Below are 115,343 nucleotides of genomic sequence, written 5' to 3'. Positions count from 1 at the left end.
TCCGGCTGTCCTGGCTGGGGAAGGACCAGACGTTGCCTTGCAGGCCGGCGAGGATCTCCCCGTCAATTATGCGATGAGGAACGCCGCCGCCGATTTGACGGCATTCCCGGATTTCGAGGAGGTCGCCGCAAGGTTCCGCGATAGCGCGATAACGCCTTACGCCTATGACGGAGGGGTATACGCGCTGCCGGAGCAGCAGACCTTCCCGATGCTGTTCTACCGCAAGGATATTCTCAAAGAGCTGGAATTGGAGCCTCCGAAGACATGGCAGGATGTGTATAACATGATTTCGGTGCTGCAGAAGCACAACATGGAGTTTTATTTGCCAATCGAATCGGCTGCGAACAATGCGACTCTCGTTCCGAACGCGGCGTTCGCCATGCTGCTCTACCAGAACGGCGGCCAGTTCTATCAGGACAATGGCATGAAGAGCGCGCTCGACTCCGAGATTTCCATGCAGGTTTTCAAGCGCTGGACGCAATTTTATACGAATTACAAGTTTCCGCTTCAAGCGGATTTCCCCAATCGGTTCAGGACTGGCGAGATGCCGATCGGTATCGCCGATTATACGACGTACAATATGCTGACGGTTATGGCGCCGGAGATCAAAGGGTTATGGGACTTTACCATCGTACCCGGCACCGAGCGCGAGGACGGATCCGTCAATCACGAGGTCGCCAGCCATACGACCGCGGTCATGATGCTGGATAATGCCGACGACAAAGACGCGGCATGGTCATTCATGAAGTGGTGGACCGACAAGGATACTCAAATCGCTTACGGACGTGAGCTGGAAGGGCTGCTCGGCGAAGCCGCGCGCTATCCGACAGCCAACATCGAAGCGCTTGCGCAGCTGCCATGGCCGATCAAGGATTTCAATAATCTGGAGCGCCAATGGCAATGGGTGAGGGGCATCCCTCAAGTGCCGGGCGGGTATTTCACAGGCAGACATCTGGATAATGCCTTCCGGCGCGTCGTGAACCAGAGCGAGAATCCACGCGAAGCCCTTTCGGATTATATTTTGTACATGAATGACGAAATCGCGCTTAAACGGAAGGAATTCAATCTGCAGAATTAGTTAGGGGGTGGAAGCCGATGCAAGCAGAAGTAAACCGTCATGCCGCGTCGAGCCTCATCCAGACAAAGAAGCCGTCACGACTGGCCAATGTTGCCCGAGAGCTTCGGAAAAACAAGCACTACTACTTGTTGATGAGTCCGTACATGCTGATCTTCTTCGCTTTTACGGTCATTCCGGTCGTCATTTCTCTGGCACTTAGTTTCTTTTATTTTAACATGCTGGAGTTTCCGAGATTCGTAGGCTGGCAGAATTACTCCCGATTGTTCCTGGGCGACGACGTGTTCATGATCGCCCTGAAGAATACGTTCATGTTCGCGGTCGTGACCGGTCCGGTCAGTTATATCGCTTGTTTTCTTTTTGCCTGGATTATCAATGAGCTGTCGCCCAAGGTCAGAGCGTTCATGACCTTAGTGTTCTATGCCCCGTCCATTTCGGGGAACGTTTTCTTTATTTGGCTGATCGTATTCTCCGGAGACAGCTACGGTTATTTGAACGGGTTCCTCATGAAATTCGGTTTTATTCTCGAACCGGTTCAATGGCTTTCGAACGAGCAATATATACTGCCTATTATTATTATCGTCCAGCTGTGGCTTAGCCTGGGCACCAGCTTCCTGGCCTTCATCGCGGGCCTTCAGACGATCGACCGATCGCTGATCGAAGCGGGTGCCGTAGACGGCATCAAGAACCGCTGGCAGGAGCTCTGGTTCATCACGCTGCCGTCCATGCGGCCGCAGCTGATGTTCGGAGCCGTTATGCAGATAACGGGCTCGCTTGCGGTCGCCGATATATCGATCGCGCTGGCAGGATTTCCAAGCGTCAACTACGCGGGGCATACCATCGTAACGCACTTGATGGACTTCGGCACGATCCGCTTCGAGATGGGTTACGCATCCGCAATCGCGACAGTGCTCTTCTGCACGATGATCGGCGCCAATAAATTGACGCAAAAGCTGTTGCGAAAGGTAGGTGAATAATAGTGGTCATGAGGATGCTAGGCGTATTCCGGACCCCCAGGAAGATTAACCGATCCTTTACCGTCAGTTTTTTACTGTTCGCACTGCTTGCCGTTTTTGGCGCGTTTATGGCGCTGCCGCTCATCTATGCGGTCAACAACGCATTCAAGCCGCTTGACGAGCTGTTTATTTTCCCGCCGCGGTTTCTGGTCATCAATCCGACGCTAGACAATTTCTTCGACCTGTTCGCCCTGATGGGGAACTCGTGGGTGCCGTTGTCCCGCTATATCGCTAATACCCTGTTCATTACGATCGTCGGGACGGCTGGCCATATTCTGCTGGCGTCGGCGGCAGCCTACCCTCTGGCGAAATACCGATTCTGGGGATCGGGGACGTTGTTCTCTATCGTCATTCTGTCCCTGATGTTCTCGGGCCATGTTACCGCGATTCCGAACTATATGGTCATGTCGTGGCTCGGCTGGATCAATACGCACGCTTCGATTATCGTACCGTCGCTTGCCTTCCCTCTCGGACTGTTCCTCATGAAGCAATTCATGGAACAGATTCCGGATGCTCTGCTGGAAGCTGCCAAGATTGACGGAGCGAACGAGTACAGGATTTATTGGAGCATCGTGATGCCGAACGTGAAGCCCGCCTGGCTAACGCTTATGATTTTGCAGTTCCCCGCATTATGGGGGACAGACGGAGGAAACTTCATCTATAGCGAGAACCTGAAGACGCTGCATTACGCGCTCGGCCAAATCTCGGCAGGCGGCATCGCCCGGGCAGGCGTCGGAGCGGCGGTCGCCCTTCTCTTGATGATCGTTCCGATTACGCTCTTTATCATCTCGCAGAGCAGCGTCATGCAGACGATGGCGACTTCCGGGATGAAAGAGTAGAAAGGATGAGACGAGATGTTGAGCAGCATTTATAAAACAAGGATCGTTTTCCTCACAACACTCATCTGCGTGCTAAGCATGGGAATGGGAAGCGCGGCCATTCATGCCGAAGAACCGCCCGCTTCGTATCAATATTCCTACTGGGGAGACGCTGTCGCCTCGCCTGCAGCCTACCTTGCAACCGCCATCCTGAGCGGCGACAATCTGGGCGTCGGCCCCTTTAAGGAACCGAACGACATACACGTTACGGCAGACAAACAAGTTTATGTGCTGGACTCCGGCAATAATCGAATCGTGGTGATGGATGGGAACTTCAAGCTGGTCCGAATCATCGATTCCTTCGCCGGGGACGTCGGACCCGAACCGTTCTTGAGCCCGCAAGGCCTGTTTGTAACCGACGACAAGCATATATACGTCGCGGATACGGGAAATAAAAGAGTGGTCCATCTCGATTCGAATGGCAAGCTCGTGAAGGTGATCGAGAATCCGAAGTCAGAGCTCTTCCAGGAGAAGTTCCAGTTCCAGCCTGCTCGCGTCGTTGTCGACAAAGCCCAGCGGATTTACGTCATGTCCGTCGGCGTATTTGACGGGTTTATGGAATTCAACGCGAATGGCGAGTTTTCAACGTTCATCGGCGCGAACCGCGTAAGGGTCGATCCGGCAGAGTTGTTATGGAAACGGCTGTCGACTCGAGCCCAGCGGAGCCAGATGGCCATGTTTACGCCTACGGAATTCACGAACCTGGATATTAATGACGAAGGATTTATTTATGCCACGAACGGCGACAGGTTCGGCGATACGATCAAGAAATTAAATGCCCAGGGGAACGATATTTTGAGGCGAACGGGGTATTTCAGCCCGGGCGGCGATATCGCCGCCACGTCTCAGACCGACGCTTCGAGACTGATCGACATCGATGTCGCGGACAGCGAAATCTATTCGGTGCTTGATTCCAGGCGCGGACGGATATTCACATACAACGGCGATGGGCATTTCATGTATGTATTCGGCGGTCTGGGCAACCGCTTGGGCGAATTCAACACGCCGTCGGCCATCGAGCGTGTAGGCGATCGGTTTCTCGTTCTGGACAAAGGGCTCGGGGAAATTACTTTATTCGAAACAACGGAATACGGCCGGACCCTCAACGAAGCCGTTCGAAGCTACTATCGTGGCGATGAAGAGGCTGCCTTCTCCTTATTCCAGAAGTCGATCCATATGAACGCCAACCTGGAATTCGCGTATGCCGGGATCGGCAAAGCTCTGCTTCGGCAAGGGAAATACGCGGAGGCGATGAAGTATTTCAAGCAAAGCAAGGATCAGCTTAACTATTCGAAGGCATTCCTGCTATATCGCAAGGAAGTGCTGCGCGAATACTTCCCTGCGATCATGACCGGCTTGGTCTTGATCGTTCTCGGTACAATCACGTTCAGGAAGCTCCGGCAATGGAAAGGGGGAAGGAGGCGTGCCGCAATTGAACAGTGAACGGTTTAAACACCCTTTTTATTTGATTCTCCACCCCTTTAACGGGTATTGGGATTTGAAATACGAATGGAACAAAAAAACAAGTCTGATCGTTTCCTTCTCGATCTTGTTCCTCTTGGCCGTTACCAATATCATGAGCAGCCAGTATAGCGGATTTCTCGTCCATATCTATAATCCCGCGAACATGAACAGCTTGATGGAGGTACTGTATGTCCTGCTTCCGGTGTTGTTCTGGTGCGTGGCCAATTGGTCGCTCACGACCTTGATGGACGGAGAAGGGAAGTTTGTCGAAATTTTCACGTCGACCTGCTATGCCTTTCTTCCGATGGTTATCATCCCATTCCCCTGGATTTGGTTAAGCAACGTCATCTCGATTCAGGAGACTGGATTCTATTATTTCTCGCACAGCATCGCCCTTATCTGGTCCTTGTACCTGTTGTTCGTCGGGAATATGACGGTTCATCAATTTACGCCGTCAAAAACCATAGGCACCTTACTGCTATCGGTTGTCGCCATGGGGTTTCTGGCGTTCCTGTGCTTGCTTTTCTTCAGTCTGATTCAGCAGATTTCATCATTTGTATCAACGATTTACCAGGAAATTGACTTGAGAAGCTAAGAAAGGAGGCATGCGCAACCATGAATATGAAACAATATGCCTTGCTGACTTCGTTGTTCCTGCTCGGAATAATGACGGCCGGGTGTGCGGGCTCCGGCTCCGATCATCAAACGGAAGCAACCCGTTCCGTTGCAGCGGAATTCGTTAAGGGAGCGGCTCTGCCCGTTTCCTTCACGGATCCTCGGGTCGCGGATATGAAAGGCGTTGCGGAGAACGATCGTCTCCAATTATTCGCGGACGATCAGTCGGGAGTTATAGCCGTTCTTGAAAAAAACAGCGGAGAAGTATGGTACAGCAACCCGCCGGAGCGGGAATCCGATAAGCTCGCGACGGGAATTAACAAGGATTTATTATCCGCTCAATTGAAGCTCGATTTCCATAACGCGTTCGGCCAGCTGGGCTCGGTCAACTCATATACGGATAGCGTCGTTCATAAGCAAGTCAGCTTCGAAAGCATTCCTAACGGCATCCGAGTGAATTATCAATTCGGAACGGACGAGAAATCGATTGACGATATTCCAGGCAAGCTGAGCAAAGCGCGCCTGGAAGAGCTGAAGGGGAAAGTGGACAAAACGGGACAACGCGCGCTGATGATCGCTTTTAAAGAGGATAAGGAGCCTGATGTGTATGTGCGGCAAGATTCTCTGAGCGGGATTCAACTTAAACGAGCTCTTCAAGCATTCGAAGATGCAGGCTACACGGATGAAGATTTCCGGAAGGATCTCGAGGCGTTCCAGCTGGGGCAAACCAAACCCGAACCCCGTATCTTCCTTGCCTCGATCGAGTATACCTTGGAAGGCGACAGTCTCGTGGTCAAGGTGCCCTCCTCCGGCATTCATTACTCTGATGAATATCCGATCCATACGATATCGGTCCTTGGTTTCTTCGGCGCGGAAGGAGAAGAGTCGGAAGGTTCCTTATTCGTACCGGACGGATCCGGAGCGCTCATCCATTTCAACAATGGCAAAACGAAGTATTCGTCATACGAACAAAGAATCTATGGATCCGATCTAACGATGGATCGTGACAATGACGCCAACTGGGAAGAAAAAGCCAGATTGCCGGTTTTCGGAATGATTCGCAAGGATGGAGCTTTTCTCGGCATTATCGAAGAAGGCGATGCAGTCGCAAACGTTCATGCCGATGTAAGCGGCAGACTGAATAGCTATAACTACATTTATCCAAGCTTTTACGTGGTCAATAAGGATCAGGTTTCCCTTGACGCGAACGGACAGGAACGTTCCTTGCCCAGGTATCAAGAGAACCCGACAAAATCGGACTTTACGATCCGTTACGCTTTCCTGAGCGGGGATGAGGCTACTTACTCCGGAATGGCGCGGTACTATCAACAGTATTTGATCCATACGAAGGGGCTTCCCGAACCGAAGCCGGCAAGCGAAACAAATTCCGAAGCGGATGTGCCGTTTTATTTGCAGCTGATCGGAAGCATCGCCAAAAGCAAGCATGCGGTGGGAATACCCTATAAGGCGCTCGAGCCTCTGACGACCTTCGAACAGGCGGAGGATATCGTCAATCAGATGCAGAACCGCAATATTCGCCATATTAAGCTCCAGTATTCGGGATGGTTCAATAAAGGACTTGATCATCAGGTTCCGGATCATGTTTCGGTCGATAAAGCTGTAGGAGGGAGCAAAGCGCTTCGGGAATTCATCTCCTACGCTCGGGACAAGGACATTTCCTTCTTCCCGGACGTCTACATCGCGGAAGCGCGTACAAGCGATGGTTTCGATGCGAGCAAGGAAGCTTCCCGAACATTAAGGGGAGATCCTGCCGAGATCTACAAGGTTGAACCGGTTATGAATCAGCGCGACCGCAGCAAATCTCCATCCTATGTGGTATCGCCGCGAAATATATTGAAGGTTGTGGATGCCATGCTGAACGAATTGGATGGCTATCGACTTGAAGGAATATCGCTGCAGGATCTAGGCAGCCGGTTGAATACCGACTATCGGACAAACCGTCAGATCGACCGAACGGAGTCCGAAACGATATCGGCACAGGCGATGACCAAGATTCGCCAGCAGAAGCTCGAAATTATGGCGAATGGCGGCAACGCCTACGCGTTTCCATTCGTTACGGATATTACGAACGCGCCGATGACGAACAGCGGTTTCAAAATTGAAGACGAGGAAATTCCGTTCTATCAAATGGTCGTTCGCGGATATATCGACTATACGGGGATGCCTTATAATCTGTCGACCTACACCGACATGAACCAGTATATATTGAAGTGTCTGGAATATGGCTCCGGCGTTTATTTCAAATGGATTCATGAATCGAATGACAAAGTAAAGGATACGGATTACGACGACTTGTACGCCGTTCATTACGAGCAATGGCTGGACCAGGCTGCGCAGATCTATGGGGATGTAAATGAAGTGCTGGGCAAAGTGCAGAACCAGAAAATCATTTCGCACGAGAAAGTAATAGACGGCGTCTTCAAGACCGTGTACGAAAACGGTATCTATGTCATTGTGAACTACAATCGATCAATGGTACAGGCGGAGGGCCAAAACGTCGAAGCCGGAGGCTATGTCATGGGTGGTGCGCAAAAATGAAATCCATACTTAAACTTCGCCGTTTGAAAAGGTCTTACGCGGGAAAAAGGGCGCAATGGGGTTTTCTATACGTTTTGCCATGGCTGCTTGGATTTTGTCTCTTCTTCTTCGTGCCATTGTTGAGTTCAATACGATTCAGCTTCAGCTCGATAACGGCCAATTCGGAAGGAATCACGGTGAAATACATCGGTATCAAAAACTACGTGGAAGCCTTGACCGTAAATACCAGCTTCAACCGCGTTTTGACGGAGTCGATCGTGAATATCTTGGTCAATATTCCGCTGATCGTCATATTCAGTTTATTCCTGGCGGTGCTGCTGAATCAGAAATTCATCGGAAGATCCGCTGCCCGGGCCATCTTCTTCCTTCCCGTCATTCTGGCATCCGGCGTCATTATGAATCTGGATAGCACAAGCCTGGTGCAAGCGATAAGCGATGCAAGCTCGGGGGCCAAGGTCGTTCGTTCGCTGCAGAGCTTTGAATTGGAGAAGCTGATGCTGCAAGCCGGGGTTAGCGAATGGATCGTCAATTACCTCACAGGCTCCGTTGACCGCATCTATCAGATTGTCAGCCAGTCGGGCGTTCAGATTCTGATCTTCCTCGCGGGAATCCAGACCATTTCGCCGCAGCTGTACGAAGCCTCCAGGATGGAAGGGGCGACGGGCTATGAGGCCTTCTGGAAAATTACGTTTCCGATGGTCAGTCCGCTTATTCTGGTCAATGTGATTTATACCATTGTGGATTCGGTCTCCACCAACGAGATAACGGACCTGATTCTGGACACCGGTTTTACCGCTTTCAATTTCGGTCTTAGCTCGGCGATGGCGACGATCTACTTTCTGGCCGTTGCTCTTATCCTGCTAGTGAGCACCTATCTGATATCGAGGAAAGTCTTTTATTATGACTAGGGAGGATGTACGAGTGCGCAATTCCCGGCTATTATCGGTAGAATTCTGGAAAAAGTGGATTTGGTCATTCGTCCGTCTTGTCTTGATTGCGGGACTGTCGTTTTTGATTTTGTATCCGATTTTGCAAAAAATTTCGACAGCGATTAAAGATAAGGAGGATCTCTATTCGCCGATCGTGATGTGGATTCCCATTCACTATACTTGGGATAATTTCAAGCAAGCGATCATGATCATGGATTACTGGGACACGTTGATGAATACGTTTGCCCTGTCGATCTCTACTACAATCCTAACCGCGGCATCTTGCGCTTTGGCTGGTTACGGATTTGCACGGCTAAAATTCAAAGGAAGCAATCTGCTGTTTGCCGGAGTCATTCTGACCATATTGGTACCGCCTTCGACGATTCTCATACCCCTATATCTCAATCTGAAGGACTTTACGCTGATGGGGATCATTCCATTGCTTACGGGCAAATCCGTCAACCTGCTGAATACCTACTGGCCGTTCATCCTGACAGCTTTGACAGCCAATTCGCTGAAGGCGGGACTTTATATTTTTATATTCAGACAGTTTTTCCGGGGCATTCCCAAAGAGGTCGAGGAGGCCGCTTATATCGATGGCGCGGGGATTGGGAGGACGTTCTCCCGAATCATGCTCCCGAACGCGATCCCGGCGATCATCACGGTGCTGCTCTTCTCCTTCGTATGGCAATGGAACGACAGCTTCTTTACGACGACGTATCTGTCGTCAGGCAAGGTCATGTCCGTGCAGCTCGCTGCCTTGCCGTACAACCTAAACAATATTGTTAGCGGAGGTTCCTCCCAGGCAGATCCTTTCTATTTGAGCATGGTGCAGGATACCGGCATTCTGCTCGCTATTCTGCCGTTAATTATCATCTATTTGTTTGTGCAGCGGTACTTCGTCGAAGGGATCGAGCGCACGGGCATCGTCGGCTAAACATTCGATCACGTAATCCAGGGAGGAGAACCGGCTTTGGTCATGAAAGAAATGAGCGGCGCTGAGCTTGCGTCCATGTTGAAGAGCAGCATTCAGCTCAAAAGCTTGGACGGCGTTAAGGCTCCGGAGCTAAAGCTCAGCGAAGAGGATATGCAATGGTGGCGCGACGCAAAGCTCGGCCTGTTCTTTCATTGGGGTCTTTATTCGATGCTGGGACGCGGCGAATGGGCCATGTTCAACGAGAAAATCCCGGCGGACGAATACGCGAAGCTGGCCGAGAGGTTCAACCCGCGGCATTGGAACCCGGAGCGAATGGCATGTCTTGCCCGGGAAGCGGGCATGCGCTATTCCGTCATGGTCACCCGTCATCACGACGGATTCGCGATGTGGGACAGCCCTGGCAGCCACGGAGGCTTCGACAGCATGCGCGCGGCGGCCAATCGCGATTTCGTGAAAGAATACACGGACGCTTTCCGGAACGCCGGACTGCGCGTCGGCTTGTATTATTCGCCAATGGATTGGCGGTTTCCTGGATACTTCGAGCCCGAGAAGCTTGGTGATAATGCGGCGCTGATGAAGAAGCAATGCTACGCTCAGATCGAGGAGCTGACCACCCGATACGGGCCAATCGATATTCTATGGTATGACGGGGGCTGGCTGGCACATGCAGGAACGGATGCCGACGCAGCTTGGTTCTGGGAGCCGGTGAAGCTGAATGGGATCGTTCGGCGCCATCAGCCGACCTGCGTGATCAATCCGCGTTCCGGATGGATCGGCGATTTCCAATGCGATGAAGGCACGCACGCGATTACCGGGAACATCCTTCCGATTGACTGGGAGAAATGTTTCTCCATCGCCACGCATTGGTCCTATGATCCGGAAGAACGGGTGATGCCGTTCGAAGAAATCATCAAGCTGATGATCGACTGTTTCGTCCGCGGAGGAAACGTGCTGTTGAATGTTGCTCCGGATCCGGAAGGGGAGCTTCCCCCGAGCCAAGTCGAACGGCTCAAGCAAATCGGCGCTTTTATGCGGAAGAACGGCGAAGCCATCTACGGGACGACGGCGGGTCCGATCGAGCCGGTCGATCATGTCTACGGAATGACTCGCAGAGGAAGTCATCTCTATTTGCATGTGCAAGACAGGCAGGCATTCGAAAACATCGGGCCGCTGCCGCTTGAACAGCGAGTCGCGAGTTGCCGATTGCTCGACGGCAGCGAGGTTCCTTTCGAGCAGAACGGGCAGGGGATTGCCATTCGAGTTCCAGAGGAGAAGTGGGAACCGCTCGATACGGTGGTCAGGCTGGAAATTCAAGAATAAGCCGAAATTTATCCATTCTATAGCGGCATACAAATTCCGTGAGCGTATTGCGCCCACGGAATTTGATCGTTTCGTAGCTTTCTCCTCACCCCTTACTTTTCAAGCCGTCTCCCGTTTACATGGGATATTTTGTTTTTTTTATAAGAGCGTTGATGAGTTATAATTTCGATAGAATAATAGTTTCAACTCATTCGTTACATTTGTTGTAAGCGCAACCATTGAAGCACTCAAGCATCCGAAAGGAGATCTGGAATGGGAAGCAGGCTTCTCGCCGCGGTAAGGAAAACGAACAACATTCGGCTGAAAAACAAGATGATCATTTCCATCGTGGTCGTGGTATTCGTCCCGGTACTGCTCGTAGGCAGTATCCTGACGGTTTCCTACCGTCAGAACGTACTGGATCAAGCTACTCAGCAAACCATGAACAACGTGGATAAGATCAAGAAGCAAGTAACGGACATTCTTCGGATGTCGATTGAAATATCGCAAAATCTGCAAGTCGACGACAGGTTATCCAATTTGGTCAATTCCCGCTACGAGACCACCTTTGACCTCGTTAAAGCCTATTGGGATTTCCGTTATTTCCAGGATTATGTGCAGCATAACAAAGAAATTCATAACGTTCGCTTCTATACGGATCCGCCGATGCCGATCAGCAACTGGGACTTTCTTAACGCGGACGAGTCTGTCAAAAACTCGGAATGGTACCGCGAGGCGTTGGACCATCCCAGTTCGTCCATCGCTTGGCGTTACATCGCGGACGAGACGAAGGGCAACCGCCCATTCCTCAGCCTTATTCGAAGAATCGATTTTCCCCTGTACCGTTCCCACGGAGTGCTGGTCATCGATTTGGATCAGAATGTACTGAATGAGCTTCTAAGCCAGGAACCGTTCGATACGATGATTTTCGATTCGGAGGGACTGATTGTCGCCGCCAAATATCCGCAGTGGGTGGGCCGGAATATCGACAGCATGGATTTCGCCAAGGATTTGAGCGATAGACCGGCTGGAGCCTACGAATTCGATTATGAGGGGCAGCTTTCGAAAGTTGTGGTGGAGGAAGTGAATCCGCCCTATAGCCGTAACGGGCTCAAAGTCGTCTCGGTCTTTACGATCGACAGCATCGTGAGCGACGCAAACCGAGTCAGCAGGCTGGGATTTACCATTATTGCGGCCAGCTTGTCCATCGCGCTCGTTCTCATATACATCACCTCCTCCTTCTTGTCCCGCAGACTGCTGCTGCTTAATAAGGTGCTCAGCAAGGTGTCCATGGGAAATCTGAACGTGCAGTCGGATGTCGACGGAAACGACGAGATTGGCGCGTTATCCAAACAGTTCAACCATATGCTTGCCAGCATACGGAGCTTGATGGATCAAGTGAGAGAGACCCAAATGCAGAAAAACTTGCTGGAGCTGCGGCAGCGCGACATCAAGCTGAAAATGATGGCAAGCCAAATCAACCCGCACTTTCTGTTCAATGCTCTGGAGTCCATCCGAATGAAAGCGTTTGTGAAGGGAGAGAAGGAGATTTCCAATGTCGTGCATCTCCTTGGGAAGCTGATGAGGCGCAGCATTGAAATCGGAGACCGCAAGATCACGCTGGAGGAAGAGCTTGATATTGCGCGCTGCTATTTGGAGCTTCAGAAATTCCGTTTCGATGACGAACGTTTGACGTACAGGCTCCAGCTGGATCCTTCGGCAATGAAAGTGCAGATTCCGCCGCTCATTGTTCAGCCCATTGTAGAGAATGCCGTGGTGCACGGGCTGGAGGAGGTTGAAGAAAGCGGCATCGTAATGATCGAGGCTCGCGTGGAGTCGGATCGGGTAATCATTACGGTGGAGGATAACGGGTGCGGCATACCGGAGGATAAAGTGCGGGAAATCGAGCATTCATTCCTGGATATGGAGGATGCCGAGGAGCATCGGATCGGACTCCGCAACGTGCATCAGCGCCTTGTTCTGACTTACGGAGAAGAGTTCGGGCTAAAGCTGGAATGCCCGCCGGGATCCGGAACACGCATCACATTTGCCATTCCGTTAGGAGGTAATTCGCATGTATAAAGTGATAGTGGCCGACGACGAACCGACGATCCGGCAGGGGCTTCTGAAGATTGTCGATTGGGAAGCGCTTGGCTTCCACGTAGTAGGGGACGTCTCGAACGGAATAAAAACGGTGGCCCTTCATCAGGAGCTTTCCCCTGAACTGATCGTCATCGATATCCGGATGCCGCGAATGGACGGACTTCAAGCGATCCGCGAAATTCGCAAGACGGATGGGGATTGCCAATTCCTTATTCTGAGCGGTTACGCCGATTTTGCCTATGCCAAGCAGGCCATCGAGATGAATGTAAGCGGCTATGTGCTCAAGCCGATCGATCAAGAGGAGCTGACGCAGGAATTGCTTCGCATAAGAGCCAAGCTGGATCAACAGTCGGGGCGGGCAAAGTGGTCCGAATTCCATGCCGATGCGCTGCGGGAGGAGCTTATCCTTAAGCTGATAACGGCTGAATCCGCCGACGCCCCGGAACTGGAGAGCGAACTTGCGCCTTTAACCAGCTTCGCAGGGACAACCAAGCAGATCTTGTTGGTTGAAGCGGAGGATTTCACGCAAGCAGGACCTGGATATCTGGAGTCGGTGAAGTTGAGATGGCTGGAAGCCGCAGAGATGGAAGGGCTCGGGTACGGGTTTCTGACGGGCCCGTATACCGGCTTCCTTCTGAAGGAAGACCTGAACCGGCAAGGCGTCAAAAGCAAATGGACCCGGCTTCTTCACGACGCCTGCGAGCCAGGGCAGGGCTTCACGGCCGCCGCTGGCCCGATTGTCTATGATCTTGGGGATATCCGTCGATCGTACGAGGGCGCCTTGGGATTGTTAAAGGATCGTTTCCTGCTAGACGAAGGACGGATCCATATGGAGACGGAACGCGTCATGAATCATGGGGTTGCGGAAACGAAGGGACATGCTCCCCCGGATTTGGAGGCGCTTGCTACCAAGCTGTTCTTTATGCTGGATCTCGGCAGATGCGAGGGCGTGGCAGAGACGCTGCGAGAAGCGGGAGGGGCGCTGGCGGCTTACGATTCTACCGAAATCGCGATCAAGACTGGCATAGCCCAAGTGTTGTCCGTTGCGCTGAGCAAGCTGGCGGCTGCTCATTCAAGCATCAATATCCAGGATTATGCGCCTCTGCTTGCCGAGCTGTATCAGCACACTCATTACGATAAGCTGATGAACGCCGCTCATACCCAGCTCGCCGAATTGGCGGAAAGGCTTGGGAAAGACGGAAGCCAGCCCGTGGTCAAGCAAGTGATGGATTTTATCCAGCGGCATTACCATGAAAATCTAAAGCTGGAGGCAATGGCGGAGATGTACAATTACAACAAGGGGTACCTGGGCAGAATGTTCAAGCAGCATACGGGAGAGTCCTTCCATACCTATTTGGATAAGGTCCGGATTCAGCAAGCGATCCGGTTCCTCAGGGAAGGCTATAAGGTCTACGAGGTCTCGGAGCGCGTAGGGTATCCCAATGTGGATTATTTCCATAGCAAATTCAAGAAATATGTAGGAGCTTCGCCTTCTTCGATCAAAGGGGCTCCTCCCAAGGTTAAAACCGTTTCGCTGGAAACGTAGAGGTTGTTCAAAAAGTCCACTTTTGATCACGAAGGGTATCAGGAAGCTACTCTTAAAACTGGACTTTTTGAACTCATACTTATAATTGGAGGGCGGCATTTCATGAAAGCCAGCAAAATAATAGCGGCAAGCGTCTTCATAATCGGATTGCTGCTTGCTGCTGCCGGCTGCAGCAAAGGAGCGGAGTCCGATAGCTTAAACAGTCCGGACGCACCGTCGAACAAAGAACTCTCACCGCTGACAATTAGTATAGCATTTGGCGACCTCAACACGTTATGGGACGACTTGCAAAGCGAGGTCGGCAAGCTCATAACGGAAAAAACCGGCGTCTCGGTCAAAGCGGAATTCCCGATTAGCGGCAGCGACACGGATATGTTCGAGTTAATGGTCGCCAGCAATGAATATCCGGACATGGTTTGGGCCAAAGTCAGCGCGGGCAAGCTGAAGGACGCCGGCGCATTGATCGACTTGGCGCCGCTCATTGAAGAGCATGCGCCGAACATCAAGAAGGTTTATGGCGAATACATGAAGCGATTGCGCTGGAGCAACGACGACCATGGCATATATGTCCTGCCGACAGCACCGGTAAACCAAACCTATTTCAGTGCGGGAGGCGGCTTCAGGCTGCAGCACGCCGTGCTGAAGGAGCTGAACTACCCGCCGATCAAGACGGTGCAGGATTTCGAGAATGCCCTCAAAGCTTATTATGACAAACACAAGACGACGGCTGACGGTCAACCGATCATTCCTCTGTCCTTGAACGGAGGGGAGTGGCAATTCGTGATTAGCGTCACCAACCCGGCCGTCGCAGCGACCGGCGCGCCGGATGAAGGCGAATTTTATATCGATCCGGATACTTATGAGGCGAAGCTCCATTACCTGCGCCCGGAAGAGAAGGAATACTTCCGTTGGTTGAACCATATGCACGACATCGGCTTGCTGGATCCGGAGAGCTTCGTCCAGAAGTATGACCAGTACAAGGCGAAGATTGCCAGCGGGCGCGTCCTAGGCCTCATTGATATGGATTGGTTCTTCGCCGGCGAAGTAGCTGCATTGAAGAAGGAAGGCAAGTTCGATCAAACCTACGCCAACTTTCCGGTTACCTTGAATGAAGCCTACAAGAGACATGACTTCCAGAGCTACGGCTATTTGTCGGGGATAGGCATCTCGATCACGAAGAGTGCCAAAGACCCGGTTCGCGTCATCAAGTTTCTCGATTTTCTAGCTTCCGATGAAGGGCAAGTGCTGCTCAACTGGGGAATCGAGGGCAAGCACTACAAAGTGGAAAACGGCAAACGCGTTATTCCGGAAAATATTCTAAATTGGAAGGTCAATGACAACTGGGACTTTAGAAGAACGACCGGCATCGATATGTACCGATTTGGACCGAGCTACGGCGATGGGGTGAAGGACAAGACGGGCAACTATTACACCACCGTCTTCCCGGAACAAATCGAGAAGGAATATACCCAGGCGGATAGGGAGACGTTGGCTGCATACCAAATTAAAAACTACAAGGATCTGTGGCCGACCGAGGAAGAATTCCCGGTTAGACCGTGGGGAGCGGCATGGAACATCAACATGGAGAACGGCTCGGAAGCGAATGTCATCTTCCAGAAGTGTCAGGACATTATGAAGAGGCGCGTTACCCAAGCGATTCTGGCAGAGCCGGAACAATTCGACGCGATTTGGGACGAGTTCATGAAAGATCTGGAGAAAGCGGGCGTCGAGAAGCTGAACGAAGAGTTTACCAAGCTGGTGAAGGACCGCGTGAAGCTTTGGAATGAATAGACGGGATACGTTTCAGCGCGTTATTGAAAAGGTTCAAAAACCATCAAATCGGCATTTTGGCAAAACGAGAACTTGAACACTCCCAACGATGCTATTAAAGTGAAGTCAACGTAAACGCATTTTGGAATGAGTGCTTTCAAGGAGGAGAACTTCGTTGAGCTATTTAAAGATTTGGGATGCGCCTGCAGGCGCGGTTGGCCGGGATGATTTTATCGTAAGCGTCCGTACTCTCGGGGAAAACTGGCAGCCGCTTTTCGTATATGAAGCGAAGGTGGACATGCATAACGTGAGATGCGCCTCCATGGCCTATTTCGACATGGAAGGAAGCGTGGAGGTAAGGGTCGAGAGCCGGAAGGATAGCGTACGGCAAGTTGTCATCCGGCCTCTCTCGAAACAAATTCCGTTCGAGGTAGAAGGAGCGGCCATAACCTTCCGTTTGAATGAACCGTGCAAGCTGTCCATTGAAGTGAACGGCGACCGCTTCGCCAATCTTCATCTATTCGCGAATGCTCCGGAGGAGAATCCGCCGGAACCGGACGCTCCGAACGTGCTGTTCCTGAAGCCTGCCATCCATCGGATGGAGGATGTCTATCAGTTGGCCGGCAGTCCTAAGGAGCCCGGGGGTGCGGCTCCGGAAGTAATCTATTTCGGCCCTGGGATGCACTATTTGGAGGAAACGATATTCCGCATTCCGTCCGGGAAAACCGTCTACATAGCCGGCGGCGCTATTGTCGTCGGCTCGCTTGTCTGCGACCATGTGCAGGATGTCACGATCCGCGGCAGAGGCGTGTTGTATTTGTCCGATTTCCACCGCTTCTCCGCGTTCAGAGGTGTGCGGATCACTTATTCGAACCATATTAACGTGGAAGGAATCGTGCTGCTGGACCCGCCGCACTACAGCATCTACATCGGCAAGTCGGAGCATATCCGGATTCGCAACTTCAAGTCCTTCAGTACGCGGGGGTGGTGCGACGGCATCGACATGATGTCCAGCTCGCATATCGAGATCGAAGATGTGTTCCTGCGGACGTCCGACGATTGTATAGCCGTTTACGGAAGCCGTTGGGATTATAAAGGGGATTCACGCTGCGTAAGAGTCAAGAACTCCGTCCTTTGGGCCGACGTAGCCCATGCGATGAATGTCGGCGGACATGGGGATTACCGCCGGGGCGGCGACTTGATCGAGGATATCGAGTTCAGCAATATCGATATATTGGAGCATCATGAGCCCCAGCCCGGTTATTGGGGCGCCATGAACATTAACGCCGGTGATAATAACACGGTACGGAATGTCACCTTTGACAACATCCGTGTGGAGGATTTTGAACTGGGCCAGCTCTTGGACATACGTGTGGTATGGAACGAGAAATATAACCCCGTTGCCGGTAAACGTATTGAGAACATTCATTTCCGGAACGTGACCTATAATGGAAGAAATGAAAACAAAAACCGAATTTACGGGTTCCACCGGGAAAGGACAGTGGATGGTGTCACCTTCACTAATCTGCGAATCAATGGCGAGTTGATTCTGGACGCGGAGCAGGGACATTTCGACATCAATGAGCATGCCCATGGCATTCAGTTTCGTAAATGACTAAATAACGGTTCTGAGCGAACTGGGGGACTGAATACAAGATCAGTCTCCCAGTTCGTTCTCCCAATAGATAGATCGAGGGGGATAGCCACATGAAAGCAGGAAGCGCAGAGGGAAGGCTGAAACGTCTCTCTAGAAAAAATCCTTTATGGATAAAAATCTTATCCTCTTATTTGGTTATTGTTATCGTTCTGTTAACCGTCTTTTCTTTTGTACTATTCCGTACTTACAGCAATAAAAGTATAGAGCAAGTCAGTCATACTTCTGAAAATTTTATATCGCAATCCTATTATATTGCGGATTTAATGCTCATAAATGTCTATTATAACTTTTATCAATTATTTATTAATGCTGTGGATAGCGATTTTAATTATGGGTTGCATGTGGAGAAATCAGATGCCTACGCCGATCAAGATGTATTAAGGAAATTAAGGCAATATGTGAAGTCGAATCCGCTTATTCGCTCCATTTATATTTATAATGCAAAGACGGACAGGGTCATTTTCAATATATCCGAGGTAGGAGAAGGGATTCAGTCCACAACGGACTTCTTGGATCAAGACATCATCAACATTTTCAGGAATACGGAACAAAACGTCTCGGATCGATATTTCACAAGAAAAGTGGATTATGTCATAGATAATAAAACGATTAGCGAAAATTTCTTGACGTTGGTTCTAACCAATACTTCAAGTCAGGGTGAAGTCGAATCGTCATTAGTCATTAATTTAAATGAGAGAATACTACAGGAGATGGTTACCAGCGGGAGCGCCGGAGATCTGAATCAAGTATTGATCATGTATAAAGATGGAAATGTATTGTCGCATGATGACACTTCCATGATCAATACAAATCTTTCCAATGAAAGCTTTGCCAAACAAATCATGTTGTCAAACGATGAAAAAGGCAGCTTCAGAACGAAAATTAATGACAGGGAGTCCCTTGTCAGCTATGTAAAAGCAAAACATTTAGGCTTGATATTTATAGGCATAGGCGAATATAGCAAGCTGTTGTCGTCGGCTTATTCGATGCAAAAGACTTTATTGATTTTAACCATTATTTTCATCCTCGCAGGGATCATTCTAGCTGTATTTTTTACTTCGAGCATTTATAATCCATTTCGAAAGCTGCTCCATAAATACAGACTGGATTCAAACCGGCTATTGAATGACAAGAAAAAGGCATTACTCAGCAAATTGCTTGATGGGGAAATCGACGATAAAATACTCGACAACGATTATAGGACGGAATGCGGGGTAAGCTTCGACGCTCCTTACTACGTAACCCTCGTGCTGAAAATGGATTCGCTTGAAAAAGTTCTATCGGGTAAATGGTCGAAGGACGTAAGATTGGTTAAATTTGCGATTCTAAATATCGCCTGCGAATTTTTTAGGGAAAAACGATTTAAGGTAGAAGGCATCGATAACGGTTACGATTATGTAAGTATGATTGTAAATGTAAAGGATGGAAGCGGCGAGATTGCGAGTCTTATATTCGATTCGACAATGGAAATACAAGATCAGGTAGAAAAGTATTTGAAGATTTCGGTTTCCGCGGGAATAGGCGATAGGGTAGAAGGAGTGGAAGGGATCAGTCAATCCTTCCAGCATGCGCTGGCAGCTTCGAATTATCGCATTATTTACGGCAGAAAAGCAGTCATCGAATATGGCGATATAGCCGAACGAGACAATAAGGGTCTCCATGACTATCCTTATGATATTGAGAAGAGAATAATCGAAGCCATAAAGGAACGCAATATGAGGAAAATGGACGCAAGCCTCAACGAGTTTTTTGATAGGCTTGTCTTATCCAGCGCGGATGAAATCCAAATCACGGTGCTTCAGTTAGCCGTCTTGCTCACAAGGACGCTAAGCGGTATAGCCAAGACTAGCATAGAGAATGGAGAGTACAGCATAAAGGTGCTTATCGCCGAAATTCAGACCTGCGAAACGTTGGAGGAAATCAAAACGTATCTGTATTCCCTCTGCTCCAGGGTTATAGAGACAAAAGGCAATGACGCAAAAGAAAACGTAAAATCCATGATTGCGAATAAAATAAAGGATTATGTCGGAGAGCATTATAATAGCCTAACTATTTCGACGGATTCGGTAGCGAAGCATGTAGAGCTGTCCCCTAATTATGTCAGGTCTATATTCAAAGAGACAACGGGCGTATCATTATCTGATTACATTACGCAATGCAGGATGTCGGAAGCGCAGAGACTTCTTCTTGAAACGGATGATCCTGTCAGCAGGATCGCGGAAGCGGTTGGGTATCCGGAGAATAGCAAGCACTTCTTTACCGTATTTAAAAAACACTTTGGCAAAACCCCTGAGAATTATAGAATGAGTAACATCGAATGAGTAAAACGAACGAAAGGAACCGACAGCCTGATGCTGTCGGTTCTTTTTCTATTAACTGTGCGATTTTGAACCGGTTCAAAAACAATCAAATCGTCATGATTGATAAAACGAGAACTTGAACGAGCATGAATGTACCCTTAGAGTCAAAGGGGAAAGGGCTTTCAGTGTGACCACGACGCGAGCCATGAGATTTGCTTAGCATATAGGGAGGATGATCAGTATGAGTGTAGCATTAAGCCATAACAAAGCAGAGCGCGTTGTGATGAAGAAGAAAAAGAAGAGCTTCCTAACGGATGTGAAACAAAATTTCTATTTGTACTTATTGGTATTGCCAGGCGTCTTATATTTCTTGATCTTCAAGTACCTGCCGATGGTGGGGGTCGTCGTAGCTTTTCAAGACTTTAATACGATTAAAGGAATTTTTAAAAGCGAATTTGTCGGTCTGAAAAACTTCGAATATTTTTTCACCTCGAAGGACTGGCTGATTGTAACCTGGAACACGGTTTTTTTAAATATATTGTTTCTCTTTACCGGATTGTTTTTTGCCATCCTTATCGCCATCGTGCTGTCCGAAATCAGCTCCAAGCATTTTAAGAAAGTGACGCAATCGATTGTCATTCTGCCGAATTTTATTTCTTGGACGTTAGTTTCGATGTTTGTTTTCGCATTACTGTCGACGGATATTGGTCTTATTAATTCCATTCTAAAAGCGTTCGGTTTCATTCAAGAAGGACAGGAAATCAGCTTTTACTCCAATCCGGATCTGTGGGTCGGAATACTGGTTGCATTGAAAATATGGAAAGGGGCGGGATTCGGATCCGTTATCTATCTGGCTGCAATAGCGGGCATTGATCAGGAAATCTATGAAGCGGCCAAAATGGACGGAGCGACTCGATTGCAGTGCATTACAAAGATTACGTTACCGCAGCTTCGCACAACGGTCGTGCTGTTGACCTTATTCGGCATCGGAGACATATTCCAAGGGGATTTGGGAATGATCTATGCGATTGTAGGCGACAACCCTAATCTGTATCACACGACCGACGTTATCGACACTTATGTATTCCGGATGCTTAGGCAAATGAATGACATCAGCATGTCTACCGCGATCGGACTTTATCAATCAATTGTAGGTTTAATCATCGTATTCGCAACGAATCACCTTGCCAAGAAATATGATTCGGATTCAGCCATTTTCTAAAGGAAGGAGATTTAAAATGAAAAACAGCTTTGAGAATAAAGCAATAGATATGTTTTCTTATCTTTTCATGGCCATATTTTCCGTGTTTTGCATCCTTCCTTTTATTCTTATCCTATCAAGCTCTGTATCCGATGAAAAATCCGTACAATTGACCGGCTTTGCTCTTATTCCAAAACAATTCTCGCTGCTTGCTTACGAGGTCATATTCCAGGATAACACCATATTCACCGCTTATAGGACAACGATCATTTTTACGGTTGCAGGTACGGTACTTTGCCTTATCATTACCAGTGCCATGGCTTATGCCCTTTCCGTGAAAACGTTCACTCACAGAAACAAGATTGCCTTTTTCGTTTATTTTACGATGCTGTTCAGCGGAGGACTGATACCGTCGTACCTCCTCATCTCCAAATACTTAGGGTTAAGCGATAATATCTTGGTTTATATTGTCCCTGCGTTAGTGAATCCGTTCAATATGTTTCTGCTCCGAAACTTCTTCAAGCAAATACCGGATTCGCTGGCGGAGTCCGCCAAAATAGATGGAGCGAATGACATTTATATTCTATTTAAAATCATCCTGCCATTGGCAAAACCCGCACTGGCAACGATCGGGTTGTTCTATGGGCTCGGTTTCTGGAACGAATGGTTTACGGCTACCCTTTATATAAACGATAAAGATCTGTACTCTTTGCAATATCTGATCATGAAGGTATTGAGAGAAGTGGACTTTATGTATGAAATGGATTACTTGCAAGGAGTTATAGCTAATTATGTTGCTCCAAGCAATACGGTCAGAATGGCTACAGCCGTAGTCACCGTAGGTCCCATTATTTTTGTTTATCCCTTTCTTCAGAAGTACTTTATTAAGGGATTAGTAGTTGGAGCCGTTAAGGGCTAAATCCGCAAAAGCGGTTTAGTATATAGGCATGGAACAATAAAAGGGAGGAAAAAAAATGAAAAAAAAGTTTTTAGTCACGATGGTTGCCGTCACAATGCTTTCTTCTTTATTCGCGGCATGCAGCAATCAAGCCAACGAGCCTTCTGGAAGCGCGGCGCCAACCAGCAATTCGACAGAAGGTACGGATCCTGAAGCAAAGAAGGATCCCGTTACGCTTAATATCCGTTTCTTCGGGAATGAGAACGGGCATTATCGCGATGTCGATCCCGCTTTTAGAGAGTTCGAGAAACGGACGCAAGACACGCTTAATACGAAATTGAATGTGGTATGGACACCGACTGCCGACTATGGGACCAAGCATCAATTATGGATGACTTCGGGAGAAGACGTCGACCTGTTTGTCCCATGGGAATTGGCTAAATTCGCCAAGGACGGCGTATTGGCGGATTTAAGCGAATACTTTAACAACCCGAAATATCCCGGACTTCAAAAGGCTTTCTCCGAAGAGTATATCAATGATAACAAGCTCTTCGGCAAAACCTATGCCATTCCGATTACCAACTCTTTCATGGATATGGAAGGCGTATGGTACAGAAAAGATTTGTTAACGAAGTATGGAATGGACGAGATCAGCAGTTATGACGATTTGTATAACTTCCTTGAAAAAGTGAAAGAAAACGAAAAAGACATGATCCCGTTTGGAAACTATGGAAATACCGCGTTCTTTAAATTATTTACCGATATTAATGCACAACAGCTGGAGGGGAAAGTATTTCCGTTCACCGGCCAAGGAAATCCGAAGAGAAACTTCGTTTACGTTCAAATCGCCGATGATGGGAAATCCGTTGCGGGCGTGGCGGCTTATGGCGATCCGGCATCCGAGTGGGCTAACTTTCATCCCGAATACGGTCTGAAATACCTGATGAACCAGTTTAATCAAGCGAAGCGGTTTAACCCATTTATCCCGGCAGATACCTTGACAAACACGACTGGAACCGGTAAGCAAGCGGCTGCCGGATACGCAACCGTAGGCGGTTTCAAGGGGGAAGAAGCCAAGCAAAAGGCATTGAATCCAAATGCGGAGATCGGTTTCTGGCCGATATTTAAGAACAATCAGGAAATGACGCCTGGAACGCAATCCACGGACGGCAAGGCGTGGAATTTCGTGGCCATCCCCGCTTCTTCCAAAAAAATCGACAGAACCATGGAATTCCTGGATTGGCTGTTCTCCAGCCAGGAGAACAACGACTTGTTCACTTACGGTATCGAGGGCGAAAACTGGGAGGCTGTTGGAGAGAATCAGTGGAAAACTCCGGATGGAGTCGATCCGGCGAAAAATTACTCGTTCCCTGGTTACCAATTGACCTGGAATCCGACATTAAGCAGAATTCCAGCCGGATTGCCGGAGCAGGTTCAACAATATACGGAATATCAATATAAGCCGGACACGTATCAGAAACATGTATTGGCAGGATTTACATTTGATCCAGAGCCTGTGAAAAATGAAATTGCCAAATGCAACACCGTCATGGATAAGTATCTTCCATTCTTATTGTCCGGTTTCGGCGAAGTTGAAGACAATTTGGCGAAGATGAATAAGGATTTGAAGGATTCGGGCGTAGAAAAAATCAAAGAGGAATTAAAAAATCAAATCAACGCCTTCCTTGCCCAGAAGTAAAGTTTCAATCCATTAGGAACACCTTTGATTGATGGATATCGAATCTATTGGTGTTCCTAATGATAAGAAAAACTAAGTACCGATGGGAGGTGAGGGGAAAGAGTACGAGAGTATACGAAGCAAGATTGGGGTTGGCGTAAGAAGCAGCAAGTAAAAATTGATGTAAGGAGAGGACATCACTTATGGTTTTGCAGAACAAGAAAGCAACCTGGGCGGCGCGTGCCTTGGCCGTCTGTCTAGCGGCAGTAATGCTGGCGCAATTGCTTGTCCCCGCGCCGAATAATCGCGTATTCGCCGCTAACGAAGATTCGCAGTCTGAACCCGCGCAGTCTGAACCTGCTAACGGCATTCTGGATAAGATCGACTTCGGCAATTCCAATTCTGAAAACGCTCACAATTTCAGGGGGGAGCTCACCAGTGTTATTACCGGATTTAAGGGGGAAAATGCCAGGGTATCCGAGCCGCGTATTCCTGCTTCGGAAACAGGAGGTTTTCTAACCTTCTCGATGAAGGTGGATCCGTATCTGCAAAATTACTTTACGGTGAAGTTTGCTGGAGATGAGACGATGTCTTCTCGAGCACAAATCGTGATCAATGGCGAACAGATCGGGTATTTCAAAGGGGGAGATTATTCACCTCTGTTAGGCGGCGAACGAGCGCCGAATCAATTTATATACAGCACCATTGTGCTGCCTCTGGAGTCAACGAGAGGAAAGGAAATCGTAGAAATCACAATCAATACAACGATTCCTTGGGGGAAGGTCGAACAACCATCAAGAGGGTACTATACCGGTTATACCCATACCCAGGCTTATATTGATGTGGAGGATGAAGTGCAGGGGTATAAATTTAAAGAAGGCCAGGGACCGGAGACCGTGCTGAAATCCGGTGATACCTTTGAGGAAATAGAAGCAAAGATTGCACAGTTAAGCCAAGAACCCATTACCACCTTTATGAATCATTATAACCATCTCGGCAATAATCCGAACAATACGTTAAATATCGCGAAATACACAAATGCTCTTCGGTATTATGCCTTGGTCTTGAAAGACGACATATCTCCAATGAAAACCCCGGAAGCGAAACGCGAAGCGTTAATGCGCATGTTTCAAGCCATTGACGTTCATACGAAAAACTATTATGGAAATACGAGACTGGTGCTTCGCGGAGGACACCAAGGGGATTGGGGCGGCTTTTATGGCGAATTAGGCGAGGCTTTGTATCTTGCGGAAAACCTGATCTTTGACGAAGAAGTGTTAGGGGAAGAAGCCTACAATGCCTTTCTGGATCAACCCTTTGCAACAGGATCGGTTGAAGGAGAATTTTCCCTTGCGAGCGCAGGGTGGAACGGTGAACCATTAACCCGAAGAATGGCATGGGAACGGGTACTGAAAGCGAATTTTGATTTTGCCCGTTCCAGACAATCCTATATTACGAATCAGGTGTTCTATACGTATGAAGGCGCATGGAAAGCACATGAAGGACTTAGGATGGTAGGGTCGGAATTTTATGAAGGGAAAGAGCGCAGTCATCAAATTTTATATGAAATATTTGGAATAAGACCCTGGTTAGGAGAAGAAGTTTTGGTGGGACCTAACGGGGAAGAATTGGATCTCTATCATAGTTTGTTTGCTCATGATGGTTCAGCCGTCTTTACCGATGATTACGTACATATTGTCGGCAAAGGGCTTGCAAAAAGCAAATTGGATAAAGAGGGTCATGTTGTACGACGCAAGCCTTATGGAGATCAGCATACAAACTTAACCCAGGGCGGATTGGGAAGAGAAAATCACTATGTAGGCATTTATGGGGAAGTAACCAATTATATATTGGAATACTTCTATAGAACCTTGGATCAGCCCGGGGATGAAGCACTCAATGATGAGCTTCTGAAACAAGCTCTTAACAGCTTTTATGGTCGTTTATGGACTCGAATCCAAGACCTGGATGATGAGGGCAAAAGACTCTTCGCGATGAATGCCCCTATAGATGCGCGGAATGGGGGTATGCCTTCGAGAACTATTGCGTATGGCCCCAGAATGCTCGGATATGGCACGTCCTATGCTTATTTGGAAAAATATATGGCGGATCATGAGGAACGTTATAGCGGTCCGGAATGGGAGAAGTATTGGGACTATGCCAGATATACCGTAGGGGCTGTTCAGCAGATGAAGATGGATAACCGCTTATTGGGCGATTTGAATTCGAGGGATTTCCATCTGCGTGAAACCTATGAGTATATATTCAATACACGGAAGGACTATGCAAGGTTTAACGATGTAAAAGCAGGGGTCGTCATTCCCCAGACCGATTTCGATTATTATACGGAACAAGAGATTGCCGCTTTCGATGTCAATCCGGAGGACTATGAACAGTTTGCATGGATCGATGTAGATAATAATTTCATTTCCATGCGAGATGGGGACTTTAGAATGTTCGGGTCGCTATCGAAGAATAACGCGGCATTTCCGGGAACCGGAAATCTTCATATTGTCACACCTGAGTATGTGCGGCTAGTGCAGATTGCTCACAATAATCAATTGCAATATGAAGATTACTACATCAGATCGCATGATATGGATGTCTATTTCCAGCGAGGAGAACCGCCACTCAAAGGATTCGCGCCTCAAGCCCTGGCAGGTGAAATATTGCCCATTGCTTATCAGCCAGGGGTTGGTACAGTAGTCCGGGACAATTTTGAAGTCGATCATCCTTATTCAACTTTGACGGATTTAATGGCTGCAAGATATGGGGAGTATTTCATCCTCACGAATACCACTCGTGCTGAATACGGAAATGAACGTTCCTTTGAGGTGGAGCTGCCTTCCGATTATACAGGAAATGAAATCTTCGATTTTGTATCTCAAACAACGATTCCGGTAGTCAATGGCAAAGTAACCATTGGACCTGAAAGCGGAATGATTCTAAAATTATCAAACAAATTTGATCCGGCTCCAAAACCAAATCATGTTGATTTTGCCAAAGCGGTTGAAGGAAATGGTAGCGTAGATGTTATATGGAAAACGACTGCCGGTGGAAAAACGTATACCATCAAACGTTCTGAAACGGAACATGGTCCGTATGCCGTAATTGCAGAAGGGTTAACGGGCAATCACTATAAAGATACCGATGTGGTGGGCGGGAAAGAATATTACTATAAAGTGGCAGCCGTGAATGAACATGGATCAGGCTGGGAGTCATGGCGCGCAAAAGCTGATCTGAGCGATGCCGGATCCCAAAATCTTGCTTCACCTTGGCAGCAGGATTTAATAGGCACCACCCAAGGTAGCGCAACGGTTAACGGCGACGTGATTACCATTCAGAATGCGGATGGAAAAGGCCTGGGCGTAGGTGACGATTTTAATATCTATAAAAGGAATATTAATGATTCCTTCCACTTTGTCCATCAGACAGCCATTGGAAACAGCTCGATTAGTGCCAGGATCGATCAGAATAGCGGCGCTCTGAGCGGTATTATGTTAAGGGAGGAGCTTTCTGAAAATTCCCGTTATCTGTATTTCGGCGCGGATGACCAAGGGAACCTGGTATTGCAGGATCGCAATCGAGTATCCTTCGTGGTGTGGAATGGCGGTAAACCTGTAAGTCCGTTCAATCATGGAGTTAAAGGGTATCATGTCGACGACTATCCTTATATCAAGCTGTTGTGGCATCATAACTCGCAGTCGGCCTACGCATTTGTATCGAAAGATGGAGTCGAGTGGGAATATGTCGCGAAGTCGGAAAGCTTATTCCCCTATGCCTATTATACGGGACTCGTTTCGACTCAAGAGGCGGCATTCAGTGAAGTAACCGTATCGGCTATGTCGAGAGAGAGCCTGATGCCGTTTGTAGAAAAGGATAAAGATCAAATCACTTTGCATTGGAATAAACCAAAGCTAGCTTCCTGGTTCAACGTATACCGCACCAACGACGAGGAGGCGAGCTTGACAGATCCCGTATTCAAGGCAGGTACGACCGAGCTGGAAGACGGCTCCCCTTGGGAGGAGATCCTCACGGGTGCAAGAGCGATGCCATTCCAAGACTCCTTACGGTATGGCAATGCGTATTATAAGGTGCTGCCCGTTCATGACGACGGCTCTCCGCAGCCGTTCTCGGACACGGTTTCCGCTAATGCGGATCCGATTTCGGTAGTGTTGGAGGATGCGGAAAGCTTGCCGGCCAACGAATATACGAAAGCGAGCTTCTACCTGTACCATAAAGAATTGGATCGTATTAAAGCGGAGATGAAGAAGCCTGAATTTGACGAGGCGCAGCTGATTGACGAAATCTACGAAGCGAAGAAGCTGCTCGTTTCGGTTCGGACGCTGCTGACGAAAATTCAGATGGATCCATCGATGGCCAGAGCCTCCGAGAAGTTCTGGCAGAATGATAAGATCTCCGAGGAACAGAACGCATGGTATTTATTTGATGGAGATCCCAGTACGATTGCCCATACCCGATCTCAGGTGAGCTGGGTTGACGTGGACTTTGGAGCAGGAAACGAAAAAGCGGTGGATACGTTCCGCTACCTGCCGAGAAGAACGCATGTAGGCCGTGTTAACGGCACCGTCTTCAAGGGCTCGAATGACGGCGAGAATTGGACGGATCTGTTCAAGATTCCGAATGCGTCGATCTATGAGTGGTATTCCGGCCTTAATCCGGACAAGACGCCATATCGTTATATCCGCCTCTATGACGATCATAATGGCTTCGTAAACTTTGAAGAAATCGAGTTTCTAGAAATCGGCAAGGATAAGACGCTGCTCGAGCAATCTCTGGCTGATGCGGCTGAAATCGTAGCCGAATATTACACGACCGAAAGCTATGGAGCTTTCGAAACGGTGCATGCGAATGCCGAGTCGGTGTCAGGTAATGCCGATGCGACTCAGGAGGAGATCGATGCGGCCGCGGCGAGCCTGCTGGAAGCGCTCGAAGGACTGGAGTTTATCGAAGGGCTGCCGGTGCTTGCTCCGATCGGCGACAAATTCGTCATTGCCGAGCAGCAGCTAACATTTACGGTTGAAGAAATGAACGGCATGGAAGGTGTCGAATATGGAGCGGCTGATCTGCCTCAAGGAGCTTCCTTCAACGCGGAAACGCGCACATTCGCGTGGACGCCGGCCAAAGAACAGGGAGGCGTGCATCCGGTAACCTTTACCGTCAAATCCGGAGAACGGTCTACATCCAGAACCGTTAAGATTACGGTGAAAGGATTGCCTGTCATTACGGCTGAGCCGGTTGTGGAAGTGACGGCGAAGGAGCTGCTCACCTATCAGGTGCCTGTATCCGATCCTTCAGGCGCGCAGCTGACTTACCAAGCTGAGAATCTGCCAGCGGGCGCATCCTTCGACGCTGAGGCCGGCGTGCTCTCCTGGACACCGGCACAGGCCGATTACGGCAGCCATCCGGTGATCTTTACGGTCAGCAATGGAAGCTTCGAGGCCAGCCAAACCGTAGATTTCAAGGTTAAGCTGAATGTGATTCCGTCTAAAGGCTATACGCAGGGCAGCCACTATCTGTACCTGAAGGAAGCGGCGCGGATCGAAGCGGAAATGGCGAAGCCGGAAGCCGATAAGGCGCAGCTTGCTGCCGAGCTTGCACAGGCGGAAGCTTCACTTGTTCAAGTGCCGTTGTCGCTCTATTCGTTCGAGGGCAACGTGGAGAATGCATTCGGCAAACATGACGGGACGGCTCATGGAAACGTGGGTTACTCCGAGGGCAAGACCGGCCAGGCTGTCAACTTGAATGGTACGGACAGCTACACGACATTACCGTCAGAACATGCCCTTGCCGGTTACGATTCCATTACAGTTGCAACCTGGGTGAACTGGAAAGGCGGCGGCAACTGGCAACGAATATTCGACTTCGGCAACAATACGAATCAGTTTATGTTCCTGACGCCGAAATCAGGAAACAATACGCTGCGCTTCGCGACCAAGAACGGAAGCGGCGAGCAAATGGTGCAGACGACTGCGATGCCGGTGAATCAATGGGTCCATGTGGCGGTTACGCTTGGGGACAAAACGGCGAAGCTGTATGTGAACGGCGAACTAAAGGCTACGAACACCAATGTCACAATCAAGCCTAGCGATTTCAAGCCGGGCGTAAATTACATCGGCAAGAGCCAATTTAACGATCCGTTGTTCAACGGCATGATTGACGAGTTCCGCATTTACAATTCCGCCTTAAGCGCGGAGGAAATTAAGACCGTTTACAACAATACGGCGCAATGGATCGACAATAGCCTGCTTATGGTACTTCTGGATGAAGCGGCTGCCATTCAAGCCGAGCATTATACGGAGGAAAGCGTAGCGGTTCTTCAGGCGGCAGTCTCGGAAGCGGAGTCTGTGGCAGGTAATGCCGGTGCAACCCAGGAGGAGATTGATGCGGCAGCAGCAAGTCTGCTGCAAGCGCTGGAAGCACTGGAAATCAAGATCACGGCGTCGCTCAATCCTTCCGAACCGAACGGCCTGAACGGGTGGTACACGGCGCCGGTAACGGTGACGTTGTCGGCTCACGGGAACGTGCAGTACAGTCTGGACGGCGGCACCAGCTGGTTCGCCTATGACGCGCCTGTTACGCTGAGCCAGGAAGGCATAATCAATATGCTGTATCGTCCGGCAACTGGAACCGATGCGGTTCATCCGAAATCGGTCGATGCGAAGATTGATCTGACTGCGCCTCAAGTCACGATTACCGGCGAATCGTCGTATACCATTGATCAGACAATCAACATCACGTGCAGCGCGGTTGACGCTGTGTCCGGCGTCACATCCTCGTCGTGCGAAGCGCCGATCGTGGAAGTCAAGGCGTATACGCTTGAGCCGGGCGTTCATACCGTAACGGCGGAAGCGGTGGATGCGGCAGGTCACCGCGGATCGGCCGAGCATTCGTACAGCGTGGTTGCGACGTTCGAAAGTCTGTCTGCGCTGACCGGTACCTTCGCGGCAGAAACCGGCGCTCCAGGATGGCAGGGCATCGCGGCATCCCTTCAGCAGAAGCTGGCGGACGCGCAAGCAAAGGCTGCAGAAGGCAAAGGTCAGGAAGCGAGGAACCAGCTGCAGGCATTTATTCATGAAGTGAATGCTCAGAGCGGGAAGAAGCTGACGGAAGAGCAGGCGACCGTGCTGGTCCGCTGGGCGCAGTGGCTGCACGATGAGACGCCGCTTGCGGGAGGGGCGCCGGGGAAACCGGTCCTCTCCGACAACAACGGTCACGATGGACTTAAGGATGGCAGCTATACCGTCACGATGAACCTGTGGTGGGGGAACAACGGCACCGAGTTCAAGCTGTACGAGAACGGTGAGTTGATCCATACACAGGCGCTGACGGACAGCTCGCCGAGTGCGCAAACCGTGAAGACCGATATTTCGGGCAAAGCGAACGGAACGTATACGTACACCTGCGAGCTGACGAATGTCTTCGGCACGACTGCATGCGACCCGCTTGTCGTCACCGTCACCGATGCCTTGCCGGGCAAACCGGCAGCGTCCCATGACAACTGGGACGGCGACGGGAACTACAGGGTTACAATGAATATGTGGTGGGGAACGAACGGTTCCGAATACCGTCTGTACGAGAATGGGGTATTAATCGATACGCAGATGCTGACCGCAGCGACCCCGGGCGCCCAGAAGGCGACAACGAGCATCACCGGCAGAGCTCCGGGCGTATACGAGTACCGCGCCGAATTGGTCAATGCGGCGGGAGAGACGTCCAGCGAGACGATTACGATTACCGTCAAGGAGCAAGAAGATTGATCAATGAGTTAACCTGACATGAATCATCGAAGCCCCCAATCGAATTTCGTTCTGAATTGGGGGCTTCACTTCTTGAAAATGGAAAAAGAAAGAGTGGGGATAAACGCCGACATGCTGCAGCAGCAGTAATGATGAGCAAGATTAAAAAGGAGGGATAAGAATGGATTTTAACCAATTAAGAAAGCGCTGCCAACGATTTTTTGTCTATATTCTTTGTTTTACATTAGCTATGACCTTTACAGGCTTTGGATGGAAGGAAACAGCGGAAGCGGCTGTTTCTCCGCTGATTACTTCTTACAAACCGCAAGCAGTCAATGCGGACGTGATTGCTTCCTATACGGATGCAAACGGGAACACCGTATCGGCGACGATCCATCATCCGGGCATTGCTATGTCATTGGCCGATCTGGACAATATGCGCGACCATGTAAGAGCAGGGGACGAGCCTTGGAATACGGCGTTCGAAGCGTTTGCCGCCGACCCGCAATCCAGACCGAATCCAAGAATCTTATATGAAGCCGGAAATGATCTGTTCGTTAATATCCGCGGGCCGTGGGCCTTTACTGATGCGAACGGAAAATATTGGGCTAATCCAAGCGATTATGTGGGAACGCGCGCGAATACGGATGCTTTAGTCGCTTTCAAGCAAGCGGTTATGTGGTATATTACCGGCGACGAGACATACCGTTCCAGCGCGATGTCTATCATCAGAGCTTATTCCGGCATCCAGTCCGTTGCTCCTCATACGAGCTTCCGATTTGCGACGATGACTTATTTGCTCGCGGCGGCTGCAGAGATTATGCGATATTCCGATACCCAGACGGCAAGTCTGAAATGGACGGCCACCGACACTCAGAATTTTACAAACATGATGGAGCTTTGCTCGGTCACTTATAACCCGCATTCTTTCTTCATGAACCAGCATCAGTTTACGGTTATGGGTACGATGGCGCGGGCGATCTTTATCAATGATCTGGCGCTGTACGCAGAGGCCGTAGAAGCGGCGATGGTTAACGCCGCAGGCGATGATGGAGGAAGGAACGGTTCGATCAAGCATGAAATGCGATGGATGACGACGAATGAAATGACGGGAGAACCGCTCGACCCGTCGGATTATCATGTGCAGTTAATGGAGATGGGCCGCGACGTGGGACATGCCTACGCCAATATCGCCGGATTGTCTACGTTGGCGCAGACCATCTACGCCCAGGGGACGAAGGTTGACCCGGTAGACGGAACGATGTCCACGGCCGCCAATGCGGTGAATCCATTCAACTTCCTCGATGATCGACTGTTGGCAGGGATGACCCATGCTCTGAAGTATCATTTGGGATATGATGTGCCATGGACGCCCGCAGTCGCCAACCAAAGCTATGCCGGTCAAATTTTTGATAAGATCAATCCGGATCAAAGAGGCAGAATCGATGGGTTCAACAGCGTTCTGTACAACTATTATAAATATATCGAAGGACGGGATATGACCCAGGAAAAATTCAAATACCTGGCCTATGCCTATGAAACGAGAATGCCGGAGGTTGCAGGAAAGGATTATCCGTTGGCGTCGCTGCTGTACACGCCCGATGCAGCCAAGGCTGACGGGGTGAGCAATCGAATCATTCTAGATAATATCACGGGATTGAAGGCAACGAGTACAGGTTCGGATGCGATCAACTTAAGCTGGGCGGCTGTACCGGACGCGCTCGGTTACAACATCTACAGATCCACGGAAGAGAACGGAACGTATACCCAGATTAACAGCGCGCCAATTCCGACAACGTCTTATAGCGATACAAGCTTGACGCCCAATACGAATTACTATTATAAGGTCCGCGTATCCGGGGCATCAACGTTTGCCGTTGTATCGGCCGCAACGGGGGGAGAAGGCATTCCGGATTTCGATGTAAGCCGTTATTCTCTTCATGTCAATCATAAGCATCAATCCGTATTAAGAGTCATTCATCCGGACCGAAGCATTCAGGTTCTTACCAGCCAGGCGAGCTTTGCTTCATCCGATCCGGCTGTGGCAGCCGTCGATTCGGCAGGCTTGGTGACCGGGATTAGCACAGGTACGGCGACGATTACCGCGACCTATAACGGTCAAGCTTACCAGGCAACCGTAGTAGTCATCGCCGACGCCTCTTTAAAAGCCTGGTACAAATTGGACGAAACGAGCGGAGCTTCGGCCGCGGACGCATCCGGATATGGCAGTACCGGGACCGTAAATGGCGGCGCGGCTTGGACAACCGGGCAATCAGGCAACGCGGTCGTTCTTGACGGGACCAACGACTATATCGAGCTTCCCGCCGGCGTTGTCGAAGGGGCCGACACGATCACGGTTGCGGCATGGGTCAATCTCGATACCGCGAGCAACTGGACGCGGATTTTCGATTTCGGTTCCGGAACCTCCACCTATATGTATCTTTCACCGAAAAACGGATCCAATGGGAAAATCCGCTTTGCGATCAAAAACAATAATTCGAGCGAGCAGATTATTGACGGGCAGTCTGCGCTGGCAACGGGAGGCTGGCATCATGTGGCCGTCACGTTAAACGGTTCGACCGGCACGCTCTACGTGGACGGCGCCCAAGCGGGCAGCAATACGTCGATGACCATCAAACCGTCCGATATGGGAGCTACGACTCAGAATCGGATCGGCCGCTCCCAATTCTCCGATCCGTATCTCGACGGCCGGGTAGATGATTTCAGAATCTATACCCGCGCGATAAGTTCATCTGAAATGACGAGCGTGATGAACGGACAATCTCTGGAAACCGTAACGGCAGCTCCGACAGGAGTGGCGGCCGCGGCTGTAGACCATAGATCGATTAACATAAGCTGGCCGGCAATAACGGGAGCAGCGGGTTATAACGTTTACATCTCCGATTCTTTGGCGGAGAATGCCGAGTTCACAAAGGTTAATAGTCAAGTGATTACAGAAACATCGTTTGCCAGCCAGGGATTGAAGCCGATAACGTCTTACCATTACAAGGTAACGGCAGTCAATGCAATAGGAGAATCGGACATGTCGGCCATTGCTTCCGCAACAACCGTTGGTATGCCGGTCGCGAGCCTCATTTCCAGGTATACGTTTGACGAAACAGGCGGAGCTTCGACCGCAGACGCATCCGGAAACGGCAATCATGGGACGTTGAGCGGCGGTACAGCCTGGACGACAGGCAGAATCGGAGGCGCTGTCGATCTTGCCGGACCGAACGGCTATGTTGCTCTTCCCGGCGGTATTGTCTCCGAGACCGACACGCTTACCATTTCCGCATGGGTGAATCTGGATACGGCGAGCAACTGGACACGGATTTTCGATTTTGGTTCCGGAACTTCGACCAGCATGTTCCTCACGCCGAAAAACGGAGCCAACGGAAAAATCCGATTCGCGATCAAAAACAATAATTCGAGCGAGCAAATCATTGAAGGGGGGTCGGCGCTGCCGACGGGAGGCTGGCATCATGTGGCCGTCACGTTAAACGGTTCGACCGGCATTCTCTATGTGGACGGCTCCCAAGTGGGTACCAATACGTCGATGACCCTAAAACCGTCCGATCTGGGCGCCACCACTCAGAATTGGATCGGCCGCTCCCAGTACCCGGATCCCTATCTCGATGGACGAGTGGATGACTTCCGTATTTATGACCAAGCGCTTCCTGCCGACGAGATCGCCGCTCTTGCCGCACCCGGCATGGTCGTCTGGTATAAATTCGATCAATCCAGCGGGACTGCGGCGGCAGACGCATCAGGTGATTTCAAGCATGGAACAATCAATGGCGGGGCAGCCTGGACGACGGGCAAAGCCGGCAATGCAGCGGAGCTTAACGGAACAAACGGATATATTGCCCTTCCGTCCGCTGTTGTCTCCGGCGCAGACGCGCTCACCATAGCGGCCTGGGTGAATCTGGAGAGCGTGAGCAACTGGTCGCGGATTTTCGATTTCGGTTCCGGAACCGCGACCAATATGTTCCTCACTCCGAAGAACGGAGCCAACGGCAAAATCCGCTTTGCCATCAAGAAGAACGGTTCGAGCGAACAAATCATTAACGGGCAGTCGGCGCTGCCGACGGGTGGCTGGCATCATGTAGCCGTCACCTTAAATGGATCAACGGGTACCCTCTACGTGGACGGCGCGCAAGTCGGGCAAAATACCGCGATGACCCTTAAACCGTCCGATCTGGGAGCCACCGCGCAAAACTGGATCGGCCGGTCCCAATATACCTCCGATCCGTACCTCGATGGGAAAGTGGATGACTTCAGGGTGTATTACCATGCTCTCTCCCCTGGCGAGATTGCTGCCCTTGCGGGATTATAACAGGCGGGAACAGAAGGATAGCTTGCAGGGGAAGTCCGACTTTCCTTCTCCTGCATTGACTTCTTAATCCTATAGCAATAGGGGTGCTCTGCACCCCTATTTGTGTTGTCTACACAGGTTCAAAATACATCAAATCGATATTTTCAAATAATGCGAACTTGAACACTCATCAAACATGATATTACATTCAAAAGAAGACAGTATTCTATTATGCATAATGTGAAATCAGGAATGAAAAGGAGACTCTATTGATGGAGGATAACTACAATCTGTTATCGAAGAAGGGAGCTTGGGGAGATCAGGGAGACGGCACCTATGTCAATCCTGTCTTGCCCGGCGATTATAGCGATCCGGATGCCATTCGGGTCGGGGATGATTATTACGCCATCTCCTCTACCTTGCATTGCTCTCCGGGGATGGCGGTGCTGCATTCCAAGGATCTCGTGAATTGGAGCATGATCGGGCATGTTGTACCAGATTTGACAAGCATCGGCCCGGAATACGATTATGATCGAATGAACCGTTACGGCAGAGGCGTCTGGGCCGGCGCCATCCGATTCCATAAGTATAAATATTGGGTGTATTTCTTCACGCCCGACGAAGGCTTGTTTATGAGCACGGCAACCGATCCGGCTGGACCTTGGGAGCCGCTTCATCGGGTGTGGGAGGTCGCCGGTTGGGATGACTGCTGTCCATTCTGGGACGATGACGGACAAGGCTACCTGGTCGCCACCCATTTCGCCGACAACTATAATATCCATCTAATTAAACTTAGCGAAGACGGCAAAGAGCTGCTGCATGACAGCGGTAGGATTATCCATCAATACAAAGGAAGCGAAGCTAATAAGCTCTACAAAATAAACGGAACCTACTATTTCTTCCACAGCGAGGTGCGCGCTCGGGGAGGCGTTGAAGCCCGGGATGTCATGATGTTAAGGTCAGAGCATATTTATGGTCCTTATGAAGAGAAGGAAATTATCCATACCCACGGCAAGGAAATAGACCGGGAGCCCAATCAGGGCGGACTTGTCCAGACGGTCTCCGGGGATTGGTACTTCATCAGCCATCAAGGTTCGGGCGCGCACGAAGGCAGGCCGCTGCACTTGCTGCCCGTAACATGGGTGGACGGTTGGCCGATCATCGGAGATGATACGGACGGCGACGGAGTCGGAGAGATGGTATGGGGAGGCAGGAAGCCGATTAACGGGCATCCCGCAACGGTTCTTTCCACATCCGACGATTTTGACAGAGCCGATCTTAAACCTTATTGGGAATGGAACCATCAGCCAAGAGCCGATAAGTGGTCGTTAACGGAACGGCCCGGCTATTTGCGTCTGCATGCATGCCAACCTATCGACAGGGACAATTTTTTCACCGTATGCAACGTCCTTTCGCAAAGAGCGTTCAGGACCATTCATAACGAAGCAACAGTGAAAATAGAGATCGGCGGCATGGCGGACGGACAGGAAGCGGGTCTTTGCCATTTCGCGAAAACCTATTGCACGGTTGGCGTTCAACAGCTGAACGGGACAAGGGTCCTGAAGTTCAATAACTCGGGAACGGTCGTATGGGGGCCGAAATTAACAAGCACTGCCCTTTGGTTAAGATCGGTGTGGAACATAGACGGAATTAGCCGGTTCGAATACAGCGTCGATGGGGAGCAGTTCGAGAGCTTTGGAGACGCCTATCAGCTGGGGTGGGGCAATTACAGGGGAGACCGGATCGGGGTATACAGCCTTAACGGCGAAAGCGAGCAGGGTTATATCGATGTCGACCATTTCGGTTACGAAGTTGCGGGGAGTGGAGAATAAATGAAATCGCCATTGTTTAGGGATCCCATCTATGACGGTGCGGCGGATCCTGTAGTCATATGGAATCGGCAGGCCAAGGAATGGTGGATGATCTATACGAACCGCCGCGCAACGCAGGAGGGGCCGAAATACGGATGGGTGCACGGCACCGATCTCGGCGTTGCTTCTTCATCGGATGGCGGATCCACCTGGTTATACCGAGGAACCCTGCAAGGGCTCGAAACGGAATGGGGCAGAAATACGTTCTGGGCGCCGGAAATCATCTGGCATGATGGCCTGTACCATATGTATGTCACTTATGTCCACGGCGTACCTATTGATTGGTCGGGCAAGGCTCGTATCCGGCATTATACAAGCCCCGACCTGATTCGTTGGGAGTTCCAGTCCACGCTTGGAATAAGCGAGGAGAACGTGATTGATGCCTGTGTGTTCCAACTGCCGAACGGCATGTTCCGAATGTGGTTTAAGCAGCGGAATCATACTTACGCGGCCGAGAGCAAGGATCTGTATGAATGGCAGCCGATTGGTCCGGTCATTACCGAAAGAGGCCACGAAGGACCGAATGTTTTCCGCTTGGGCGGCTATTATTGGATGATTGTAGACGAGTGGCGGGGGCAGGGCGTGTTCCGCTCCGATGATCTTACGGCATGGGAGCGAAACGGCATCATTCTCGACCAGCCTGGCAAACGCGAGGATGACGGGACGATCGGCCTTCACGCGGACGTGGTCGTGCAAGGAGAAGAAGGGTATATCTTTTATTTTACTCATCCCGGCCGCGTGAACGGGCATCATGAGGAGTCGAATCATTATGAATGGCGCCGCTCCTCCCTTCAGGTGGCCAAGCTGGAGGTTGTGGACGGAACGCTGATCTGCGACCGCGACAAGGAGTTTGAGTTGAAGCTTGGAGCGGGAGATCGATAGAATAATATAGTGAAAGTTCAATTCAACTACTATACGAACGGCGTGGGAGGCCACGAGAAGATCGTAGATCTCGGCTTCGATGCTTCTCAAGGATTTCACACCTACGCTTTCGACTGGCAGCCAGGATCCATCAAGTGGTACGTTGACGGTGTATTGAAGCATACGGCAACTTCCAATATACCGAAGACGCCAGGTAAAATCATGATGAATCTATGGAACGGTACAGGCGTAGATGCATGGCTAGGCAGCTATAACGGGGCGAATCCGATATATGCGTATTATGACTGGGTGAAATATACAAGCAATTAGGACAATAGGGTAGCTCTGTGAGCAAAAAAGCGCCATCAACCATTCGATTCTATGAAATCGAAGCTCGATGGCGTTTTTTGCGTTTGAAAAGGTTTTTTTTGATATGATTTTAGGTCGACTTTATCGGGTGCAATGGATTGGTCTCTATCGATTATGATAAGTACAAATAAGAGAGGGCAGCTTAACAAGCTAGGAGGAACACAGATGAAACCGCTAACAGAAATGACCCCGGAAGCAGGATCGACGCTCAAAAGGAACCGGGTCTGGTTCAAAGCTTTCCAGCAGCGTTACTTGTACATGATGTCGCTTCCATTCGTCATATGGATTTTTATTTTCAGCTATGTGCCTGTATGGGGCTGGATTACCGCTTTCCAAAATTATAAGCCGAAAGATTCCCTTTTCGATCAGAAATGGGTAGGCTTTCAGAATTTCATTGAATTGTTCCAAGATGAAAGATTTTATATCGTTTTGCGAAATACGCTGGCCATGAGCACGATGGGGCTCATTGTAGGCTTCACGATTCCTATCCTATTCGCTTTATTGTTAAACGAGATGAAAGGCCAGTTATTCAAACGGTCGGTTCAAACGATTTCGTATTTGCCTCACTTTGTTTCATGGGTTGTCGTAGCCGGACTCGTGTATAAAATGCTTTCGACAGACGGCGGAGCGGTGAACCAATTGCTCATGTGGCTTAACATTATCGACCAGCCTATTCAGTTTATGGCGAAAGGCGATTTGTTCTGGGGAATTGTAACCGTTTCAGATTTGTGGAAGGAAATGGGCTGGAACTCGATTATTTTCCTGGCAGCGATGGCTGGCATCGATCCCGAGCTTTACGAAGCGTCAACGGTTGATGGAGCAGGCAGATTCCGCAAGATGTGGCATATCACGCTGCCTGGTATTCGTACAACCTTCATGGTCCTCTTCATCTTGTCGATTGGACACTTAATCAGCATCGGCTTCGAGAAGCAGTTCTTACTTGGCAACCCTCTAGTATCTGATTATTCAGAGGTGCTCGATCTGTATGCGCTTAAGTACGGTATTCAAATGGGCCGGTATTCGTACGGTACGGCAATCGGTATATTCAATTCCGTAGTCAGCATCCTATTGGTATTTATCGCGAACGGAATATACAAGAGAGTCACCAAAGAAACAGTCATATAGGAGGCGCGGCATATGCAAGGAGTCGTTCATAAAAATATTGGCGATAAACTATTCGACCTATTCATCTATCTATTCATGACAATGGTAGCTATTGCGACCTTATACCCGTTTTTAAATGTACTCGCGATTTCATTTAACGATTCGGTGGATACCGTACGAGGCGGTCTGACGATTTACCCGCGGGAATTTACCTTACGAAACTATGAAACGATTTTCGGCTTTGAGGGCTTGATAACCGGCTTTCGAAACACCGTCATCCGGACGGTAGTCGGTACGGCAATGGGGGTTGCTGCAGCGTCCATGATGGCTTACACGTTAAGCCGTCCCGATTTTCAAGGCAGAAGATGGATGTCGGTTTTGTTCGCCCTCACGATGTATTTCTCCGGCGGACTCATTCCGGGCTTCCTGTTGATGAAATACTTAGGCTTGATCGGTACCTTTTATATTTACATCATTCCCGCACTGCTCAGCGTTTGGAATGTGTTCGTTATCCGCTCGTATATCGACGGACTTCCGTTCGCGCTTCAAGAATCGGCGAAAATTGACGGCGCGAATGATTGGACGATATTCTGGAGAATTATTCTTCCGCTTTGCCAACCCGTATTGGCTACAATCGCCTTGTTCATTGCCGTCGGACACTGGAATTCCTGGTTTGATACGTACTTGTTCAATAACAGGAATCCGGAAAATACAACGCTGCAGTTCGAGCTGATGAAGGTGCTGTTATCTACGCAGACGGGCAGCGATTACCGAGATCCTAACGCACAGAAAGCAATGGCGGCGGTATCGCCTGAATCCATTAAGATGGCGATTACGATCGTCGTTACCGTACCCATCTTGCTTGTCTATCCATTCCTTCAGAAGTATTTCGTCAAAGGAATGACGCTTGGCGCAGTAAAAAGCTAATAGAGGTTTTTGAACACGCACTAATAACGGTAATAGCAGGTTTCCTGTTATATACATTCCTATTACGCACAAGAAAAAGGGAGGCTTTAACGAAATGAAAAGAAAGATGAGAATGGCGCTTAGTCTAATGTCGGCACTCGCATTCGTATTCGTCACGGCATGCAGCGGTTCGAATACGGACGGCGGTAAGAGTACGGCGACGCCAGAAACAACAAATGCAACAAACGAGCAGCCGGCAGAACCCATGACGATTCGCTTCGCAACCGGCAACAACCCGAACTGGGATGACATGCAATCCGATATCGGCAAATTTATTAAAGAAAAAACAGGCATTACCATTAAACCGGAATTTATTATCGACGACGGCGATGAGATGCTCTCGCTTATGGTAGCAACCGATGAGTATCCGGATCTGGTTGTTCCGGGCAGCGCTACAAACAAAATGGTCGATGCAGGCGCTTTGCTCGACCTTCGTCCTTTGATCGAAGAGCATGCCCCCAACATTAAAAAGGTTTACGGCGAATATTATAACCGTCTTCGTTGGAGCAAGGATGATGACGCGATTTATACGCTTTCGCTGACCGGCGTCGATCATACGTACTTTGATTCGGGCAGCGGCTTCCAATTGCAGCACCAAGTGCTTGAAGCAGCCGGCTACCCGGAGATCAAAACCGTTAAGGATTACGAAGCCGCAATCAAAGCCTATCTGGAGAAAAACCCGACAACGGCAGACGGTCAACCGAATATCGGTTTGTCGCTTAACGGCGGGGAATGGCAAATTCTAATTTCCGTTACAAACCCTGCTTTCTACGCAACTGGAGCACCGGACGATGGCGAGTTCTTCATTAATCAAGAAACATATGAAGCAATCATGCACTACCAGCGTCCTGAAGAAAGAGAATATTTCCGTTGGCTGAATCACATGAACGATATCGGCTTGCTAGACCCGGAAAGCTTCATCCAGAAATACGATCAGTACAAAGCAAAAATCGCTTCCGGCCGCGTTCTGGGTCTTATCGACCAGCAGTGGGATTACGGCCAAGCGGAGAACGCTTTGAAAGCCGAAGGCAAATTCGGTTCGACATACGCTCGTTTCCCAGTAACATTGAACGAAACGTACCAGGATCATTCCTTCCAAGGCACGGGTTACCTTCCAGCCCTCGGGATTGCGATTACGAAAGATGCTCAAGATCCGGTTCGTTTGATCAAATTCCTGGACTACCTGGCTTCCGATGAAGGCCAAGTGCTTCTCAACTGGGGGATTGAAGGCAAGCATTACAATATGGTAGACGGCAAACGCGTCATTCCTGACGAGTTGCTGGAGCAGAAAACGAATGACAACAACACGTTCGTGAAAACAACGGGTATCGGCAACTACAACATATCCGCCCGTTACGGGGACGGCGTGAAGGATCAGTCCGGAAATTACTACACGACGACATTCCCTGAGCAGATCCAAGCCGCTTACTCGGAAGAAGACAAAAAGACGCTGAAGGCTTACGGCGCAACGACTTACAAGGATTTGTGGCCTTCCGATGATTCGTTCCCAGAACGCAAATACGGCGCGGCATGGACGCTTCCGTTCGAGGCGACCTCCGAGGCGAACGTTATTAAACAAAAAGCGGATGATATTATGAAAAAACGCATACCGGAAGCGATTCTGGCGAAGCCGGAAGATTTCGATAAGGTCTACGATCAGTTCCTGAAAGACCTGGAAGACGCAGGCGTTGCGAAGATGAATGAAGAATTTACAAAGATGGTGAAGGACCGCGTTGAGCTTTGGTCGAAATAAGTATCCATTTCCGCGAGCGTAATAAGCTCGCGGATTTTTTTCTGCTAAACCATGCGCTTGACATACAAATGGCTAAATCATGCTATTCGTTGACTTGAAAATCAAGGTGCTTGCTTATGCCGTGTTTTATAATCCGAATGGAAGGGCTTCGGTACGATCAAACTTTCGAATGATTAGGAGTTGTAGCATGGTGACAACGAGCAGCACCGCAACGTATAGCAATCCGATAATTCCAGGCTTTTATCCCGACCCGAGCATCTGCCGAGTCGAGGATGATTATTATTTGGTCACAAGCTCATTTGGCTATTTTCCCGGAGTTCCCATATTCCATAGCAAGGATCTTGTCCATTGGCGCCAGATCGGACATTGCCTCACGACCAAGCAGCAATTGCCGCTGGCTAACACTTGGTTATCGGGAGGGATTTACGCGCCGACGATCCGCCATCACGACGGCTGGTTCTATATGGTCACGACTAATGTGAGCGGGGGCGGCAACTTCTATGTTCGCAGCCAACAGCCGGAAGGTCCGTGGTCCGATATGATACCAGTCGCGCAGGGCGGCATCGATCCTTCTCTATTATTCGATGAAGATGGCAGCATATTCTTTCAATCTACTTATTCTGGCAGTGAAGGCTATGGCATCTATCAATGCGAGATTGACATATCGACCGGGCAAATGCTGACAGAGAGCCGTCTGATCTGGAAGGGGACGGGCGGAGCGCATCCGGAAGCGCCTCATCTGTACAAGATCAATGGGCTTTATTACTTGCTGATTGCCGAAGGCGGGACGGAATACGGCCATATGGTGACGATTGCGAGAAGCGACTCTCCATATGGGCCTTTCGAAGCTTGCCCCCATAACCCGATCCTAACGCATAGAAGCCGGAACAGCAGCATTCATGCAACAGGCCATGCCGATCTGGTACAGGCGCACGATGGCAGCTGGTGGGCGGTTTTCTTGGGCATTAGACCGGTCTCCTATCCTTATCGGCATCATTTGGGCAGGGAGACGTTCCTGGCGCCCGTATCATGGACGGCCGACGGCTGGCCCATCATTGGTAACGGGGGAAGCATCGAGAGCGTCATGGATGCTCCGCGGTTGACGGAGGTCCGGTGGCAGACGAACGCAGCCCGAGATGATTTCGACGATTCGGCCTTAAGCTTCGATTGGGTGTTCCTGCGCAATCCGGATCCGTCATGCTGGTCGCTTAGCGAACGTCCGGGGAATCTTGTACTGCGCGGAAACAAGACGTCGCTGAGCGATTCCGGCGCCCCAGCCTTTGTAGGCCGTCGTTTGCGCCACTGGTCAAGCAACATCTCCGCTTTGCTCAATTTCGAACCGCAGCACGAAGGCGAGGAAGCCGGACTTACCGTATTTATGAACGATAGCTATCATTACGATCTGGCTGTAAAGCGCCAAGAAGGATGCAAGGTGATCGTATTCCGGCGTACCGTAGGATCCTTAAGTGCGGAGCGCACGCTGGAGTGCTCGGAGGGCCCTGTCATTCTTAAGGTTGAAGCGCAGCCGGAATGGTTCCACTTCAACATTCAGCAGGATTCATTCGGTGTTCTTGAAGCGGGATCCGGAGAATCGCATCTGCTCTCAACAGAGGTAGCGGGCGGATTTACAGGTGTCGTCATAGCAATGTACGCCGTCTGCGGAACGGGGCAGGGTTCTCCGGCATGCTTCGATTGGTTCGAATATGAGCCGTTGAACGGTTGACGCACAGCTCGAAAACAACAGTCAGTGGGCGATGCCGCCCGGATCAATATTCCGGAAGATCATTATTTGGCATTTTCGTGGACGGTTACGACATTGTCCGCCGGCGTAAGCACGAAGTGAAGGCTAGATCACAACAAGGTACCGGGCCGCTTCCTTAAGCAGCTCTGGTACCTTGTTCGTCTCTTCCGAGAAAACATCAAATTCAACTAGACTAAATCATGCTATACCATGTCCAAAAAATCAAGGTTTACTATTCAACACGTTGATAAAGTAGTGATGTAAGAATACATGTTAGACATGGGGAGGATTGGTTGTTAAAAAATGAAAACGTTTTCATATTTAGACTTTCATCAAAGGCAATTGGCATGAACGCAAGAAGAAAACGATTGAAGAAGGAGACAAGTTTGATGAAAACAAGTAAAAAGTCGAGTGGCTTCTCCCGAAAAATGATTTCCTTATGTAAGTCCGCGTCACTTCTGGTGACGGCCGCCGCATTGACGGTAAGCATGGGCCCATCCTTGGCGCCCCACAACAAGGCATTCGCGGCGGATTCGACCGGAGGCACATCGGCGACCGTACAATCGAATATCGTTCCGGTCAAAAAGCAAGCCTATGATTGGGGCAGGGTGAAGATCGTCGGCGGCGGATTTATTCCGGGCATTATTTTCAACGAGAAGGAGAAGGATCTCATCTATGCCCGCACGGACATGGGGGGCGCGTATCGCTGGGACCCAGCGACCAAGACATGGATTCAGCTGCTGGAATGGCTGAGTCTGGAACACTGGAACCTGTCGGGCGTGGAGAGTATGGCTACCGACCCTGTCGATCCGAATCGCCTCTATATATTGGCCGGCACTTACTCGAACGACTGGGTGTCGACGAACGGTTATATCCTTCGTTCGCAGGACCGCGGACAAACGTTCGGGATGGTAGAACTGCCATTCAAATCCGGCGGCAACATGCCCGGCCGTTCCATGGGCGAACGACTGGCGATCGACCCTAACGATAACCGGATCCTCTATTTGGGAGCCCGCAACGGGAACGGATTGTGGAAGAGCGAGGACTATGGAGCGACATGGAATAAGGTGGAGAGCTTCACTTCGGTCGGCAACGTGAATGATAGCTTCGGCGGCAATGTCGGCCCCGCATGGATCACCTTCGATCCTTCGACGGGTTCGGCAGGCCATGCGACGCAAACGATTTATGTCGGCTTGGCGGATACGCAGACGAGCATTTACAAGTCGGTCGACGGCGGCGCAACCTGGGAGCCGGTAGAAGGCCAGCCGAATCAGGGCTTCCTGCCCCACCACGGAACGCTGGGTTCCAACGGGATGCTATACATTTCGTACAACTCGTCCATCGGACCGTACGACGCCGGCACTGGCGCGGTATGGAAGCTGAATACGATGACGGGCGAGTGGACGGACATCACCCCGGACGGAGTCGGCAATACGAGCAAGCCGTACGGCGGTCTTGCCGTTGACCCTCAACATCCAGATACGCTGATGGTTGCCTCGATGAACGTATGGTGGCCGGACAACTTCATTTATCGCAGTACAGACGGCGGGCAAACATGGAAGAACCTGTGGCAGTTCACCGAGTATCCGAAGCGCGACAACCGGTACACGATCGATTACTCGATCTCGCCATGGCTCGACTGGGGCATTCAGCGTGATCCGGATACGGACCCGGAAACTTCGCCGAAGCTTGGCTGGATGATCGGCGATCTGGAGATCGATCCGTTTAACTCCGACCGGATCATGTACGGTACCGGAGCGACGCTGTTCGGCTCCGAGAACGTGACCGATTTCGACAAGGGCGAGAAAATCGGGATCTCCGTCATGGCGGACGGGATTGAAGAGACCGCGATTCTGGGCTTGATCAGTCCTCCATCAGGGGCGCCGCTCATCAGCTCGATGGGCGATATCGGCGGGTTCCGTCATGAAGACCTGAATAAGGCGCCGCATATGATCACCAATCCTTATATCGGATCAAGCACCGATCTGGACTACGCGGAGACGAATCCGAACTTGATCGTGCGCGTCGGCCATGCATCGAACCAAGAAGCGCGGATGGGCGTATCGACAGACAACGGCGTCACCTGGACGCCGGCAGCCAATGCCTGGGAGTCGGCGGGCAACGACAATACGAGCGGAGAATGGGTAGCGGTCAGCGCGAACGGCGATACGATTGTTTGGGCTCCGGACGGCGACGGCGAGCGGCCGGTAAGCTACTCTACCGACCTTGGCCAGACGTGGACAGCATCGACAGGCATCCCGCAAGGCTCCGTCGTCTCTTCGGACCGTATCAATCCGGACAAATTCTACGGATTCCATGAAGGGACGTTCTATGTCAGTACGGATGGCGGCGTCAACTTCACCGCTACGGCGGCTTCCGGATTGCCGGAACATCTGAGCGGCAAGTTCAAGGCTGCTCCTACGGCTGAAGGCGATATCTGGCTTGCCAGCTCGGAAGGACTATTCCGTTCAACGGATTCGGGAGCGAGCTTCCAGAAGCTAACGGGCGTTGATGAGGCGGTATCCGTCGGTTTCGGCAAAGAAGCGCCAGGCAAAACGTATAAAACGATCTATGCCGGCTTGAGAGTGAACGGCGGCAAGTACGGGTTCTACCGCTCGGAAGACGAAGGAGCGAGCTGGATTCGCATTAATGACGATCAGCATCAATTCGCGAATGCAAGAGGGGTGATTACGGGCGATGGGCAAGTGTACGGCCGGGTCTATATCGGTACGAACGGTATGGGCATCGTGCGCGGCGATATTAAACAGGGTGCGCCGGTAGTAACGCCGGCCAAACCAATGCGAGATATCACAACAATGGAGCTCGTCAAAGAAATGGGAATCGGCATTAATCTGGGCAACACGTTAGAAGCGACAGGCAGCTGGATTGATGACAGCAGTGTTTCAAATTATGAAACGGCCTGGGGCAGTCCCATTATTACGAAGGAAATGATTCAAGGTTATGCCAACGAAGGTTTTGGCGTCCTTCGAATTCCAGTAGCGTGGTCCAATATGATGGGCGAGGATTACACGATTAATCCTGATTACCTGGCCCGGGCAAAAGAAGTAGTGGATTGGGCACTGGATAGCGGTATGTACGTTATTCTGAATCTTCACTGGGACGGCGGCTGGTTTGAGAAGTTTCCGTCAGAAAAAGAAGAATCGATGTACAAATATTCACGTATATGGACACAACTGACAGACGCTTTTAGAGACTATGACGATCATCTGATGTTCGAGTCTTTCAATGAAGAAGGCATATGGTTTGATTTATGGAACTATTACAGCGGTCAAGAAACTAAACCCGGCGGCAAAGAAGAAGCCTATGCGTTGCTGAATGAGATCAATCAGACATTTGTAGATATTGTGCGCGGTTCCGGTGGCAACAATGAACAACGACATCTGTTGATTGGCGGTTATGGAACCGATTTTGAGAAAACCGTCGATGAACTTTATAAGATGCCAAACGATCCTCAAAAACGCTGCGCAGTATCGGTCCATTATTACAATCCTCCAACATTCGCCATTATCGATGAGGATGTGGAATGGGGAGAAGCGCGTTCGGAGTGGGGAACGGATGAAGACTTCGCTGATCTAAACAGGCTCATGAATATGGTAAAAACACGTTTCATCGACAAAGGCATCCCCGTTATCATGGGGGAGTTTGGCGTAGCCACAAGAAATAAGACACCAGAAATGATACGGCTCTATCTTACGTCGGTGGCCGAGGCCGCATATTCAAGGGGATTTACCCCGGTTTTATGGGATATTACAAATGTATTTTACAACCGAACTACAAATGAAATGATGGATAAGGTGCTGCTTGAGCAGCTTATGGCTGTCAAGGATGCGACGGAACCAACGCCTAATTCGGCTCCAACCGCTTCGATCACCTCGTATGAGGATGGACAGGCGATCAATCTGAACAGTCCGCAGATTGACTGGTCGTTCCTTGACGCCGACGATGCGGACGTTCAGGCTGCTTATCAGGTTCAAGCCTCCAGCAACGGCTTCGAGACGGTTGTTGCGGACAGCGGAGAACTAGCGGGCGCATCCGGTTCATACACGTTGAACGGACTGGCGGACGGAGGTTGGTCGATTAGGGTTCGTGTAAAGGATAATCGGGGCGCTTGGTCGGAATGGGCGTACAGAAGCTTGATCATTGATACGGCTGCTCCTGCCTTGAAGGTTGTTCTGGATAAGGAAACCTTGTGGCCGGCCAACAACAAGCTGGTAAAAGTAACGGCAACCGTTGAAACGGATGTTGGGCTGTCTCAGGCGGAATTGGTATCCATTACGCCGAGCGTAGAAGTCGACCGCTACGAATCCATGGTACAAGAAGCCGATTTCGGCACATTCGATACGGAATTCAAGCTGCTGGCCAAAAAAGCAAAGGGCAAAGAGCCTCTAGTCTATACGATCACCTATAGAGCAACAGATCAGGCAGGGAATGTTACGGAAGCATCCGCCACCGTTACGGTTCCCCATGATCAAGGAAGGAAATGAGGAGGAATGAATATGAGAAACGTGAGCATTCGATTCGACCGGTTTCCGGGAGGGCTCAGCAAGGCGGTCGTGTTTAGTTTCGACGATGGCCGCGAGCAAGACAGGAGGCTGGTGCAGGCGTTTAACCGCTATGGCCTCAAAGGAACGTTCCATCTGAATTCCGGCAATTTCGGCCAGGAAGGATACATCCGTGCCGAAGAAGCGGCGGACTTATTTCGCGGCCACGAGATTTCGGCCCATACCGTCACTCATCCCTTCCTGGAGCAGTCCCCGGACGATCAGATTGCGGAGGAGCTGATCGCGGATCGCCGAAATCTGGAGGCGATTGCGGGATATCCCGTACGCGGCATGAGTTATCCGTTCGGCACCTACAACGACCGCGTTGTGCGCGCGCTGCCGGTGCTTGGTATCGAATATGCCCGCACCGTCCAGAGCCACGGCGGCTTCCACATGCCGGATGATCCGCTGAGATGGCATCCGACCTGCCACCACAAAGAGATGGTTGAGAAGGCGGAACAATTTCTGTCATCCAAGTCGTGGTTCAGCCGGATGGAGCTATTATTTATCTGGGGCCACAGCTACGAATTCGATCATGATGACAACTGGGATCTGATAGACAAGGCGGGCGAGCTGCTCGGCGGCGAGGAGTCGGTCTGGAAAGCGTCGATGACGGATATTGCATCCTACCAGAATGCGCTCAAAGCGCTCCGTTTCTCGGTTGATCGAAGCATGGTGCATAATCCGAATGCTCAAGAGGTTTGGGTTAGCGCAGACGGCGAAGCCGTCCGTATTGCGGCAGGCGAAACGAAGAGGCTGAGATAGCAAGCAAGGATCAAATAGCCCCCATCTATGACATCAAAGACGGGGGCTATTGCTATATGAGGACAATGGAAGCAGCCGGCGTCCTATTATAAAGGATACGAATACTGCTCTAGTCCTGGAATCGTATAAACGCTGCTATAACCTGCATCTATAAGGGCTTGTGCCGCTATAGAACTTTTATAGCCCTTTTGACAGTAAAGGATTAATGGAGTATCCTTTCGCACGCACACCGAGAACGGGTTATTGGAGATATCCTGTAACGGTATACAAATGCTTCCTCGGATATGCCCTGTTCGATAATCCTCATTCGTACGCACATCTACTAACATTGCCGTAGGGTCATTCCCCATCAGCTCCCATGCTTCATCGGGGGTCAGATGTTTACTTTGAAATACTCTGCCCTCAGTCCGAGGAATACGCTGCTCCCTATCAAGCATTCTAGCAACAACTTCTTCGGCTTCCACACGAGTTAAACTGCCCGCTGTATCGAACATGTATGGATCACGCCCGGGCATGATCCCTTTCACATACATCTGCGCGATATGCATGACGCAGGTACGGCAGGAATACAAGTCCTTAAGATTTTCTGCCGCCGACCAGTCCTGCTCGTCTTTTTCTCCGAATTCGGTTAGCAGCGTCTCATGAACGATCCTTGCGGCGGAACGGCGCTCAATGGGTTTGCTTACGTTGGTTAGATCATAGTCCTCGATCATTCCCTTATACAACGCGTAATCCATATAGCCTGACGACCAGCTGTCGCGCGTCGGCTCTATATGGCCTTTACTGATTCTAATGACCATGGTCACAAACTGTTCGGTAGTAACAAGATCCTCAATCATCAGCTTATTATAGAGGAGTAACTCTTAGGGTGACATTGTCATAGGCGTCAATGCCTGTAACAGAGAAGGTCTTTGAAATGCTCGTTGTAACCTCGCCTGTCCATAAATCTTTTAGGCCATAGCTTGCTGCATGTTTGAAGGTTTCGGCATCAACCATTTTATGCCTAAGATAATCGATAATGCGGCTTACATCAACGGAATGCTCCTTCGTATCTCTCGAGTCGCTGAGATTGATAAAGGATATGGCTAAATCTCCGTTCGCAAGAGGCTTTGCCAGAATATCAACACGGTTGGTATTCGCAATATAGGCCGTATCGGGATTGGTATTATCGATAGAGCAATAAATTCTTTTGGCCTGGATGCCGAGCGGGTCCTGATTCAAGGCGATAACCTCTTTGTTCGCGATAATCCTCCATAGCTCGTCGCCCTTTGCAATCCGTCTTAAGTCCATTCCAAGCATGATCGGCGAATTCATCATACACCACATCGTCATATGCGTTTTGCTCATGGTCGTTGTAATCCCGTTCATACCGATGACAAGCATATCGGGATCGTTCCATCCCTTATCAAGCCCGGCAAACTCATCCATAATAACCGCCTTGCTATATTGCGAGGTAATGCTTGCGGTATGGTTCGAACTCCACTCGGCGGAGCCCGGATTGCCATCGGAGCCGACGCTGAAGGTTATATCATTAAGAATGCGCCAGGAGTCGCCAACCTTATATCCCCAGTTTTGCGGCTGCGTTTTCCCCCATTCGCAGATGGAGAATACAATATCATGGTTAGGGTCAGCCTTGTTCAAGCCTTCGAGCAAAACCGCATAGGAATTAAGGGTATTCTCCTGCCTTCTATGGTTCATAAGACGTATGATGTTTTCTCCCTCATTTAGGGAAACCGTTATTTCCTCCGAATCTGTAAAGGCAATCGTGCTTTCGGTAAGAGGAAGCAAATCATCAAAATATCGGGTTTCATTCTCTGCGTTTCCTACGGCAAGCTGAAGCCAGCGTCCCGTGCCATTCTCCTCGCCGCTTGCGTAATGGACGGTTATGGCGTAGTTTCCGCCAGCCGGCGCGTTCACGGTAAACGCCAGCTCTCCCGAGCGGACGCCTACAGGTGTAGTCCCCACGTTTGTTCCGTCGAAGGTGCCGATGTTTGTTACATAATCGCCGCTGTTTTTGGATGCGCCCTGGCCTAGAAGCACACCGTCCTTCACCGCATTTAAAGTGATATTCAGTTTTTCGCCCATAACCGTTATTCTTCTAATATTCGGGGCATAGGAATATTTGGCGTTGGTGGAGTCCGAGAACGTGGCATTGTCCCAAAGGTAGTAGCAGTTATCAACCTTGATAAAGTCGACTCCCCAGTCTATATACGACCTCGTGTCGACATCTTCAAAGCCGCAAGTGCCTACCGCGGAGCCCGCGCAAAGATGTGTTCCTATATCGTTGTACATACCGAATTTAAGTCCCTTGCCGTGGATGTAATCGGATAACGCCTTAAAGCCGCTTGGAAATTTAATCGTTTCGTTTGAAAGCAACCCGTTGACGCGTTCGGACTTATAGCAGCCGTCATCGAGCACGACATACTTGTATCCCAGCTCCGCAAGCCCCAAATCGACGATCGCGTCCGCCATCAACTTTGTGAGCGTCTCGCTGTTCTTGCTGCCGAAGGCATTCCAGCTGTTCCAGCCCATGGCAGGGAGGCGTCCCTGCTTTTTATTCAGAAGCACCTTGCCGTTCGAGAAAGCCGGAAACATGTAGTCGGGATCCGTGATCTTGTCCGGCGCTGTCCTTGATGTAACTTTAGCTGATACTTTCTCCATAAGAAATCCTCCTCGCAAGTTGCATTTTTATTGTTATGATAGGATAAATAGCGGAGTAGATAAATGTGTTTTTATCGAGTGATTATGGGGAAATGTGATATAGTAGTTCCGGGAGCTGAATGCAATGAAACTCTATTATGCGAAAAGTCCTTTAATCTCATCCGATATTTATCCCATGCAATATGGGGAACAGCAGTGCGATAACGGATATTCCTTCGGGCCCGCGGCGCGTAACTTCTATCTCATCCATTACATTTACAGCGGGCATGGCGAGTTGCATATTAATAAAAAAGTTTATCAAGTACACGCAGGACAGTTTTTCCTGATCTATCCGAAACAAACGGCCTATTATAAGGCGGATGACCATGATCCGTGGTTGTACCGTTGGATCGAGTTTGACGGCAGCTTCTCGGAGAGGATGATGTCCGTGACAGGCTTCTCGCACGAGAACCACGTCATAAATGATGATAACGGCGTCGGAAACGCGCTGAAGAATATAATCGATTTAGGCTGGACCGACTTTGAAACGATCATGAGCTATTTCTGGCCGTTTATCGCGGCGCTTACGAAGGGCAAATTATTGACGAAAGATGAGAATACGGCAGAAACCTATGTCTCTTATGCCAAAAATTATATAAGAAGCAATGTGCACAAACGGATAGCCGTTTCCGAAATCGCCCATTTTTTGAACATAGACCGCAGTCACCTGGCACGCATCTTCAAAAGCATTTGCGGCATAAGCACGCAGCAATTCATTATCTCTCTTAAAATGGAGATGGCTTCGCAATCTCTCAAAAAGAGCAGCATGACCATAAAAGAAGTTGCGGGTAGTGTCGGATATGACAATCAAATGGAATTCTCGAAGCTGTTTAAAAAACACTTTAATATGACCCCTACGCAATGGAGAGAACAAAAGTTCTTTCAACAATCCATCAATAACTATGAATGAACACGTAAATGACGCATGAATGGATGCGTCATTTTTTTTGTGCAATCTAGTGTCTATTTCATGCTATTCCATGACTTGATAATCATGGTTCGCAATGAAAGCGTGCTCTATAATTTAATGTGACAAGTATTGGGACATAGGGGTGGATAGGAATGAGAATGGGTGTTGACTATTATCCGGAGCATTGGGAGCGCTCGATGTGGGAGCAGGATGCGAGGCTGATGCGGGATACGGGAGTCAGCCTGATCCGCGTGGCCGAATTCGCTTGGTCGCGCCTGGAGCCGGAGGAAGGCCGGTATGAGTTCGGCTGGCTGGATGATGCAATCGATGTTTTCTATAAATATGGGATCCAGGTCGTGATCGGCACGCCGTCCTGCACGCCTCCCAATTGGCTCGTGGAGCGCTTTCCGGATGTGCTTCCCCGCGACGCTATGCTGAATCCGCGCTATCCGGGCATTCGCGGACACCGCTGCTACAACAGTCCGTCCATGCGTGTCTTTTCGGCGAGAATCGTGGGGAAGCTGGCTTCTCATTACGCCCACCACCCGGCAGTGATCGGTTGGCAGATCGACAATGAGTTCAGCCTGAATGAGTGCCATTGCGAGAGCTGCAACAACCGGTTTCGCGAATGGCTGTCGGAGAAGTACGATACTTTGGAGGCCTTGAATCGGGATTGGGGCACGGTAGTCTGGAGCGGCGAATATAGCTCTTGGGAGCAAATCACGACACCGCTAGGCGGCGCCAAATTCAGGAATCCGTCTTATTTGCTCGACTGGAAGCGGTTCGAAACCGATTCCGTTGTGGAATTTCAACAATTGCAAGTTAATATTTTGCGCAAATATTGCCCGGACCATTTTGTCACGCATAATATTTGGAGCTATCCGATGTCCCTCGATTATTACAAGCTTTGCGAGGTACTGGACTTCGCTTCCCTCGATTATTACCCAAGCACGAGCCCGGACAAAGCGGTATCGGGAGGTTACGGCGGCGCGTTGACGCTCGATTTAGCCCGGGGGATCAAAAGGCAAAATTTCTGGATCATGGAAACGATAAGCGGCCCTCCCGGATGCTGGTTTCCGATGTGGCGAACCCCGCAGCCCGGGTTTATCCGGGCCTTCGCGTGGCAATGCATAGCCCGCGGAGCAGACACGCTCGTTCATTTCCGTTGGCGAAGCGCCCCGTATGGCGCCGAACAGTTCTGGCATGGATTAATCGACCATAGCAATGTTCCCGGCAGGCGATTCGAGGAATACCGGATGTTATGCGAGGAAGTGAACCGGCTCTCTCCCGTCTTGGCGGAATCGGAGGTGCTTGGCGAGGCTGCCGTTCTCCATTCCCATGATTTGTACAATGCGTTCGAGATTCAACCACAGGCAGAAGGCATGAATTATTTCGACAATCTGAAGCTTTATCACCGTGCTCTGACCAAATCCGGCATTCTGACGGATGTTGTGAATACAACGGACGATCTGGACCAGTATCGCCTTATTATTGCGCCTTCGCTCTATTTGCTGGATGAGAAGCTGGCGGACAAGCTGAAGAATTGCGCGAAGAACGGAGCTACTCTCATCCTGACGAACCGTACCGGCGTCAAAAATAGGAGCAACGTATGCTGGATGCATCCGCTGCCTGCTCATTTGGCCGAGGCCGCGGGCGTAACCGTAGCGGAATACGATCCTGTCGGCCATGACGTTCATACGATCCGCTTGCAGGACGGGAAGACCTATTCATGCAGTCAATGGTGCGATGTTCTGGAGCCTACGGGAGCTGAGACCATTGCTTGGTATGAGGACGATTTCTACGCCGGTAAACCGGCTGTAACGGTTCATTCGTATGGAAAGGGCCAAGTCTATTATACGGGTACCGTTGCCGAGGAAAGCTTCTACCTGGAATTATTCGGGAAGGCTGCGGACCATGCAGGGCTAACCCGATTTGCCGGTTTGCCGGAGGGCGTGCAAATTTCGATTCGCCGGAAAGAGGACGCCAATTATTTGTTCCTGTTGAATCTGACGCCAAAGCAGCAGACCGTCGTGCTAAAGGGTACGTACAGGAGCATTCTGCAGGAGATGAACGTCGGTCCTGCCGTACACATGGACCCCTATGCGGTTGAAATCATCGAATTAGATCAAGAGTTTGGAGGGAAATCCATTGCTGCGACTGTTTAGAACGAATGAAATACGCAACGTGCAAGAGCTGGAGGGCGATTGGGATTTTCAACCGATTGCCGGTATGGAGGGATTGCCGGCACGTTATCAATACCGGATGCCCGTGCCCGGGTGTTGGGAGATGCATCCGCAGTTTGTCACCTATCAGGGAAAAGGAGTATATCGGCGAACAGTAGAAATAACGCGGAAAGGCGCCATTCGCCTTGTTTTCAAAGGCGTAAGCCATACAGCCGACGTCTTCTTCGACGGGATTCCGACAGGGCGCCATTATAATGCGTACACGCCGTTTGCCGTCGTCATTCCGGATGTCGAACCGGGATCGCATGAGATTGCGGTGATCGTGGACAATTCGTTCGGCGAATCGTCCGCGCTTCATGTTCCGAACGATTATTATACGTATGGCGGCTTGATCCGGCCCGCGGCGATCGAGCTGCTGCAAGAGCTGTTCATCGAACGAATCGCGTTTACGCCGATTCGTATGGCTGCAGGCTGGCAGGGTGCGATCAGCATCTATGTACGGAATATCGGACAACGAGTTCGCCGCGCACGGCTACAGCTCAGTCTGGCGGGCCGGGACATCGACGCAGGCGAGGTCAGCGTAAAGCCAGATGAATCCGTCGAAATTTCGATCACGGAATCGTTCCCCGGCGTTAACCCTTGGTCGGCTGGCGATCCAACGCTTTATTTGCTGAAGGCGCTTCTGTATATTGAAGGGCGAGATGCTCCCGTGGATGATTTGATCGAGCGGGTCGGCTTTCGAACGGTGACGACGGAGAATGGCCGCATCCAGGTAAACGGCGAGGACGTTGTTCTGAAGGGCTTCAACCGGCATGAGGATCATGCGCTGGCGGGAGCCGCCATTCCTTATCCGCTTATGGTGCACGACATGGAATTGATGCTGGACATGGGGGCCAATACCGTACGGACCAGCCACTATCCAAACGATGAACGGTTTCTTGATTTGTGCGATGAGCGGGGCTTGTTCGTCTGGGAAGAAAATCATGCGCGCGGCCTCAGTCTGGAGCAAATGAAGCATCCTTTGTTCGCCAAGCAGTGCGAGGATTGCAACCGGGAGATGGTGGAGAACCATTTCAACCATCCGAGCATCATCATCTGGGCGATTCTGAACGAGTGCGCCAGCGATACGCCGGAAGGCCGGGAGATGTACCGGACGCAGCTCGAGCAAATCCGGGCGATGGATTCGTCGAGGCCGCTAAGCTTCGCTTCGCATCATCGCGATCGCGAGCTTTGCTTCGATCTTGCGGATATCGTCTCGTTCAACTTGTATCCGCTCTGGTACGGAGACGAGGATCCGCTGGAGCTTGTCAAGCAGGCGAGAATTTGGGCGGATGAGGCCGGCGGACTTGGGAAGCCGATGATCATGAGCGAATTCGGCGGAGACGGCTATTACGGTTACCGCGACCCGAGCCGGGTGAAGGGAACGGAGGAACGCCATGCCGATATCATGGAGAGTAATTTGGCGGCTTATACGTCCGTCCCGTTCTTGTCCGGCATGCTGATCTGGCAATTTTGCGATTGCAGGGTAACGGAAGGGACGGGATGGCTGCTGACCCGCGCGGGAACGCAGAACAGCAAGGGAATCGTGGACCGGTACCGCAGACCGAAGCTGGCTTATTCCGTTGTGAAGGAGTATTTTGCAGGAGGGTAATCGCACTGATGGCAAGGAACCTTGGAGAGATCCAAGGTTCCTTTTCGATTTAGGGATAGCTTGACCGATTCGCGGCGCGAAAGTCCCCTGCCGAGACGTTGTAATACCTCTTAAACGCGTTGCAAAATGGTTCCAGTGAGGAAAAGCCGACATGCTGCGCGATTTCGCTAACGGACATGGCGGTCGTATGAAGAAGATGGGCGGCCGCCGTCATTCTTGCCTTTGTCAACATCTGCGTAAACGACATGCCAAAATAATGATGAATGATTCTCTCCGTCTGTCTCACGCTCAGGCCAAGCTTCTGCGCAAGTGTCCGAACGGTTATGTCGCGAAAGCCTGACCGAAAGCTGTTTTCAATAATTACGACTCTCTCGTCATCCAACGTTTTTACAGGCATGACAGAGGTTGTCGGATAATTATTCGTATAGTTTCTGACAAGCTTGATGACTAGTTGTTCGATAATAATCTGAACGTTCCTATACCAGCCGATATACCGGCTGGAGGTTTCGTCGGAGAGCTGTTCGAACAGCTGCAGCATATTCTGGTTGTCCTGGCCCAACCAGAAGCTCGTTTGAACGAATTGGTCCGCAATGAAGGAAAGATCCGGATCATCGCCAGCTGTATGGGCCAACACTTCAAAGCATATGCAATATTCTGCCATAGGGTCGGAGAGATCCGTAATTTGTTCATGTACAATTTCCGGACCGGTCATATAAAGCGTGCCGGGTAATATCGGATATTTAACGCCGTTTGCTGCAAGGATTCCTTGGCCGCAAGGAATATAATGCAGTTCGTAGCTTTTCATGCTGTGGCTGTGCTCCAGATAGGATTGATGGAAGAACCCGTAATGGACATACAAAACATTTAATAATAAACCGCCCAAAGAAACCCTGACATTCATATTCCCAAGATTTATTTTTGGTAGCTCCATTCGGGCATTCCCCCCATTCGATATCGTTGGTATGGTTCAATTGTTTTCATCATAAAGGGGGCGCAGTCTTATCGCAAGGACTTCTGGGCTGGCTGTCCACGCATGAATTCCGCGAGCAGGCAGGAAAGAGGAAGCGGACGTCGAATCCCTTTTTAAGCAGAGATTGAACTTGAAGGTGGTTGTAACGATCCATGCCGATTATACAAGCCGTTGAACGGGCGCTTCTCATACTGGATTTATTCGACGAACGGACCCCGGAGCTCAAGATTACGGAAATCAGCGACAGGATGGGGCTTCATAAGAGCACGGTTCATTCGCTGGTGAAGACGCTGCAGTCTCGAGGGTATATGGAGCAGAACCTTGAGAGCGGGAAATACCGGCTCGGCCTGCGGCTAATGGAGAAAGGGCAGCAGCTGCTGCAATCCATGGACATCAGGCAGATTGCCAAGCCTAGCCTGGAGCAGTTCACGCAAAGCACGGGACAGACGACCCATTTGGTCATATTGGACGGTTATGAAGGCGTATACATTGATAAAGTGGAAGGGCATCTCGCCCCGATCCGTTACTCCCGTATAGGGAGGCGAGTCATGCTGCATAGCAGTTCCGTAGGCAAGCTGCTCAGCGCTTATCAGCCGCGGGAATGGTTCGACCGTTTGCTTGAGCGCTACGAGTTCGTTCGGCTTACGGAGAAGACGATCGCAGGCGCTGGCGACTTCCTCCGCGAGCTGGAGCTGGTTAGACAGCGCGGCTATGCTATCGACGACGAGGAGAACGAGGTTGGCGTGAGATGCGCGGCTGTGCCTGTGTTCGATCATCATGGCCAAATGACTGCGGCGATCAGCGTCTCGACGCTGCGGTCGCGAGTAGACGATAAAGAGCTGGAGAGGCTGATTGCGGATTTGAATCAAACCGCGGCGGACATATCCCAAAGGTTGGGGCATCGGGCATAACGGTTCGCTTACATCCAATATGATGCATCAAACTCACCTCTACACGCGGTCTCTCATCCTCGAGAGGTCTCGCTAGAGGTTTTAATATAGCTATATTATAGAACGATGTACTATATTATAAAACGAGGAGAGATGTTATGCGGTTGATTCAATATGGCGATGGGGACAAAAAAGGATTTGCGGCGGTAACGGATGAGGATGCGGTTTACCCCCTGGCGGACAAGGATGTATGGGAATTGTTCCGCAGGGCAGAACGGCAAGGGATGACTCCGCTTGAGCTGATCAAGTCCGACATAAGGGAAGGCACGCCTCTGAATAGAGAGTGGAATTCCCTAGACCTACTATCCCCTGTGGATGCTCCGGAAGTATGGGCGGCAGGCGTCACGTACCAGCGCAGCCGCGAAGCCCGCAATTACGAAGTAACCGGCGGCAAAGCCGATGCGGGCTCCACGTTGTACGATCTTGTCTATGATGCCGAACGTCCTGAAATTTTCTTCAAATCGACATTGGCGCGTACGGTAGGTCCCGGGGGAAGCGTCAAGCTGCGAAGCGATTCCTCTTGGCAGGTGCCGGAGCCCGAGCTTGGTCTCGTGCTGAACGCCGGAGGAGATATCGTAGCCTACACGATCGGCAACGACATGAGCTGCCGGGATATCGAGGGGGAGAATCCTCTGTATCTCCCGCAAGCGAAGATATGGAAGCAGTCTTGCTCTATCGGGCCTGCCATCCGGCTAGCCGAGGCGACGCCGAATCCGTACGATCTGGAGATCGGGCTGCGCATCTACCGGAACGACGAAGCCGTCGTCGACATTTCGGCGAACACGGGAATGCTGAAGCGGAAATTGGATGAGCTGGTATCGTTTCTGAAGCGGGACAATGTGTTATTCGACGGGACGGTTCTTCTGACGGGAACCTGTCTTGTTCCGCCGAACGACTTCACGCTTAAGCCGAATGATCGTATCGAGATTGACATTACGTCTATCGGAACGTTAATGAATACCGTCGTAGCCTAATAGAGGCATATAATAGGAGGGAAAGGCTATATGGAATCTGTAAGAGACTATGCGAATTATATTGGCGGAGCGTGGCTGCCGCCGCAACGAGGAGAAACGACGGTAAGCATAAATCCAGCCAACCGGAACGAAATCGTCGGCCGCATTCCGTTGTCGACCAGGGAGGATCTCGAGAAGGCCGTCACGGCGGCCAACGAAGCGCGGGCAGCCTGGCGGAAGCTGTCTGGCGCTGGGCGGGGGGCATTCCTATACAAAGCGGCGGATGTGTTGGAAAGACGGCTTGACGAGGTCGGCCGCACCATGACTCGCGAGATGGGCAAGACGCTGGCGGAGGCGAAAGGGGAGACGGCTCGGGGGGTAGCCATTCTGCGCTATTATGCCGGCGAAGGCATGCGCAAGATCGGAGACGTCATTCCCGCTTCGGATGCCGATGCGTTTATGTTCACGACGCGGGTCCCCTTGGGCGTGGTAGGGGCCATTACGCCTTGGAACTTTCCCATTGCGATACCGATCTGGAAGATAGCGCCGGCTTTGATTTACGGTAACACGGTCGTGTGGAAGCCCGCCTCGGAAGCCGCGGTCACCGCGGCTCTTGTGATGGAATGCTTCCATGAAGCCGGCCTGCCGGAAGGCGTATTGAATCTGGTTATCGGCGGAGGGAAGGAAATCGGGCAAGGACTTGCCGAGCATCCGGGCGTGCAGGGCATTACGTTTACGGGCTCCAATGCCGTAGGGAAGTCCGTCGGACAGGCGGCTTTCGCGCGCGGAGCCAAATATCAGCTCGAGATGGGCGGGAAGAATCCCATTATTGTGGCTGCGGATGCGGATTTGGAGCTGGCGGCAGAAGCAGCGATCAGCGGCGGTTTCAAGTCCACGGGCCAGAAATGCACGGCGACGAGCCGCGTTATCGTCGTGCAGGACGTGTACGAGGCTTTCCGCGACAAGCTGCTCGAGAAGACGGCATCGATTCGAGTCGGGAACGGCCTGTCCGAGACGACGTGGCTTGGACCTTGCGCGAGCGAGAAGCAATACGAGACGGTGCTTGGCTACATTAAGTCCGGCAAGGAAGAAGGAGCGAAGCTGCTGCTTGGAGGAACGCCTCCTGAGGATGAGGAGCTCCGGGACGGTTTCTACATCACGCCGGCGATCTTCGAGGACGTCGATTCGCGCATGTCGATCGCGCAGGAAGAGATATTCGGTCCGGTGCTTGCGCTAATAAAGGCAGCCGATCTGCCCGAGGCGATCCAACTGGCGAACGACGTGCCCTTCGGCCTCAGCGCCTCCCTATACACGAAGGATATCGCAAGCGCGCTTTCTTTCGTTCAGGAGATGGATGCGGGACTCGTACGCATCAATGCCGAGACGGCAGGGGTTGAGCTTCAGGCGCCGTTTGGCGGAATGAAGGACTCCAGCTCCCATTCCAGGGAGCAAGGACAAGCGGCGATTGAATTTTTCACTTCGATTAAAACCGTATTCATGAAACCTTGATTAGCTGCCATCCATAAGGAGGAGCGAGGCATGAACAAAGATTGGGAACGAATCGCGGAGCCCCGCGGCGAGGAGCTGTACCGAATTACTACCCATGCGCCGGGACCGGCGGGGGCATTGCCGCTTACACCGGAGCTGCTAAGAGAGTCGCCCAGCGGCGATTTGTTCGGATGGACCCAGAACGTGGGGATGGGCTTGCCGCCTTCGCGTCTGGGAGGAAAGGAAATCCTGCTATTAAGTACGCTTGGCGGTATACGCAAGGATAATGGTGAGGCTGTAGCGCTTGGCTACCACACGGGGCACTGGGAGGTTGGTCTGCTCATGCAGGCCGCAGCCGAGGAAATCAATGCCGTGGGAGGGATTCCGTTCGCGGGGTATGTGAGCGATCCATGCGACGGCAGATCGCAAGGAACAACGGGGATGTTCGATTCGCTGCCTTACCGGAACGACGCCGCGATCGTGCTTCGGAGGCTGATTCGCTCCTTGCCGACCCGCAAGGCCGTTATTGGCGTCGCGACTTGCGACAAGGGATTGCCCGCCATGCTGCTTGCCTTGGCGGGAACGCCTTCGCTGCCCGGAGTGATCGTGCCCGGAGGCGTGACGCTGCCGCCGACGCACGGCGAAGACGCGGGCAAGGTACAGACGATCGGCGCGCGCTACGCGAACGGAGACATCTCCCTAGAGGAAGCCGCCGATATGGGCTGCCGGGCATGCGCGACGCCGGGAGGAGGCTGCCAGTTTCTGGGCACGGCGGGCACATCCCAAGTCATTGCGGAAGCGCTGGGCCTGACGGTGCCTCATGCCGCGCTAGCCCCGTCCGGGCAGCCGATATGGACCGAGCTGGCCCGACAATCGGCGAGAGCGGCCATGTCCGCTGCGGAGGAAGGCATCACCTCTCGTCACATTCTAACGGATTCCGCGATCCGCAACGCGATGGTCGTGCATGCCGCGTTCGGCGGATCCACGAATCTGCTCCTGCATATTCCCGCGATTGCGCAGGCAGCGGGGCTTCGCGTGCCCGACGTAGCCGACTGGGCGAGCATTAACCGCAGCGTGCCTCGCATCGTCAGCGTATTGCCGAACGGCCCCGTGCCGCATACGACGGTTCGAGCTTTCCTTGCTGGCGGCGTGCCGGAGGTGATGCTCCGGCTGAGGGGACACGGGCTGCTCGATGAATCGGCGCTGACCATATCCGGCAAGACATGGGGCGAGGTGCTGGACTGGTGGGAATCCTCCGAGCGGAGACGGCGTGTGCGAGAGCTGCTGCGCACCGTCGACGGCATTGATCCCGATACGGTCATCTACTCGCCGGCGCAAGCACGCGCTGCCGGAATGGCTTCTACAGTAACCTTCCCGGTCGGCAATCTCGCGCCGGAGGGCTCGGTCATCAAATCGGCTGCCATCGACCCTTCCGTCGTCAACGAGAGAGGCATATACGAACATTTGGGGCAAGCCAAAGTGTTCACGACGGAGCGGGACGCGATCAAAGCGATCAAAACCGGGAGCATCTCGGCAGGAGACATCATGGTTTTGATCGGCAGAGGACCGAGCGGTACGGGCATGGAAGAGACGTATCAGCTTACTTCCGCGCTTAAACATTTGCCCTATGGCAAAGAGGTATCCCTGCTTACCGATGCCCGCTTCTCCGGCGTTTCGACGGGCGCGTGCATCGGTCATATCGGTCCGGAAGCCTTGGCCGGAGGACCGATCTCCAAGCTGCGCGACGGGGATTGGGTTGAAATCGTGGTGGACTTGAACGAGCTAACCGGCAGCATTAATTTCGTGGGAGAAGGGGCCGAGCGCTTCGGCTATGAGGAGGGGGCGCGCAGATTGCAGAGCCGGCCGCCCCATCCCTCGCTTGCGCCGGATCCGAAATTGCCGGACGATACGCGTCTATGGGCCGCGCTTCAAGCCGCCAGCGGCGGAATATGGCGAGGCAGCGTCTATGACGTGGACCGGATCATCGAGCTGCTGGAAGCCGGGAAGCGGGCTTTAGCCCCCGTCCCCGAATATGCCAATAGCGAAGAAGGGGCGTAAGCCGCCTCTTCTATTAGGAAGGCCGTTCCTCGGTATTCAACCAGGGAACGGCCGTTTCGCGCTGAAAGCGGCGCCTCCGCAATAAGTTGTAAAAGAAGTGATGGCAATGGTAAAGAAATGAAAAGCAAGCCTTAATGACTGCCGTAGGCATCGTTTCTTCCATTTGCTATACTTGGTTTAATTTAGTCATCTGGGCGGTGATTGGTTGTTCGGGTATTTCCGGTTTATCAGCATCAAGTCGAAGATGGTGCTGTTATTTCTGCTCATGATATTGATTCCGATCGTTACCATGTTCATCAATTCCTATTTGTCCTCGCAGAAGCTGTTGGAGAGGAAATATACGGATCTGCTAATGGACATCTCCAAGCAGTCGAACATCCGCGTCGAAGAGTTCCTGGAGGATACGAGACGAATATCTCTCATATCCAGCTACGGAATTAATAGTTACTTATCGGCGGTATCGCAGGAGAATTATCCCATTCAGAATTACTTGAAGGAAGATTCCAAACGCAACGAGAACCAGGCTACCCAGCTATTGATGAACTATATCCGCATGAAAGATTTGGAGTACGCGATCTATGTTTATAATTTCAACGGCGGAAAAAATCTTTATATCAGCACGGATTCCCCCGTTGACTACACCTATCATCCCGGAGACGAAGAATGGTTCGCGGACTTCCTTGAGTCGGAGGATATTACGCGCGACATCGCGGTAGTGAAGGATAAGCAAACGAAGCGGGCGAATAACCTCTCCATACTGAACGTCCGCAAGATATATGATATGGAGAACGGCGACCTTATTGGCGTCATGACCATAAGCATTCCCATCGACTTCATCAATAAGCTGAATGACCGCCTTCAGGAAGATAGCCGGTCAGCTTATACGATCGTTGACAGCAATGGCCTCGTTTTGTTCAACAATAATTATGAACAGATCGGAAAGATGTTCGCGGAGGTGCTGTCGATCGAAGACGGACCGTCTCCGGGAACGGCCCGGCAGGTCATTTCATCAGAGGGCAAAGATTACTTGCTCATCAGCACGCCATTCGAGGATCATGACTGGGTCGCTTATCTTTATATGCCCGTCAGGGAGCTAGCCGTCGAAGGATACTTGTTCAAACGCAATTTGATTGTGATTGCCGCGGTATTGCTCCTATTCGCGATTACCGGCTCCTTCTACTTATCGAATCATATTACGAAGCCGATTAAACGGCTCATGAGCAATATGCTGCTAGTCGAGAAGGGGAGGTTCGAGAATCTTCCCGAGGTGAAGTCGAATGACGAGATCGGCTTGCTGGCAAGCCGCTTCGAACAGATGTCGGGCGAGCTCAAGATATTAGTAGAGCGAATCTACCAGGAGCAGCAGGAGAAATCGGAGGCGGAAATCAAAGCGCTTCAAGCGCAGATCAATCCGCACTTCCTGTACAATACGCTAAACTCCGTGAAGTGGATTGCTTCCATGCAGCGCTCCGATAAGATTGTACAGATGACGGAGGCGCTTATTTCTCTGCTTCGTTATGCCACAAGCAACGAAAGCAGGCTTGTACCGATTCGGGAAGAGCTTGAGCAGATCAACCACTATATAACGATTCAGAAAGTCCGGTATTTCAACAAGATTGACGTCGTGTACGACATTGACGAGTCGCTGCTGGAGCACCGCATCCTGAAGCTCACCGTACAGCCGATCGTGGAAAACGCGATATTTCATGGCGTAGCCGACATGGACGGCGAGGGGGTAATCACCATAACCGTTTATGAGAGCGGGGAGGAGGCCATATGCATCGCCGTATCGGATAACGGGCAAGGCATGAATGAGGAAGCTGCCGCAAATCTGCAAGAGCAGCTGTCGGGTAACGGAAGCCTGACCGGCGGGATTGGCGTACGTAACGTTCATTACCGGATCAAGAAGGTGTTCGGGAGTCCGTTCGGCATTTCTTTCAACAGCAAGCCAAAGCAAGGAAGTACATTTGTCATTACGATTCCTAGAAATGAGCGAGGTTCATAGCCATGTTAAATGTGATTATCGTAGACGACGAATTGCTCATGAGGATTGGCCTCAAATCCATGATTCCTTGGGAAGAACACGGGTTTGTCATTACGGGCGAAGCGCAGAACGGCAAAGAGGCGATGGAGCTGGCGCAGAGGCAGGCGCCGGATCTTATCATAACAGACATAAAAATGCCGGTTATGGACGGGCTGGAATTGATTCGCAAGGCTTCTAGCGGCTATCCGGATTGTCAATTCATCATTTTAAGCTGCTTGGACGAATTCCAATACGCGCAGGAGGCTGTGAGGTTAGGCGCGACCGATTATTTAATTAAAAGCGATTTGAAGCAGGAGCACCTTCAAAGCGTGCTCCATACCGTTCGTAAGAAAGCTTCGCAATTTAGACAAACGCCGGAGAACTCTCTGCCTACGGGGCAATATAAGGAAGGGATCGGCTACCTGAAGGAAACCTTGTTCAAGGAGTTGTTCAGCGGTTTCCGTGATGACAGCGACATTATGAAATCCAAAGAATCGCTACATATCTCTCTAACTCCCGAGGACGTGCTCATTGCCAAACTGCGCGTCAACCATTTCCATGAGCTGCGGCGGAAGTACGTAGAGCAGGACGAGAAGCTGCTGCGTTATTCGATTGTTAACATCATGGAGGAAATCATTCCTCGTCGCTGGAACAAAGAAATCATTGTAGAAAATTCCTCCGACTATCTGCTCATTATGAATATGCCGGATAACGCAGCCGATAGCCCGGCACACGAGTTGCTTGGACCGCTGCTCGGCAAAATCGTGACGGCCATGCAAGAGTTTCTGAATATTTCGATCTCGCTTGGCGTCAGCGGCGTTTCCTCAGGCTTTGGCGGACTTCGCAAAGCCTATCGGGAAGCAGATGCCGCGCTAGCCAATCTATTCTTCGAGCCGGCTAGCAACGTCCTCTATTTCGACAGCTCTGCCGGAAGAATGAAACGAAGCCGCGACAGCTTCCTTATCACGCGGGAAGAGTCGGCAGAGCTTAGGCGGGAAATCGATGCCGGCAATGCCGAAGCCGATCTAGACCAGCTGAGGCAGCGTTTGTACAATGAAGGCGTGACGGAGCAAGGCTGCCGTAAAGCTTATTTGCGGATACTTGCGCTTATATCATCTTGCTTCCCCAGTGTGCCGGAGCTGTTAGCGGAGGGGCAGACGCCGTACGAGCACATGCTGTACGAAGAGAAGCTTGAAGGGCTCCATAACCTTGCCATTCGTTTCTTGCGACAGAGTTTGTCCCATAACAGAGAATTGGTCAATGTCCCTCAAAGCTATGCCGATCAGGCGAAAGCGATTATTCTAGATCGGTATGCGGACGATATTTCTCTGCAGACGGTCGCGGGTCAGATCAATGTGAACCCGTCCTACCTGAGCCGCGTGTTTAAGGAGGAAACCGGCGAGAACTTTATCGGCTACCTTACGCGCGTACGCATCGAGAAGGCCAAGCAGCTTCTGAAGAGCAAAGCCTATAAGGTTTACGAGGTTGCGAGCTTAACCGGGTATCCGAATACGGCCTATTTCAGCAAGCTGTTCAAAAAAGCGACGGGAGTGACGCCTGAGGAGTTCCGCGGGTAACTTCGGATTTCGGAGTACTGGTAAAAATAGTGAAGATGAAAGTAAAAAAAAGCGCATAGCCGGCTATGCGCTTTTTGTGTACGCGGATTTCGGTAAAAAAAGATGATCGTGTAGTAAAGGATATTGATTTTGAAAGCCCGATTATTTCTCTATGATGAGAGTTGTAAGAAGCAAATGATTTCATGAAAATGGGGGATAACCGATGATGAAAAAGGCCTTGCCGTTACTGCTGACGCTATTTCTGACTTTGATGGCGCTATCCGCATGCTCGAGCAATTCGGGCAATGATCCGGGCCAGGCAACGAACAAGCCGGCGAATGGCGGAGAGAACCAGGCTAGCGAGCAGCCTTCCGAGGCGCCGACTGAAGAAGTTGCTCTAACGTACGCGATTTGGGATTCCAATCAAGAGAAGGGACTTCGTCAAATCGCGGATGAGTTTGAAGCCCAGAATCCGAATATTAAAATCAACATTGAAGTGACAGGATGGGGCGAGTATTGGACGATGCTGGAGGCGGGCGCTACAGGCGGATCCTTGCCTGACGTATTCTGGATGCATTCCAACGAAATCTATCGTTACGCATCCAACGACATGCTCCTGGATTTAACAGCCAAGATCGATGCAAGCGAGAAGGTGGACCTAGGGAAATTCCCGCAGGGTCTCGTGCAAATTTACAATTTCAACGGCAAACAACTTGCGGTGCCGAAGGACTTCGACACCATTGGTCTTTGGTACAACAAAACCGTGTTCGACGAAGCGAAGCTAAGCTATCCGGACGAGACTTGGACATGGGACGATCTGTACAACGCGGCGAAGACGCTAACGAAGGACGGCAAATACGGCATTCTGACTCCGCTTCATAATCAGGAAGGCTATTATAATTTCATCTACCAAAACGGCGGCACGGTTATTACGGATGACAAAAAATCAGGCTACGACGACCCGAAAACCATTGAAGCTCTGGAATATTACGTGAAGTTTATTCAAGAGGGCTTGTCTCCAAAAATTTATGGCGACGCGGAACGCGCCGAAGCGATGCAGAACGGCCTGGCCGCGATGGGCTTCTTCGGCTCCTGGAATCTGACCGGCTTCACGGAGAATGATTTTATGGCCCAAAACTTCGATGTGGCGGTGCTGCCAAAAGGAGAAAAGCAGGCCTCCATCTTCAACGGCCTGGGCCACGCGATCGCGCATAATTCGAAGCACCCGGAGGAGGCTTGGAAATTCGTGGAATACCTTGGCTCCAAGGAAGCTCAAGAGAGGCAGGCAGAGCTTGGGGTGGCTATATCCGCTTACGAAGGAGCGGCAGAGCTATGGGTGTCCTCGAATCCGACCTTTAACATCCAGGCATTCGTGGATATGGTCGATTACGCTGTCATTCGCCCCTACTCCAATACGACTGCCGTGTGGGAGGACAAAGCATACGAGGCGTTGCTGCCGGCGTTCTCGGGCGAGAAGCCGGTCGAGGAAGCCGCGAAGCAGGCAGCCGAGATTATGAACGAAAGCCTCGCACAGGAAAAATAACGAGAATAGGCAGATAGCGGCAACCCTAACCGGTTGCCGCTATTCCGTAGGAACAGGAGGGAGCAGCTGCGATGCAACGAAGAATATCCAAACAAATGCGAAATGAGTGGTACTGGGGCTGGTTCCTGATCGCGCCGACCATTCTAGGCCTTATCGTGCTCAATATCATCCCCATCCTCCAGAGCGTCTATTTAAGCTTCTTCAAGAGCGGGGATTTCGGCAAAGGCAACGTCTTCGTCGGGCTTGATAATTACAGGAGAATGGCGGATGATCCGCAGGTCTGGCATGCCGTTATCAATACGTTTCTGCACGCGCTTATGGTCGTTCCGTCCAGTATCGCCATCGCGCTGGTTCTGGCGGTGATGTTGAACGGCAAACGAAAGGGGAAGTCCATCTACCGGACGATCTATTTCATTCCGATGGTCGCTGCTCCCGCCGCTGTTACAATGGTTTGGAAATGGCTGTACAACTCCAAGTTCGGACTCATCAACGTGCTGCTGACCAAGCTGGGACTGCCCAAGGTAGAGTGGACTAGCAATCCGGATATCGCTCTTGTTTCAATTGCCGTCATCGGCATCTGGAGCGTTATCGGTTACAACATGGTCTTATTTCTGGCGGGTCTGCAAGAAATTCCGAAGGACTATTATGAAGCTTCCGATATCGATGGTGCCGGCAAGGCGAGGCAGTTTTTCGTCATCACGCTGCCGCTGGTGTCGCCGACCCTGTTTTTTGTCCTGGTTACGTCCATTATTCAGGCGATGCAGGTGTTTGACGTCATCTACATGATGGTAGAAGTCACGAATCCGGCGTATGACAAAACGGTGTCTCTCGTGTATTTGTTCTACAATAACTCCTTCAAATATTCCGATAAGGGCTACGGCTCCGCAATCGTGACGCTGCTGCTCGCCATTATCATGATCATGACGGTCATCCAGACCAAAACCCAGAAAAAATGGGTCAACTACATGTAGGAGGTATTTGCGCATATGCCAGTTAACCGTTTATGGCCCCGCATTACGATTCACGTCCTGCTCATTGCGTGCGCGGCGGCTATGTTTCTGCCGTTTCTCTGGATGGTGCTGACTTCGTTTAAGACCGTCACCGAATCGACTTCATTGAATCCATTCGTCGTTTTTCCTTCTGAATGGAAAATCGAGAATTACTTGGAGGTGCTCCGTCAGAACGATTTTCTTCGATTGTATTGGAACACATTCGCCATGATGGCGATACGGGTTCTATGCTCGATTCTGTTCAGCGCCATGGCGGCTTACGCTTTCGCGAGACTAAACTTTCCGGGACGTAACTTTTTTTTCGGACTCGTTCTATTTCAAATGATGGTTCCAACGCAAATTTTCATCATTCCGCAATATTTGATGGTCGATGCGATCGGGATGCGCAATACGATATTCGCGCTGGTGTTCCCGGGGCTGGTCAGCGCATTCGGAACGTTCCTGCTCAGGCAGTTTTTTATGGGGCTTCCAAAGGAGCTGGAGGAGGCGGCCAAATTGGACGGCTGCAATATCGGCCAGACATTCGTAAGAGTCATGCTGCCGCTTGCTCGTTCCGGCATGGTTGCTCTTGCGATTTTTACCGCTTTGTTCGCGTTTAAGGACTTGATGTGGCCGATGATCGTGAATACGAGCTCCTCGGAGGCAACGCTCTCCTCGGCTTTGGCGAAGATTCAAAGCGCGTATTCCGTCGATTATCCGGAGCTGATGGCCGCCTCCGTGATCGCCATTTGGCCGATGCTGCTCCTTTACGTGGTGTTTCAGAAGCAGTTTATAGAAGGCATCGCGACATCGGGCGGCAAGCTGTAGAGCGGCGGCATCCTATCATACCTCCGGTTGAATGAGGGTATCCCATATGATCTAATGAAGTTGACGGAACGATGAGGGGAGGGGGGGAGCCTTGATCCGGCAAAGGCTAAAAGTAGGGTTTGTATTGATTTCGGCACTTGTGTTCGTCTCATGCAGCGGGTCAGGCTTGAGTGACGAATACCGTCAGGAGGAGGGCAAGACGGAGGAGAACGAAATCGTCACGATTCGTTATTCCAGCTACCTTCTGGATTCGGCCCAGGCGAGCAAAGTTTATTATGACGCGATTCGCGAATTTGAACATTTACATCCGAACATCCGGATCGAATCGGATTTTATTCAGAACGCGAATTACACAGCCGGTATCAAAATCAAGCTTCTCGGCGGCGAGGAGCTTGATGTGTTCGATACCTGGTCGCCCAGCCTGTTCGAGGAGTTCCGCAAGCTGAATCCGAATGTTTATTTGGATCTGACAGGCTCTCCGTTTCTGGAACAATTTCTCCCGAACACGCTGAAGCCGGTCACGATTGACGGCAAGGTATATGGCGCGCCCGAAGTGATGCATAGCGACGGGTTATTGTATAACAAGACGATGTTCGATTCATTCGGCCTGACCGTACCGGGAACGTGGGATGAATTTATTGCGTTGTGCGAGACGCTGAAGGGGAAGGGCATTATACCGGTCGCCATGGATGCGGAATGGTCGACTGCGCAATTTTTTTGGGGCTCGATCATGTCGAATAACGGCGCGGACGAGGAATGGACGCGGAAGCTGGAGCGTGGTGACATCCCATTGTCGGACGAGAAGTTCGTAGACGCGATCCGCAAGCATAAGGAGATCATCGATAGGGGATTCGTGCCGCCGAACTGGACTCAGCTCATGCACGAGCAGTCCAAGGACTTGATCGGCCAAGGAAAGGCCGCGATGATCATGACCGGCACCTGGAGCTTGCCCAGCATTATGGAGCGCAATCCGAACTTCGAGATCGATTTCATGATGGTGCCGGGAGAGGAACGTTCCGTGCCTAATGTCAATATTGGAACCTATCGGGTTATCAACGCCAAGACGAAGCATCCCGAAGAAGCCAAAACATTCGTCGCCTTCATGAACAGCAAAGCGAATCAGGAGAGGTTGGCGGACGGCGCAATGGCTGTTCCTTCGGTTGTCTCTGCCCGGATCTCCAGCCAGGTTGCCGTCAAGGTATCGGAGCTCGTCACGCGGGAGGACGCCGTCCTCTATTGGCCGCATACGGTGTCGACCGAGTCGCTGCAGGTGAAAATTCAAGAAGGCGTCAACAAATATTTGACAGGCCAGAGCTTGGAGGAAGCGTTGACGGAGATGCAGGCCGTAATCGATGAAGCCCGGAGCAAGTAACGAAGTCAAAAAAAGATAGAACAAATGAAAAAAAGTACAAGACGGATAATCTTCGAAAGTCATAGGCTTGCAAATCGTAAAGAAAGGAACAGGAGTAGTAAAAAACCATAATTTCTTAAATCGGTCCATTCCCGTAACATTTGGCTTAGGGCAAATAGATGACAGGAAACAGGGGAGGTTGAGGCGGCTCTTTCGACTTAAGTCAGTCAGAGACTGGGGAAGGGGAAGTCCAAACAATAAGAAGAGGTGAAATTAATTTGAGACCCTACGCTAAGCGTACGATTTCAGCCGTGCTAGCCCTAATGATTATGCTGCCGAGCGGTTTTGCAAGCGCTTCCGATTCGGGCAGTCAAGCATCTGTACAGGAACCCCTAACGGTTCAGTTAGCGGATACCAATCCTCTCTTTCATTGGTCCTTTCATCAAGACGAGGTGAAGAACGGAACGTCCGTCGAGAATAGCGCAAGCCCCGCAGACACCGACGATTACGCGGTGATGAAAGGAACGGCGGCGATCGTGGAGGATGAGCAACGGGGAGAAGTGTTATCCTTGACTGGCGGCGCGAATGGCACGGCATGGCTAGAACTGCCGGATCATCTATACAACGAGGTCGAGGAGGCGCTGACGTTCGCGGTATGGGCGAATATCGACCAATCAGCAAGCGGCTACACGCGTCTGTTCTCCTCAACCATTGGAGAAAAAGGGTTAACGAACAGCGGGATAAACGGATGGAGAGACTCGGAGTTTGTGATCGTCGCCGGAGGCGGAACGTTTAACAACCGGGTATATGCAGGCACGGATCCGACAGTCGTTGCCGACTACCGCGGCGACATTGCATGGAATATGAACCCGGTAAGAGGCAAATGGCAGCACATTGTCGTCACGATGAACAAAGAAGGCGCCTACGATGTCTACCTTGATGGCGAATGGCTAGAGACGAGCAGCATAGAGCCGGGCAATAGCTCCTCCGGGGCGACGATGCTTACTACGATGGCGCAGTTATTCAATCGCGACTTCCTGGATGCGCTGAAATTTAATGATTTTGGCAGATCCTTATATACATCGGATGGAGATATTCGCGGAAAGTTCGATGATATCCGGGTATATAACTCGAAATTGACTGCGGAGCAGGTTAGCGCCTTATACGAGGCGACGAAGTCGGAGGTAGTCGATGAGGAGATTCCCGCCAAAATCAACGTGGATCTGGCTGACCGTTCGCTGGGAGAAGTGTTCCATGGCTCCGCGGGCGCTTTGTACGCGATAAGCGAGCCCAACGTACCCGACATCAATACGCTGATTCCGATCAAGCCTTCGCATATTACGCAGAAGCCGCCGAACGGCATCCAGCATCCTACGGGAGACGCGCTTCGGGTAGCCGATTATTTCTTCGAGGCGGGCGGCGAAGTCGTCAACATCGTCATGCAGGACTATTACCAGCGCTGGTACTATCCTTCCAGAACGGCAGAACAATATATTAACGAAGCCGTAATCCCGATCACAACGACCGTTAAGGAATTCAAGGCGCAATGGGGCGCCGCGAACCCTGGTCAGGATCCCGATCAGAAATTCATTTATATCCCCTTCAACGAGCCGGAACAGAATAATACGCGTTATCCGCAGCTGCTCGCCGACAACGCTACAGGGAAAAGCTCCAGAGCCGTGTTTAATAACGATTGGCTTGCGGTCACCAATAAAATAAAGGAAATTGACCCGGGGGCACGAATCTCCGGCCCGAACTTAACGCAATATGGCGCAAAAGTGTATGAGGATTTAGTTGCATTCTGCGTTATTAATGACTGTCTTCCCGATATTATCAGCTGGCATATGCTGTGGAACAAAGCGTTTAACGCTACGGCGGGCAATATTGCTACCTACAGAGCCGTAGAGCAGGCTAACACGGCCAAGTATCGGGAGCTGTATCCGGACCGCGAGCTTCCATTCCCGATCAAGGTTGATATTAACGAATATGCCGCAACGGCGGAGATTGCGGTTGGCGGATCGTTGATTCAGTATATCGCGCGTTATGACGAAATGAAGATGAACAGCATGCTGCCTTACTGGAACACGGCCAATTCCTACGGCTCGCTGCTTGCCGGCCAGAACGAGCCGAATGGCGCATGGTGGCTGTACAAGTGGTATGCAGACATGATGGGCGGCGACATGGCGAAAGTGAGCGTTGTTACACCGCGCAGCGAAACGGATGCATATGGACCTGGTTTGTATGGCTTATCCTCCATTCAGGATGAGAAGAAGCAGGTAAGCATTGCGTTCGGCGGCACGCAGGGCAACGGGTCCGTTGTCTTCCAGAACGTAACGGGCCATGCGAACAGTCCGTCATTCCTTGCAGGGGCGGAGCAAGTGCATGTAACCGTATGGCATGCGGGCTACACGGGATTGACTGGCTTCCTGGTAGAGCCTACGCAAGTGATTGACCGCAATTATCCGGTCAAGAACGGCACGGTGACGCTGGATGTAGAGCTGGACGACTATACATCCGCCTATTACGCGGTCATTACGCCGGCTGTGAGCAACGATTCGAATGAAGTGTGGTTTGAGCGCTACGAGGCGGAGAACGCAGAGGTGAAAACAAGCGTTACGACGACTAGCGTGTACCCGCGTTCAAGCAATTCCGGCCGCTCGGCCTCTAATGGCCAATACGTCGCGGGCATTTCGCAGCCTAGCAGTTTAGTAAAGTGGACCAGTATAGCGGTACCGACTGATGGACGATATCGCTTGGACTTGATCGGCGGCAACGGTGCCACAGCTAACATGCGCAATCAGGCCAATACCGGGAATGCCAACCAGCGCATTAATTCGGAGTGGTTCATCAAGATCGATGATCAGCCTTCCCGGAAGGTTGTTCTTAGAGCGGACTACAGCATGGAGCTGATCGGCGGCCACACCCTGTTTATTGATTTGGAAGCAGGAACTCATTCGATTAGCATTAGCAAGTTTAATCCGGATACGGGAGAAGAAGGGCAAGGGCAGGCTACGCTGGATGCGATCGAGTTAACGTACAGCGGTGAGATAGGCGGGCTTCCGACTTATCAGGTGCAAGCGGAGTTTGCCGATTATGATACGGCGAAAGGCTTGTCTCGGGGGAATAGCATGGCAGGCTTCGAGGGTGCGGGATATGTGACGGGCTACGGCACGAATGCCGACGCTAATACTCGCTTCGTTGTCAGCGTGCTTGACGACGGCATGTATGACGTGACGATTCGTTACGCGTCAGGCGGCGATGGCGTCATTCAGATTGATCACGACCGTAAGCCTGCCGCGGGATTATCCGTATCGAATACGAATGGGCAGTGGGCGGAAGCAACGCTGCGCATGTTCCTGCGCACAGGCATCAACTTAGTTGATATCCAATCGAATACAACGCTTCATCTAGATCGTATTCAAGCCGCCTTCGTGAACAATGACGCCATCTTCTCTATTGAAGCCGAGGACGCCGTTGTCGCGGGTACTCCGGCAGGAGCCGAGCTTCCGTTGATTCGTGACGACGCGTTCGCGAAATATGCATCAAACGGGAAGTATGTCAACGGAATTACCTCTTACGACGGTACGGAAAGATATCTCGAGATTGACGATATCGTAGTACCCGAGGACGGAATTTACAAGCTGGTTGTCCAATATGCCAATGGGGAAAGCGCGGGAACGCATGCCTATAACAACGATGTGGTGGAGAGATACGCGCAAATTAGCGTCAATGGCGGCGAGGCGGAGACCGTATTCTTCAAAAACACAATATCCTGGCAGCAATTTGCTACTCAAACGATAGACGTGGAATTGAAGAAAGGCGCCAATACGATCAAATTCTCGAATAACAATACGTATAATGGCGGGTCTAATCCATACGGAGGCAATAATGGGGCGGGCACTCAAGGGTTTAATCCTTATACGGCAGTGCCGAATCAATATACGCCCGCCTTTGACCGTTTCGACCTCTATGCTCATGAGCCGTCCATCGTTGTATCCAACTCTACCGTACTGACAGGCTTGGATACGGTGCAAGTCGGACAAACGTTTGATTTGATTTATAGCCTGAGCGGTACGGAGCAGTCGGTAATTGCACAGGATATCAGAATTGAATACGATGCGGACAAACTGCAGCTTACAGGTCCGCCGGTATCGATGAATGAGGAGAATTTCGTCCTCGAATATAATCAAGGCACCGGGTGGGTTCGCATCATTGGCATCCATCTAGGCGATTATCAGACGGATCCGAACAAAGACCTCCTGAAGCTCAGCTTCCAAGCGAAGGATATCACAGGAGAAGCTCACATTCGGGTTGTCAGCGCCGAGCTCGCTGATGAGGAAGGCGTTGAGACGTCCGCCGCCGCATCCGCCCATACGGTTCAAATACAGAAGCCAACCATACCGGGGGATGTCAATAACGATAATCGGGTTAGCATAGGCGACTTGTCGCTGCTCGCCAAAGCGTATGGCAAGTCCGAAGCGGATAGTCCGGATTGGAATCAAGTGAAGGGCTATGATTTCAACCATGACAAAATCATTGATATTGCAGATCTCGTGGCCTTGGCAAGAATGATCCTAGCTCAATAATCGCGTGGAAGGTGTTCAAGGGTATCGACGAGTTTTCCGGTTGATGCCCTTGAACCGCTAGGCTCCCCTCATTGAAAAAACGGACAAAAGGGAGAAGATGAATGAATACCAGATTGTTGTCGCTATGCATATCGATGATGTTAATGATGACGTTAGTCCCAACGATGGCCTTTGCCGCGGAGCAGCCAGTATTCTCGCTTAATGGCTTCGTCACAGATACTAGGGCGGAAGTCAGGACGGGTGACATCGTGGAGATTCGTGTCGGGGGAGAATATTTAACTGATGCGTATGGCTTCGAATTGCGTCTATCCTACGATGCGGATAAATGGCAATACCAAGAGGTTTCTACCTCCTGGGGCGGCTTTTCCATCCCTTCCATAGTACAAGACGGGGAGCTTACATTTGCAAATACAAAGGTTGGCAATACCAAAGGCATTAACGGCGCGGCTCAGCTGGCAACCTTTAGATTCAAGGCGACGGAAGAAGGAAAAGCCACGATTCAATTAACTCGAGTCAAGCTTGTTGATAGCCAGGTTGCAAGCACTACATATGAGCCTCGGCTGTCTCTTGTTGCTTCCATTATAGCGAAAGATGCTCCAAGCTTTAGTGATATTGAAGATCATTGGGCCAAAGCCGACATACAGGAAGCGGCCAGAATGGGCTGGATCAATGGTTACGAGGATGGTCGTTTCCGGCCGCAAGATCAAGTGACTCGCGCGCAATTCACGACAATGCTCTCTAGAGCGCTGGCACTCGATGCGAACGCGGATGAAACGATTGTCTTCAAGGATGCCGAACAAATTCCGGAATATGCGAGAGCTCATGTGACGCAAGCGGTAGCTGAAGGGATTGTGAAAGGATTCGAGGATAACACGTTTCGGCCTCATCAACTCATTAGTCGATCGGAAATCGCCGTGATGGCGATGCGCGTCATCGGATATGAAGAGAAGCATGCGGGCAAGCAACTGGTCTTCGCAGACGCTGATCAAATTCAGGAATGGGCATATCCAGCCGTTGTCTCAGCCGTTGACTTAGGCCTTATACAGGGAAGAGATCATAATCGATTTGTGCCTCATGGCGTTGCAACCCGCGCAGAAGCTGTCGTTCTGATCTTGAGAGTGCTTGATTCTATCGATTAAAGCATAATAAGGCCGATGAGCGGAGAACTGCCGCTTGACGGTCTTATATGCGTTTGCCATAAGCTCTCTTGCTGCAAAATTGCGACATCTTGCCGTTCATGATGTCGTTCTGAATGATTCATGAACCTCCTGCCGCCAGATATAATAAGGTCCAAGGCGATTATGATGAGACGGGAGAGTAATAGAATGACTAAAGCGGCGAATGAAAGACGGTTATACGATAAAGGAAATTATGCCCGAACCTACACGGAGGTGCCGGCAACGGATCCCGGACATGCATGGCGGGAAGGGATGATTAGCGGGAACGGCGAGAACGGTTACATCATGTCAGGGTCGCCGTATCATGACAGCATTATTTTTCAATATATGTGGTTCAACTTTCCGTCCTGGGATCCAAGGGAAATCCCGGAAGAATTGACGGGACAGCTTGCCGATGCGAGACGGAATGTATTTCAGCTGAACGATCAATGGAAGGTTACCCACGCGGACGGCAGAACAAGGCGGAGAACCTTCTTCTACGCCTATCATCCGGGACACCAGCTTAGACTGAACATGACGAATAAAGGCACCGTAACCGAGTATGAGCGATGGACGAATTATGATACGGCCCAGACAGGTGTCCGGTACACCGACGAATTTGGCGAGTGGATTCGAACTTCATTCACTTCCAGAGAAGACAATGTCTCGATTATGAAGATCGAACGATCCTCCGCCGGCGCCAAGATTAACATGACGATTTCTATCGATGACATTTCGAGCTTGTACAAAGCCAAGGATGGGATGTCTGAGATCACGGCGCTCCAATACAAAAAGCTGGTGGACCCGAATGCCGGCTATATCGCGCAGGTTGCCCATTATCCGTCTTATCCGGGCAGCGAGCTGACCGACGGAGGATACGCTGGACTTACGCAGGTTATTGTCGTTAACGGAAGCAAGAAGCGGGTGCAGCTCGCCGACACGAATGAACCGATGAACGTCGGGGCGGTACAGAACCCTGCCATACAAGTGGTGGAAGCCGACGCCGTTTATCTCATCACGCAATCGAATAGATCATTCGATATGGGGAAGATCGAAGATTTTGCCGGAATGACGCAATACGCACTAGTTAATGAACTTCTCAATAATACGAATGCCTCAGCCGAGAAATATCAGGACCCTCCCGGTCATTTCGATTATGACGCCGCCCTTGCGCCGCATGCCGCGAAGCATGCCGCCGAATTTAACGCCGTACGTTTTACGCTTGAAGGGGACGAGGACTTCAAGGGGGCGGACAACGAGGCGCTGATTAAAGCGCAGAAGACATCGAAATCCAGAATCAACCATGCTTTTATGGAGCAGGTTTACAATCAGGGACGTTATGCCTTGATCTGCTGCAGCGGCTCAAGCGCGCCGCGGCTGTACGGGATGTGGACCGGAGAGTGGAACCCCGGCTGGCGCTCGATCTATACGCTCGATGCCAACGTGAATTTGCAGGTTTCTCCTATAAATACAGGCCATCTCACATTCGCTCAGCTTGGGTATATCGCCTTCTTCTTAAGAAACACATCGGATTTCGAATACAATGCGCGAATGTCTTATGGGATGCATGATGCGATTCAAGTGTCGGTCAATTCGGACGGCGACCGCGGCATGCAGGTGGAATACGACAACGACTACCCTTTCCAATATTGGAATGCCGGTGCAAGCTGGTGCCTGCTCCCGATCTTCGAATATTGGCAGTGTTACGGCAACCGTCAAATTCCGATCCAACCCGCTATGAGGATTCATGATCTGAAGAACATTCTCGGCGTAAGGGACGGGGGGCTGACGGATGAGGAATTCACGCAGCTGGTCCGCAAGGGTTATCTGGATTTGGAGCAGGATATTTTGCTGCCTCTGCTTACGAAGCAGGCCAATTTCTGGGAACAGCTATGTACGCCGGAGTACTATACGGATCTAAGCGGCAATGCTTGCTATGAGAAGGGCAAATCGGAGTTAAATCCAGGCGAAAAATATTTGTTGATCCCGACCTATTCGCCGGAGAATCACCCGATCGGCTACAACAGTACGATTACGGCTAATGCTACCATGGATATTTCAGCGGCGCGGGATGGACTGCAGATGGTCATCGCCATAGAAAAAGCGGCAAAACGCGAAGGATATGAAACCGCGGTTGCCAAATGGGAGGCTTTGCTGGAGCTGCTGCCGGAATATAAGCTGGACAAGGACGGCGCGCTGCGCGAATGGGCGATGAATGAATATACGGAAAACAACGATCACCGCCATTTGAGCCACCTTTATCCGGCATGGCCTGCGTATGAAACGCAGAACAATATGGAATTAAGGAAGGCTGCAATTATTGCTGTGGACAACAGGAATAAATACAATACAACGGACGCGACAGCGGGTCACGGCTGGATGCATAAGGCATTGGTCTGCGCCAGATTAAAGGACGGCGACGGCGTTGTCTCTTCCCTTCTGCCGATGATGGCGGATTCCGGCTATTACAACTCCCTAATGACAGACCATGACACAAACAGACGAAATGACTGTTATTGCACGGATACCTTATTCGGTACAATGGGAGCCGTGAATGAAGCGCTGCTGTTCTCGAATACCGGAGAAATCGAGGTCCTTCCGGCGCTGCCTTCCGAATGGAAATCGGGATCGATAAACGGATTGATGACAAGAGCAGGGGTGGAGGTCAAGGAGCTATTCTGGGACATTAACGTCGTATCCTTCACCTTACGACCCATGACGGACCATAACGAAATGAAAGTGAAAGCCGGCCTGCCTTGGATCAAAGGAATGGTTAACGACAAAGAAGCAGAGGTACATGACGATGAAGTTGGCCCATATCTTCTTGTATCGCTGAAAGCCGGTATGGACGTTAGAGTCGTATTGATTCTGTCCCATCGATAAGGACAATAATGAACAGCAAAGCCGGCTGCGCGGATAACGCCAGCCGGCTTTGCTGTTAGAATTGGAATGAACCGTTCAGCTCAATCGCCAGGCAATTGACGTATGGCGTCGGACGACTGTCCGGCAGCGAAACGACCAGAGCTCCGTACGATTGTTCGAATGGAACTTCGCCCGCTCCAAGCAGCCGGACGGACTTCACTTGATCTCCCGGAGTCAACGTGCGAATGACGGCGCGATGATCTTCGGGCCACCGCATTTGGAAGGCGTACAGCGTATTTCCCTTTTGCGTGAAGCGGTAATCGCTCGAGTTCCATTCAACCCTATCTTCCTTGAAATGATCAATAATGACACGGGAAAGGCCTTCGCCCGAAACGCGGAACGGCCTTGTGCCGTATACGCCTTCCTCGCAAACCCGAATCCACTTGGCCATCTCTTGCAGAATATGCCTGCATTCCTCATCAATCGTACCATCCGGCTTCTGCGGAATATTGAGGAGCAGGTTGCCGTTCTTGGCAATGATATCGACCAGAATTTCGATGACGTGCCCCGGTTTTTTGTATTCGGTTCTCACATTGTAGAACCAGTCCCCAACGCAAGTATCGGTCTGCCACGGCTCAGGCTTAATGTCAGGCTCTTGGCTGCGCTCGATGTCGAGGATCCCGATACGGTACACATCCTGCCTGCGGTCCTTCTGATTATAAATCGCGCGATTCATTCCGCCGTTTGCCGCTGCATTGGTATTGTACAGATGCGCGACCGCTTGCAGTCCGGCTGAGAACTGAGGGTCATCCAGGGGAGCCCAAGCTCTATCCCATGCGCTGGCGAACGGCAGCCCGCCGTCGGAGTACAGCAGATCCGGCTGATACAGATCGATGACTTCCTTCATCACGTCGAACCAGCGCTGATGCCACCAAGCATTATCCGTATACCAAGGCTTTAGCTCGGACGATAGTTGATTCGGATCGTAATGCTCGCGATTCGGCAAATACAAATCTTCGAATGCAGGGTCGTTGCCGTCATAAGGGATGCCCGCATAAGGGCCTTCCTTATCCTGGCCTTTATTGAATTTATACCAGCTGAACGTTGCTCCCATATGCTCGGTCAGTCCGAAAGGCAGTCCCCGGCTGGATGCGGCGGCTTTCCATAGCGCTACGATATCTTTTTTCGGTCCCATATTGACCGAGTTCCAGCGGTGGATTTTCGAATCGTAGTTAAAGAAGTTATCGTGGTGCATCGCCTGCGCGACGAAATACTTGGCGCCTGCGGCTACGTACAAGTCCATCAGCGATTCCGGATCGAAGTTCTCCGCTTTCCACAGCTGAACGATATCTTTGTAGCCGAATGTCGACGGATGTCCGTAATGGCGAATGTGGTACCGGTATTGCTCGGAGCCCTCGACATACATGTTCCGGGCGTACCAGTCCCCGTACATCGGCACCGATTGCGCGCCCCAGTGCGACCATATTCCCAGCTTCGCGTCGCGGAACCAATCCGGACACTCGAATTTTCCGAGCGATTCAAACGTGGGTTCGAAAGGACCCTTGGCGATTTGTGCTTTAACCATGCAGAACTGGCCTCCTATTTCTTTGATATAAGCTGATTCTAGCAAACCGTTGAAAGTAAAATCCTAACTTCATCCAGCAAATTATTAGCTTCTCGCCGAATAGCCGGAGAGTTGCTCGGGTAAGTAATCCATCCTATTTTAGCTATTCGACGTTCCTGATCATACAGCAAAAAATGAACGTATTTTCATACTGAAATCGTATCCAAGAACCCGCATTGAAATTTGTCTATAAAATGCTAAAGGTTGGCTAGATAATCAAGGTTCGTGCTAACTGCTCTCCCATAAAATAAATATTGCACAGAGTTGAAAGCGCTTACCTATCAGCATTCAATAGAAGGGAACAAGGAGGGGATGGAGGGTCATTCTTTTCCAACTATATGATGAGAAGAGGTGCAATTGATGTCAAAGTTTACGTTCAGGTCTTGCAAGTTATCAATGATCGCATTTGTTTTTATGTTCACAACCGTTTTTGCAAGCCTCGGTTCCGTAGCATCTGCGGCTGATATGACATGGGATTTCACGCAATACAACGCCGCTCAAATGACTAAGGCAATGGGTGCAGGATGGAATTTAGGAAACGCATTAGATGCTAGTATCAACGGCGTTCCTAGCGAAACAGCTTGGGGTAATCCCGTTATCACAAAAGCGTTAATTCAAAAGGTAAAAGCCGCAGGGTTTAAATCCATTCGGATCCCGGTAACGTATATGAAAAAAATCGGTCCTGCACCGAATTACACCATTGATTCCGCGTATCTGGCCAGAGTGAAGGAAGTTGTCGATTATGCTTACAGCGAAGGCTTGTTTGTCATTCTCAATATTCACCATGACGGCGCTCACTCTACAACCCCCAATACCCCGTCAGATAATTGGCTGCTGCCGAATGCAAGCGATCAAAATACGATTCGAGACAAATATAAGAAGGTTTGGCAGCAGATTGCCCATACATTCGTCAATTACAACGAGCATTTGATCTTCGAATCCATGAACGAAGTATTCGATGGGGTGAATTATGGCGGAGTACAGCCTAACCTAACGGTTTATTCAAACATTAATACGTTGAATCAGATCTTTGTGGACACCGTAAGACTGACCGGCGGAAACAATGCGGCAAGATGGCTGCTGATTCCTGGCTGGAATACGAACATTGATTTCACGGCTGGCAACAATGGTTACACGGGTTTTGTGCTTCCAACAGACAACAACAGATCAAGTACAGTTCCCAGCTCCGAGAAGAGGATCATGATTTCTGTCCATTATTACGATCCTTACTACTTCAGTCTAGTAGAAAACGAAGGCGCTACCCAATGGGGAGCAACAGCCGACCCTGCCAAAAAAGACTCCGGAGGACAGGAAGCCCACATGGATTCCCAATTTAAATCCATGTACGATAAGTTCGTAACGCAAGGGTATGCCGTAGTCATCGGAGAATACGGCGCAATCGATAAGTCGGCTTTGGATTCGTCCAACAATACCTATCGTGCGATTTGGGCAAAAGCAGTTGCCTCAACAGCGAAGAAGTATAGCTTAATTCCTGTATGGTGGGACAACGGATCCAATTTTGAATTGATTGACAGAAATAACCTCACCATAACCCAGCAAGGAATCATCGATGGCATCATGAGCGGAATAGGCAATTATTATAGGATCGTCAACCGCAATAGCGGCAAGGTTCTGGATGTTAATGGCTACTCAACTGCTGATGGCGCTGCTGTCAATCAGTATACGTATTCTGGCGGCTACAATCAGCAATGGGAATTGCTTAATGTCGGACTTAACAATTATCAACTCATAAATCGTAATAGCGGCAAGGTTCTGGAAATCGGGGGTTGGTCTTCTTCTGACGGAGCTACAGCTCAACAATGGGCACATTCCGGTCTTAGCGGCTATAATCAACAGTGGCAGATGATTGATATAGGCGGTGGTTATTTCGAATTTAAAAATGCTGCAAGCGGCAAGTATCTGGAAGTACTCGGTTGGTCTACTAATGATAGTGCACCAGTTGGTCAATGGTCATTAGGCAATCAGTATAACTTCAATCAGCAATGGCAGTTGGTTCCGATTAACTAAATAAAACCCATCATGGAGCAGCTTGCCGAGCGGCAGCTGCTCCATTTGCATGACAAATAGATGCACCGGCCGCCGGGCCGGCGTACCTGTCAGCTAAAATATCAACTTATCTGCTCTTTTTTTAACCTGTTGCCAAAGAAACGAAAAAAAAGCAGAGTTATCTCAACTACCATACTTATTTTCTATAGGACGAAGAAAGTATAATGGTTCTGGGTGATGATGATGCTGAAAATAGAAAGATTGAAATTCAAGTTTACGTTATCCTTAAAGTTCTCGATCGTACTGTTCGTACTGCTGGGCATTGCGGTCGCGTTGAACGGCCACTCCTATCGCGTGAGCGTCCATGTTATCGAGAGCGACATTCAAGACTCTTATTACGAACAGCTGCGCTTCTTTCTGCTTCAGTTGGACAACCAGGTGGATAATTTGGCCGCTAACCTGCTAGAGCTCGAAGAGGACTCGATTATGAAGCAATACATGAACACGACCGCGCCCGAGGATCTGTTCGATATTCATATGCTTCGCCTTAAGCTATATGAAAGAATTAAACTGCAGAGCGCATCTTCCAACTGGCCGATGGAGATCAGCGTATTTCTAAAATCGAGAAAAGAGGTCATATCTACTCGAGCGGAGGTGATCTATGAGGACATAGCCGCCATTCCGAAGATGGATCCCAGCAAGGGCTTGTGGAGCTACGAGCCTGGTCAAAGCAATAGCGGGAGCTACTTCACAATGGCGCAATCTGCTCCGGGATACACCATCTTTGCCCGATTCTCCGATACCTACATTCGCGATATGTTAAATAAATTTCAGCAAAATTCGAATCGCTATACAATGCTGTATCATCCCGAATTCGGGTTCATCGGAAATCCTCCTTCGGATTTAGGCGATTGGGAGCGGCATCTGGACTGGGACGGATTGCAGGAGTCGGGAAATCAAATTTTGAATGTAAATGAGCATCGCGTGCTTCTTAGCCACACTCCCGTCGGAAGCCTGGATTGGGTCATCCTGGATTGGGTTCCGCTCGAGAAGGTCGTATCGCCAGTGAAGGAAAGCAGCCGTTTTTTTGTGCTGGGTATCCTGGCCATGTTGGCAATCGGCGTGGTCATCACCACTCTTATATACAGACAAATTCAGCATCCGATCAACGAGCTGGTACAGAAGCTGCAGGATATTCGCTCGGGCCATTTCTCCTCCCGCTTGAAAGCCAAGCACCGGGATGAATTTCAAGATGTTTTCTCCGGCTTCAATGACATGGCGGAGCGCATTCAGGAATTAATTGAGAAGGTGTACGAGGAGAAGCTCCGGTTGAAGGAAGCCGAGCTAAAGCAGCTGCAATCGCAGATCAATCCGCATTTCTTGTACAACTGCCTCTTCTATATTAAGAATATGGCGAAGATGGGCGAGGACGAGCAGGTCGTGGCGATGGCGCTGAATTTGGGGGAGTACTTCAGATATACAACCCGTCTGGAGAACCCGATGACTACGATCCGGGAAGAGGTGAAGTTCCTTAGGAACTATTTGAACATCCACAGCTTCCGGAAGCCCATGCATTATGATGTTCGAATATCCGAGGAGCTGATGGAGCAATCCATCCCCCGGCTCTTCATCCAGCCCCTGGTCGAGAATGCCATTATTCATGGCATCGAGAGAAGCGATGCAGCAGGGGAGATTATCATCCATGGCGCATTCATCCCCGGCGGCTTTGTCATCAGCGTCGAAGATTCCGGGGATGGTTTGGACCCGGAGACTCTCGATAAGCTTCACGAGAAGATGAATCTTCCGCTCTCCCCCGATACAGGCTGCGGCTTGTGGAATACCCATCAGAGAGTCATTAACTTGTATGCAGCGGGATCGGGGCTGGCGTTTGCCCATTCCAGCCTGGGGGGACTCCGGGTATCCATCCGTTGCATGACCAAACATCAGGAGGAACACCATGTTAAGTTTGCTGATTGTTGACGACGAACCGACGATTGTGGATACGCTTGCCTTCACCATCGATTGGGAGAAGCTCGAAATCATGACGGTGTACAAGGCGTATTCCGCTAAGGAAGCGTTGTCGATTCTATCGGAGCATGCGGTTGATATCGTGATAGCGGACATCAATATGCCCCGGATGACGGGGATCGAGCTGGTTGCGCAGATCTATAAGCAGTATCGGCATGTGAAGAGCGTATTGCTGTCGGGCTACGCGGAGTTCGCTTATGCCAAGCAAGCCATTCATTACGGCGTGTCCGACTATTTGCTTAAACCGCTTTCCGACGACGACCTGATCGCCTTGATACGCAAGCTGGTACAGCAGATCAAGGAGGAATGGGAGGAGGTCGTATCGCGAAGACGCGTCGTCCATACCTTGAAGGAAAGCTTGCCCGTACTGAGGGATAAGCTCCTGAATGAATTGTTAATGAACAGGGTGAAGGAAGAAGAAGACTTTCTCCATCTCCTTGAATTGTATGACCTGCCATTCCGGTTTGACGATGATATCTGCGTGATGGTCATTCGAATGGAGGAAAGTCTGCCGGAGTTCAACGATCGGGATTTTTTCCTGCTGGAATATGCGGTTATTAATATAGCCGTCGAGATGCTGGGAGACTCCTACGATCTATGGTCCTGTAAGGATGCTAATGATTGCCTGGTTCTGCTTGTCCGGAAGAAATCGGGCAGGGATGAGGACGGGACGGGAGAGGAGCATAAGAAATTCGATGCACTCGCCATGCAGCTCCAGCGCAATATCGGCTTGTACTTGAAACGTGTCGTTTCTATTATCGTGAGCAAATGGGGAAGGTTTCCCGGAGACGTTAACGTGCTGTACAGCTATATGACGGAGCAAATCCGCAGCAGGCTGGCGAATGAGTCGGGCTGCTTCTTGTCCGGCGAACTATCGGAAGACGCATTCGTGCAGCAGCCTTTGCATCGCATGTACGAAACGCCTACGCTGCATCATCTGCTGGAGAACCGCAGATGGGACGAATATCGGGATAAGCTCGAGACGGTTATTCAAGATATGAAGCAAGCGGGAAGCCTGTCATCGGAGCATGTTCAGGAGGCCTATACCTTGGTGGCCGGCTCGTTTTATTTTTATGCGCACAAGCATAACCGGCTGCTAAGCGACTTGGTCGGAGGCACGTCCGTTCTGGGCCGGACCGTTCATTCCGTTCAGCAATTGTCGGAGTGGGCGCACTACATGCTGGATAAAATCCAGAACAGCGATCAGGCGGAGCAAAGAAGCTCCAAAGATAAATTAACCTTGAAGATAAGAGAATATATCGACCGCAATCTGAGCACGGCTTCGCTGCAAACGATAGCGGACGCCGTCTACCTTCATCCCGTGTACTTGTCCCGGCTGTACAAGGATAAAACGGGGGAGGGAGTAAGCGAATATATTCATAAGCAGCGGATGGTGAAGGCGGCGGAGATGCTGAAAGACGATTCTCTGAAAATATATGAGATTTCCGAACAATTGGGTTTTAAAAACGCAGCTTATTTCAGCAAGGTGTTCCGGGAAGAATTCGGCATGACCCCCAATGAATATCGGGAGCAGTTATAAATTACGCAGCGCTTCTCCGCTCGGCAGTCCTCAGGCTGCCTCCAGCGGAGAAGCGTCTTTTGTTTAAGTCAATAAAACCATAGCAATGTTGAAAACGAGTTATTTAGACTCCCGGAGGTTCTCCTTACAATGAAGATAAGACGCAGGGTACGATATTTATTTCCGCCATCCTTCCGGTAATACTGCAGATTGCCAGAAGGATTAGGCGGACTCGGGATAGATATGCTGCGTTCGTCATTGCATGTTCAATGAACAATAACGGGGGGACAAAAAATGAGCAAAAAACGAATCAGCCTGATCATGTTGTCCATGATGCTGATGGTCGGCATGTTCTTATCGGCATGCGGGAGCAGCGGAGGCAACAATGGTGCAGGGAATCAAAACGGCGGCGCAGCTGCTAACGAGACGGACAAGAATACGAACAATTCGACCGGAGATGCTCCGAAGGAAGACGTGACGCTGACGGCCTGGATCATGCCGAACAGTCCGAAGCCGGATAAAGACTTTCTGACGGCGATGAAGCCTTATCTGGATCAGAATCCGAACGTCAAATTGAATGTAACCGTTCTGGACTGGGGTTCGGCTTGGACCAAAATCACAACGGCTGCAACCAGCGGTCAAGGCCCTGATATCCTGCAGTTAGGCACGACTTGGGTGCCTGCCATCGCGGCGATGAACGGGATTGAAGACTTGACGGATCTTGTGGGCGAAGTAGGCGGAGCGGAGAATTATCTTCCAGCAAGCTGGAAAACGACAATGATTGACGGGAAATCCGAAGTGTACGGCGTGCCGTGGTTCGTGGATGCCCGCGCGCTCTTCTACCGTACGGACGCTCTTGCCCAAGCGGGATTGGATCCGGCAACCGCGTTTAAGGATTGGGATACCTTCAAAGAAACGTTGAGCAAGCTGAACGGTACCGAGATCGAAGGCCAGACGATGACAGCTTTCGGCGTGCCGGGCAAAAACGACTGGAACGTTCCTCATAACATCTTCCCTTGGATCTGGGCGGCTGGCGGCAAAGTGTTGAACGATGACAATACGCAGGTAGTGTTCAATGACAAAACTGCTCTGGACGGAGTTATGTATTACACCGGCTTGGCTAATGAGGGTCTGGTGGATAAGGCATCCCTCGAGAAAAACTCTTCCCAGATCGAGAGCGACTTCTCGGACGGTAAAACCGCCGTTATGGTGAGCGGCGCATGGATGATTAAGAACTTCGCGACTCCCGAGGAGGACGGAGGCGTAGCCGGGAAAACCGCTGCAAAAAATTATGGCGTTGCTGCGCTTCCTGCAGGTCCAGCAGGTTCTTCCACTTTTATCGGCGGCAGCCACTTGACGATCTTCAAAGGCTCCAAGCACAAAGAAGCCGCTTGGGATGTCATCAAATTCTTATCCGGCGATGAAGCACAGCTGGAATATTCGAAGTTGTCCGGCCAGCTGCCTGCCAAAAAGGTAGTTATGGATTCGCTGAAGGCAGATCCGAACTATAAGGCTTTGGTAGAGGCTACGGATTATGGGATGTCGTATCCTTCCATTCCTCAGTGGGGTCCTTGCGAGACGGCTCTTGTCAAATATTTCGGGAACATCTGGGATATCGTGGCAGGCGTTTCCGGAACCTACAATGAAGAATCGATTCAGAAGCAGCTAGGCGATGCCGCGAATGAAGTCAATGCCATCTTAAATCAGTAAATCGCAAAAGAATAATGATGATGTGTGCTATCAAGTCATGGCTTGGTAGCACACTTTATTAGAAGGAAGTGAGACACCGTGGAAGCACCTAGAGTTGCCGAATCGCCTAAGACCGGAAATTCCTTCGGAACCCGGTTCAAGAAGGGGTTTAAGGAATACCGCGTCGCTTATTTGTTCATACTGCCAACCTTTCTGTTTATGATACTCGTTCATATCTTTCCCATGATCCAAGGGATCGTGATGTCCTTCTTGAAGCTGAACCAGTTTACGTTAAGCCAATATCTTAATGCTCCGTTCGCCGGAGTAAAAAATTATTTCGATTTGCTATTTAATGAAAGTAACCCTGTCCGCCAGGGCTTGGGATTTGCGCTGCGCAATACAGCCATATATAGTGTGGTCGTGACCGTTTCCGTTATGGTGATTGGGTTGCTGGTAGCGATGCTGCTGAACCGGGATTTCCCGGGACGAGGGATCGCCAGAGCGGCCATGCTGCTTCCTTGGGTTGTCCCTTCCTATGTCGTAGGGGTTCTGTGGGGATTCATGTGGCAGAAGGAAGGCATTATTAATCATATTCTGGTAGACATTCTGCATGTAATGGCCGATAAGCCTTTCTGGCTAATCGGTCAGAACACGATCTGGGCCATCATTATCCCTACGGTATGGAGAAGCTGGCCTTTCATCATGGTCGTCTTTCTGGCGGGGCTCCAAACGATTCCGGACGACCTCTATGAAGCCGCGAAGATTGACGGCGCCGGCAGATTGCGGCAATTCTTTACGATTACTCTGCCTATGCTGAAGCCGGTTATCGCCGTCCAGCTTCTGTTCCAAATTATCAACAATGTATATTCCTACAACATCGTCGCCATGATGTTCGGCAACGGCTCCGGCTACCCTGGAGAATGGGGAGATCTGCTGATGACGGCCTTGACCAGACAGACCTTCGGGTATTGGTCATTCGGGGTTGGCGCTGCGGCATCCTTCATCTTGATGGGAGCTATGCTGGTCGTCGTCGGGATATGGTATCGAATCTTTAGATCGGAGCTGAGAGCAGAGTGAGTACCCGCGTCAAGAAAAAAATCGAATATCACTCGTTAAACGTCCTTACCTGGCTGATCGTTGCGCTAGTCGTTTTCCCTATCTTCTGGATGGTGAAGGTTTCTCTTCATACGAACGGGGAGATCCTGCAGGGGATTACCAGCCTTTCAATCCCCCGGCCTCAATGGCTAAACTACAAAAATCTTTGGGAAACGATTAACTTTGGGCAATATTTCAAAAACAGCCTGATCATTTGCTTCTCGACGATGGTGGTTTCTTGTTTCCTGGCCATATTGGCGGGATATGCGCTTGCCCGATATAAGTTTCCGGGCTCGGATTTGTTCGGAATAAGCGTTATCGGGACTCAGATGATCCCTGGCATTATGTTTCTGCTGCCGATTTACTTGTTATTCTTGAAGATCAAAGATCTATTCGGCATTCCTATGGTCGATACCTATTGGGGGATGATATTGGTCTATTCGGCTTTCTATACCCCGATGAGTATTTGGATCATCCGCAGCTTTTTTGTCTCTATTCCGAAGGACTTGGAGGAATCCGCTCGGATCGACGGATGTAATCGAATCCAGGCCTTTGTCAAGGTCATCCTGCCGCTTTCTTTGCCGGGCATTATTGCGATGTGCGTGTATATATTCCTGACGGCTTGGGATGAACTGATGTTTGCCTGGGTTCTGACGACGACTCCGGAGGTTCAAACCATACCCGTAGGCATCCGGTTGTTTGTCGGTCAATATACGAACCGATATGATCTGCTGATGTCCGCGGCGTCCGTTGTCACGCTGCCAGTCATTATCGTATTCTTCTTATCGCAGAAGTATTTCATCAGCGGTATGACCGCCGGCGCGGTGAAAGGGTAACGAATACAGCCGAGCCGAGGCAACGCAAAAGAGAAACAGCCTGTCCCCCGCAAGGGAGACAGGCTGTTTGATTTTGGCAACCTTCGTTCAAACGTTTTAGGTTATATTCGGTTCTTCCTCATAGGGAGTGAACTTCATCCATTCATACTCGGCGGTGATTGGAGAAGCGCCGTCGTAAGCGCCGAGCCACTCGTCGACGCCGATGCCGTTCCAGAGATTCATCATGATTTTGGCAGGGGTGACAGGGATGTTCTCCGTTGCCGTATGCACGAGCTTGCCGTCGATGTACCAGTTGATTTCGTCCTTCTTCCATTCGAAAGCGTAATCGTGGAATTCCTCCGAGGCATCATACCCGAGATCAATTAGCTTCTCATGGCCCCCGACTCCGTTGGTGTAATAGTTGAGCTGAACCTTCGTCGTATCCTTGCCCAGAAATTCAATGTCGATTTCATCCCACGGCGTTCCGAAGGAGGGACCGGTATAAACGAAGAACGAGGATACGATTCCAATGTTTTTGGCAGCCTTCATACGAACCTCGTATTTACCGTAATGATAGGTATCCAGCGTCTTATACTCGGAGCCCTGGATGCCTCCCGTACTCCCCTTGGTGAGCGTCAGCTCCATATGGGAACCGCCGAAATGGATATTATCGGAGGACCATACGCAGTCGAATGGATTGCCGTTGGAATAACCGGTAGACATCTCCCATTTCTCCGGGTCATGTTGCGCAAAGGCTTGAACCCAGGTGTCCTCCTGCTTCTCCTCCAGAATTTCGGTTTTCTCTGAGCAACCGGAAGCCAATAAAGCTGCCAAAACGGCTAAAACGGTTATTTTCTTTTTCATCTCATCATCCACCCCTTCTTCTATTCTTCATCCATTCTAGATGGGGCGGGATGGCGGTGAAAGAGCAATCTTTCAACAAAGCTATCATATTATTTACTTATCTCTTGAACGGAATGATACCACGCGTTGACTTCTTTGGTAATCAAGTCGCCCCCGTTCGCTTTCCAATTGGCAACAAACTCATCGAAGAAGCCGATATCCTTTTTGCCGTAAATGATTTGCACGAACGCTTCATGCTCCGTTTGCAGAAGCTGGTCTCCTTTCTCCAACATGGTTGGAGTCGGCGGGCCTTGAAATTCATTGGGAAGCCGGCTGTCATGCATTTGTGTAAGAACGTTTTTTTCGGCTTCGTCTATCATCTTCGTCCAATGCGACGGAATGCGCGCGCCGTCATAGGTGAGGGTGTACGCCGTTACGTCGACATAACCGCCCGGTATAAGGCTTCGGTCACTCGATGGTTCGCCATTAACCGTCGTGTAGTCATAGTTTCTTGCCATTCCGAATGCGAATTCGCCTTCTCCCCGTCCTTGCGTTTCGTACAAATCGTTCATGTAGCGGAAGAAGGTTTGCGGATTTGTGTTTTGTTTGTTAAGGAGTATGGCTCCGTTCCTAGGCTGCGAAGCGCGGTGGTACGAGCTTCCTTCAGGTCCCTTCGGCAAAGGAATGGCGATGAATCGGTTCTCCGGGTTCTTCTCCGTGAGCGCATTAAGCGGCCAAAACTTCATCCAATGGGGACCGACGACAATGCCCGCTTTCCCCTGGGAGAATAATCGGGCAGCCGATTCTTCATCCTGCCATAACGCATCGTCCGGGAAGTATCCGGCTTCTCTCCACTCCCTTAGCTTGATTAAACCTTGCTTGGCGGAATGCTGGACGGAGCCGAATTCCAATTGCTGCGGATTCTCGCAGAAATTCCACTGCTCCGGAAGACAGCCGTACATGCCGAATACCCAGCTGATATCCGCCATCCAGGTGCTGATTGCGTTGCCAAGACTGACGGCCAGGCCATAGGTATCGTTCTTTCCGTTGCCGTCGGGGTCGCCTCGGGTAAAGGCGTCCAGCACCTCTTCCAGCTCCTGCAGGGTAGACGGCGGAGACAGTCCGACCTTCTCGAGCCAATCCTCGCGGATCCACATCATCGGGTCCGAATTATAATTATAATCCAGAATCGGGACGGCGTAATGCTTGCCGTTTCTTTCGTAAGGATACCAGACGGAAGGGTTCTCGTTCATGGCTTCCTTCCAGGCCGGCGAGGCGTATTGCTCGAATAAATCATCTACGGCCATGAATTGGCCGGAATCGATTAACTGATGGATGACATCGGTTCGAACCGGAATGATATCGGGCATCTCCCGCTTATTTAGCAGCTGCAGCTTCAATTTGGTAGAGAAGGTGCTGTCCGGGGCTGTCCATATATATTGAATATCAATTCCTAGCTTTTCCTGAACGGACCTGGTATGAACATTATCCTCGATGCTTTCGCCGTTTTTGAAGCTTAGGGATGGCCGCAGGCTGAACACGGTCGTCAATGTTTCCGGTTCATTCCGGGGGCCGGGCGAATCATGAGGCCGCGCCCAATCGCCCATTTGGTAAAGTCCGTACACGGCGGTCATCACGACTAGCAAAGCTGCGGGTACGAACCACTTGTTCTTCATAGTTATCCCTCCGACAACATTGTAGCACGGAACTTGCCGCCATTGAACTTGGGGGTTGTCCGGTCAGGCAAAGAAGTTGAAGGATAGATAGAAAAGATAAATAGTAGTTATGTAAACGCTGCCAGCTCCCCGCTTACAATGGTATCAAATAACGAAGGGGAGAGTGGGAGCAAGGTGAAACGGATCATGGCGGCAGGGCTGGTCTTATGGATGATGTTCAGCGGTTTTATGCCTACAGGCTATGCAAGCCCGGGGAAAACGACGGAAGGTGGCGACATATCGAATCATTGGGCAGAATCGATGGTAAGCGAGTGGGCGGCATCAGGGGTGATAACGGGCTATCCGGACGGGACGCTTAGGCCCGATCAGCCCATAACGAGAGCGGAGTTTAGTTCGATGCTGCAGAGGTTGTTCGGCATTAGCAGCACGGAGCAAGCCGCGATTCGGGATGTGCAGGCGAATGACTGGTATGCTTCGTCTCTGGCGGCAGCGCTTCAAGCCGGATATATTACAGGCTATGAGGATGGAACATTCAGACCGAATAACCCGATAACGAGAGCGGAATCGGCCGTGATGCTGTCCAGAGCCTTTCAATTATCGGGCAGGGGAGAGGGAATGAAGACCGATGTCATGGAGGGCTTTACGGATAAGTCCGCGATTCCCCCTTACTCGGTGACCGCGCTCAAGGAGCTGATTATGGCAGGGGCCATCCAAGGCTATCCGGACGGTTCCCTGCGGCCCGGTCGTTCGGTGACCCGCGGCGAGGCTGTTGCCCTCTTGGATCGGCTTGCAGGTACGCTCTACAACAAGGCGGCAGTCGATGAACGGCAGGAAACGTTGAGCCATGCCGTAGTCAATACGAGAGATGTCACCCTTCGCAACAAAGAGATTTTGGGGAATGTGTACTTGGCGCCGGGAATCGGCGATGGGGATGTTACGCTGGACGGCACCGCCGTCGCCGGCATAACCTTCATTAACGGCGGGGGACCCAATAGCATCCATATCCAAAACTCGAATTTAGGATCGGTGGTTCTGGACAACCCGGATCACTCCGTCCGCGTAGTCGTCGAAGGCGAGACCGTCATTCAAAGGCTGGTGCTGCACAGTCCAGCCGCGGTTCAGACGACGGAAGGGTCAACTATTCAGGAACTGGTTTTGCAGGAAGGCTCCAGCGGAACGGTAATCCGCGGCAGAGGCGCAATCGCCCGAGTACAAGCTGAGGCGGGAGGCATCCAAGTGAATGGCCAAGAGCTGGAGCCAGGCCAAGAATTCTTATGGTCGCCTGATCGGGAAGCTCTGGCTCCCGCCGATATGAACCCTAATCCAGTCACGGGAAATACCGGCGATCCGGGCTCCCAGCCGTCTGTCCCTTGGTCGCCATCAGCGGCGCAGGGAAGCTTGCCCGGCACAGCGAAGGTAACGGCATCGGTTGCCGAGGGGAACCGTCTGGCGGTACTGGTTTCGGGCAAGGCAATATCCGCCCCTCGTACCGGGGAGCTTCTGACGAAGAGCAGCTTGTCCATCGATCCCTATGAGCCAGGCACCGACATCTCGGGAGTCGATCCGGCGATCAACAAGTATCTGGGCGTTTATGAAGTTGACAAGAACAACAAGATTGTCCGTTTCCGGCAGATTGAACTGACGGATGCGGCTATTAGGCCTGAAGCCTGGGATTTGGTGTGGGAGGATGAGTTCGATGGAACGAGCATCGATGCCTCCAAGTGGAATTTCGTTCAGGGCGGCGGCGGATACGGCAATAACGAGCTTCAACATTATACGAACCGCCCAGAGAACGCGCGCATCGAGGAGGGGCACTTGGTCCTTGAAGCGCTGAAGGAGGACTATCAAGGCAATGCGTACACCTCCGCGAAGCTGACCACCGAAGGCAAGGGGGATTGGATCTACGGCAAGTTCGAGGTCCGCGCCCGAATGCCTCAAGGCAAAGGCATATGGCCGGCGATCTGGATGATGCCGACGGATCAGAATCTATATTCCAGCTGGCCTGCCAGCGGGGAAATCGACATCATGGAGCTGCTGGGACACGAGCCTGACAAAATATACGGAACCCTTCATTACGGGCAGCCTCATGAGCATGCGCAGGGCAGCTATACCTTGTCTGACGGCAGCACGTTCGCCGACGGCTTCCATACCTATGGCGTAGAATGGGAGCCCGGAGAGTTCCGCTTCTACGTGGACGGCGTATTGTATGCCAAGCAGAACAACTGGTTCAGCAAGAACCCGCAGGAAGGCGGAGAATATACCTACCCCGCGCCGTTCGACAGGGATTTCTTCATGCAGCTGAACCTGGCCGTCGGCGGCGATTGGCCGGGCAATCCGGACCCGTCCACGGTTTTCCCGCAGAAGATGCTCGTGGACTATGTCCGCGTATATGAAAGGGAGGGCCTTGCCTATCGACAGCCGATTTTACCAGCCAAACAGAACGCGGACGTGAGAGGTCCGGGGGCGGACGGGAATTATGTGGAGAACGGATCGTTTGCAGAGGGACTGACCAATTGGGTATTTCAACCCTTCGCGCCTCCCGCCGATCTATTCGGAGGAGAAGGTTCCGTTCAAAACGATCAGGGCTCGGCGAAAACGACGATGGTTAGGGAAGGCGACGTAAGCTATGCGATCCAGCTGGTGCAAGCGGGACTGCCGTTAATGAAGGGCTCGACCTACCAGTTATCCTTCGATGCATGGTCATCGGGGGACAGGACGATGATCGCTTCCTTGTCGGGACCGGACCGAAGCTATACCCGGTACATGGATGACAAGACGGTCTCGCTTGCCGCAGAACGGCAAACGTACTCGTACACCTTCACCATGAAGGGGAATACGGATCCGAACGCCAGACTGGAGTTCAACATGGGGAATGCCGGGATGCTGCCGGTATGGATCGATCAAGTGCGCCTGGAGAAAATCGCGGATGCCGATCCGAATGAACCGCGCGAGCCTCTGCCAAGCGGAAATCTGATTTATAACGGAACGTTCGACCAGGGCAAGGACCGGCTCGGTTTCTGGAGGATTGAGGGGCCGGGAAGCGCTGAGGCGAGTTATTACGTCGGAAGCGCGATCGACGACCGCAAGCTATACGTGAAGCCGGCTTCTGCGGGACAACCGGATGCTCTTCTGCTGAGCCAGGATCGGCTGAACCTTGCGGGAGGGAAGACGTACATTCTGTCCTTCAACGCCAGGGCCGAATCCGATGTATCCCTAACCGCCCAAATTAGCGGCCAAGAGGAGTCGGAGCCTTATGCCGAGCAAGTCTTCGCTATAGGATCGGAGCCGCAAAGCTACTCCATGATTTTCACGACGGGCTCTGGAAATAACGTAAGCAGGCTGGCATTCGGATTGGGCGCCTTGTCGGCCCGCTTGGAGCTGGATCAGGTGTCGTTGAAGGAAATGAGGCCGCCTGTGACGGTTAGCGGGATGAAGCGCTTGGAAGCGGAAAACTATTCGGATATGAAGGGCGTGCAGAAGGGCGAAGACGGGTTAAGCGTCGGCTGGATCGATCCCGGCGATTGGATGCAATACATTGTGGATGTCCAGCAGGCCGGAGAATACAAGATAAGCTATTACGTCGCATCAGGATATGAAGGCGGCGGATCATTGACTTTGCTTGGGCGGCAGGGCAGCGTATTTACGCATACGCTTCCCGCAGGCGAGATCCTGGAGAAGGATGCCGACTTCAAAGCAACGATGGATATAGCGAATACGGGAGATTGGGGAGCCTTCCAGCTGGTGGAGCAAACCCAAACTGTCCAGCTGCAGGAAGGCATCCAAACGCTGCAATTGTACGCCCCTCACGTGAATGTGGACTATTTGATAGTAAGCGATGTCAATCATAGCGGGTTTGCCGGCATTCAGAACGGGTTGTTCGACGAGGGTACGGATCATTGGACCGCTTACTGGGGGGATGAGTGGAACGGAGTTTCTACCGGAAGCCTCACCTCAGCCAACGGGGAAATGCGGATTGAGATTGGCACGGCGGGAAGCCAGAACTGGAATCCACAAATCAGTCAGGAGGGAATCCGCCTGGAGCAAGGGAAGACCTACCAAATCTCCTTTGACGCCCGCGCAAGTATACCTAGAAAAATGAATTTCGGTATCGGCAAGAAGCTGAGCGAGGACCCATGGTATGTCGGATATTTCGGTACTGATGTAGCGCTGACTGCAGATATGCAGCGATACACGTTCACCTTTACGATGAATGGCTCGACGGAGGATCAGGCCAGAATCGATTTTAACGTGGGCGAGATCGACGGCTTGGGCTCCAATACAAACGTTATTCTAGACAATGTCATCCTGGTCGAAGCAGAAGAATCCGTAGAATAACATCAAAGTTGAACAAGCGGGAGACAGCGCCACCCGACACGATGTGTTGAACATAAAGGTATAAAAGAGTAGCCCAGTCACATTGTAACTGGGCTACTCTTTTTCCCATGTCCGTTTCTTATCGATAGCCGAAGGGCAAGCCGATTTCGTATTTTGTTATGGATGCGGGTTGGTAAGAGCGGATCTCCGTTGTATGTATAGATTACAAACAATCCGGCATCGGTTCGGCCAGCAGTGGACCTGCCTTATTGGAGTCATGTCAATGAAAAGAAAAAGAGCTTGAGTTTGAGTTTTGGATGAAACCAACACAAATTCGATGACGGGGAGTGAGCATATTCAATCCGCTCAATGGATCGAAAGGTCGGATTGGGAGCGAGCCGCGACGGAAATCGGTCGCCGGCTGAAGATGCGAACGGAGTTGCGTGTTATTGTATCACATGAGACTCCGCCTGCGGCAAGACACCCGGATCACTCTGAGGCATCCGATGATTGGCAAAGGGGAGTGAATTTGCGTATAGGGAGAGTTAATAAGTTAGGAAAGGTGGCCGGGTGAATGGATCTGGCAGCCTGGGCTTAGCACGGGGAACGTCAGCTTAGTTTCGAAAAATCAACCAGGCGATCAGAAGCCAGAATGGCACAACCATAAGCGCTCCATTAATCATGCCGGTCATGAGTTTTCTTCTCGTAGATCTGTTCTCTATGGCTTCCGTTGCGGCGAAATTCGAAATACGAGTCCTATTGCCTGATTGAAGCAAAGTAGCGTTGATCGGCTTGCGGTGAATTATTCTCATAAAGTAACCCTTCTTCCTTGATATTACATGACTAAAGTCGCGCTAATGAGTCATTATTTTTTATATCGGTCGCTAGTGAATAGGAATGAAGTCCTCATCAAACAAATATTGCAAAAAATATCGACGTGTTAATGGGTGTCTAGAGTGTGTCCAAAGACACAAAAAGTGGCGACATAAATGATCTTATTAAAGCTTACGTTATGCCGCATATGTTTTGGCGCCAGCATATGATAAATGTAGACTTGGACGAAAGCCAAGCGTCCGTGATTCAACATGATTGTCAAGTTTCGGCAACCGGGCAGTGACCTCAAGTACGCCAGCAGATATAAAAGGGCGTAAGGTAAGGCGTGGTGGATTTCAGGGGTCGGACGACAACTAAATCAATACAATGAAGGCCACAAAACTGCGGCTTTTTTTTATTTATTGTATAGAAGTTCTAATTGTCAGCTCATGACAAGAACTTCTATACAAAGCCGTGCTAGGACAAGAACTTCTACACAATTTAGGATCCCTGTAAATGCTCGGGTTATTAAACGGACAGATTAACGCAATAAATTTGATCAAATATTAGATAAATAACGCCTCAAAGTAAAACGGCTAGCTGATTCCGAATTTTAGTGAAACAAACACAACCGATCCAGTTATAGGTCGGTTGTGTTCGTAAAACGCAGTGTTTTATGGGGAGTTAACTGCTTTAATTTGGTCCCACATGGTCACCATATCGATCCAGCCCCGATGCTCGGCGATCTTGCCATCCACCACACGATATTGACGGTAGAGGGTGACATCAATCGTATTGCCGGTGGGCACGGTCCCAAAGAACACGCCTTGATGTGTCCCTTTCACAGTCATTCTCACGAGTACCTTATCCCCTTGACCGATGACCTCTTCTACGGTGTAGCGTTTATCGGGAAATGCCTCCAAGATCGTTGCAGCAAATTTTTTCAGACCTTCCTTCGATTGATAAGAATGCTCTTGATAATCGTCGGACAGAAATCGATCCACAGCGTCGAAATCACTCTGATTCCAAAATGCTTCGATAAATCGGCTTACCGTTTCCGCATTGTTTTGTTCCAGCGTTTTCATTCTCGAACAACTCCTTATGAATGGGTTATTACTGCGGTTATTTAGTCTGGATTTGAGGTAAAAGCGTAGCCGTATCGAACCATCCGCAGTGTTCAGCGATGTTCCCGTCAATTACGCGGAATTCCCGGAACTGTGTTATCTTCACGGCATTGCCTGTAGGTGCATTCCCTGCAAAATGGCCGTCATGTAAGGCCGTCATGAAGATTCTAGCGATGACTTTCTCGCCTTGAGCAAGTATTTCTTCCACGTTTAACTGCCGATCTGTAAAAGCCTCCGTAATTTGCGCGGCAAAAAATTGATCAGTCTTCTCCAACATGCTTTGATTTTTAACGTCCTCGATAAACGCAATCACCGCTTCAATATTTTTTTGTTCCATCGTTTCCATGAAGCACATCTCCTTTTTAATTGTTTATTGCTATCAGTTATATTGCGGCCATTCGATTTAGCTTTTTTCTATGAATAGGGACAATGGAATACAATCGGCTAATGCTTTGAATCCCGCATCGGAAGGATGAAGATGATCACCGAAATCATAGGCGGGAAGCAGTTGTTCGTGATGATGCGGATCAGCCAGCGCAGTGTCGAAGTTTAACATGCCGTCAAATATTTCGTTAGTTCGGATCCAGTCGTTCACCTCTTGTCGGACGAGTTCCTTTTCAATGGAATAGTACGTAGCACCACCAAACGGTGGGAGTGTACCTGCAAATATGCGTAGTCCCTTTTCATGTGCGTTGACTGCAAGTTTCTTCATTTCAGCAATAATCTGGTCAGCGGTTGCATTTCCCAGCCCAATATCATTTATTCCTCCGAGAAAGATCACATCGGATACTCTGGAATGTGAGAATACATCGCGATTCAGACGGGAAAGTACGCTTTCTCCACCGATTGGCAAACCAATCTCAGGACCATTTCTCAATAATTGATTGCCAACGATCCCTGCATTGAGAACGGAGATGGGATAGGCGGGATTTTCTCGTTGAAGTCGTTTAAATAAAATATCCGGCCAACTATGGTTAGCATCTTGAGTAGATGTACTCCCTTCTGTAATGGAATCACCAAGAGCGACAATAACACGAAAGTGATCGCCTTGAGTTAATACCTCCATCCCGGACAGCCAGTAATAAGAATGAATCTTAGTTTGGAAGTAAACCCCGCTGCTATCATCGGCATGGTTCCCCTCGGCAACATAAGTGGACCTAGGAGGTGAAAAATGCCAGGTTGAGCTACTGGTCGCTTTAGGAATATAAACACTGACAGCTATGTCAACATGTTCATTTACTTCGAGATCGACGGGGTCTGTATAAACTTCTTCTCCTGCAGGAATCTCTATGGTGCGTAGGCCATCCAAGGTAACATGCCGACCGGTGCCAGGAATGGTTTCCCCGCCTTTTGTGGATACGGCTGCAGTCACTGTGTCGAATACTACAGGCTTGGAACCGTAAAGATTGGAGAATTTCAGGCGGAACTTGGAACCGAAGGCATGAGGATGTATAATCATTCGGATAGTTTGATTCTCAAATCGCTCCACAGCAAATTTCTTATCCGAATATGTTTGACTTGCAAACCAAGAACCCATCCATTGGTTTTCAGAATGATACGGTTTATTCATTATGCAACCCCCTCCATTCAATTAGGTTACCATTAGGTAACCTTTAGGTGAAAAAAAAAAGGCCTTGCGGTGCTAGTTTACTGCCCCAGTTGCTGCTGTAAGTTTAAGAGTCAGCCCCACGAAACTGTTGACTGTATTCCTAACCCGTTCTTTCATTCCTTCATCTAACGGAGTGCCATCCGGACCGATTGTGTTCATTCCATACCCGATCGAAATCCACTCCGGACAATTGATTCCGTGTAAATTGCGTACAATAGTCTGCAAATGCGATAGCGAACTGACTCCCAGCGGACCGCCGGCGGAACTGACGGAAAGTACTGGCTTACCTGCAACCTGATTGCCGGTAATATAGTCCAAAGCGTTTTTAAGCGCTCCTGAAACGGAGCCATGATATTCCGGGGTAGCAAGAATCAAACCATCCCCGTCAACAATCGCCTCCAACACATGCTTAACATTCGGATGGAAATCCCAATTATCGGGTGAAAAAAGGGGGAGCTGCAGCTCTGATAAATCAATGAAATGGACGGCTATTTGCTGCGCCTCTAAAAGACTTTCTACATACCGAAGAAGATTTGTGCTGCTTGCGTTTGCGCGATTACTGCCTGCGATTAGGGTTACTTTCATCTCGAACATCACCTTTCATTTTCAAATAAGGGTGGGGAGGGATTTGTATGTCACCGGCTGACAAACAGATCCGTTTGTGATAATATGTGACTATAAAGTCACTTGTTATGTGTTCATATTACGTTACCTTTTGGTAACGTGTCAAGTGGGTCACATTTAAAAAATTTCGGGAAGGCGGTATTTAGATTGGAGAATGACATATTTAAAGCGCTCTCGGATCCCAGCCGCCGCAAGCTTTTAGATTTGCTTCACGCTTCTGACGGGCAGACGCTTATTGCTCTCTGCGAGCCACTTGACATGTCCCGATTCGGCGTAATGAAGCATCTAAAAATATTGGAGGAAGCCGGGCTCATTATCACGAGAAAAGTAGGCCGTGAAAAGCTGCATTACCTGAATTCGGTGCCCATCCGTCAGATCTATGAACGCTGGGTGAGTAAATACGCCGAACCCTGGGTGATGGGATTAATATCACTTCAAAACGAATTGGAGCGTGAAACAAAGATGGAAATGAAACCTTCACATGTGAACCGGATCGCAATTAAAGCAACGCCTGAACAAGTGTGGGAAGCTCTCACGGATCCGATTAAAACGTCGAAGTTTTGGTTCAATTGCGCCATCCGCTCCACCTGGAAGGTCGATCAACCATTTGAGCTATGGAATGGAGAGGAGAAGAAAGCGGAAGGAATCATTCTCGAGATAGAGCCTCCAAATAAACTTGTGATGAGCTGGCGTTTTATTTCGTTTCCAGGTACGGAAAGGGACACCCCATCACGTTTAACGTGGGAGATCGGTTCGCATGCAGAGCTTCATGGTGTGACTCTCGTAACCGTGGTACATGATGAGTTTGAACAGGCGGCGAGCACTGCAAAGATTCTTGAAAACGGGTTGCCGGTCGTACTTTCCGGAATGAAGACGTTACTTGAAACCGGCGAGGTGCTCGCTAGCGAATAAATTCGAGAAATCAGTGGAGTGAACCCTTGCGAAGGATACTACGCTAACTGGGAACGATAGCACCATGATATGACGGCAACTGACAACGCGATCGGTTACCGTCGTTCGTTGAGAGGTTTATTAATCTGTTACCTTGAATGGTCTGACCGGTGGTCGGGATATTAGATGATTGAGTTACATCAAGCTACCGAAAAAGATGTTGGAAATATTAAAGAAATGATCGCAAATGAAATTTAAGGTCTTGGCAGTAGGTCATAACGATCTGAAGCCCGCCGCCTATTGTAACATTAGCGGTGGGCTTCATCATTTACGCTTGATTTACTTTTTTCGAGAAGAAAGTCGTCAACGCCTTATAAACCTCGCCTTTCTCCTTAATGATCGAGTACATAAACTTCTTATCGTTAATGTGCTTGTAGGCCGACATCAACGTACTGCTCCGGTTATACTGGTTCACCTCGCCGTAGCCGAACATATTACAGCGTTCCATCAATTGCGAAATCAGCCGAACGCAGCGTTCATTATCCGAAGTCAGATTGTCGCCATCCGAGAAGTGGAACGGATAGATATTCCAAGCTGCCGTCGGATATCTGCTATCGATGATATCCAGCGCCTTCTGGTAAGCAGAGGAGCAAATGGTACCGCCGCTCTCGCCACGCGTGAAGAACTCCTCTTCCGTCACTTCCTTGGCTTCCGTATGGTGGGCGATATAAATGATTTCGACGTGTTCATATTTACGGCGGAGGAAGCGGGACATCCAGAAGAAGAAGCTGCGGGCGCAATACTTTTCGAACGAGCCCATGCTCCCCGATGTGTCCATGAGCGCGAGGATGACGGCGTTGGATTGAGGCTTCACGATTTCGGTCCATGTTTTGTAACGAAGGTCATCCGGGGAAATGCCGCCTATGCCGGAAATGCCGGCATTCGCGTTGCGACGAAGGTTCTCGATAAGAGTTCGTTTCTTATCGATGTTGGACATAATGCCTTTTTTGCGGATATCGGTGAAGACGATTTCTCTCGTCTGCAGCTGCTCCTTCTGCTTTTGCTCCAGGTTCGGAAGCTCGAGCTCCTCGAACAACATATCCTCTAATTCGTCGATGCTGATTTCCGTATCAACCATGTCCTCGCCCGGCTGATCGCCGGCGCCTTCGCCCTTGCCGCCTTTCTTGGACGCCTGAGGGTCAACGCCGAGCACATCCCCAACCTGCGAGTCTCCGTCGCCTTGTCCGACGTGCTGCTTTTTGTTGTAGTTATAAATGAAGTGGGATTCGTCGAGGCTTTTGATGGGGACTTTGACCGTCTTGCGGCCATCGGACAATACGATGCTTTCGTCGGAGACAAGGTCGGGGAGGTTCTTGCGTATTGCCTCCTGCACCTTCTGCTGATGCCGCGCCTGATCCTGATACCCTTTGCGGTGAAGGGTCCAGTCTTCCCGAGAGACAATAAAAAGCTTTTCCGAAGCCATATCATCACCTCATTATCTATAGTTAATTATGCCGCACCGATGGAGCGGGACGTATTCGTCCGTTTCTAGTCGATGTTGGACATGATGACCTTGTTGGACGCGAGGGCCTTCACGCCAAGTGCGTCTCCGACCTTGCATACACCATTCCCTTGACCCACAACCAGGCTCCGAATCGCCGCTGTAACTCGGATTTTAGAACCGGCGAATTCTGATTAATCTCCTCGCGCATCTTCTGCTGATGGCGGGCTTGATCCTGGTACCCTTTGCGGTGCAGTGACCAGTCCTCCAGTGAAACAATGACCGATGGACGCATTTCGGAGCACCTCCTCGCTGAATAGTTTGTTGTTATTCAATATATTCAGGAGACGTGCGGTTATGTGAACGAATTAAGTCCAAATCTATGAATCTATTTCCGGGAATCTATCAAATAAGCTGCTTCTGCCTGCTCAAAGCCCGATACAGGAGATAGGCCGTCAAGGAGCAGAGGATGGCGCAGAAGCCGATAAACAGATAGCCCGCCTGAAGGCCCGCGACCAGTCCTCCGGCCGGATCCGAGCTATCCGCGAACAGCCGCTTGATTCCGTCGGTGATGGCTCCGATCGCGAAGTTGCCGAGCACGCTCGCGATGCCCATCATCGTTACGGTGAAGGTGATGGCGGTGCCGCTGTTGCCTTTGTAACGGTCGGCGAGCAGCGCCATGACCGTCGGATAGATGGGCGCGATGCCCACGCCCGCCGCCGCGAACAGGAAGGCGCCGCCTTCGCCGACAAGGATGGCCGCGATGGAACAGAGCCCCGAGAAGCCGGAGAAGAGGATGAGCGAACGCGTATAGCCGATCCGGTCCGTCACGGGCCCCAGCACGAGCCGGGCGATCGTGAAGCATACGAAAAAAGCGGAGAGCATGGCCGAAGACGCGGTCGTGCTCCAGCCGTAAGCTTTCTCCAGGAAGTTGACGAGCCAGCCGCCGACGGCGAGCTCGCTAATGACGCCGAAGGATAGGACGAGCACGATCAGCCAAGCGACGGGATCCTTCATAAAGCTGGAGATCGGAATCCGCTCCTCGGCAACCGTCTCCTCGTTCGGCAGCTTGGCCGCGAGCGCGGGAAGCATCGGCAGCACGGCGAGCGCGAGCATGAGGGCGTACATGCCCCGCCATCCCAGCTCGGATCCGAACAGCTGGACGCCCATTAGATGAGCCGCGATTAACGGTGCGACCATCGAGCTAAGCCCGTAGAAGAAATGGGCGAGATTCATCATGGTGCCGGTATTTCGCGTGAAGATGCGGGCGGCGAGCAGCGCCAGCGCGATCTCCAGCAAGCCGTTGCCGATGTACATGAAGAAATAGGCGGAAGCGAGCGATGTGTAATTCGACGCCCAGTAGATGAACAGGCCGGACAACGCCATGGAGCCGAACGACAGCATCGTCGTCAGCTTAAGACCGAGCTTGCGGTCGAGCCAGGCCGTGAAGCTGCAGGCTAGCAAGTAGCCGAGCGAGTTGAACGCCAGCAGCAGCCCGATCTGCATTTCGTCCAGTCCGAGCTCGGACTGCATGCGCGGAAGCGCGGGGCCTTTGACGTTCTCGGAGAAGCCGAACACGAGAAAGCCGCCGAAGACGACCATAAGAAGCAGAGCGTAATTCGACGTTAAGGAATGGATGGAGAAGCGGGATTTCATGGGGAACCTCCGTTACTTTTTGCTATGCGACAAACAGATGTTATCTACTCTACAAGGGAACCCTTCGGCGCGCAATGCCTAATTGTGTCAATCCTTCGCATGTGTGGCGATTCTAGCGGCCGCGATGATAGAATAGGAGAGATAGAGAACGAGAAGGAGGGTTCGCATGAAGCTGTTTCATACGGCGGATTGGCACTTGGGCAAGCTGGTGCACGGCGTCTACATGACGGAGGACCAGCGCCATGTGCTCGAACAGTTGATTCAGGCCGTCCGGGACGAGAAGCCGGACGCCGTTATTATAGCAGGCGATTTGTATGATAGGGCCGTGCCGCCCACGGAAGCCGTGGAGCTGCTGGACGAGGTGCTGGAGCGCATCGTGATCGGGCTAAACACGCCGGTCATCGCGATATCGGGTAATCACGACAGTCCGGACCGGATCAGCTTCGGAACTCGCATGATGGAGAGCCGCGGATTGTATTTGGCTGGACAGCTGCGCCCGGAGGCCCCGCCAGTCGTGCTGCGCGATACATACGGAGACGTATGCTTCCACCTGATCCCGTACGCGGATCCCGCAGTTGTCCGGCATCTTCTGGACGATGAGGCGATTCGGTCGCATGACGACGCGATGAGGGCGATCGTTCAGAGGCTCGAGCAGCGGATGGATCCGAAGGCCCGGCATGTATTCGTCGGCCATGCGTTCGTCACCCCGACGGGAGAAGCCGCGGACAACACAAGCGAATCGGAGCGTCCGCTCGCGATCGGAGGAGCGGAGCACGTCAGCGCGTCGCATTTCCGTTCCTTCCATTATACGGCGCTCGGTCATCTGCACCAGGCGCATTACGTGCTGAACGAGTCGATCCGTTATTCCGGTTCGCCGCTTAAATATTCGGTTTCCGAAGAGAAGCACAACAAAGGCTATTACGTCGTAGAGCTGGGACAAGAAGGCGTCGTTTCTATAGAGAAGCGGGAGCTGAAGCCGCTTCGCGACATGCGGAGGGTAGAGGCGACGCTCGAGGAGCTCGAGACGCATGCCGTGAACGAGGATTATGTGTACGTGACGCTCGTCAGCGAGCATCCCGTGTTATTCCCGATGGAGAAGGTAAGAGCAGTATATCCGAACGCGATGCATGTAGAACGGATCAGCCGTCAGCGATCCGCGTCGGCGGCTTCAACCGAGAATACGTCCGGGGGCAGGCCGAATGAGGGCTTGCGGCGCAGCGAGACGGATCCACTCGAGCTGTTCGCGTCGTTCTATCAGGAAGTGAAGGAGCAGCCTCTTTCGTACGAGAAGAAAGCGCTGTTCGCCAAAGAATGGGGAGCGCTGCTCCAAGAAGCGGGAGGCGACCGATGAGACCGCTGCGATTAACGATGAGGGCGTTCGGCCCGTACCGCGATGCCGAAACCATTGATTTCATGAAGCTGGAGGACCGCCGCCTCTTTGTCATTTCCGGCAATACGGGCGCCGGCAAAACGACGATTTTCGACGCGCTCTGCTACGCGTTATACGGGACTGCTAGCGGCGAAGACCGCAGCGATACCCGCATGCTGCGAAGCCACTTTGCCGATGACGACACCCATACCTCCGTCGAGCTCGAGTTCGCGGTCGGGGCGAAGCGGTACCGAATCTTCCGGCAGATGAAGCACCGCAAAGGGAATAACCGCAGCGAGACGGGGGAGAAATCCGAGCTGTACGAATGGTCGGGCGTCGGGGAGGTGCCGGCCGTTGACCGGTTCATGACGACGGAAGTGAACGCGAAGCTGCTCGCGATTATCGGACTTACAAGAGAGCAGTTCAGCCAGATCGTCATGCTGCCTCAGGGTGAATTCCGCAAGCTGCTTACCTCCGATACGGAGAACAAGGAAGAGATATTGCGGCGCATCTTCCGCACCGAGCTGTTCGAGAAGCTCGAAGGCCGGTTCCAAGCGAGAAACCGGGAGCTTCAAGACCGCTTGAGGGACGCCAGGGCCGGTACGGCCGCCGTGATGAAGCAGGCGGAGGAAGCGCTGCCCCGACGGGAGGAGGGCCAGCTCGCGGAGACGTTCCGGCAGGAGATCTACAGCGCGTCTCAAGTGCACGGGGCGGTGCTGGCCGAAGCCGCTTATTACGAGGAGCAGTCGGCGCAGGCCGCGCGTCGCAAAGAGCGGCTGTCGGTCGAGCTGGACGAAGGGCACCGGCAGTATAGGGAAGCGCTTGAAATGAACGGCAAGCTCGACGAGCTAACGGCGAAGAGAGCGCAGCTGGATCGTTATGCGGAGCAGGAAACCGTTATGAGGGAGCGCGAGCACGCGATCGAGCTTGCGATGAAGGCGGCGCGTCTGTTGCCGTACGAGGAGCAGGCGCTGCAAGCCGCCCGCCAGCTCGAGGCTAGACGCGAGTCGCTTGCCAAGCGCGAAGCGGAGCTGCATGCCGCTCTTCGCTTCATGGAGGCCGCGCAGGCCAAGCATCAGGAGGAAGCGGACAAGGAGCCGCTGCGCCGAGAGGCGGAACGAGAGGTGATGCGGCTGACGGAGCTGTCGCCTATCGTCGCCACGTTGGACTCGCGGAAGCAAGCCGCCGACCGCCTGGAGAAGCAGGAGCGCGACGCTACTTCGCGGCTTGCGGATGTGATGAAGCAGCTGGAGGCAAGACGCGGGGAACGAGCGGCGGCGCAGGAGGAGCTTAAAGGGTCGGAGCATGCCGTTCGCGAGCTGCCCGCGAAGCAAGAGGAGATGCGAAGCATCGAGCAGAAGGGCAAGGCGGTGAAGCGTCTGGTCGAGCTTGCGGCGGAGCTGGAGCGCCACGCCGGGCTGGAACGCGAATGCGGTCTAGCGATGGAGCGTGCAAGGTCCGAATACGAACGCCTTGAACGGGCCTGGCTGGAAGGTCAAGCCGGCATGCTGGCGGTTCATCTCGTAGACGGACAGCCATGTCCCGTATGCGGCAGCGAATCGCATCCATCCAAAGCGCATGAATCCGAGGCGGTCCCGTCCAAAGAGATGCTTCAACAGTCCAAAGAGACGTTAGCTCACGTGCAGAGCGAGCTGCTGACCGCAAGGGCGCAAGCGGCGGCGGCAACGTCCTCCCATGCGTCGATGCTCGGCGAGCTGGAGGATGAAGAGCTTGCGATATGCAAGGACGCGGAAGGGGAAGCCCTTGTCGGACGTCTGCAAAGCCATCAAGCGACGCTGCGCGACCGGTGGAAGGCGCTGAAGGAGCAGGTCGACCGCCTGCAGGCCATCGCGAAGCGTCACGACGAGCTTCGCGAGAAACAGGAACGCGGCGAGAAGGAGCTCGAGCATCTCGAGAGCGAGAGAGAGCGGCTGCGATCAGAAGAGCAGAAGCTTATGCTGGAGAGGACGGCTGCCCGCGCCTCGCTTGAGCAGGAGCTGGAGCGAATTCCGGAAGCGCTTCGTCAGCCAGCGGCGTTAGCCGCCAGTCTGAGCGCCGCGCGGGAGACTTACGAACGAATGGAGTCGCACTGGAAGAGCGCGCAAAGCGCGCTTCAATCGGCGGCCGCCAAGCAGTCGGAGGCGAAAGCCTATTCGGAGCAAGCGAAGGAAGCCGTGGCCGAAGCGGTAAGCCAGCAGGCGCAAGCGGAGGAGCGGTTCATACAGGAGCTCGCGAAAGCCGATTTTGCGAGCAAAGAAGCCTACAAAGCGGCCCTGCTTGGCGAAGCGGAGCTGGACAGGCTGAAGACGAGCGTGACCAGCTATCGTTCCGAGGTCGCGGGCCTCAAGGAACGCGTCGCCGCTCTGCAGCTTGAATTAAAGAGCGAGGAAAGACGCGATACGGAGGCGCTCTCCTCCGCTTTGACCGCCCTGAAGGAGCAGTATGAAGCTTCCGTTGCTTCGGAAGGCAGGTTTCGCGGATACATGGAAGAGGCGAACCGGCTTGCGAACGCGATCGGACAATCCGCCGGAGCGATGGCGAAGCTGGAAGCCGAGCTGGAGGGCGTCCTTGACATCTACTCGATGCTGAAGGGCGATAACGCGCTCAAGATGTCGTTCGAGCGATATATATTGATTGAATATTTGGAGCAAATTCTGACGATGGCTAACGAGAGGCTCGCGAAGCTGTCGAACGGACAGTTCCGCCTGGAGCGTAGCGACAGATTGGAGACAAGGGGCAAGCAAAGCGGGCTTGGGCTTGACGTCTACGACGCGTATACCGGTCAAAACCGGGACGTGAAATCTCTATCCGGCGGCGAGAAATTTAATGCTTCCTTATGTCTCGCTCTCGGGATGACCGACGTCATTCAAGCGCATCAAGGCGGCGTCTCGATCGAGATGATGTTCATTGACGAGGGCTTCGGTTCCCTGGACGAGGAGTCGCTCCATAAAGCGATCGCGGCGCTTGTCGATCTGCAGCGCGCCGGAAGGATGATCGGGGTCATCTCCCATGTCGGCGAGCTGAAGGAGGCATTCCCGGCATGTCTTGAGGTGACCAAAACGAAAGAAGGCTTCAGCACGACCGCATTTGTTCTCAAATAATGTTCTCGAATAATCGAAAAAGGCCTGCCGGAGCCGTCCGTGAGGACGAGCATCCGGCAGACCTTCGTTTATAAGGCGCGTTCTTTAGGACGCGACTAAGCCGATCGCGAACAGCATCACGACGCCCAGCACCATTAACGCGTTCAGAATAAGTCCGATAATGCCGAATACTTTCTTCCGATTTTTCAGGACGACGGCGATGATGCCAAGGATTAAACCGACGATAGAGATGCCAATGGACAGGAGCATGAGCAGTCCGGCTCCCATCAGAGTCGCGAACTCGCCTCCGCCGCCCTCCAAAATATCCGTTGCGATCTCATCCTCGGTTGCATTCATAAAATCCGGGGAAGAAGCGACGGCCGCAACGCTCATAATAATGCCGATTACGATGGTCAATACCGCGACCAAAGCGAGCACGAAGGACGCGATGCCGAGCCCGGAATGCTTCATCTTTACAGGGGCGTTGCCTGGATAATCGGTTACAGGGCTGAAATTCGTATAGCCTGTGTTGCTATAATTTTGTGGGCGGTTCTGTTCATTCGGGTCGTAGTTGTTCGGGTTTTGCTCGTTTGTCATTTATGTACTCTCTCCTTCATTGGTTTGGGAAAATTATACACAATTTCGAAAGGGATGAAAACAGATGTTTCCAAATTATTTTTTAATTGGCGCGGTGGGCGCGGCGCTTGCCATCGCTCTTGGCGCTTTCGGAGCGCACGGTCTGGAAGGCCAAATCTCGGAGCATTATCTGGACGTGTTCGAGACGGGCGTCCGTTATCACATGTACGCCGCACTAAGCCTAATGCTCATTTCGGTGATGGATAAGCTGCTCGGAGAGAGCAGGAAGGCGCTGATTGGCGGCCGTCTTATTTTGTCCGGCATGATTATTTTTAGCGGAAGTTTGTACATTCTAGCATTAACAAGTTTCTCCAAGCTTGGCATGGTAACGCCAATTGGCGGCGTATTAATGCTGACGGGATGGGGATTCGTAATCGCTGCTGCGGCCAAAAGGGCAAAAAAATAATCTATTATTCGTGTTTTCGAATCGACGCGACATTAATCGACATTTTTTACGTAAAAACAATAACACTATAACAAATATTTCTATGCCAAACCGTCTAATTCGTTTATAATAATTCTAGCTATCGCTTGACAGACTTAGATAAGGAAGGAAGTTTGTGTGTGGCGAGACGGATAAAGAATTGGACGGATTCTTGGATGATCAGCGCGGGGATCGCGGCATTGTCCGCGGCTTGGCTAGCGCTTTCGTTTTTCGTAATATCCGATGAAATGTATAGATGGACGTCATGGGCAGTGGCGGCTTCGCTTCTGTTCGCGGCCGCGATATTAATGATGAAGCGACGTTCGGGCGATCTATTCCATAACTACCATGCCGCCCTGGTCGACACCTTGATTCGTTCGGAAGCCGTCCCGCTCGCGGTGCTGAACCGGGATTCGAAGGTGATCGAGATGAATGAAGCGTCGAGCCGCATGCTCGGTTACCAGCGGGCGGACGTGATCGGCGAGCCGATTATGCGCATGGTGGATCCAGGCAGCAGACCCGATCTTCAGGAAGCGCTTGAATATGCTTTGAACGGGAAGACGTATCAGAAGAACATCCTGATCACGCATCGGTCCGGGTTTCCGCTTGAGCTTCAGGTCGTATGCGCTCCCATGCAGCAGGATGGAGAGGTCATCGGAGCTCTGATGATCAGCCAGGATTTAAGTGACCGGAAGCGCAACATGGAACGGATACGATATATGGCTTATTACGACGATATGACCGGCTTGCCCAACCGTACGCTTTTCCAGATGAAATTAACCGAGAGTCTGACAAGAGCCAAGGAAGAGGAGCGAATGATCGGGATTTGTTATTTGGATCTCGACCGGTTCAAATTGGTGAACGCGTCGTTCGGGAGGGAATTCGGCGATATGCTGCTTATGCAGGTTGCCGAACGGCTTAACCGCGGATTGTCCGAGCAGGATTTCGCCGCGCGGATGGAAGGCGATGAATTCGCCCTGCTGCTAGGCTCCATTCAGTCGGATGAGGAGCTGATGGAGCGTTCCCGGGACATCATGAAGGCCATCGAAGAGCCGTACGAGCTGAAAGGATTTCCCGTACATATTACCGCAAGCATAGGCTTGGTTACGAATCATATCGAGCAGGATGACGGCTATACGCTATTCAAGAAAGCCGACATGGCGCTTGTCAAAGCGAAGGAAAGCGGCAAAAACGACTGCATGCTGTATTCGGAGTCGTGGAGCAATTCTTCCTTCGAGCGCTTGAAGCTTCAGCACGAGATGTACAGAGCGATTCAGCGCAATGAATTCGTGCTGCATTATCAGCCGCAGTACGATCTGGTAAGCGGGAAGATGGTCGGCGTCGAAGCATTGGTCAGATGGAAGCATCCGGTCCGCGGATTATTGTCGCCAGGCGCGTTCATTCCGCTTGCGGAAGAGAGCGGAATGATCGTTCAGATCGGCGATTGGGTTCTGCGGGAGGCCTGCAGGCAGAACAAGGAATGGCAGGACGCGGGACTGCCTCCGATGCCGGTGTCCGTCAATCTGTCCATTAGACAATTTCTGCAGCATGATCTGGCGAGCCGCATCGCGGAAGTGCTCCAGACGACGGGACTCGAACCCAAATACTTGGATCTTGAAATTACGGAATCCATGACCATCGATATCGGACATATCTCGCGCTGCCTGCTTGCGATAACGGATCTGGGGGTCGGCATAAGCGTCGATGACTTCGGCACGGGCTATAGTTCCTTCCATTATTTGAAGAACTTCCCGATCGACCGGCTCAAGATCGACCGTTCCTTCGTGCGCGATATTCAGCAGGATCCGAGCGATGCCGAGATCGTCGCCGCCATTATCGCTATGGCTCATAACCTCAATATTCAAGTAATAGCGGAAGGCGTAGAAACGGAAGGACAAATGGAGTTTCTGCGGAAGCATCAATGCGACGAGATGCAAGGGTACTTCTGGAGTCCGCCTGTCCCAAGCGAAAATATAGCTCAGATGTTGAAAGCGGGTTAATCGATTGCTAATGAAAGAGGACGATGCGAAGGCTGTGGCAGCCATCGCATCGTCCTTTGTTTCTCATCCAATAAAATCTTCAATTTCGTTCAAGCGGAACGAATAGACCTGCTTCTCATCGACATGATAGACGGTCATCACGTTCGCGTTCTCGTCGATATTGATGATTCGGCAAGGAATGTTCAGCTTGACGCCTAGCCCTCTGTTGACGATAAGCCGGATCAAGGAATTATTCTTCATGAAAGCCCGAATTTCCTCCAGGCCCGGGTGTCCGGTTTCTGCAGCGCTCTCGGGATTAGGCGAGGTTTTCTCCTTCTCAGGGGATACCGGGACAGGCGTTGGAGTGCCGGAGGACTGCGCTCTGCGCTGAGCCATCAATTTGCCGAGCTGCATGCCCGACGAGATCCGATAATCCGCCCAGCCTCCGCGGTTCAATCCCTGTATCAATTGTTCAAGAGCAGTTGAATGATGCTCGTCCTCCACCATGATCTCCACTTGGAAGATATAGGTTTGCTGCTTGTTACCCTGCTGCTTGTTCATGGTTTCTCCCCCGCCGCTTTATGAAGTCATGCAGCTCTAACGAATTGTCTATTGCCTCATTCTTTGACCAATATGAGCATTTATCCACACTGCGCTTGTTTTGCCGCATATACTGGTTGTGCAGTCAGTATGCGACATTCATGCCGAAGGAGGTGGATACGATATGATGCGGTTGGTTCCTTTCCGGCTGGAGAGCGGGGAAACCGTGCTTGGCGCAGAGGTGAAGCTGCCCAAGACGACTCTCCTTTCCATCTCGACGGACCGAGGATACATTATGTGCGGAGCGCTTGATGTTGCCCTCCTCAACGAGAAGCTGAGCGAACGGGAAATCATCGCGGGTCGCGCGGTCGGCGTCCGTACGTTGGAAGAGCTAATGGATGCTCCATTGGAATCGGTTACGCTCAAAGCGGAATCGCTGGGTATTGTCGCAGGAATGAAAGGCTCGGAGGCTCTGCGCCTAATGCTATAAAGGGTTTCCAATTCCAGAAGGATAGACATCCGTTATGCTGTATAGATGGCAGCCCCGGTTCGTTGCGTAAGCAGGGGCTGCCGAATCTCTGATCAAGCCTCGAACAGCTTGCGCAGATTTTCCTCGAATGGCGCCCGCACAATGCCTTTCTCGGTAATGATTGCCGTTACATATTCATGAGGGGTTACGTCGAACGCGGGATTAAATACTTTGACGCCTTCCGGCGCCGTGCGTTTGCCGAAGCCCT

Annotated in this window: 71 protein-coding genes and 3 pseudogenes (2 of these 74 running past the window's edge); 58 read left to right on the top strand and 16 right to left on the bottom strand. The window is 51.1% G+C overall.

The genetic code is table 11. From position 1 onward, the window contains the following. The 29 genes and pseudogenes from NQZ67_RS11130 to NQZ67_RS10995 all read left to right on the top strand — a co-directional run. A protein-coding gene (locus NQZ67_RS11130; protein ID WP_306812808.1) for an extracellular solute-binding protein crosses the window boundary here: on the top strand, nt 1–1,078 show its end. The gene continues 1,820 nt to the left of window position 1, outside the view; 1,078 of the gene's 2,898 nt are visible here — the last part of the coding sequence; the start codon falls outside the window, past its left edge; its stop codon occupies nt 1,076–1,078. A gap of 17 nt (nt 1,079–1,095) precedes the next feature. After that, nucleotides 1,096–2,052: a carbohydrate ABC transporter permease gene (locus NQZ67_RS11125; protein WP_257445439.1), complete on the top strand. Its 957-nt coding sequence runs from the start codon at nt 1,096–1,098 to the stop codon at nt 2,050–2,052. A gap of 8 nt (nt 2,053–2,060) precedes the next feature. Further along, nucleotides 2,061–2,930 (top strand): carbohydrate ABC transporter permease, encoded by an 870-nt coding sequence (locus NQZ67_RS11120; protein WP_257445438.1) that lies wholly within the window; start codon nt 2,061–2,063, stop codon nt 2,928–2,930. A gap of 15 nt (nt 2,931–2,945) precedes the next feature. After that, nucleotides 2,946–4,412 carry an SMP-30/gluconolactonase/LRE family protein gene (locus tag NQZ67_RS11115; protein WP_257445436.1) on the top strand — a complete coding sequence of 489 codons (1,467 nt, stop codon included), beginning with the start codon at nt 2,946–2,948 and terminating at the stop codon, nt 4,410–4,412. Further along, nucleotides 4,393–5,028 carry a Yip1 family protein gene (locus tag NQZ67_RS11110; RefSeq protein WP_257445435.1) on the top strand — a complete coding sequence of 212 codons (636 nt, stop codon included), beginning with the start codon at nt 4,393–4,395 and terminating at the stop codon, nt 5,026–5,028. The genes NQZ67_RS11115 and NQZ67_RS11110 overlap by 20 nt, the downstream gene beginning before the upstream one ends. A gap of 20 nt (nt 5,029–5,048) precedes the next feature. After that, nucleotides 5,049–7,607 carry a DUF5696 domain-containing protein gene (locus tag NQZ67_RS11105; RefSeq protein ID WP_257445434.1) on the top strand — a complete coding sequence of 853 codons (2,559 nt, stop codon included), beginning with the start codon at nt 5,049–5,051 and terminating at the stop codon, nt 7,605–7,607. After that, a complete protein-coding gene (locus tag NQZ67_RS11100; protein WP_257445433.1) occupies nt 7,604–8,515 on the top strand; it encodes a carbohydrate ABC transporter permease in 912 nt (303 codons plus the stop codon). Before NQZ67_RS11105 ends, NQZ67_RS11100 begins: the two co-directional genes overlap by 4 nt. A 13-nt stretch (nt 8,516–8,528) precedes the next feature. Continuing rightward, nucleotides 8,529–9,473, top strand: a complete 945-nt coding sequence (locus NQZ67_RS11095; protein WP_257445432.1) for a carbohydrate ABC transporter permease — start codon at nt 8,529–8,531, stop codon at nt 9,471–9,473. 42 nt (nt 9,474–9,515) lie between these two features. Beyond that, the gene (locus NQZ67_RS11090; RefSeq protein ID WP_257445478.1) at nt 9,516–10,793 is read left to right on the top strand and encodes an alpha-L-fucosidase; all 1,278 of its coding nucleotides are present in this window, start codon (nt 9,516–9,518) and stop codon (nt 10,791–10,793) included. A 252-nt stretch (nt 10,794–11,045) separates the two neighbouring features. Beyond that, complete coding sequence (locus tag NQZ67_RS11085) at nt 11,046–12,854, top strand: sensor histidine kinase (protein WP_257445430.1); 1,809 nt, start codon at nt 11,046–11,048, stop codon at nt 12,852–12,854. Then, nucleotides 12,847–14,421: a response regulator gene (locus tag NQZ67_RS11080; RefSeq protein WP_257445429.1), complete on the top strand. Its 1,575-nt coding sequence runs from the start codon at nt 12,847–12,849 to the stop codon at nt 14,419–14,421. The genes NQZ67_RS11085 and NQZ67_RS11080 overlap by 8 nt, the downstream gene beginning before the upstream one ends. Nucleotides 14,422–14,523: 102 nt before the next feature. Continuing rightward, a complete protein-coding gene (locus NQZ67_RS11075; RefSeq protein WP_257445428.1) occupies nt 14,524–16,212 on the top strand; it encodes an ABC transporter substrate-binding protein in 1,689 nt (562 codons plus the stop codon). A 154-nt stretch (nt 16,213–16,366) separates the two neighbouring features. Next, nucleotides 16,367–17,806: a glycosyl hydrolase family 28 protein gene (locus NQZ67_RS11070; protein ID WP_257445426.1), complete on the top strand. Its 1,440-nt coding sequence runs from the start codon at nt 16,367–16,369 to the stop codon at nt 17,804–17,806. Nucleotides 17,807–17,898: 92 nt separating this feature from the next. Next, nucleotides 17,899–20,169, top strand: coding sequence for an AraC family transcriptional regulator (locus tag NQZ67_RS11065; RefSeq protein WP_257445424.1), 2,271 nt, complete (start codon nt 17,899–17,901; stop codon nt 20,167–20,169). A gap of 220 nt (nt 20,170–20,389) precedes the next feature. Then, complete coding sequence (locus NQZ67_RS11060) at nt 20,390–21,370, top strand: ABC transporter permease (RefSeq protein ID WP_257445422.1); 981 nt, start codon at nt 20,390–20,392, stop codon at nt 21,368–21,370. A gap of 16 nt (nt 21,371–21,386) precedes the next feature. Continuing rightward, a complete protein-coding gene (locus tag NQZ67_RS11055; RefSeq protein ID WP_257445420.1) occupies nt 21,387–22,268 on the top strand; it encodes a carbohydrate ABC transporter permease in 882 nt (293 codons plus the stop codon). 55 nt (nt 22,269–22,323) lie between these two features. Beyond that, nucleotides 22,324–23,946: an ABC transporter substrate-binding protein gene (locus tag NQZ67_RS11050; RefSeq protein WP_257445418.1), complete on the top strand. Its 1,623-nt coding sequence runs from the start codon at nt 22,324–22,326 to the stop codon at nt 23,944–23,946. A gap of 182 nt (nt 23,947–24,128) precedes the next feature. Then, nucleotides 24,129–30,359: pseudogene (locus NQZ67_RS11045) on the top strand (LamG-like jellyroll fold domain-containing protein); the annotation flags it as partial. Nucleotides 30,360–30,551: 192 nt separating this feature from the next. Beyond that, on the top strand, nt 30,552–31,706 hold the full coding sequence (locus NQZ67_RS30605; RefSeq protein WP_371825291.1) for a chitinase N-terminal domain-containing protein: 1,155 nt from the start codon (nt 30,552–30,554) through the stop codon (nt 31,704–31,706). A gap of 160 nt (nt 31,707–31,866) precedes the next feature. Then, nucleotides 31,867–36,021, top strand: a complete 4,155-nt coding sequence (locus NQZ67_RS11040; RefSeq protein ID WP_257445414.1) for a LamG-like jellyroll fold domain-containing protein — start codon at nt 31,867–31,869, stop codon at nt 36,019–36,021. A gap of 251 nt (nt 36,022–36,272) precedes the next feature. After that, the gene (locus NQZ67_RS11035) at nt 36,273–37,832 is read left to right on the top strand and encodes a glycoside hydrolase family 43 protein (RefSeq protein WP_257445412.1); all 1,560 of its coding nucleotides are present in this window, start codon (nt 36,273–36,275) and stop codon (nt 37,830–37,832) included. Continuing rightward, nucleotides 37,833–38,753 (top strand): glycoside hydrolase family protein, encoded by a 921-nt coding sequence (locus NQZ67_RS11030; RefSeq protein WP_257445411.1) that lies wholly within the window; start codon nt 37,833–37,835, stop codon nt 38,751–38,753. 12 nt (nt 38,754–38,765) lie between these two features. Further along, nucleotides 38,766–39,062 (top strand): annotated as a pseudogene (locus NQZ67_RS11025) (family 16 glycosylhydrolase); the annotation flags it as partial. A gap of 204 nt (nt 39,063–39,266) precedes the next feature. Continuing rightward, complete coding sequence (locus tag NQZ67_RS11020) at nt 39,267–40,226, top strand: ABC transporter permease (RefSeq protein ID WP_371825287.1); 960 nt, start codon at nt 39,267–39,269, stop codon at nt 40,224–40,226. 12 nt (nt 40,227–40,238) lie between these two features. Next, the gene (locus tag NQZ67_RS11015) at nt 40,239–41,132 is read left to right on the top strand and encodes a carbohydrate ABC transporter permease (protein WP_257445409.1); all 894 of its coding nucleotides are present in this window, start codon (nt 40,239–40,241) and stop codon (nt 41,130–41,132) included. Between the two features lie 94 nt (nt 41,133–41,226). Further along, entirely contained in the window at nt 41,227–42,924 is a 1,698-nt protein-coding gene (locus NQZ67_RS11010) for an ABC transporter substrate-binding protein (RefSeq protein WP_257445407.1), read from the top strand. Between the two features lie 187 nt (nt 42,925–43,111). Further along, nucleotides 43,112–44,647 carry a glycoside hydrolase family 43 protein gene (locus NQZ67_RS11005; RefSeq protein WP_257445405.1) on the top strand — a complete coding sequence of 512 codons (1,536 nt, stop codon included), beginning with the start codon at nt 43,112–43,114 and terminating at the stop codon, nt 44,645–44,647. A gap of 446 nt (nt 44,648–45,093) precedes the next feature. After that, the gene (locus NQZ67_RS11000) at nt 45,094–49,170 is read left to right on the top strand and encodes a cellulase family glycosylhydrolase (protein WP_257445476.1); all 4,077 of its coding nucleotides are present in this window, start codon (nt 45,094–45,096) and stop codon (nt 49,168–49,170) included. A 12-nt stretch (nt 49,171–49,182) separates the two neighbouring features. After that, nucleotides 49,183–49,992 carry a polysaccharide deacetylase family protein gene (locus tag NQZ67_RS10995; protein ID WP_257445403.1) on the top strand — a complete coding sequence of 270 codons (810 nt, stop codon included), beginning with the start codon at nt 49,183–49,185 and terminating at the stop codon, nt 49,990–49,992. Nucleotides 49,993–50,078: 86 nt separating this feature from the next. On the opposite strand, the gene NQZ67_RS10990 is transcribed toward NQZ67_RS10995, so the two are convergent. Together NQZ67_RS10990 and NQZ67_RS10985 are read right to left on the bottom strand one after the other, a co-directional pair. After that, nucleotides 50,079–50,792: a rhodanese-like domain-containing protein gene (locus NQZ67_RS10990; RefSeq protein WP_257445401.1), complete on the bottom strand. Its 714-nt coding sequence runs from the start codon at nt 50,790–50,792 to the stop codon at nt 50,079–50,081. A gap of 46 nt (nt 50,793–50,838) precedes the next feature. After that, nucleotides 50,839–52,653 carry an alpha-galactosidase gene (locus NQZ67_RS10985; RefSeq protein ID WP_257445399.1) on the bottom strand — a complete coding sequence of 605 codons (1,815 nt, stop codon included), beginning with the start codon at nt 52,651–52,653 and terminating at the stop codon, nt 50,839–50,841. Between the two features lie 124 nt (nt 52,654–52,777). Here NQZ67_RS10985 and NQZ67_RS10980 point away from each other — a divergent pair, with 124 nt between their 5' ends. From NQZ67_RS10980 to NQZ67_RS10970, 3 genes are all read left to right on the top strand, one after another. Beyond that, nucleotides 52,778–53,602 carry an AraC family transcriptional regulator gene (locus NQZ67_RS10980; RefSeq protein ID WP_257445397.1) on the top strand — a complete coding sequence of 275 codons (825 nt, stop codon included), beginning with the start codon at nt 52,778–52,780 and terminating at the stop codon, nt 53,600–53,602. A gap of 152 nt (nt 53,603–53,754) precedes the next feature. Continuing rightward, the gene (locus NQZ67_RS10975) at nt 53,755–55,767 is read left to right on the top strand and encodes a beta-galactosidase (protein WP_257445396.1); all 2,013 of its coding nucleotides are present in this window, start codon (nt 53,755–53,757) and stop codon (nt 55,765–55,767) included. Beyond that, on the top strand, nt 55,751–57,436 hold the full coding sequence (locus NQZ67_RS10970; protein ID WP_257445394.1) for a glycoside hydrolase family 2 protein: 1,686 nt from the start codon (nt 55,751–55,753) through the stop codon (nt 57,434–57,436). Before NQZ67_RS10975 ends, NQZ67_RS10970 begins: the two co-directional genes overlap by 17 nt. A 49-nt stretch (nt 57,437–57,485) precedes the next feature. Here NQZ67_RS10970 and NQZ67_RS10965 read toward each other — a convergent pair whose 3' ends face one another. After that, complete coding sequence (locus NQZ67_RS10965; protein WP_257445475.1) at nt 57,486–58,337, bottom strand: AraC family transcriptional regulator; 852 nt, start codon at nt 58,335–58,337, stop codon at nt 57,486–57,488. A gap of 221 nt (nt 58,338–58,558) precedes the next feature. On the opposite strand from NQZ67_RS10965, the gene NQZ67_RS10960 reads away from it, so the two are divergent. The 13 genes from NQZ67_RS10960 (at nt 58,559) to NQZ67_RS10900 (ending at nt 80,771) form a co-directional block, all read left to right on the top strand. Next, on the top strand, nt 58,559–59,317 hold the full coding sequence (locus NQZ67_RS10960; protein WP_257445393.1) for an IclR family transcriptional regulator: 759 nt from the start codon (nt 58,559–58,561) through the stop codon (nt 59,315–59,317). A 137-nt stretch (nt 59,318–59,454) separates the two neighbouring features. Next, complete coding sequence (locus NQZ67_RS10955; protein ID WP_257445391.1) at nt 59,455–60,330, top strand: fumarylacetoacetate hydrolase family protein; 876 nt, start codon at nt 59,455–59,457, stop codon at nt 60,328–60,330. 30 nt (nt 60,331–60,360) lie between these two features. Further along, nucleotides 60,361–61,818, top strand: a complete 1,458-nt coding sequence (gene gucD, locus NQZ67_RS10950) for an alpha-ketoglutaric semialdehyde dehydrogenase GucD (protein ID WP_257445390.1) — start codon at nt 60,361–60,363, stop codon at nt 61,816–61,818. A 30-nt stretch (nt 61,819–61,848) separates the two neighbouring features. Further along, a complete protein-coding gene (locus NQZ67_RS10945) occupies nt 61,849–63,855 on the top strand; it encodes a YjhG/YagF family D-xylonate dehydratase (protein WP_257445388.1) in 2,007 nt (668 codons plus the stop codon). Between the two features lie 205 nt (nt 63,856–64,060). Further along, nucleotides 64,061–65,860 (top strand): sensor histidine kinase, encoded by a 1,800-nt coding sequence (locus tag NQZ67_RS10940; RefSeq protein ID WP_257445386.1) that lies wholly within the window; start codon nt 64,061–64,063, stop codon nt 65,858–65,860. Between the two features lie 2 nt (nt 65,861–65,862). Next, nucleotides 65,863–67,455: a response regulator gene (locus NQZ67_RS10935; protein ID WP_257445384.1), complete on the top strand. Its 1,593-nt coding sequence runs from the start codon at nt 65,863–65,865 to the stop codon at nt 67,453–67,455. 202 nt (nt 67,456–67,657) lie between these two features. Further along, nucleotides 67,658–68,977, top strand: coding sequence for an ABC transporter substrate-binding protein (locus NQZ67_RS10930; RefSeq protein WP_257445382.1), 1,320 nt, complete (start codon nt 67,658–67,660; stop codon nt 68,975–68,977). Nucleotides 68,978–69,048: 71 nt separating this feature from the next. Continuing rightward, complete coding sequence (locus tag NQZ67_RS10925; protein ID WP_257445380.1) at nt 69,049–69,948, top strand: carbohydrate ABC transporter permease; 900 nt, start codon at nt 69,049–69,051, stop codon at nt 69,946–69,948. Nucleotides 69,949–69,963: 15 nt separating this feature from the next. Beyond that, complete coding sequence (locus tag NQZ67_RS10920; RefSeq protein ID WP_257445377.1) at nt 69,964–70,794, top strand: carbohydrate ABC transporter permease; 831 nt, start codon at nt 69,964–69,966, stop codon at nt 70,792–70,794. Between the two features lie 91 nt (nt 70,795–70,885). Then, nucleotides 70,886–72,166, top strand: a complete 1,281-nt coding sequence (locus NQZ67_RS10915; protein WP_257445376.1) for an ABC transporter substrate-binding protein — start codon at nt 70,886–70,888, stop codon at nt 72,164–72,166. A gap of 257 nt (nt 72,167–72,423) precedes the next feature. Next, nucleotides 72,424–76,731 (top strand): LamG-like jellyroll fold domain-containing protein, encoded by a 4,308-nt coding sequence (locus NQZ67_RS10910; RefSeq protein WP_257445375.1) that lies wholly within the window; start codon nt 72,424–72,426, stop codon nt 76,729–76,731. A 101-nt stretch (nt 76,732–76,832) separates the two neighbouring features. After that, complete coding sequence (locus NQZ67_RS10905; RefSeq protein ID WP_257445373.1) at nt 76,833–77,870, top strand: S-layer homology domain-containing protein; 1,038 nt, start codon at nt 76,833–76,835, stop codon at nt 77,868–77,870. 186 nt (nt 77,871–78,056) lie between these two features. Then, entirely contained in the window at nt 78,057–80,771 is a 2,715-nt protein-coding gene (locus tag NQZ67_RS10900) for a glycosyl hydrolase family 95 catalytic domain-containing protein (protein WP_257445372.1), read from the top strand. A gap of 55 nt (nt 80,772–80,826) precedes the next feature. On the opposite strand, the gene NQZ67_RS10895 is transcribed toward NQZ67_RS10900, so the two are convergent. Beyond that, entirely contained in the window at nt 80,827–82,335 is a 1,509-nt protein-coding gene (locus NQZ67_RS10895; RefSeq protein WP_257445371.1) for an alpha-L-fucosidase, read from the bottom strand. A 399-nt stretch (nt 82,336–82,734) separates the two neighbouring features. Here NQZ67_RS10895 and NQZ67_RS10890 point away from each other — a divergent pair, with 399 nt between their 5' ends. The 6 genes from NQZ67_RS10890 to NQZ67_RS10865 all read left to right on the top strand — a co-directional run bounded on the left by NQZ67_RS10890 (nt 82,735) and on the right by NQZ67_RS10865 (nt 91,548). Beyond that, nucleotides 82,735–84,402, top strand: a complete 1,668-nt coding sequence (locus NQZ67_RS10890; RefSeq protein WP_257445369.1) for a cellulase family glycosylhydrolase — start codon at nt 82,735–82,737, stop codon at nt 84,400–84,402. Nucleotides 84,403–84,624: 222 nt separating this feature from the next. Then, on the top strand, nt 84,625–86,361 hold the full coding sequence (locus tag NQZ67_RS10885; protein ID WP_257445367.1) for a sensor histidine kinase: 1,737 nt from the start codon (nt 84,625–84,627) through the stop codon (nt 86,359–86,361). Next, nucleotides 86,339–87,949, top strand: a complete 1,611-nt coding sequence (locus tag NQZ67_RS10880; RefSeq protein ID WP_257445366.1) for a response regulator — start codon at nt 86,339–86,341, stop codon at nt 87,947–87,949. The genes NQZ67_RS10885 and NQZ67_RS10880 overlap by 23 nt, the downstream gene beginning before the upstream one ends. Before the next feature lie 273 nt (nt 87,950–88,222). Continuing rightward, nucleotides 88,223–89,638 carry a sugar ABC transporter substrate-binding protein gene (locus NQZ67_RS10875; protein WP_257445365.1) on the top strand — a complete coding sequence of 472 codons (1,416 nt, stop codon included), beginning with the start codon at nt 88,223–88,225 and terminating at the stop codon, nt 89,636–89,638. A gap of 78 nt (nt 89,639–89,716) precedes the next feature. Beyond that, nucleotides 89,717–90,694 carry a carbohydrate ABC transporter permease gene (locus NQZ67_RS10870; RefSeq protein ID WP_257445363.1) on the top strand — a complete coding sequence of 326 codons (978 nt, stop codon included), beginning with the start codon at nt 89,717–89,719 and terminating at the stop codon, nt 90,692–90,694. After that, nucleotides 90,691–91,548, top strand: coding sequence for a carbohydrate ABC transporter permease (locus tag NQZ67_RS10865; protein ID WP_257445362.1), 858 nt, complete (start codon nt 90,691–90,693; stop codon nt 91,546–91,548). Before NQZ67_RS10870 ends, NQZ67_RS10865 begins: the two co-directional genes overlap by 4 nt. Nucleotides 91,549–91,644: 96 nt before the next feature. Here NQZ67_RS10865 and bglS read toward each other — a convergent pair whose 3' ends face one another. Next, nucleotides 91,645–92,391, bottom strand: a complete 747-nt coding sequence (gene bglS / locus NQZ67_RS10860) for a beta-glucanase (RefSeq protein ID WP_257445361.1) — start codon at nt 92,389–92,391, stop codon at nt 91,645–91,647. A gap of 89 nt (nt 92,392–92,480) precedes the next feature. Continuing rightward, on the bottom strand, nt 92,481–94,046 hold the full coding sequence (locus tag NQZ67_RS10855; RefSeq protein WP_257445359.1) for an extracellular solute-binding protein: 1,566 nt from the start codon (nt 94,044–94,046) through the stop codon (nt 92,481–92,483). Nucleotides 94,047–94,220: 174 nt separating this feature from the next. Here NQZ67_RS10855 and NQZ67_RS10850 point away from each other — a divergent pair, with 174 nt between their 5' ends. After that, entirely contained in the window at nt 94,221–98,381 is a 4,161-nt protein-coding gene (locus NQZ67_RS10850) for a carbohydrate binding domain-containing protein (RefSeq protein ID WP_257445358.1), read from the top strand. Nucleotides 98,382–99,847: 1,466 nt separating this feature from the next. Here the strand turns inward: NQZ67_RS10850 and NQZ67_RS10845 are convergent. The 4 genes from NQZ67_RS10845 to NQZ67_RS10830 form a co-directional block, all read right to left on the bottom strand. Continuing rightward, entirely contained in the window at nt 99,848–100,258 is a 411-nt protein-coding gene (locus NQZ67_RS10845) for an ester cyclase (RefSeq protein ID WP_257445356.1), read from the bottom strand. A 37-nt stretch (nt 100,259–100,295) separates the two neighbouring features. Next, nucleotides 100,296–100,643 (bottom strand): ester cyclase, encoded by a 348-nt coding sequence (locus NQZ67_RS10840; RefSeq protein WP_257445355.1) that lies wholly within the window; start codon nt 100,641–100,643, stop codon nt 100,296–100,298. A 57-nt stretch (nt 100,644–100,700) separates the two neighbouring features. Continuing rightward, the gene (locus NQZ67_RS10835; protein ID WP_257445354.1) at nt 100,701–101,867 is read right to left on the bottom strand and encodes an SGNH/GDSL hydrolase family protein; all 1,167 of its coding nucleotides are present in this window, start codon (nt 101,865–101,867) and stop codon (nt 100,701–100,703) included. 72 nt (nt 101,868–101,939) lie between these two features. Continuing rightward, nucleotides 101,940–102,491 (bottom strand): NADPH-dependent FMN reductase, encoded by a 552-nt coding sequence (locus NQZ67_RS10830; protein WP_257445353.1) that lies wholly within the window; start codon nt 102,489–102,491, stop codon nt 101,940–101,942. A gap of 186 nt (nt 102,492–102,677) precedes the next feature. Here NQZ67_RS10830 and NQZ67_RS10825 point away from each other — a divergent pair, with 186 nt between their 5' ends. Further along, complete coding sequence (locus NQZ67_RS10825; RefSeq protein WP_257445352.1) at nt 102,678–103,442, top strand: ArsR/SmtB family transcription factor; 765 nt, start codon at nt 102,678–102,680, stop codon at nt 103,440–103,442. Nucleotides 103,443–103,749: 307 nt separating this feature from the next. Here NQZ67_RS10825 and yhbH read toward each other — a convergent pair whose 3' ends face one another. The 3 genes and pseudogenes from yhbH to NQZ67_RS10810 form a co-directional block, all read right to left on the bottom strand. Continuing rightward, nucleotides 103,750–104,904 (bottom strand): sporulation protein YhbH, encoded by a 1,155-nt coding sequence (gene yhbH, locus NQZ67_RS10820; RefSeq protein WP_257445350.1) that lies wholly within the window; start codon nt 104,902–104,904, stop codon nt 103,750–103,752. Between the two features lie 184 nt (nt 104,905–105,088). Continuing rightward, a pseudogene (locus NQZ67_RS30820) lies at nt 105,089–105,217 on the bottom strand (sporulation protein YhbH); the annotation flags it as partial. A gap of 110 nt (nt 105,218–105,327) precedes the next feature. Then, nucleotides 105,328–106,578, bottom strand: coding sequence for an MFS transporter (locus NQZ67_RS10810; RefSeq protein WP_257445348.1), 1,251 nt, complete (start codon nt 106,576–106,578; stop codon nt 105,328–105,330). A 166-nt stretch (nt 106,579–106,744) separates the two neighbouring features. On the opposite strand from NQZ67_RS10810, the gene NQZ67_RS10805 reads away from it, so the two are divergent. Continuing rightward, on the top strand, nt 106,745–107,929 hold the full coding sequence (locus NQZ67_RS10805; protein ID WP_257445347.1) for an exonuclease SbcCD subunit D: 1,185 nt from the start codon (nt 106,745–106,747) through the stop codon (nt 107,927–107,929). Further along, nucleotides 107,926–111,048 carry an AAA family ATPase gene (locus NQZ67_RS10800; protein WP_257445346.1) on the top strand — a complete coding sequence of 1,041 codons (3,123 nt, stop codon included), beginning with the start codon at nt 107,926–107,928 and terminating at the stop codon, nt 111,046–111,048. Before NQZ67_RS10805 ends, NQZ67_RS10800 begins: the two co-directional genes overlap by 4 nt. An 84-nt stretch (nt 111,049–111,132) precedes the next feature. On the opposite strand, the gene NQZ67_RS10795 is transcribed toward NQZ67_RS10800, so the two are convergent. Beyond that, nucleotides 111,133–111,624: a hypothetical protein gene (locus NQZ67_RS10795; protein ID WP_257445344.1), complete on the bottom strand. Its 492-nt coding sequence runs from the start codon at nt 111,622–111,624 to the stop codon at nt 111,133–111,135. Nucleotides 111,625–111,688: 64 nt separating this feature from the next. Here NQZ67_RS10795 and NQZ67_RS10790 point away from each other — a divergent pair, with 64 nt between their 5' ends. Both NQZ67_RS10790 and NQZ67_RS10785 read left to right on the top strand, forming a co-directional pair. Further along, nucleotides 111,689–112,069: a DUF423 domain-containing protein gene (locus NQZ67_RS10790; protein WP_257445343.1), complete on the top strand. Its 381-nt coding sequence runs from the start codon at nt 111,689–111,691 to the stop codon at nt 112,067–112,069. 158 nt (nt 112,070–112,227) lie between these two features. After that, nucleotides 112,228–114,087, top strand: coding sequence for a putative bifunctional diguanylate cyclase/phosphodiesterase (locus tag NQZ67_RS10785; RefSeq protein ID WP_257445342.1), 1,860 nt, complete (start codon nt 112,228–112,230; stop codon nt 114,085–114,087). Between the two features lie 63 nt (nt 114,088–114,150). Here the strand turns inward: NQZ67_RS10785 and NQZ67_RS10780 are convergent, their stop codons facing one another. Beyond that, nucleotides 114,151–114,627, bottom strand: a complete 477-nt coding sequence (locus NQZ67_RS10780) for a hypothetical protein (RefSeq protein WP_257445341.1) — start codon at nt 114,625–114,627, stop codon at nt 114,151–114,153. 163 nt (nt 114,628–114,790) lie between these two features. On the opposite strand from NQZ67_RS10780, the gene NQZ67_RS10775 reads away from it, so the two are divergent. Continuing rightward, nucleotides 114,791–115,096 (top strand): YunC family protein, encoded by a 306-nt coding sequence (locus tag NQZ67_RS10775; protein ID WP_257445339.1) that lies wholly within the window; start codon nt 114,791–114,793, stop codon nt 115,094–115,096. A 92-nt stretch (nt 115,097–115,188) separates the two neighbouring features. Here NQZ67_RS10775 and mtnA read toward each other — a convergent pair whose 3' ends face one another. Continuing rightward, a protein-coding gene (mtnA, locus tag NQZ67_RS10770) for an S-methyl-5-thioribose-1-phosphate isomerase (protein ID WP_257445337.1) crosses the window boundary here: on the bottom strand, nt 115,189–115,343 show its 3' portion. The gene runs 901 nt beyond the window's last position; 155 of the gene's 1,056 nt are visible here — the last part of the coding sequence; its start codon lies off the right edge, out of view; it ends in the stop codon at nt 115,189–115,191.

The sequence above is a fragment of the Paenibacillus soyae genome, from assembly GCF_024623455.1.
GTDB lineage: Bacteria > Bacillota > Bacilli > Paenibacillales > Paenibacillaceae > Pristimantibacillus > Pristimantibacillus soyae.
This window is presented reverse-complemented; position numbering and strand designations above follow the sequence as displayed.

Excerpts from the sequence above, each read along its gene's own strand:
- NQZ67_RS11105 (WP_257445434.1), top strand. The coding sequence starts at position 5,049 with ATGAATATGAAACAATATGCCTTGCTGACTTCGTTGTTCCTGCTCGGA.
- NQZ67_RS10990 (WP_257445401.1), bottom strand. The coding sequence starts at position 50,792 with ATGGTCATTAGAATCAGTAAAGGCCATATAGAGCCGACGCGCGACAGC.
- NQZ67_RS10925 (WP_257445380.1), top strand. The coding sequence starts at position 69,049 with ATGCAACGAAGAATATCCAAACAAATGCGAAATGAGTGGTACTGGGGC.
- NQZ67_RS10810 (WP_257445348.1), bottom strand. The coding sequence starts at position 106,578 with ATGAAATCCCGCTTCTCCATCCATTCCTTAACGTCGAATTACGCTCTG.
- NQZ67_RS10985 (WP_257445399.1), bottom strand. The coding sequence starts at position 52,653 with ATGGAGAAAGTATCAGCTAAAGTTACATCAAGGACAGCGCCGGACAAG.
- NQZ67_RS10800 (WP_257445346.1), top strand. The coding sequence starts at position 107,926 with ATGAGACCGCTGCGATTAACGATGAGGGCGTTCGGCCCGTACCGCGAT.
- NQZ67_RS11125 (WP_257445439.1), top strand. The coding sequence starts at position 1,096 with ATGCAAGCAGAAGTAAACCGTCATGCCGCGTCGAGCCTCATCCAGACA.
- NQZ67_RS10975 (WP_257445396.1), top strand. The coding sequence starts at position 53,755 with ATGAGAATGGGTGTTGACTATTATCCGGAGCATTGGGAGCGCTCGATG.
- NQZ67_RS30605 (WP_371825291.1), top strand. The coding sequence starts at position 30,552 with ATGCTGTATCGTCCGGCAACTGGAACCGATGCGGTTCATCCGAAATCG.
- NQZ67_RS11020 (WP_371825287.1), top strand. The coding sequence starts at position 39,267 with ATGAAACCGCTAACAGAAATGACCCCGGAAGCAGGATCGACGCTCAAA.
- NQZ67_RS10835 (WP_257445354.1), bottom strand. The coding sequence starts at position 101,867 with ATGAATAAACCGTATCATTCTGAAAACCAATGGATGGGTTCTTGGTTT.
- NQZ67_RS11000 (WP_257445476.1), top strand. The coding sequence starts at position 45,094 with ATGATTTCCTTATGTAAGTCCGCGTCACTTCTGGTGACGGCCGCCGCA.
- NQZ67_RS10885 (WP_257445367.1), top strand. The coding sequence starts at position 84,625 with ATGCTGAAAATAGAAAGATTGAAATTCAAGTTTACGTTATCCTTAAAG.
- NQZ67_RS10980 (WP_257445397.1), top strand. The coding sequence starts at position 52,778 with ATGAAACTCTATTATGCGAAAAGTCCTTTAATCTCATCCGATATTTAT.
- NQZ67_RS10790 (WP_257445343.1), top strand. The coding sequence starts at position 111,689 with ATGTTTCCAAATTATTTTTTAATTGGCGCGGTGGGCGCGGCGCTTGCC.
- NQZ67_RS10845 (WP_257445356.1), bottom strand. The coding sequence starts at position 100,258 with ATGAAAACGCTGGAACAAAACAATGCGGAAACGGTAAGCCGATTTATC.
- NQZ67_RS10775 (WP_257445339.1), top strand. The coding sequence starts at position 114,791 with ATGATGCGGTTGGTTCCTTTCCGGCTGGAGAGCGGGGAAACCGTGCTT.
- NQZ67_RS10880 (WP_257445366.1), top strand. The coding sequence starts at position 86,339 with ATGTTAAGTTTGCTGATTGTTGACGACGAACCGACGATTGTGGATACG.
- NQZ67_RS10780 (WP_257445341.1), bottom strand. The coding sequence starts at position 114,627 with ATGAACAAGCAGCAGGGTAACAAGCAGCAAACCTATATCTTCCAAGTG.
- gucD (WP_257445390.1), top strand. The coding sequence starts at position 60,361 with ATGGAATCTGTAAGAGACTATGCGAATTATATTGGCGGAGCGTGGCTG.
- NQZ67_RS10840 (WP_257445355.1), bottom strand. The coding sequence starts at position 100,643 with ATGGAAACGATGGAACAAAAAAATATTGAAGCGGTGATTGCGTTTATC.
- NQZ67_RS11055 (WP_257445420.1), top strand. The coding sequence starts at position 21,387 with ATGAAAAACAGCTTTGAGAATAAAGCAATAGATATGTTTTCTTATCTT.
- NQZ67_RS10935 (WP_257445384.1), top strand. The coding sequence starts at position 65,863 with ATGTTAAATGTGATTATCGTAGACGACGAATTGCTCATGAGGATTGGC.
- NQZ67_RS10945 (WP_257445388.1), top strand. The coding sequence starts at position 61,849 with ATGAACAAAGATTGGGAACGAATCGCGGAGCCCCGCGGCGAGGAGCTG.
- NQZ67_RS10875 (WP_257445365.1), top strand. The coding sequence starts at position 88,223 with ATGAGCAAAAAACGAATCAGCCTGATCATGTTGTCCATGATGCTGATG.
- NQZ67_RS11010 (WP_257445407.1), top strand. The coding sequence starts at position 41,227 with ATGAAAAGAAAGATGAGAATGGCGCTTAGTCTAATGTCGGCACTCGCA.
- NQZ67_RS10890 (WP_257445369.1), top strand. The coding sequence starts at position 82,735 with ATGTCAAAGTTTACGTTCAGGTCTTGCAAGTTATCAATGATCGCATTT.
- NQZ67_RS10905 (WP_257445373.1), top strand. The coding sequence starts at position 76,833 with ATGAATACCAGATTGTTGTCGCTATGCATATCGATGATGTTAATGATG.
- NQZ67_RS10900 (WP_257445372.1), top strand. The coding sequence starts at position 78,057 with ATGACTAAAGCGGCGAATGAAAGACGGTTATACGATAAAGGAAATTAT.
- NQZ67_RS11090 (WP_257445478.1), top strand. The coding sequence starts at position 9,516 with ATGAAAGAAATGAGCGGCGCTGAGCTTGCGTCCATGTTGAAGAGCAGC.
- NQZ67_RS11005 (WP_257445405.1), top strand. The coding sequence starts at position 43,112 with ATGGTGACAACGAGCAGCACCGCAACGTATAGCAATCCGATAATTCCA.
- NQZ67_RS10965 (WP_257445475.1), bottom strand. The coding sequence starts at position 58,337 with ATGAATGTCAGGGTTTCTTTGGGCGGTTTATTATTAAATGTTTTGTAT.
- NQZ67_RS11075 (WP_257445428.1), top strand. The coding sequence starts at position 14,524 with ATGAAAGCCAGCAAAATAATAGCGGCAAGCGTCTTCATAATCGGATTG.
- NQZ67_RS11100 (WP_257445433.1), top strand. The coding sequence starts at position 7,604 with ATGAAATCCATACTTAAACTTCGCCGTTTGAAAAGGTCTTACGCGGGA.
- NQZ67_RS10830 (WP_257445353.1), bottom strand. The coding sequence starts at position 102,491 with ATGAAAGTAACCCTAATCGCAGGCAGTAATCGCGCAAACGCAAGCAGC.
- NQZ67_RS11115 (WP_257445436.1), top strand. The coding sequence starts at position 2,946 with ATGTTGAGCAGCATTTATAAAACAAGGATCGTTTTCCTCACAACACTC.
- yhbH (WP_257445350.1), bottom strand. The coding sequence starts at position 104,904 with ATGGCTTCGGAAAAGCTTTTTATTGTCTCTCGGGAAGACTGGACCCTT.
- NQZ67_RS10930 (WP_257445382.1), top strand. The coding sequence starts at position 67,658 with ATGATGAAAAAGGCCTTGCCGTTACTGCTGACGCTATTTCTGACTTTG.
- NQZ67_RS11065 (WP_257445424.1), top strand. The coding sequence starts at position 17,899 with ATGAAAGCAGGAAGCGCAGAGGGAAGGCTGAAACGTCTCTCTAGAAAA.
- NQZ67_RS10805 (WP_257445347.1), top strand. The coding sequence starts at position 106,745 with ATGAAGCTGTTTCATACGGCGGATTGGCACTTGGGCAAGCTGGTGCAC.
- NQZ67_RS11120 (WP_257445438.1), top strand. The coding sequence starts at position 2,061 with ATGAGGATGCTAGGCGTATTCCGGACCCCCAGGAAGATTAACCGATCC.
- NQZ67_RS10895 (WP_257445371.1), bottom strand. The coding sequence starts at position 82,335 with ATGGTTAAAGCACAAATCGCCAAGGGTCCTTTCGAACCCACGTTTGAA.
- bglS (WP_257445361.1), bottom strand. The coding sequence starts at position 92,391 with ATGAAAAAGAAAATAACCGTTTTAGCCGTTTTGGCAGCTTTATTGGCT.
- NQZ67_RS10795 (WP_257445344.1), bottom strand. The coding sequence starts at position 111,624 with ATGACAAACGAGCAAAACCCGAACAACTACGACCCGAATGAACAGAAC.
- NQZ67_RS11030 (WP_257445411.1), top strand. The coding sequence starts at position 37,833 with ATGAAATCGCCATTGTTTAGGGATCCCATCTATGACGGTGCGGCGGAT.
- NQZ67_RS10920 (WP_257445377.1), top strand. The coding sequence starts at position 69,964 with ATGCCAGTTAACCGTTTATGGCCCCGCATTACGATTCACGTCCTGCTC.
- NQZ67_RS11080 (WP_257445429.1), top strand. The coding sequence starts at position 12,847 with ATGTATAAAGTGATAGTGGCCGACGACGAACCGACGATCCGGCAGGGG.
- NQZ67_RS11035 (WP_257445412.1), top strand. The coding sequence starts at position 36,273 with ATGGAGGATAACTACAATCTGTTATCGAAGAAGGGAGCTTGGGGAGAT.
- NQZ67_RS10955 (WP_257445391.1), top strand. The coding sequence starts at position 59,455 with ATGCGGTTGATTCAATATGGCGATGGGGACAAAAAAGGATTTGCGGCG.
- NQZ67_RS10855 (WP_257445359.1), bottom strand. The coding sequence starts at position 94,046 with ATGAAGAACAAGTGGTTCGTACCCGCAGCTTTGCTAGTCGTGATGACC.
- NQZ67_RS11015 (WP_257445409.1), top strand. The coding sequence starts at position 40,239 with ATGCAAGGAGTCGTTCATAAAAATATTGGCGATAAACTATTCGACCTA.
- NQZ67_RS11085 (WP_257445430.1), top strand. The coding sequence starts at position 11,046 with ATGGGAAGCAGGCTTCTCGCCGCGGTAAGGAAAACGAACAACATTCGG.
- NQZ67_RS11050 (WP_257445418.1), top strand. The coding sequence starts at position 22,324 with ATGAAAAAAAAGTTTTTAGTCACGATGGTTGCCGTCACAATGCTTTCT.
- NQZ67_RS10960 (WP_257445393.1), top strand. The coding sequence starts at position 58,559 with ATGCCGATTATACAAGCCGTTGAACGGGCGCTTCTCATACTGGATTTA.
- NQZ67_RS11040 (WP_257445414.1), top strand. The coding sequence starts at position 31,867 with ATGGATTTTAACCAATTAAGAAAGCGCTGCCAACGATTTTTTGTCTAT.
- NQZ67_RS10995 (WP_257445403.1), top strand. The coding sequence starts at position 49,183 with ATGAGAAACGTGAGCATTCGATTCGACCGGTTTCCGGGAGGGCTCAGC.
- NQZ67_RS11060 (WP_257445422.1), top strand. The coding sequence starts at position 20,390 with ATGAGTGTAGCATTAAGCCATAACAAAGCAGAGCGCGTTGTGATGAAG.